The 83,100-nt window shown below is 68.6% G+C and carries 71 protein-coding genes and 1 riboswitch; of the genes, 33 read left to right on the top strand and 38 right to left on the bottom strand.

Going from position 1 to position 83,100, the window contains the following annotated elements; translation table 11 throughout:
• Positions 1–88: 88 nt before the first annotated feature.
• Positions 89–1,564 (top strand): exodeoxyribonuclease VII large subunit, encoded by a 1,476-nt coding sequence (gene xseA / locus M4578_RS01685; RefSeq protein WP_258091699.1) that lies wholly within the window; start codon positions 89–91, stop codon positions 1,562–1,564.
• Positions 1,565–1,659: 95 nt separating this feature from the next.
• Here xseA and M4578_RS01680 read toward each other — a convergent pair whose 3' ends face one another.
• From M4578_RS01680 to M4578_RS01670, 3 genes are all read right to left on the bottom strand, one after another.
• The gene (locus tag M4578_RS01680) at positions 1,660–2,055 is read right to left on the bottom strand and encodes a hypothetical protein (protein WP_258091698.1); all 396 of its coding nucleotides are present in this window, start codon (positions 2,053–2,055) and stop codon (positions 1,660–1,662) included.
• Between the two features lie 167 nt (positions 2,056–2,222).
• A complete protein-coding gene (locus M4578_RS01675; protein WP_258091697.1) occupies positions 2,223–3,242 on the bottom strand; it encodes an alkane 1-monooxygenase in 1,020 nt (339 codons plus the stop codon).
• A gap of 140 nt (positions 3,243–3,382) precedes the next feature.
• Positions 3,383–4,288 (bottom strand): lytic transglycosylase domain-containing protein, encoded by a 906-nt coding sequence (locus M4578_RS01670; RefSeq protein WP_258091696.1) that lies wholly within the window; start codon positions 4,286–4,288, stop codon positions 3,383–3,385.
• Between the two features lie 102 nt (positions 4,289–4,390).
• On the opposite strand from M4578_RS01670, the gene ftsY reads away from it, so the two are divergent.
• Positions 4,391–5,701 (top strand): signal recognition particle-docking protein FtsY, encoded by a 1,311-nt coding sequence (gene ftsY, locus M4578_RS01665; RefSeq protein WP_258091695.1) that lies wholly within the window; start codon positions 4,391–4,393, stop codon positions 5,699–5,701.
• Between the two features lie 45 nt (positions 5,702–5,746).
• Here ftsY and M4578_RS01660 read toward each other — a convergent pair whose 3' ends face one another.
• Positions 5,747–6,244, bottom strand: coding sequence for an MgtC/SapB family protein (locus tag M4578_RS01660; protein ID WP_258091694.1), 498 nt, complete (start codon positions 6,242–6,244; stop codon positions 5,747–5,749).
• Positions 6,245–6,352: 108 nt separating this feature from the next.
• On the opposite strand from M4578_RS01660, the gene M4578_RS01655 reads away from it, so the two are divergent.
• Positions 6,353–6,955, top strand: coding sequence for an inner membrane-spanning protein YciB (locus M4578_RS01655; protein ID WP_258091693.1), 603 nt, complete (start codon positions 6,353–6,355; stop codon positions 6,953–6,955).
• A 71-nt stretch (positions 6,956–7,026) separates the two neighbouring features.
• Here M4578_RS01655 and M4578_RS01650 read toward each other — a convergent pair whose 3' ends face one another.
• From M4578_RS01650 to M4578_RS01640, 3 genes are all read right to left on the bottom strand, one after another.
• On the bottom strand, positions 7,027–8,328 hold the full coding sequence (locus M4578_RS01650; protein ID WP_258091692.1) for an MFS transporter: 1,302 nt from the start codon (positions 8,326–8,328) through the stop codon (positions 7,027–7,029).
• A 381-nt stretch (positions 8,329–8,709) separates the two neighbouring features.
• Entirely contained in the window at positions 8,710–8,952 is a 243-nt protein-coding gene (locus tag M4578_RS01645; protein ID WP_258091691.1) for a DUF2842 domain-containing protein, read from the bottom strand.
• A complete protein-coding gene (locus M4578_RS01640) occupies positions 8,952–10,244 on the bottom strand; it encodes an adenylosuccinate synthase (protein WP_258091690.1) in 1,293 nt (430 codons plus the stop codon). Before M4578_RS01640 ends, M4578_RS01645 begins: the two co-directional genes overlap by 1 nt.
• Before the next feature lie 142 nt (positions 10,245–10,386).
• Between M4578_RS01640 and M4578_RS01635 the strand changes: the two genes are divergently transcribed.
• Positions 10,387–10,782 carry a DUF6524 family protein gene (locus M4578_RS01635; RefSeq protein ID WP_258091689.1) on the top strand — a complete coding sequence of 132 codons (396 nt, stop codon included), beginning with the start codon at positions 10,387–10,389 and terminating at the stop codon, positions 10,780–10,782.
• An 18-nt stretch (positions 10,783–10,800) separates the two neighbouring features.
• Here the strand turns inward: M4578_RS01635 and M4578_RS01630 are convergent, their stop codons facing one another.
• The 11 genes from M4578_RS01630 to M4578_RS01580 form a co-directional block, all read right to left on the bottom strand.
• Positions 10,801–11,730, bottom strand: coding sequence for an AEC family transporter (locus M4578_RS01630; protein ID WP_258091688.1), 930 nt, complete (start codon positions 11,728–11,730; stop codon positions 10,801–10,803).
• 147 nt (positions 11,731–11,877) lie between these two features.
• Positions 11,878–12,678: an MBL fold metallo-hydrolase gene (locus M4578_RS01625; protein ID WP_258091687.1), complete on the bottom strand. Its 801-nt coding sequence runs from the start codon at positions 12,676–12,678 to the stop codon at positions 11,878–11,880.
• Positions 12,675–13,475, bottom strand: coding sequence for a TatD family hydrolase (locus M4578_RS01620; RefSeq protein WP_258091686.1), 801 nt, complete (start codon positions 13,473–13,475; stop codon positions 12,675–12,677). The genes M4578_RS01625 and M4578_RS01620 overlap by 4 nt, the downstream gene beginning before the upstream one ends.
• A gap of 72 nt (positions 13,476–13,547) precedes the next feature.
• Complete coding sequence (locus M4578_RS01615) at positions 13,548–14,372, bottom strand: energy transducer TonB family protein (protein WP_258091685.1); 825 nt, start codon at positions 14,370–14,372, stop codon at positions 13,548–13,550.
• Between the two features lie 3 nt (positions 14,373–14,375).
• Positions 14,376–14,756, bottom strand: coding sequence for an ExbD/TolR family protein (locus tag M4578_RS01610; RefSeq protein WP_258091684.1), 381 nt, complete (start codon positions 14,754–14,756; stop codon positions 14,376–14,378).
• Positions 14,753–15,136, bottom strand: a complete 384-nt coding sequence (locus M4578_RS01605; protein ID WP_258091683.1) for an ExbD/TolR family protein — start codon at positions 15,134–15,136, stop codon at positions 14,753–14,755. Before M4578_RS01605 ends, M4578_RS01610 begins: the two co-directional genes overlap by 4 nt.
• Positions 15,137–15,302: 166 nt before the next feature.
• Entirely contained in the window at positions 15,303–15,923 is a 621-nt protein-coding gene (locus M4578_RS01600; protein ID WP_258091682.1) for a MotA/TolQ/ExbB proton channel family protein, read from the bottom strand.
• A gap of 19 nt (positions 15,924–15,942) precedes the next feature.
• Positions 15,943–16,692 (bottom strand): ABC transporter ATP-binding protein, encoded by a 750-nt coding sequence (locus tag M4578_RS01595; protein ID WP_258091681.1) that lies wholly within the window; start codon positions 16,690–16,692, stop codon positions 15,943–15,945.
• Positions 16,689–17,666 carry a FecCD family ABC transporter permease gene (locus tag M4578_RS01590; RefSeq protein WP_258091680.1) on the bottom strand — a complete coding sequence of 326 codons (978 nt, stop codon included), beginning with the start codon at positions 17,664–17,666 and terminating at the stop codon, positions 16,689–16,691. Before M4578_RS01590 ends, M4578_RS01595 begins: the two co-directional genes overlap by 4 nt.
• Positions 17,663–18,496 (bottom strand): ABC transporter substrate-binding protein, encoded by an 834-nt coding sequence (locus M4578_RS01585; protein WP_258091679.1) that lies wholly within the window; start codon positions 18,494–18,496, stop codon positions 17,663–17,665. The genes M4578_RS01590 and M4578_RS01585 overlap by 4 nt, the downstream gene beginning before the upstream one ends.
• Positions 18,483–20,345 carry a TonB-dependent receptor plug domain-containing protein gene (locus M4578_RS01580; RefSeq protein ID WP_258091678.1) on the bottom strand — a complete coding sequence of 621 codons (1,863 nt, stop codon included), beginning with the start codon at positions 20,343–20,345 and terminating at the stop codon, positions 18,483–18,485. Before M4578_RS01580 ends, M4578_RS01585 begins: the two co-directional genes overlap by 14 nt.
• A 138-nt stretch (positions 20,346–20,483) precedes the next feature.
• Positions 20,484–20,672: riboswitch (cobalamin riboswitch) on the bottom strand.
• Positions 20,673–21,333: 661 nt separating this feature from the next.
• On the opposite strand from M4578_RS01580, the gene mraZ reads away from it, so the two are divergent.
• The 8 genes from mraZ (at position 21,334) to murD (ending at position 30,626) form a co-directional block, all read left to right on the top strand.
• Positions 21,334–21,846 (top strand): division/cell wall cluster transcriptional repressor MraZ, encoded by a 513-nt coding sequence (gene mraZ / locus M4578_RS01575; RefSeq protein ID WP_258091677.1) that lies wholly within the window; start codon positions 21,334–21,336, stop codon positions 21,844–21,846.
• Positions 21,847–22,839 (top strand): 16S rRNA (cytosine(1402)-N(4))-methyltransferase RsmH, encoded by a 993-nt coding sequence (gene rsmH, locus M4578_RS01570; protein WP_258091676.1) that lies wholly within the window; start codon positions 21,847–21,849, stop codon positions 22,837–22,839.
• Complete coding sequence (gene ftsL, locus M4578_RS01565; protein ID WP_258091675.1) at positions 22,839–23,183, top strand: cell division protein FtsL; 345 nt, start codon at positions 22,839–22,841, stop codon at positions 23,181–23,183. Before rsmH ends, ftsL begins: the two co-directional genes overlap by 1 nt.
• The gene (locus tag M4578_RS01560; protein ID WP_258091674.1) at positions 23,180–24,973 is read left to right on the top strand and encodes a peptidoglycan D,D-transpeptidase FtsI family protein; all 1,794 of its coding nucleotides are present in this window, start codon (positions 23,180–23,182) and stop codon (positions 24,971–24,973) included. The genes ftsL and M4578_RS01560 overlap by 4 nt, the downstream gene beginning before the upstream one ends.
• A gap of 56 nt (positions 24,974–25,029) precedes the next feature.
• On the top strand, positions 25,030–26,511 hold the full coding sequence (locus M4578_RS01555) for a UDP-N-acetylmuramoyl-L-alanyl-D-glutamate--2,6-diaminopimelate ligase (protein ID WP_258091673.1): 1,482 nt from the start codon (positions 25,030–25,032) through the stop codon (positions 26,509–26,511).
• On the top strand, positions 26,508–27,941 hold the full coding sequence (locus M4578_RS01550; protein WP_258091672.1) for a UDP-N-acetylmuramoyl-tripeptide--D-alanyl-D-alanine ligase: 1,434 nt from the start codon (positions 26,508–26,510) through the stop codon (positions 27,939–27,941). The genes M4578_RS01555 and M4578_RS01550 overlap by 4 nt, the downstream gene beginning before the upstream one ends.
• A 13-nt stretch (positions 27,942–27,954) precedes the next feature.
• Positions 27,955–29,037, top strand: coding sequence for a phospho-N-acetylmuramoyl-pentapeptide-transferase (gene mraY, locus M4578_RS01545; RefSeq protein WP_258091671.1), 1,083 nt, complete (start codon positions 27,955–27,957; stop codon positions 29,035–29,037).
• A gap of 185 nt (positions 29,038–29,222) precedes the next feature.
• Entirely contained in the window at positions 29,223–30,626 is a 1,404-nt protein-coding gene (gene murD, locus M4578_RS01540; protein WP_258091670.1) for a UDP-N-acetylmuramoyl-L-alanine--D-glutamate ligase, read from the top strand.
• 13 nt (positions 30,627–30,639) lie between these two features.
• Here murD and M4578_RS01535 read toward each other — a convergent pair whose 3' ends face one another.
• Entirely contained in the window at positions 30,640–31,830 is a 1,191-nt protein-coding gene (locus M4578_RS01535) for a BaiN/RdsA family NAD(P)/FAD-dependent oxidoreductase (protein WP_258091669.1), read from the bottom strand.
• 249 nt (positions 31,831–32,079) lie between these two features.
• Between M4578_RS01535 and ftsW the strand changes: the two genes are divergently transcribed.
• The 14 genes from ftsW (at position 32,080) to recN (ending at position 48,009) form a co-directional block, all read left to right on the top strand.
• Positions 32,080–33,246: a putative lipid II flippase FtsW gene (gene ftsW, locus M4578_RS01530; RefSeq protein WP_258091668.1), complete on the top strand. Its 1,167-nt coding sequence runs from the start codon at positions 32,080–32,082 to the stop codon at positions 33,244–33,246.
• Positions 33,247–33,434: 188 nt separating this feature from the next.
• Positions 33,435–34,577 carry a UDP-N-acetylglucosamine--N-acetylmuramyl-(pentapeptide) pyrophosphoryl-undecaprenol N-acetylglucosamine transferase gene (locus M4578_RS01525; RefSeq protein ID WP_258091966.1) on the top strand — a complete coding sequence of 381 codons (1,143 nt, stop codon included), beginning with the start codon at positions 33,435–33,437 and terminating at the stop codon, positions 34,575–34,577.
• Between the two features lie 29 nt (positions 34,578–34,606).
• On the top strand, positions 34,607–36,004 hold the full coding sequence (gene murC / locus M4578_RS01520) for a UDP-N-acetylmuramate--L-alanine ligase (protein WP_258091965.1): 1,398 nt from the start codon (positions 34,607–34,609) through the stop codon (positions 36,002–36,004).
• A 99-nt stretch (positions 36,005–36,103) separates the two neighbouring features.
• On the top strand, positions 36,104–37,291 hold the full coding sequence (locus M4578_RS01515; protein WP_258091667.1) for an APC family permease: 1,188 nt from the start codon (positions 36,104–36,106) through the stop codon (positions 37,289–37,291).
• Positions 37,292–37,338: 47 nt separating this feature from the next.
• On the top strand, positions 37,339–37,593 hold the full coding sequence (locus tag M4578_RS01510) for a DUF2484 family protein (RefSeq protein ID WP_258091666.1): 255 nt from the start codon (positions 37,339–37,341) through the stop codon (positions 37,591–37,593).
• 42 nt (positions 37,594–37,635) lie between these two features.
• Positions 37,636–37,908, top strand: coding sequence for a hypothetical protein (locus tag M4578_RS01505; protein ID WP_258091665.1), 273 nt, complete (start codon positions 37,636–37,638; stop codon positions 37,906–37,908).
• Positions 37,901–38,830 (top strand): UDP-N-acetylmuramate dehydrogenase, encoded by a 930-nt coding sequence (gene murB / locus M4578_RS01500; protein WP_258091664.1) that lies wholly within the window; start codon positions 37,901–37,903, stop codon positions 38,828–38,830. Before M4578_RS01505 ends, murB begins: the two co-directional genes overlap by 8 nt.
• A gap of 130 nt (positions 38,831–38,960) precedes the next feature.
• A complete protein-coding gene (locus M4578_RS01495) occupies positions 38,961–39,875 on the top strand; it encodes a D-alanine--D-alanine ligase (protein WP_258091663.1) in 915 nt (304 codons plus the stop codon).
• On the top strand, positions 39,872–40,756 hold the full coding sequence (locus tag M4578_RS01490) for a cell division protein FtsQ/DivIB (RefSeq protein WP_258091662.1): 885 nt from the start codon (positions 39,872–39,874) through the stop codon (positions 40,754–40,756). The genes M4578_RS01495 and M4578_RS01490 overlap by 4 nt, the downstream gene beginning before the upstream one ends.
• Positions 40,756–42,087, top strand: a complete 1,332-nt coding sequence (gene ftsA / locus M4578_RS01485; RefSeq protein ID WP_258091661.1) for a cell division protein FtsA — start codon at positions 40,756–40,758, stop codon at positions 42,085–42,087. The genes M4578_RS01490 and ftsA overlap by 1 nt, the downstream gene beginning before the upstream one ends.
• Positions 42,088–42,521: 434 nt before the next feature.
• Positions 42,522–44,192, top strand: a complete 1,671-nt coding sequence (ftsZ, locus tag M4578_RS01480) for a cell division protein FtsZ (protein ID WP_258091660.1) — start codon at positions 42,522–42,524, stop codon at positions 44,190–44,192.
• A gap of 232 nt (positions 44,193–44,424) precedes the next feature.
• Positions 44,425–45,354 carry a UDP-3-O-acyl-N-acetylglucosamine deacetylase gene (lpxC, locus tag M4578_RS01475; protein WP_258091659.1) on the top strand — a complete coding sequence of 310 codons (930 nt, stop codon included), beginning with the start codon at positions 44,425–44,427 and terminating at the stop codon, positions 45,352–45,354.
• A 114-nt stretch (positions 45,355–45,468) separates the two neighbouring features.
• Positions 45,469–46,323 (top strand): outer membrane protein assembly factor BamD, encoded by an 855-nt coding sequence (locus tag M4578_RS01470; protein WP_258091658.1) that lies wholly within the window; start codon positions 45,469–45,471, stop codon positions 46,321–46,323.
• Positions 46,324–46,356: 33 nt separating this feature from the next.
• Positions 46,357–48,009, top strand: coding sequence for a DNA repair protein RecN (gene recN / locus M4578_RS01465; protein WP_258091657.1), 1,653 nt, complete (start codon positions 46,357–46,359; stop codon positions 48,007–48,009).
• A gap of 312 nt (positions 48,010–48,321) precedes the next feature.
• Here the strand turns inward: recN and M4578_RS01460 are convergent, their stop codons facing one another.
• From M4578_RS01460 to M4578_RS01435, 6 genes are all read right to left on the bottom strand, one after another.
• Positions 48,322–51,648, bottom strand: coding sequence for an error-prone DNA polymerase (locus tag M4578_RS01460; RefSeq protein WP_258091656.1), 3,327 nt, complete (start codon positions 51,646–51,648; stop codon positions 48,322–48,324).
• Positions 51,645–53,129, bottom strand: a complete 1,485-nt coding sequence (locus M4578_RS01455; protein ID WP_258091655.1) for a Y-family DNA polymerase — start codon at positions 53,127–53,129, stop codon at positions 51,645–51,647. Before M4578_RS01455 ends, M4578_RS01460 begins: the two co-directional genes overlap by 4 nt.
• Positions 53,044–53,628 (bottom strand): ImuA family protein, encoded by a 585-nt coding sequence (locus tag M4578_RS01450; RefSeq protein ID WP_258091654.1) that lies wholly within the window; start codon positions 53,626–53,628, stop codon positions 53,044–53,046. The genes M4578_RS01455 and M4578_RS01450 overlap by 86 nt, the downstream gene beginning before the upstream one ends.
• A 102-nt stretch (positions 53,629–53,730) precedes the next feature.
• The gene (locus M4578_RS01445) at positions 53,731–54,858 is read right to left on the bottom strand and encodes an acyl-CoA dehydrogenase family protein (RefSeq protein ID WP_258091653.1); all 1,128 of its coding nucleotides are present in this window, start codon (positions 54,856–54,858) and stop codon (positions 53,731–53,733) included.
• Positions 54,858–56,048: an acetyl-CoA C-acyltransferase gene (locus tag M4578_RS01440; RefSeq protein ID WP_258091652.1), complete on the bottom strand. Its 1,191-nt coding sequence runs from the start codon at positions 56,046–56,048 to the stop codon at positions 54,858–54,860. The genes M4578_RS01445 and M4578_RS01440 overlap by 1 nt, the downstream gene beginning before the upstream one ends.
• A 32-nt stretch (positions 56,049–56,080) precedes the next feature.
• Complete coding sequence (locus M4578_RS01435) at positions 56,081–56,848, bottom strand: 3-hydroxyacyl-CoA dehydrogenase (protein WP_258091651.1); 768 nt, start codon at positions 56,846–56,848, stop codon at positions 56,081–56,083.
• Between the two features lie 234 nt (positions 56,849–57,082).
• Here M4578_RS01435 and M4578_RS01430 point away from each other — a divergent pair, with 234 nt between their 5' ends.
• From M4578_RS01430 to gghA, 3 genes are all read left to right on the top strand, one after another.
• The gene (locus M4578_RS01430) at positions 57,083–58,066 is read left to right on the top strand and encodes an AraC family transcriptional regulator (protein WP_258091650.1); all 984 of its coding nucleotides are present in this window, start codon (positions 57,083–57,085) and stop codon (positions 58,064–58,066) included.
• 234 nt (positions 58,067–58,300) lie between these two features.
• Positions 58,301–58,900 carry a 2-hydroxychromene-2-carboxylate isomerase gene (locus tag M4578_RS01425; protein WP_258091964.1) on the top strand — a complete coding sequence of 200 codons (600 nt, stop codon included), beginning with the start codon at positions 58,301–58,303 and terminating at the stop codon, positions 58,898–58,900.
• A gap of 311 nt (positions 58,901–59,211) precedes the next feature.
• Entirely contained in the window at positions 59,212–61,617 is a 2,406-nt protein-coding gene (gene gghA / locus M4578_RS01420) for a glucosylglycerol hydrolase (RefSeq protein ID WP_258091649.1), read from the top strand.
• Positions 61,618–61,671: 54 nt separating this feature from the next.
• Here the strand turns inward: gghA and M4578_RS01415 are convergent, their stop codons facing one another.
• Positions 61,672–62,913: a Hint domain-containing protein gene (locus M4578_RS01415; RefSeq protein WP_258091648.1), complete on the bottom strand. Its 1,242-nt coding sequence runs from the start codon at positions 62,911–62,913 to the stop codon at positions 61,672–61,674.
• A gap of 252 nt (positions 62,914–63,165) precedes the next feature.
• On the opposite strand from M4578_RS01415, the gene M4578_RS01410 reads away from it, so the two are divergent.
• Positions 63,166–64,308: a M24 family metallopeptidase gene (locus M4578_RS01410; protein ID WP_258091647.1), complete on the top strand. Its 1,143-nt coding sequence runs from the start codon at positions 63,166–63,168 to the stop codon at positions 64,306–64,308.
• On the top strand, positions 64,305–65,048 hold the full coding sequence (locus M4578_RS01405; RefSeq protein ID WP_258091646.1) for a maleate cis-trans isomerase family protein: 744 nt from the start codon (positions 64,305–64,307) through the stop codon (positions 65,046–65,048). Before M4578_RS01410 ends, M4578_RS01405 begins: the two co-directional genes overlap by 4 nt.
• On the opposite strand, the gene M4578_RS01400 is transcribed toward M4578_RS01405, so the two are convergent.
• The 12 genes from M4578_RS01400 to M4578_RS01345 form a co-directional block, all read right to left on the bottom strand.
• Entirely contained in the window at positions 65,032–65,991 is a 960-nt protein-coding gene (locus M4578_RS01400) for a glycosyl transferase family protein (RefSeq protein ID WP_258091645.1), read from the bottom strand. The genes M4578_RS01405 and M4578_RS01400 overlap by 17 nt on opposite strands.
• Positions 65,988–68,621: a nitrate reductase gene (locus M4578_RS01395; RefSeq protein WP_258091644.1), complete on the bottom strand. Its 2,634-nt coding sequence runs from the start codon at positions 68,619–68,621 to the stop codon at positions 65,988–65,990. Before M4578_RS01395 ends, M4578_RS01400 begins: the two co-directional genes overlap by 4 nt.
• A complete protein-coding gene (gene nirD, locus M4578_RS01390) occupies positions 68,621–68,953 on the bottom strand; it encodes a nitrite reductase small subunit NirD (RefSeq protein WP_258091643.1) in 333 nt (110 codons plus the stop codon). Before nirD ends, M4578_RS01395 begins: the two co-directional genes overlap by 1 nt.
• A 151-nt stretch (positions 68,954–69,104) precedes the next feature.
• Positions 69,105–71,537 carry a nitrite reductase large subunit NirB gene (nirB, locus tag M4578_RS01385; RefSeq protein WP_258091642.1) on the bottom strand — a complete coding sequence of 811 codons (2,433 nt, stop codon included), beginning with the start codon at positions 71,535–71,537 and terminating at the stop codon, positions 69,105–69,107.
• Positions 71,538–71,551: 14 nt separating this feature from the next.
• Complete coding sequence (locus M4578_RS01380) at positions 71,552–72,493, bottom strand: GAF domain-containing protein (protein ID WP_258091641.1); 942 nt, start codon at positions 72,491–72,493, stop codon at positions 71,552–71,554.
• A 72-nt stretch (positions 72,494–72,565) separates the two neighbouring features.
• Positions 72,566–74,260, bottom strand: a complete 1,695-nt coding sequence (locus M4578_RS01375; RefSeq protein ID WP_258091640.1) for an ABC transporter ATP-binding protein — start codon at positions 74,258–74,260, stop codon at positions 72,566–72,568.
• Between the two features lie 114 nt (positions 74,261–74,374).
• Positions 74,375–75,454: an ABC transporter permease gene (locus tag M4578_RS01370; protein ID WP_258091639.1), complete on the bottom strand. Its 1,080-nt coding sequence runs from the start codon at positions 75,452–75,454 to the stop codon at positions 74,375–74,377.
• A 111-nt stretch (positions 75,455–75,565) separates the two neighbouring features.
• Complete coding sequence (locus M4578_RS01365; RefSeq protein ID WP_258091638.1) at positions 75,566–76,927, bottom strand: CmpA/NrtA family ABC transporter substrate-binding protein; 1,362 nt, start codon at positions 76,925–76,927, stop codon at positions 75,566–75,568.
• A 272-nt stretch (positions 76,928–77,199) separates the two neighbouring features.
• On the bottom strand, positions 77,200–78,375 hold the full coding sequence (locus M4578_RS01360) for an ABC transporter substrate-binding protein (RefSeq protein ID WP_258091637.1): 1,176 nt from the start codon (positions 78,373–78,375) through the stop codon (positions 77,200–77,202).
• Positions 78,372–78,956 (bottom strand): ANTAR domain-containing response regulator, encoded by a 585-nt coding sequence (locus M4578_RS01355; protein ID WP_258091636.1) that lies wholly within the window; start codon positions 78,954–78,956, stop codon positions 78,372–78,374. Before M4578_RS01355 ends, M4578_RS01360 begins: the two co-directional genes overlap by 4 nt.
• Positions 78,957–79,074: 118 nt before the next feature.
• On the bottom strand, positions 79,075–79,899 hold the full coding sequence (locus M4578_RS01350; protein ID WP_258091635.1) for a GNAT family N-acetyltransferase: 825 nt from the start codon (positions 79,897–79,899) through the stop codon (positions 79,075–79,077).
• A complete protein-coding gene (locus M4578_RS01345) occupies positions 79,896–80,585 on the bottom strand; it encodes a GntR family transcriptional regulator (RefSeq protein WP_258091634.1) in 690 nt (229 codons plus the stop codon). The genes M4578_RS01350 and M4578_RS01345 overlap by 4 nt, the downstream gene beginning before the upstream one ends.
• 249 nt (positions 80,586–80,834) lie before the next feature.
• Here M4578_RS01345 and M4578_RS01340 point away from each other — a divergent pair, with 249 nt between their 5' ends.
• Together M4578_RS01340 and M4578_RS01335 are read left to right on the top strand one after the other, a co-directional pair.
• Entirely contained in the window at positions 80,835–81,806 is a 972-nt protein-coding gene (locus tag M4578_RS01340) for an ABC transporter ATP-binding protein (RefSeq protein WP_258091633.1), read from the top strand.
• A gap of 68 nt (positions 81,807–81,874) precedes the next feature.
• Positions 81,875–83,100 (top strand): ABC transporter substrate-binding protein (locus tag M4578_RS01335; RefSeq protein WP_258091632.1); only part of this gene is annotated, 1,226 nt, incomplete at its 3' end.

Raw genomic sequence — 83,100 nt, 5'->3', positions numbered from 1 at the left:
TGGCCCCCCCCCGCGCCCCCCCTCCGGCCCTTTCCCTCCTCCGCCGCGCCCGTTACCATCGCGCGAAAGACAGATGAGGCGCGGCGGCATGGATCTTCTCGACGACGACAGCGGCAACACGCCGGAATTCTCGGTCTCCGAGCTTTCCGGCGCGGTGAAGCGCGTGATCGAGGGCGAGTTCGCCTTCGTCCGGGTGAAGGGCGAGGTGGGCCGCGTGTCGCGCCCGCGCTCGGGCCATATCTATCTCGATCTCAAGGACGACCGCTCGGTGATCTCCGGGGTGGTCTGGAAGGGGGGCTCCGCGCGGCTCGAAACCCAGCCCGAGGAGGGCATGGAGGTCGTCGCCACGGGCCGCCTCACCACCTTCCCCGGCCAGTCGAAATACCAGATCGTCATCGAGGACATCCGTCCGGCGGGGCTCGGCGCGCTCATGGCGATGCTGGAAAAGCGCAAGGCGCAATTGCAGGCCGAAGGGCTCTTTGCGCCCGAACGCAAGCGCCCGCTGCCCTATCTGCCGGAGGTCATCGGGGTGGTGACCTCGCCCTCGGGCGCGGTGATCCGCGACATCCTGCACCGGCTGCGCGACCGCTTTCCCCGCAAGGTGCTGATCTGGCCGGTGGCGGTGCAGGGCAAGAGCTGCGCCCCCGAGGTCGCCCGCGCCATCGCGGGGTTCAACGCGCTCAGCCCCGGCGGCGCCCTGCCGCGCCCCGATCTGCTGATCGTCGCGCGCGGCGGCGGCTCGGTCGAGGATCTCTGGGGCTTCAACGAAGAGATCGTCGCCCGCGCGGCGGCGGGTTCGGAGATCCCGCTGATCTCGGCGGTCGGGCACGAGACCGACACCACGCTGATCGACTATGTTTCCGATCGCCGCGCGCCCACGCCCACCGCCGCCGCCGAGATCGCCGTGCCGGTGCGCATGGAGCTGCTCTCCTGGACCGGCGAGGCGGGCAGCCGCATGACCCGCGCCATGGGCCAGCGCATCGAGCTGCGCGGCCAGCGGCTGCGCGATCTCTCTCGCGCCCTACCGCGCGCCGAAACCCTGCTCGACACGCCGCGCCAGCGCCTCGATCTTCTGGCCGACCGGCTGCCGCGCGGCCTCATCCGCGGCACCGAGCGGCGCCGGGTGGCGCTTTCCGATGCCGCCGGCGCCCTGCGCCCCTCGCTTTTGACCCGCGTCATCGCTCATGGCCGCGAATCGCTTGGCCGCCGCACCGACCGGCTGTCGCTGCGCCCGATCGCCCGCGAGATCGCGCTGGGCCGCGACCGGCTCGATGCGCTCTCCGCCCGGCTTGGGGAGGCGGGCCAGCGCCGGCTCGCCACCCCGCGCCAGCGGCTCGACGGGCTCGCACGGCTTCTTGAGACGCTCAGCTACAAGGGCACGCTGGCGCGCGGCTACGCGGTGGTGCGCAGCGGCGAGGGCCATATCCTGACCCGCAAGACCGAGGCGCAGGACGCCGCCGGGCTCGAGATCGAATTCGCCGACGGCCGCCTGAGCCTCGGCGGCACCGCCCCGCGCCCGAAGCGCAAGGCGAAGGAAAAACCCGAACAGGGCAGCCTCTTCTGACCCCGGGACCCACCCCCATCTTCTTCTCTTTCAAAATACGCAAAACCGGATGCCCGCCCTCCCGCGCAGCGGTCCGGCGCCCGCCCCCAACGCTCTCAGACGCCCACTTCCGGGCCGAGGCACATCATCGGCGCGTCGTCCTGCCGGGCCTCGTAGAGTACGGTGTTCTCGGGATCGTTCTCGAAGATCGCGCGCAGCCCGCCGCCTTCGCGGAAAAAGCTCCAGCATTGCGGCGCGGGTTGATCGTCATAGACGAAACAGATCATGCCGGCCTCTTCGTACCAGAACCCGTCCTTGCATTTGCCGTCGAGGAACGACCAGCGCACCTGCCGGTCGGGCAGATATTCCTCGACCCCGTAGGCGCTGCCGTCATAGCCGAAATAAAGCGTCTTGCCGAGCACGTAGCGTTCGAACTCCTCCGCCGACATGGGTTGCGCCGCCAGCAGCGGCAGCGGCAGCAGAGACAGCAGAACGGCACAGATCACACGCATGCCACGATCCTGCCAGAGCCCGGCGCAAGAGGGAAGGGGCCGATGCCCCCGCGCGGCCGGTCTCGGCGGATCGTGACCGCCCGCACCGCGCTGCCTGCGGCCCTTGACGGGATCTGCGGTGCGTCCGGTGCAGAGCGCCCGGCCTGGCCCGGTCTCGGGCCGGAGCGTCAGCCGCTCTGCCAGCGCCGCGCCCGCCGGTCCATCAGCCGGTGCCAGACCGGCGGCACCAGTGCCAGCACCGCCATGACCGGCAGCGATTGCGGCAGGAGCGGCATCGCCTGCCGGTCCAGCGCCAGCCCCGGATAGGGGCGGGCGGGATGCGCGTGGTGATCGGAATGGCGCGGCGCGTTCAGCATCAGCGCCGAGGAAAACCCGTGCGGGGCGTTCCAGCTATGCTGCGGACCCACGGGCTCATAGCGCCCGGGAGCGCTCTCGCGCCGCCGCAGCCCGTAATGCTGGACGTAGTCGGACAGCAGGAGCTGCGCCTGCGCATAGGCCGCGAGCCCCAGCAGCGCCAGCGCGCCGGCACCGCCGGCGAGCGCCGCCGCCAGCCCCAGCGACAGCGCGCCGCCCGCCGCATAGGTGACATAGGGGTGCCAGCCCCGCGTCCGGCCGCCGCGCGCGCGCAGCGCGGTTTCCGCGCGCAGCCCCTCGGTGAAACTGCCGATCCAGGCGCGTGGCGCAAAGGCGTAATAGCTGCGCCCCAGCGGCGCCGAATTGGGATCGCGCGGTGTGGCGGCGTGCACATGGTGCACCCGCACATGCGCCGAGGCGTGATGTCCGAAGAGCAGCGAGCAATAGACCGCGACCCCCAGCCGGCGCAGCCAGCGGTTGCTCCGGTGGATCAGCTCATGGGCGTTGGAATTGCTCACCTGCCCGAAGAACAGCGCCAGCGCAAAGAACAGCGCCACCCGTTCGGGAATCGTGTGCCCGCCGCCCCCGGCCACCGCCCAGGCCCCGCCGTAAAGCAGCGGCAGATGCGCCAGTCCCAGAACCACCGCCAGCCCGTCGCCGGCGGGAAACTCGCGCTCGGGGAAATCCGGCGCGGCCAGGGCCGCGATCCGGTCCATGAAGAAGGTGAAGACGGTGATGTAGAGCAGCGCCAGCAGGGTCCAGACCCCGCCGGCCGCCAGCGCCAGCCCGAGCAGCGCCACCAGTCCCAGCGTCGCGATCACGAAACGCGCCATGCGCCTGTCTCCCTGTCTTTGCCCCTGTCTAGCACGGCGCGCCCGCCGGGGGCCATCGCTCTGGCGGGCGCGCCGGCGCCGCGGGCCCGGTCTGGGCCCTGCGTCCGCAAGCGGGGCGATCGGGGATCGCGCGTGCCGGCTCAGCGGTTGCGATAGACCGCACAGACGCATCCCCGTGCCTTGAGCCGGCTGCAATAGCGCCAGGCCGAGTCGCGGTCGTTGCGGCCGATCCGCGCCATCCAGTAGCCGCCCTTGGGGCTGGCGCGGCTCTTCTGCCAGATGAGATCGGGCTCTTCGCCCTTGACCAGCGCCGCGCAGGCGCGGGTCCGCGCCCCGTATTGCTCCCGCGCGCGCGCCTTGGTCGTGCCGAAGGCAAGCTGCACGCCCCAGGGGGCGAGGTCGGGCTCCGGGGTGGGGTAGGCGGTCAGGCGCCGGTCGCGCGCCAGCGCGTGGCAGGCGCTGCGGAAGGGCTTGTCTTTCTGCAAACGGAAATCGTGGCTGTCGGGCGGGCTTTCCGCCCAGGTCTCTGCCGAAAGCCCGGTGATGATGCGCACGTAATTCACCGTCTCGCGCGGCAGCGTCGCACCGCTGGCCACCAGCGCATCGGCGCGGCGTTCGCCGCCGTTATAGGCCACCGCCGCCAGCCCGTGATTGCCGTAGCGCCGCACCAGCTCGCCCAGATATTCGGCGGAATATTCCAGCGCTTCGGCGGGGTTATAGGCATCGGTCAGCCCGCGCAGCCGGGCGGTAGAGGGGATGAACTGGGCGATGCCCTGGGCGTTGGCATGGCTGCGCGCATTGGGGTCGAAGCGGCTTTCTTGCCAGAGCAGCCGCGCGAAGAAGCCCGGGTCGAGCCCGTTGCGTGCCGCGAAATGCGCGATCGCCTGGCAAGTGTCGTGTACGAACTGGCTCGGGCGGATACATTCCACCGGCCCGAAGGCGCCGGCGGAACAGAGCGTCCCGGGCTCGGGCAACGGCAGGGTCGCCCCGGCCCGCAGCGGACCGGCGACCGCCATCAGAACCAGAAAGATCGTCACGCGCCACATGGGTCTCACTTGGCCTTGGCGCCGCGCGCAGGTCAACTCACACTTTTCACCAGCGCGGCGGCGTATTAGGTGGAAAGGCAGACAGCGAAAGGGTCCGGTCTCATGTCCTTCTTCGGCAAGCTCAAGAGCAGGATGTTCAAATCCTCTTCGAAACTCGAAGAGGGGCTCGACGCGATCGTGCAGGACGGCGGCAGCGAGGATGTGCCCGAGACGCCCGCCGCGCCCGAGGAACTGCCGCCGTCTCCCGTCGAGACGCCGCCCGCCCCGGACGAGCGGCCCGCGCGCCCCGACGAGGCGCCTCCGGCGGCGCCCGAGGAGGTGCCCCCCGCCGAAGACCCGGCGCCGGCCCCGCCCGAGACGCCGCAACCGGCGCCCGACATCGTGCCGCCCGCCGATCCCGCGCCGATCCCGGCGCCGGAAATCGCGCCGCCGCCGCCGCTCGAGGCGCCTGTGCCCGGCGATCCGATGCCCGCGCCGCCGCCCTCCGAAACGCCGGCAGCGCCTGCGGACGCGCCCCGCGCGCCCGGCTTCTTCGGCCGGCTCTTCGGTCGCGAGACGCCCGCCGCGCCGGTGATGCGCCGGGCGCTCGACGATGAGATGCTGGAAAGCCTCGAAGAGCTGCTGATCGCCTCGGATATGGGCGTCGAGACCGCGCTGCGGGTAAGCGCCAATATCGCCGAAGGGCGCTACGGCAAGCGCGTCTCGACCCGCGAGATCAAGGAGCTGCTGGCCGGAGAGGTTGCCCGCATCATGGAGCCCGTGGCGCGCCCGCTGCCGCTCTATCCCAAGACGCCGCAGGTGGTGCTGGTGGTGGGGGTGAACGGCTCGGGCAAGACCACCACCATCGGCAAGCTGGCGAGCCAGTTCCGCGCCGCCGGCAAATCGGTGGTGATCGCCGCCGGCGACACCTTCCGCGCCGCCGCCGTCGAACAGCTTCAGGTCTGGGGCGAACGCGCCGGCGTGCCGGTGCTGACCGCGCCCGAGGGCTCGGATCCCGCAAGCCTCGCCTTCGACGCCATGACCAAGGCCCAGGCCGAGGGCGCGGACCTGCTGATGATCGACACGGCGGGGCGGCTTCAGAACCGTCAGGATCTGATGGAGGAACTGGCCAAGATCGTCCGCGTGATCCGCAAGAAGGATCCCGACGCGCCGCATAACACGCTGCTGGTGCTGGATGCGACCACCGGGCAGAACGCGCTCAACCAGGTCGAGATCTTCCGCCAGGTGGCGGATGTGTCGGGGCTGGTGATGACCAAGCTCGACGGCACTGCCAAGGGCGGCGTGCTGGTGGCGCTGGCCGACAGGTTCGGTCTGCCGATCCACGCCATCGGCGTGGGCGAGCAGATCGACGATCTGGCGCCCTTCGATCCCGAGGAATTCGCCGCCGCGCTCATCGGTCTCGACGCGGGCTGAGCGGGGCAAAATTTTTCGCCGAAAAATTTGCCTCTGCGCGGGGTGTCAGTCGTCGTGCCCCGGACGGGGCCAGAGCCGGGCTTCGAGCGCCCGCAGCAGGATCAGCACCACCAGCACGATGGCCGTGGCCATCGCCGCCAGCGCCAGCTGCCCCGCGCCGCAGCCCAGCCCCACGGCCCCCGCGAGCCAGAGCGAGGCGCCGGTGGTGATGTTCTTCACCTCGCCGCCCGCAGTTATGATGATCCCCGCGGCGAGGAAGGCCACGCCCTGCGTCACCGCGCCGATCATCCGCAGCGGGTCGGTGCGCTGCTCGCCCATGCCGCCGAAATCCAGCGCCGCCAGCTCTTGCCCGAGGATCACGAAAAGACAGGCGGCGACCGAGACGAGGATATGGGTGCGCAGCCCGGCGGGCTGATGGCGCCGCTCGCGCTCGACCCCGATGAGCCCCGCCAGCACCATCGCGGCCACGAGCCGGGCAAAGGCCGCCCCGGCGGGCACGACCGAAAAGCTTTGGGTGAAATCCGACAGGATCTGATCGAACATGACGCCTCGCAACGCAGAAGTGACGGCATCCTAGCATGCGCTGCGGGAGTTCCCATTGAGAAGCGCCGTGGCAGCGGCTATCTCTGCGGCAATCAGACGGAGAGGCGCATGGCGGCGAAACAGATCAATCCCTTCCTGAAATCGGCGCTGGAGATCGGGCCCATCCTGGTGTTCTTCGCGGCCTATCTGCTGGTGAAGGACCGGAGCTTCCGCATCGGCGGGCAGGAGTACGAAGGGTTCATCCTCGTCACCGCCGGCTTCATTCCGCTGATGCTGCTTTCCACCGGCCTGCTGTGGCGGCTGACCGGTCATCTCAGCCGGATGCAGGTGGTGACCGCCGTGCTGATCGTGGTTTTCGGCGGGCTGTCGGTCTGGCTCAACGACGACCGATTCTTCAAGATGAAGCCGACGCTCATCTATCTGCTGTTCGGAACGGCGCTGGGGGTCGGCCTGCTGCGCGGCGAAAGCTATCTGCGCAGCGTGATGGAGGGGCTGATGCCGCTCAAGCACGAGGGCTGGATGATCCTGACCAAGCGCGTGGCCGCGCTGTTTTTCGGTCTGGCGGTGTTGAACGAGGCGATCTGGCGCACCATGAGCACCGAAACCTGGGTCTATTTCAAGACCTTCGGCCTGACGGCGGCGGTGTTCGTCTTCTTCATGACGCAGGGCGGGCTCTTCAAGCGCTACGGGCTGGAGCAGGACGACGAATAAGCGCCACTGGTTGGGCAGGAAAAAACGGCGGGAGACTTCTCCCGCCGTTTTCTTTGTCCTGTGATCCGGCCTCAGACCTTGCCGCGCGCGCTGGCGAAGATGCAGAAGAGCGTGATCAGCGCAGCGGCGCAGAGGTAATAGCCCACATAGGCCAGCCCGTAGGTGCTTTGCAGCCAGGTGGCGGCGTAGGGCGCCAGCGAGGCGCCGAAGATGCCCGCGAAGTTGAAGGTGATCGACGAGCCGGTATGGCGCACGCGGGTCGGGAAGGGCGCCGCCAACGCGGTGCCGATCAGCCCGTAGGTGAAGCCCATGAGCGCCATGCCCAGCGTCACGAAGGCCATGATGCGCATCTCGTCCGCCACCATCAGCACCGGGATCAGGAAGGAGAAGGCCGCGATGGCGAGTGTCGTGACGATCAGCACCTGACGGCGGCCGAAGCGCTCCGCCGAAAGCCCGGCCAGCGGGATGAAGATCCCGAAGATCACCGAGCCCCAGATCTGGATCGCCAGCGCGTCGGTGAAGGGGATCTTCACGACCTTGACGTTATAGGACAGCAGATAGGCGGTGCAGATGTAGAACAGCACAAACGTCGCCAGCGCCACGAAAGTGCCGAGCACGATGGAAACCTTGTGGTTCGCAAACAGCTCGATGACAGGCACGGCGACGCGCTCCTCGTTCTCGATGGCCTTCTGGAAATCCGGCGTCTCGGTGATCGACAGCCGCACCCAGAGCCCCACGACGATCAGCGCCAGCGAGGCGATGAAGGGAATGCGCCAGCCCCAGCTCAGCAGCACCTCCTGCGGCATGAACTGCAACAGCCCCCAGAAAAGGCCGGAGGAGAGGAAGAGCCCGACGGGCGCACCGAGCTGCGGGAACATGCCGTACCAGTTCTTCTTGCCCTCGGGCGCGTTCTCGGTCGCCATAAGCACCGCGCCGCCCCATTCGCCGCCAAGGCCGAAGCCCTGACCGAAACGGCAGAGCGCGAGCAGCAGGGGCGCGGCCACGCCGATCTGCGCATAGGTGGGCAGCAGGCCGATGATCACGGTCGAGATGCCCATGGTCAGCAGGGCGGCGACCAGCGTCGCCTTGCGCCCGATCCGGTCGCCGAAATGGCCGAAGACCACGGCGCCGAGCGGACGTGCGAAGAAGGCGATGGAGAAGGTGGCGAAAGAGGCCAGCAGCGCCGTCATCGGGTCGCTGTTGGGAAAGAACAGCGCGGGGAAGACCAGCACGGCCGCCGTGGCGTAGACGTAGAAATCGAAGAACTCGATGGTGGTCCCCACGAGGCTCGCCAGAAGAACCTTGGCGGGAGAGTTGAGAACCGGCTGGCCCGGCTGGGCCGCCGTTTCAAGATCGGCGGTGCTATCGGTCATTTTATTGCTTTTCCGTTCGCGTCTTTGACATTTTTGCGTTTCGAGCGGTTCCGTTAACGCGAACGGTCGGAAGAGTTAACGCTTTCGCCCTTGTTGATTCGGCAGTCCCGGCATGTGTCGGGCGCAGGGCCGTTTGGGGGAGGGGCGCGACAGCCAAGGGCTCTTGTCTTGGCGTAAGGGAAGCCGGGACCGGTGGCTGCCCGTGGGATGCCGCACGGACCGCAGAACCTCTTGATTTATCGTGCTCAAATCCGAAAGACCTCGACAGACGCCGCTGACGTCGCCAAAGCGGCAGCCCGCCGGGACGGGCAGCCGCTGGGCCCGGCGGCGCTGCGCGCCTTTATTCCGGGCCTGAGGCAGAGGGTTCGACGCCGCAGCCGCTCAGTCCCGCGACGCGGGCACATCCTTCTTCGCGCCGGGGTCGGGCTGGCCGACCCCTTTGAACACGAATTTGAACGGGATCGCCCAGAGAAAGCCCAGCACCACATAGACCAGCAGCTCCGCCCAGATCGGCGGGCGGCCGAGCGCGTTCACGATACTGACCGCCGCCATGATATAGAGCGGCAGCCAGACCACGAGCAGCAAGAGCGACAGGCGCTTGCGGGTCTTGTAGCCCAGAGCCATCAGTCTTCGAACGGATCGGTGACGAGGATCGTGTCGTCGCGCTCGGGCGAGGTCGAGAGCAGGGCCACCGGGCAGCCGATCAGCTCTTCGATACGGCGGACGTATTTCACCGCCGCGCCGGGCAGGTCGTTCCACGAGCGCGCGCCTTCGGTCGATTCGCTCCAGCCTTCCATCTCTTCATAGACCGGCGTGCAGCGGGCCTGCTGGTCGGTCGCGATGGGCAGGTGGTCGAGCATCTCTCCGTCCAGCTCGTAACCGGTGCAGATCTTGATCGTCTCGAACCCGTCCAGCACGTCGAGCTTGGTGAGCGAGATGCCGTTGACGCCGGAGGTGGCGCAGGTCTGGCGCACCAGAACCGCGTCGAACCAGCCGCAGCGGCGCTTGCGTCCGGTGACGGTGCCGAACTCATGGCCGCGCGTGCCGAGACGGTTGCCGTCCTCGTCCTCCAGCTCGGTCGGGAAGGGGCCCTCGCCGACGCGGGTGGTGTAGGCCTTGACGATCCCCAGCACGAAGTCGATGCCGCCCGGCCCGATGCCGGTGCCGGTGGCGGCCTGGCCCGCGATCACGTTCGACGACGTGACAAAGGGATAGGTGCCGAAGTCGATGTCCAGAAGCGCGCCCTGGGCGCCTTCGAAGAGGATGCGCTTGCCGGCGCGGCGCTTTTCGTTGAGCACCTTCCAGACCGGGCCCGCGTATTGCAGGATCTCGGGCGCCACCGCCATGAGATCGGCCATCAGCTTTTCGCGGTCGACCGGCGGCAGGCCCAGCCCGCTGCGCAGCGCGTCGTGGTGCACCAGCGCCCGGCCCACGCGCTGTTCCAGCGTGGCGGCGTCGGCGAGGTCGGCGACGCGGATGGCGCGGCGGCCCACCTTGTCCTCATAGGCCGGGCCGATGCCGCGGCCGGTGGTGCCGATCTTGGCCACCGAGTTCTGCGACTCGCGGGCGCGGTCGAGCTCGCCGTGGATCGGCAGGATCAGCGGCGTGTTCTCGGCGATCATCAGCGTTTCCGGGGTGATCTCGACCCCCTGTTCGCGGATCTGCGCGATCTCTTTCACCAGATGCCAGGGGTCGAGCACCACGCCGTTGCCGATCACCGAGAGCTTGCCCTTGCGCACCACGCCCGAGGGCAGCGCGTTCAGCTTGAAGACGGTGCCGTCGATGACCAGGGTATGGCCCGCGTTGTGGCCCCCCTGGAAGCGGGCGATCACATCGGCCCGGCTCGACAGCCAGTCCACGATCTTGCCCTTGCCCTCGTCGCCCCACTGGGCGCCCACGACGACCACGTTTGCCATTGCATCGAGTCCTTTTCGGCGGTCCAAACGGGCTCCGTATAGCGAAGCGCCGGGGCGGGCGAAACCGTCAATTTGAGATGGTTGCTGGACAGGCGGGGCCGGATCGGTGCATCAGGCCGGGGTTCGGTCAAAGGAGAGTGTCATGGGGTTTGTGCTGCGCTGGGGATTTGCCTTCCTGCTGGTCGCCGCGACATGGAATCCGTCGCCCTGGAGTTATCTGCGCTGGGCGCAGGACGGGGCGCAGACGCAGCTTCCTCTGGTGGTGTTCCTCGGATTGCTGCTGTTTGTCGCCTATGTGATCTATCTGCGCGCCACGCTGCGTTCGATCGGGGCGTTCGGCATGGGGCTGGTGCTGGCGCTGGTGGCGGCGCTGCTCTGGGTGTTGTGGGATTACGGCATCGTCGATCTCTCGGATCCGGATCTCTCGGCCTGGATCGGGATCGTCGCGCTGTCGCTGGTGCTGGGAATCGGGCTGAGCTGGTCGCTGGTCCGGCGCCGGTTGTCGGGGCAGGCGGATGTGGACGACGTCGAGGAGTGAGCGCGACCCGCGCGCCGCTCAGGGCAGCGCCTGAAGCCAGAGCCAGCTTGTGACGATGCAGAGCCCGGTGGCCAGCAGCACCGAGGAGGCTGCGACGCGCTTGGCGCGGCCGTACATATTGGCGAAGAGAAAGGCGTTGATGCCCGGCGCCATGGCGGCGGTGACCACGCCCGAGCGCAGCGAGTCGAGCGGCAGGTTCAGCCCGGTGCCGAGCAGATAGGTGATCGCCGGGTGCAGCCCCAACGCGATGGCGCAGACGGTGAGGATCAGCCGCAGATCGCCCTCCGGGCGGTAGCGGAAGAGCACGCCGCCGAGCGCGAAGAGCGCGGCGGGCAGCGCGGTGCGGGTGATCATGTCGAGCGCCTGCATCACCGGCGAGGGCAGGGAGAAATCGCCGAGGTTGAAGACCACGCCGATCAGGATGCCGATCACCAGCGCGTTGCGGAACATCGCGCGGATGACGGTGAGCGGCAGGCGGCGGATCTCGGTGCCGCGGGCGCGGGCGATCTCCATCGCGGTGATGCCGAGCGCGTAGCAGAAGGGCGAATGCATGGCGATGATGGCGTAGTTGCCGTTCAGCGCCTCGGGCCCGTAGGCGCGCTCGGTGATCGGCAGGCCGAGCAGCAGCGAGTTGGAGAACAGGCAGGCGAAGCCCACTGCCACCGCGTCTTCCCAGTCGCGGGCGAAGACGAAGCGCGCGGCGAGCAGCCCGGCGGTGAAGGCCAGCACCGCGCCGGCATAGAAGGAGACGAGCAGCGCGGGAGAGAAATGGGCGCCGAGATCGAGCTGCCAGATGGCGCGGAAGAGCAGGCAGGGGATGGCGATGGTGGTGGCGAAGCCCATGAGCCCATCGACCGCGTTTTCGGGCAGCAGCCCGCGCCAGCTTGCGGCATAGCCCGCGCCGATCACCAGAAAGACCGGCAGGATGACGTCGATGAGGGCCTGCATGTCTAGGGGCGGTCCGGAGAGGGTTTGCGCCGCGCTGCGCGCGTCGCCGGGGGGCGCGGGTGAGAGGCCGGACCCCTGTCCCGGCGCGGGCCGGGCCGGAGAGGGCAGCGGTGCGTATTTGGAAAGAGAAGAAGCAGCGGGGCCGGGTCAGAGCGCATAGCGCAGGACCATGCCGTCATAGGCGGGGGCGATGTGATCGGGGGTCTCGGCGGCGACGGCATCGTGGTCGAGGTCGATATGCATATTGGTGAGCACGGCGCGTTTCGGCTGCGCCCTGGCGATCCAGTCCAGCGCCAGGGCGAGATGGGCATGGGTCGGGTGCGGGGTGCGGCGCAGCGCATCGAGGATCCAGCAGTCGAGGTTCTGGAGATGCGCCCAGGCGGGCTCCGGGATCTCGACCACATCGGGCATGTAGGCCAAATCGCCGATGCGGAAGCCGAGCGCGTCGATGCTGCCGTGATTGACCTCGATCGGCGTGAGCGTGACGGGGCCGCCGGCGCCTTCGATGGTGAAGGGGCCGCGCCCGATCGTGTGCAGATCGAGGATCGGCGGGTAGGGGCTGCCCTCGGGCTGCGCGAAGGCGTAGCCGAAGCTGCCGAGCAGCGCGTTCTGGGTGTTGCCGTCGGCCCAGACCGGCAGCCGCGCGCGCCGGTTGAAGACGATCTGGCGCAGATCGTCGAGCCCGTGGGTGTGATCGGCGTGCGGATGGGTCCAGACCGCCGCGTCGAGCGTGCCGATGCCCGCATCGAGCAACTGGGCGCGCATGTCCGGGGTGGTGTCGATCAGCACGCGGGTGACGCCGGCGCCGGTTTCGCGCTCGACCAGCAGGGAGCAGCGGCGGCGGGTGTTTTTCGGATTGGCCGGGTCGCAATCGCCCCAGTTACCGCCGAGCCGCGGCACGCCGCCGGAGGAGCCGCAGCCGAGAATGGTGAAGCGCAGTTCGGTCATGCGGGCTCCCAGGCGGCGGCTTTGGCGAAGAGCCGGTCGAAATTCGCTTCGGTGGCGGCGGCGAAATCCTCGTAGGAGAGGCCGAAGGTTTCGGCGCCGACCTTTGCGGTGTGCACGCTATAGCCCGGCTCGTTGCGCTTGCCGCGATAGGGCGGCGGCGCGAGATAGGGGCTGTCGGTCTCGACCAGGATGCGGTCGAGCGGGGCGGCGGCGAAGATGGCGCGGAGCTCTGTCGATTTCGGGAAGGCGGCGATGCCGGACATCGAGAGGTAGAAGCCGCAATCGAGCGCGGCTCTCGCCAGTTCCGGCCCGGAGGAGAAGCAGTGCAGCACGCAAGGGTAGGGTTTGGCGCGGTGTCCTGTGGTGAGGATGTCAATCATGTCCTCATCCGCCGCGCGGGCGTGGATGATCAGTGGCAGGCCGGTTTCCTGTGCTGCCTCGATATGGGTTTGCAGCGATTGTTTTTGGATTTCGGCGCTCTCGGCGGTGTAGTGATAGTCGAGCCCGGTCTCGCCGATGCCGACGAATTTCGGGTGCTGCGCCAGCGCTACCAGATCCTCGACCGTGGCGAGGGGTTCCTCGGCGGCGCTCATCGGATGGGTGCCGGCGGCGTAGAACACCGGCGCATGGGCTTCGGCAATGGCGCGGACCTGCGGTTCGTTGCGCAGCCGGGTGCAGATCGTGACCATCCGGTGCACGCCGGCCTCGAGGGCGCGGGCGATGACCTGCGGGCGCTCGTCCTCGAAATCGGGGAAATCGAGGTGGCAGTGGCTGTCGGTGATGCGGGGAGTGGTCATGGGCGCGTCCTTTGCGGCCCGGTATCGGGGATGCCGGAGGTGGGGTCAAGCGGATGCGGCGCGTTCCGGGGCTCAGCGGCGCGCGAAGGCGAGCGGAAGGTCAAAGCTGTAGCTTCCGGCGGTGAGCGCGCGCGGCGCACGCGGGTAGCGGGCGCGTTTGGCAACCGCGAGGGCGGCGCGGTCGATCTCGGCATTGCCGGAGGAGCGCAGCAGGCTCAGCGCGGCGATGCGGCCCTGCGGGGTGAGCGCGATGCGCAGGCGGACCTGGCCGGTGGCCTTGGGCGGCGCGATGCGGGATTGGGCGCGTGCCACGGCGCTGCGGATCTGGGCGCCCCAATCGGCCTTGGCGGAGGCGATCTGGGCTTTTGAGGGGCCTGCGGGTTTGGCCGGGGCCGTGCTTGAGCGGCTGCCTTTGGCGGTCTGTCCGGCGCGCGGCGGGGCGCTGGCGGGTTTAGGGGCGGTCGCGGTGTCCGTCCGGGCCGGGGCCTTCGGTTGTGCGGCGGGCACCGGGCGGGCCTCGGGACGGGGGGACTGGGCCGGGGCGTGGCGCGGTGGCGCGGAGGCGGTGTCGAGCGCCGGGGGTGTGGGCAGAGCGGGCACGGTCAGTGCGGCCGGCGGCAGGGCGGCGGAGGGCGCGGGGCTAGCGGCGAGGGCGGCGGTCGGGACTGGCGGCGGTGAGGGCGGCAGGACGGGGGCGTCTGCGGCGACGATCTCGGGCGGGCTGTCCCAACGCTCGGCCAGGGCGGCGAGGTTGCCGGAGACCGGCAGGAGCGTGACCGAATCCGCGCCACCGTCGCCTTGTGGCGCGCCGCCGCCGCCGTCGAGCCCGGCGGTGAGGGCCGCGAGATGGACCGCGCCCGCGAGGGGGATGAAGATCAGCGCTTCGGCAAGGCGCATGGCTCAGCCGCCTCCCGTGGTGACCAGCCGGACCTCGGGCGCGCCGAGCGCCGCGAGCCGGGCGAGGATGCGGGCCAGGTCGCTGGCGGGCAGGCGGGCGTCGGCGGCCAGACGCACGGGACCGGAGGCGGTTGCGGCGGCCAGAGCCTGTTCGCCGCGGGCCTCGCCGAACGCGATGTCGCCATCGGCAGAGACATAGAGCGTGTCGGTCGAGGCGTCCTCCTCGCCGGGCGCTGTGGGCGGGGAGATCTCGAAGGGCGCGGGTGGGGTGAGGCTGGCGGTCATCAGGAAAAAGATCAGCAGCAGGAACACCACGTTGATCATCGGCACCACGGGTTCGGGGCGCGGACGGCGGGGGCGCTCGGGCAGCAGGCGCGGGGTCATGGCGCGGGCTCCATGAGGGCGAGCGCGGTGAAGCCCGCGCCGCGCAGCGCGGCCAGCACCTGCGCCAGCTGTTCCGTGTCGGTGCCGGGCGCGGGGCGCAGCAGGATCGGGTCGGCGGGGCCTTGCATCAGCGGCGCCAGCGCCTCGGGCAGATCCTGAACGGGCTGGCCGTTCAGCAGCAGCGCGTCGGGCGCGACGGTGACGAGGCGGGGCGGCCCCTGCCAGCGCTCGGTGCCGCCCCCGGCGAGGGTGAGGGGCAGCGCCTCGACATGTCCGAAACGGGCGGCGAGCATGAAGAAGACCAGCAGCAGGAACACCACGTCGATCATCGGCGTGAGGCTGGGCCGGCGGCGGCGGGTCTGCTGGGGCAGGTTCAGCATGGGCGTGTCTCCTGCCCGGCGTTGTGCGGGCGGAGAGGGCGCGGGTGCGTATTTGGAAAGAGAAGAAACACAGGTGCGATCTGCCTGGGCGTTTCATCTTTCCCCAAATACTCCCGCCGGAGGCGTCCGGCGCCGGCCACCTGTACCGGGTGAGGGCTGGGGGCGGTCATTGGGGTTCCCGTGGCGCTGTGAAGAGCCGTGTGGCGAGGTCTTCGAAATCATGGGCGAGCGCGTCGGTGACGCTGTCGAACCAGCTGAGCGCCATGGCCGCCGGGATCGCCACGCCCATGCCGGCGGCGGTGGTCAGCAGCGCCTCCCAGATGCCGCCCGCGAGCGCCGCCGGATCGGCCTGGGCGCCGGTCTCCTGCAAGGCCTGGAAGGCGCCGATCATGCCCAGAACCGTGCCCAGAAGGCCGATCAGCGGCGCGATCATCACCACGAGATCGAGCGCGCGCAGGCCGGAGCGCGCCTCGGTCAGCAGGGCGCGCGCGACGCGGGAGGCCTCTTCGCGGGCGGGCTCTTCGGGATAGGTCGTGAGCGCCGTCATGGCGGCGGAGAGGAAGCGCGCGCGCAGCCCGCCGCGATGGCGCAGCAGATCCCGTGCCGCCGCGCGCGCGCCCTCGCGCCAGAGCGTCACCGCGCGCTCGGCGCGGTCGCGGCGCCAGGCGCCGCTGCGCGACAGCCGCCAGAGCTTCCACAGGATCAGCGCCAGCGTCGCCACCGAAAGCGCGAAGATCACCCAGAGCGCCGGGCCGCCACGGTCGAGGAAATCGGTGATCCGGGTCATCTCGGGCCTCCCAGCCGGGTCAGGACAGCACGCCGAGCGGTTGCAGCAGCGGGCCGTGCTCGGTTTGCAGCATATGGGCGCGCAGGTGAAAGACCTGGGCGAGAGTGTCTTCGGTCAGCACCTCGAGCGGCGGGCCGTCGGCGGCGAGCCTGCCACGGTCGAGCAGGATCAGCCGGGTGCAGTGGCGCGCCGCCAGCGTCAGGTCGTGCAGCGAGGTGAGCACCGCGTGGCCTTCCTGCGCAAGGTCTTCGAAGATGCGCAGCGTGGCGATCTGCGCCGCCGGGTCGAGCCCGGCAATCGGTTCGTCGGCCATCAGCAGCGGCGCCTCCTGCGCCAGCGCGCGGGCGATCAGCACGCGGGCCTGTTCGCCGCCCGAAAGCTCGGTGGCCTTGCGCTGGCGGAAGCCCTCCAGCCCCATGCGGGAGAGCGCGGCCCCGACCGCATCGGCGCGAAGCGCCCCGGCGCGGCTGTCATGCGGCAACCGGCCGAGCGCCACCAGCGTCTCGACGCTGATGGGCCAGGCGATCTCGCGCGCCTGCGGCAGCCAGGCGGCGGCGCGGGCGCGCTCGCGCGCGGGCAGGGCGGAGAGCGAGGACTGGCCTGCGTGTGGTATCAGGCCCAGGGCGGCGCGCATCAGCGTGGTCTTGCCCGCGCCGTTGGGGCCGATGAGGCCGACGCATTCGCCGGGTTCGATCGAAAGGGTCACGCCATCGACCACGGGGCATTGCCCGCGCCTGACGGTGAGCGCGTCGAGGGAGAGCAGGCTCATAACCCCCTCCGCGTCTTGTAGATCAGGTGCAGGAAGAGCGGCGCGCCGATCAGCGCCATGACCACGCCGAGTTTCAGGTCGCGCTCGGGCAGGATCAGCCGCACCGCGATGTCGGCGGCCAGCAACATGGCCGCGCCGCCGAGCGCCGAGGCCCAGAGCAGCCGCGAGGGGCGCGCGCCGCAGAGCGGCCGCAGCAGATGCGGCACCACGAGGCCGACAAAGCCCACGGCGCCTGCCACGGCGGTGGCGGCGCCAACGGCGGCGGCGGTGCCGAAGAGCAGCCGCAGCCGCAGCGAGGTGAGCGAGATGCCGAGCGCCTGCGCGCCGTCCTCGCCCAAAGTCAGCGCGTCGAGCCCGCGCCCCAGCGTCAGCAGCGCGGCGCCCCCAAGGGCAATGAGCGGCGCGGCCAGCGCCAGGTGGGTGAGCGAGCGGTCGGCGACCGAGCCCATCATCCAGAACACGATTTCATAGGTGGCATAGGGGTTCGACGACAGGTTCAGCACCAGCGAGGTCAGCGCGCCGGCCAGCGCCGAGACCGCGATCCCCGCGAGGATCAGCACCAGCGAGCCGCCGCGCGGCCCCGCGAGCAGCAGGATCAGCGCCACCGCCCCCAGCGCGAAGAGCAGCGCCATCAGCGGCAGCGCCAGCGCAAATGCCGCCGCCAGCCCGCTTTGCAGCGCCAGCACCGCGCCGAGCGCCGCCGAGCCGGAGACGCCGATCAGCCCCGGCTCGGCCAGCGGGTTGCGCAGATAGCCCTGCATCGCGGCGCCCGAGACCCCGAGCGCGGCGCCCACGAGGGCGGCCAATGCGCTGCGCGGCAGGCGGATCTCCTGCATCACCATGACATGCAGCGGATCGCCAAGGCCCACGAGCCCGCCCAGCACCGCGCGCGGCGGCAGCGCGGCATATCCCAGCCCCAGCGAGGTGAAGAACAACGCCAGCACCAGCGCGGCGAGCGGCAGGGCGAGCCTCATTGCGCCGCCTCCCAGTCGTGGCGCAGATCGCGCATCGCCGCCACCGCATCGAGCAGCGCCGGCGTGCCGCAGATCCAGTTCGGGCTGTCCACCACCTGACGCAGCGCGCCGGTGGCCTGAAGCGCGGGGTGTTGCAGCAGCGAGGTCGCCTGAGCCGGGCTGTCATAGGGGCGGCTGACGAGGATCAGGTCGGGCTTGGCCAGCAGCAGACCTTCGAGCGGCAGGCGGCCGCGAAAGGCCATGCCCTTCTCGTCGGCGAGATTGGCCATGCCGGCGGCGTTCAGGATATCGCCGGTCAGGGTCTGGGCGCCGGCGGTCTCGTTGAAGGGCATGTAATAGGCGACGCGCGGCTTGCGGGCAGGCGTCTCGCGCAGCGCCGCGAGCCGCGCGTCGAAATCGGCGAGAACCTCGGCGGCGCGGGCCTCGCGACCCAGCAGCGCGCCCATGCGCAGCATGTTCTGCCGCGCGTCCTCGAGCGAGCGGGCGGGTGCGAAGCGTTCGACCCGGTAGCCCAGCTTTTCCAGCATCTGCGTGGCGGCGCGGGCGGTGTAGCTGCCGGCCAGCACCAGATCGGCATGCAGCAGCACCACCTCTTCGGCGCTGGCGGTATTGGCGGGCAGCGCCTGCGCCTCTTCGGCCATGGCCGAGCTGCGCGGATCATGGGCAAGCCGCGAGACCGAGACGAGCTGCCCCGGCGCACCGATCAGCAGCGCAAGCTGATCGGTGCAGACATTGAGCGAGACGACGCGGCCCGGAGCCGCGCCGGCCCGGACCGCCACGCCCGCGAGAAGCAGCGTGGCGGCCAGCGCTATGATCTTAGAAACGCGCACGGATCCCGAAATAGGCGGCGCGGTCCGAGGTCGCGTAATCGGGGATCACCTGATACTCCTCGTCGAACAGGTTCTCGACGCGCAGATAGGCCTCGACGCCATCGCGGACTTCATAGGAAATCTGCGCATTCACCACGGTATAATCCTCGACCGTCTGGAAGGTGGCGATGCCCCAGGTGCCGGGGAAATCCGCCTTGTGGCTGATCGAAAGCCCGCCGGTCAGCCGGTCGGTGATCTCGGCATCCACCCCCAGCGACAGATCGTAGCGCGGCACCTTTTGCAGCGGGTTGTCGCTGGCGTCGCGCGCGTCGGTATAGGTGAAGCCGCCGGTCAGCGAGACCCGCTCGCCCACAGGCAGCGTGCCGGCCAGTTCCAGACCCTTCGACACCGTGGTGCCCGGAACCTGCGTGTAGCGGCTGGTGGCGAAATCGAAATCAATGAGATCGTCGATTTCGGTGTAGAACAGCGTCGCGCCCAGCGTTGCGCCGCCGGCAAAGGCGTAATCGGCGCCGATCTCGGCGCTGAAGCTGGTTTCGGGATCGAGCCGGGTGTTGCCATAGGCCGGGCTGAACAGCTCGTAGAGCGAGGGCGCGCGATAGCCCTGCGCCAGCGCGCCGCGCAGGGTCAGTGCCTCGGTGGCGCGCCAGGACAGTGCCGCACGGCCGCTCCAGGCGCCGCCGAACTCGGAATGCTCGTCATGGCGCAGCGAGAACACCGCATCGACCGTCGGGGCGAAGGCCCAGGCGAGTTCGGTGAAGATGCCGGTATTGTCGATCTCCTCGTCGCTGTAGATCGTCCCGATGCGGTTCCAGAAGATGTCGTTGACCGGCGAGGTGAAATTCGCCTCTTCGGTGGTCCGGTCGAGACCGAAGCTCAGGCTGCGGCCCTCGGCGATGGTCCAGGTGCCGGAATAGGCGGCTGTGTCGCGGGTCGACCCGAAGCTGTCGTGGTAGCCGCCGGCATCGAAGCTGCGATCGACATCGAAGCGCGACAGCGACAGCTCATGCGCCACCGCGCCGGTCTGCAACTGCGCATAGGCGCGCAGGCCCCAGCTATCGTTGGTAAAGCTGCCGTCCTCGACGTTGGGCCATTCGTTGGCGTCGTAATCGCCCTCGGCGGAATAGTCGAAGCCCGACAGGCCGAAGCGCAGGTCCGGGGTCACGTCCCAATAGGCATCAAGCCCGATCTGGGTGGCGCGATAGGCATCGTCCTCTTTAAAGCCGGGCGCCTCGATCGAGCTGAACCCGTCGGTGACGAAGCGCGATGCCGAGAGCGCCAGCCCCCAGGTTTCGCCGGCGACGCCATAGCCCAGCGTCGCGCTTTTGGTGCCGTAGGCGCCGACCTCGGCCGCCGCGCGGCCCTCCTGTCCGGGCGTCTCGGGCGCCTTGGCCAGATCCAGCGCGATGATGCCGGCGATGGCGTCGGAGCCGTAAAGCGCCGATTGCGAGCCCTTCACCACCTCGGCGCGGGTGATGCCGCCGGCCAGGATATTGCCGAAGTTGAAGCTGGTCTTGTCGGCAGAGGCGTCGGTTGCCTCGATGCCGTTGATATAGACGGGGGCATATTGGGTCGGCAGGCCGCGGATACGGAGCTGCGTGCTCTGGCCGGGGCCGCCGTTGCCGCTGACCGAGAGGCCGGGCAGCGCGTCGAGCCGGTCGGCGAGCGTGGTTTCGGGGGCCCGGGCGATCTCGTCTTCGGTGAGCACCGAGACCGAGGTGCCGCTGCGGCCCAGTTCGAGCGGCAGTTCGCTGGCATAAAAGGTCAGTGGCGCCAGTTCCAGCGCGGTATCCGCCTGCGCGGCAAGCGGCAGCAACGCAAGCGCCGAGACGGTGGAGAGCACATGTTTCATGTCCCGTCGTCCTTTCCTGATCGGCCCCGGAAGCGGGGCGCTGTGGTGATGTTCTTGGAAAGGCAAGAGCTCTCCGCGAACGGTGCGTCTTGTCACCACGAACGGAAGGACCGTTCTCCGCTGCGCGCCCCGCGCGTGGAGAGGGTGATCACCCTGGCAGGTCTCCTGACTTGCGGGTCACAGCGCCGGTCGGGCCTTCCCGGGCGCTTGCCCAGTGGCGTGATGCCGATGACGCTCGCCGCTCACAGTTGCGGGGGCAGTCGCGGATTTGCACCGCGTTCCCTATTCTCCGGACTGAGGCCCGGAACCAAGGCCCGCTCCGCATACTGCGCCGCGCCGCGTCGCGCAAGAGATCCGGTCCATGGGAAGTTATGGGACGCACCCATGGGAATTGATGGGAGGAGGGCGGGAGCGGGCCGGCGCGAGTCGCGGAATCGCGCGCCGACTGGCAGGATTCGTCCCGATCCAGCACATGAGATGCCATGGGACAGGCCGGTCCAAGGGGTGTTGACGGGGTGTTTTGAGCGGCCTGTGAATTTTTTTGGGATTTTATGGGCACAGTCTCTCTCACAGCGCTGTTACCATATTTAGAGAAAAGCGGGTTCCCGCTTACCACATATTCGTGATGACTTCCCAAAATGCCCGCTATATGTTGTTTTCCACAGGGGCTGTGGACAAAATGCAGTGGGCGGGACCCGAAAAAAACCATTGCCTCCCATAAAATCCCATGACATACATTTAATCACGATGAGGGACGGGACAGGGGCACAAAAAGACCCCGGCATAAAATCCCAGAACAATAAAAGAGCAGGTTCATACAGGCACCGTTCTTCATCGTAACAACGAGATCCGGCGCGCGAGCGAGCAGACATCCCCCCAGGTGGCGCGCGCAGTCGGACTAGCCCGCAAAGCGGGTCAAGGCGGCGGGTTGATCGGTGGCAGCAGATCAACCCGCCGTATTTCGTTTCAGGGGGATCGGGTAGGGACAGTGGGCCGCAGGCTAAGGTTCAGAGGTGAAAGTCGGCACAAGGTCGACAGCAAGGGCAGGGTGTCGATCCCGGCCTCTTTTCGCCGTGTCCTCGAAGCCGGTGATCCGGATTGGGTCGAGGGGCTGAACCCGAACTTCGTGATCGTCTACGGCGACCAGCGCCGCAAATATCTCGAATGCTACACGATCGAGGAAATCGAGGCGGTCGAGGACCGCATCAGCCGGATGAAGCGTGGCTCCAAGAAGCGCCGTATCCTCGAACGTCTGTTCTCCACCCAGTCGATGACCACCAGCGTGGACGAGACCGGCCGCATCGTGCTGCCGGCCAAGCTGCGTGAAAAGATCGGCCTCGAGGGCGAGGCGCAGTTCGCGTCCAACGTCGACACCTTCCAGATCTGGGAGCCTGCGGCCTACGAGGCCGATGTGGCCGAGACCGAGGAGGAGCTGGACGAGTTCGCCGACGACCCGCTGACGCTGCTCGACGAGGATGACGACGAGGACGAGGAGGTCTGAATGGCACCTGCGGCGGAGCAAAACGACGGCGCGCCGCATGTCCCGGTCCTCCTGCGTCCCCTGCTGGAGGCCGTGGCGCCGGTGCATGGCACCTGGATCGACGGCACGTTCGGGGCGGGGGGCTATGCCCGCGGGCTGCTGGAGGCGGGCGCCGACAAGGTGATCGGCATCGACCGCGATCCGCTCGCCCATCAGATGGCCGCCGAGTGGATCGGCGAGTATGGCGACCGGCTGGAGCTGGTCGAGGATAATTTCGCCAATATGGATCGTCACGCCACGGGCGTGGAGGGGGTGGTGCTGGATCTCGGCGTCTCCTCGATGCAGCTCGACCGGGCGGAGCGCGGCTTTTCCTTCCAGAAGGACGGGCCGCTCGACATGCGCATGGAGCAGGCGGGCGAAAGCGCCGCCGATCTGGTCAAGCGGCTGGACGAGACCACGCTGGCGAACGTGCTTTACACCTATGGCGAGGAGCGCGCCTCGCGCCGCATCGCGCGGGCCATCGTCAAGGCGCGCAGCGAGGAGCCCATCGAGACCACGGCGCGGCTGTCTTCCATTGTCGAGGCCTGCCTGCCGCGTCCGAAACCCGGCCAGTCGCACCCGGCGACGCGCAGCTTTCAGGCGCTGCGCATCGCGGTGAACGACGAATACGGCGCGCTCTGGCGCGGGCTCATGGCCGCCGAACGGGCGCTGAAGCCCGGCGGCTGGCTTTGCGTGGTGACCTTCCATTCGGTCGAGGACCGCATGGTCAAACGCTTCCTTCAGGCGCGTTCCGGCCGGCTGGGGTCGGTCAGCCGCTATGCGCCCGAGGCCGAGACCGAGGCGCCGCGCTTCGTGCTGGTGACGCGCAAGGCCGTGGGGCCCGACGAGGAAGAGCTGAGCGCCAATCCGCGGTCGCGCTCGGCCCGGCTGCGCATCGGCAAGCGCACCGAGGCGGCCCCGGGCGACATCGGGGCCGAAACGCTGAACATGCCGCAACTGAAGGGGAAACGCTGATGCGGACGCTGCTTTACGTGACCACCTTTCTGGGTCTGATCGGGCTGGCCTTCTGGGCCTATCGCGAGAACTACCAGACCCAGGCCGCACTGGATCATGTGGAGGACCTGCATCGCGACATCGCCGATGCGCGGGCGCGGCTGGCCATCCTGCGCGCGGAATGGGCCTATCTCAACCGCCCCGACCGGCTGCGCGAGCTGGCCGAGATCAACTTCCCCCGGCTCGGCCTACTGCCCATGCATGCGGATCAATACGGGCGCGTCGATCAGGTCTCTTACCCGGTGACCGCGCCGCTGGTCATCACCGAGCCGGTCGATGTCACCAGCGCGGGGGCCACGCAATGACCACCCGCACGCCGCTCCGCCCGCTGGCCCGCATCCTCGACGCCCGCCGCAAGGGCGAGAACCCCGACGCCATCGAACGCGAGAACATCCGTATCCGCCACGAGCAGATGCGCGACCGCGCCCGGGTGCGCGCCGAAGGCCGTCTGCTGGTGCTGGGCGCGCTGTTCTTCTGCGCCTTCGGGACCATCGGTGTGCGCATGGGGGTGCTGGCGGGCTCGGAGCCGAGCGAGCCGCGCGCCCAGGCCACCGGCGCCTCGATCATCGCCAGCCGGTCGGATATTGTCGACCGGCAGGGGCGCATCCTGGCGACGAATATGGAGACCCATTCGCTTTACGCCCATCCGCAGCAGATGATCGAGCCGCTGCGCACGGCGAAGGAGCTGAAGGCGATCTTCCCCGATCTCGATGAAGAGCGGATGATCAAGGATTTCACCGACGAGAAACGCAAGTTTCTGTGGGTGAAGAAGAAAATCAGCCCCGAGCAGATGCAGGCGGTGCATGACATCGGCGAGCCAGGGCTGCTTTTCGGCCCGCGCGAGATGCGGCTTTACCCCAATGGCGCGCTGGCGGCCCATATCATGGGCGGCGCCAGCTTTGGCCGCGAGGGGGTGAACTCGGCCGAGGTGGTGGGCACCGCGGGGGTCGAGAAATTCTTCGACGACACCCTGCGCGATCCGGCGCGCGAGGGCGCGCCGCTGGAACTGAGCATCGACCTGACCATCCAGGCGGCGACCGAACGGGTGCTCGACGCCGGCATGCGGCTGATGAACGCCAAGGGTGCCGCCTCGGTGCTGATGGATGTGCATACCGGCGAGGTGATCGCCATCGCCTCGCTGCCCGATTTCGACCCCAACGACCGGCCCAGCCCGCCGACCGAGGGCAACCCCAGCGACAGCCCGCTGTTCAACCGCGCGGTGCAGGGGGTGTACGAGCTGGGCTCGACCTTCAAGATCTTCGCTGCCGCGCAGGCGATGGAGCTGGGTCTGGTAAACGCCCAGACGGTGATCGACACGCGCCCGCCCTTCAAGGTGGGCGGCCACCGCATCGGCGAGTTCGACGGGCATAATTACGGCGAGATCCCGGTCGAGGAGATCATCATCAAGAGCTCCAACCGGGGCACCGGCAAGCTGGCGCTGGCCATCGGCAAGGAGCGTCAGCAGGCCTTTCTGAAACAGCTCGGCTTTTTCGAGCCGACGCCGCTGGAAATCGTCGAGGCGAATGGCGGCAAGCCGCTGCTGCCGGCGAAATGGACGGATCTGTCGGCGGTGACGATCTCCTACGGCCACGGTCTCAGCTCGTCGCCGCTGCATCTGGCGGCGGCCTATTCGGCGATTGCCAATGGCGGCCATCTGGTGACCCCGACGCTGCTGAAACAGCGCGGGCCCAAGCTGGGGCCGCGGGTGCTGTCCGAACCGGTGGCGGCCTCGGCGCGGGACATGCTGCGCAAGGTGGTGAGCGAGGGCACCGCGAGCTTTGGCGAGGTGCCGGGCTATCACGTTGGTGGCAAGACCGGCACGGCGGACAAGCCCAAGGAGCGTGGCGGCGGCTATTACAAGGACAAGGTGATCGCCACCTTCGCCTCGATGTTCCCGGCGCAGGATCCGAAATACGTGCTGATCGTCACGCTGGACGAGCCGGTCGAGACCTCGGGCTCGAAGCCGCGCCGCACCGCCGGCTGGACCGCCGTGCCGGTGGCCGCCGAGATGATCGGCCGGATCGCGCCGCTTCTGGGCTTGCGTCCGGAATACGATCTGGGCGAAGTGACGGGGGTCACGCTGGTCCGCAACTGACGGCGCCTCTGGCCCGGGGCGGATCTGAGTATTTATGGAAAGATGAAAGGGCTGTCATGAGCGGGGAGAAAAGCCTCTCGGATCTGGGCCTGACCGCGCGGGGCGGGCGCGAGGCGAAGGTGAGCGGCATTTCCGTGGACAGCCGGGCGGTGATGCCGGGGCATCTTTTCGCGGCGATGCCGGGCACCAAGCTGCATGGCGCGCGCTTTGTCGAGACCGCGCTGGCGCAGGGCGCGGTGGCGGTGCTGACCGATGCCGAGGGCGCCGAGATCGCCCGCGAGGCGCTGGGGGAGAGCGAGGCGGCGCTGGTGATCGCCGCCGATCCGCGCCAGGCGCTGGCCTATGCTTGCGCGCTGTTCTTCGGGGCGCAGCCCGCGACGATGGTGGCGGTGACCGGCACCAACGGCAAGACCTCCGTTGCGACCTTTGTGCGCCGGCTCTGGCAGGAGCTGGGCTATCGTGCGGTCAATCTCGGCACCACCGGGGTCGAGGGCGACTGGCAGGCGCCGCTGCGTCACACCACGCCCGAGCCCATCACGCTGCACAGGGCGCTGGCCGAGGCCGCCGCCGAAGGCGTCGACCACGCGGCGATGGAGGCGTCGAGCCACGGGCTCGACCAGCGGCGGCTCGACGGGGTGCAGCTCGTGGCGGCGGGGTTCACCAATTTCAGCCAGGATCACCTCGATTACCACGCCGATTTCGAGGAGTATTTCGCCGCCAAGGCCGGGCTTTTCGCCCGCGTGCTGCCCGAGGAGGGCACAGCCGTCATCAATATCGACGACGCGCGCGGCATCGACATGCTGGCCATCGCCAAGGCGCGCGGTCAGGAGGTGCTGACCGTGGGCGAGGCCGAGGGCGCGGCGCTGCGCCTTTTGGGTCAGCGCTTCGACGCCACCGGGCAGGAGCTGCGCCTGAGCTGGCACGGGGTGGTGGAGCAGCTCCGGCTGCCGCTGATCGGCGGGTTTCAGGGGCAGAACGCGCTGCTGGCCGCCGGGCTGGTCATTGCCTGCGGCGCCGAGGCCGAGGAGGTGTTCCGCGCGCTGCCGCGGCTGGAGACCGTGCGCGGGCGCATGCAACTCGCGGCAACCCGCGAGAACGGCGCGGCGGTCTATGTGGATTTCGCCCATACGCCCGATGCGGTGTCGACCGCGATCAAGGCGCTGCGCCCGCATGTGATGGGGCGGCTCATCGCCATCATCGGCGCGGGCGGCGATCGCGACGCGGGCAAGCGCCCGCTGATGGGCCGCGCCGCAACCGAACAGGCCGATATGGTGATCGTGACCGACGACAATCCGCGCTCCGAGGATCCGGCGGCGATCCGGGCGCAGGTGCTGGCCGGGGCGCCGGGCGCCACCGAGGTGGGCGACCGCGCCGAGGCAATCCTGCGCGGCGTCGATCTGCTGGGGCCGGGCGACGCGCTGCTTGTCTGCGGCAAGGGACATGAGACCGGGCAGATCGTCGGCGACACGGTCTATCCCTTCGACGATGTGGAACAGGCGAGCGTCGCGGTGGCGGCGCTGGACGGGAGGGGCCTGTGACGCTCTGGACGGCAAGGGAAGCGGCTGCGGCCACCGGCGGGCAGGCCACGGGGCATTGGGAGGCCACGGGCGTTTCCATCGACACGCGCACGCTGGCGCCGGGCGATCTGTTCGTGGCGCTGACCGCGGCGCGGGACGGGCACGAGTTCGTGGCGCAGGCGCTGGAGAAGGGCGCCGCCGCCGCGCTGGTGAGCCGCATCCCCGAGGGCGTGGACGAGGACCGGCTGCTGCTGGTCGACGATGTGCAGGCCGGGCTGGAACGGCTGGGCATCGCGGCGCGGGCGCGCACGCGGGCGCAGGTCGTGGCGGTGACGGGCTCGGTCGGCAAGACCTCGACCAAGGAGATGCTGCGCTGCGTGCTGGGCGCGCAGGGTTCGGTGCATGCCGCCGAGAAGAGCTACAACAACCACTGGGGGGTGCCGCTGACGCTGGCGCGGATGCCGAGGGACGTGGATTTCGCCGTGATCGAGATCGGCATGAACCATCCCGGCGAGATCGCACCGCTGAGCCGCATGGCACGGCCGCATGTGGCGCTGATCACCATCGTCGCGCCCGCGCATCTGGCCGCCTTCGAGAATATCGAAGGCATCGCGCGCGAGAAGGGCGCGATCTTCGAGGGGCTGGAGCCCGGTGGCGTGGCGGTGATCAACGGCGATCTGGAGGTGACCCCGATCCTGATCGCCATGGCCGAGGCGAAGGGCGCGCAGATCCTTACCTTCGGCGAGGCGGTGGGCAATCATCACCGGATCACCGAGGTGACGGTGGGCGATGCCACGACGGTGGCGCAGGGCCGGGCCTGGCGCACGCCCATTCTTTACAAGGTCGCGGTGCCGGGGCGGCATTTCGCGGTCAACGGCATGAGCGTGCTGGCGGTGGCCCATGCGCTGGGGCTCGACCGGGCGCTGGCGATCACCGCGCTGGGGCAGTGGCAGGCCGTTGCCGGGCGGGGGCTGCGCGAGCTGATCCTGCTCGATCCGGTCGAAACGCATCTGACGCTGGAACTGATCGACGACGCCTATAACGCCAACCCCGCCTCGCTGGCCGCCTCGCTGGAGGTGCTGGCGGGCACCCATCCGCGCGACGGGCTGGGCCGCGTCTCCCATGGCCGCCGCATCGCCTATCTGGGCGATATGAAGGAGCTGGGCGCGGAGGAACATACGCTGCACCGGGCGGTGGCGGCGCTGCCCTCGATGGCGAAGATCGACCTTGTGCATTGCGTGGGTCCGCTGATGCGCGAACTTTGGTCCGCGCTGCCGCTGGAGAAGCGCGGCCACTGGGCGGAGACCAGCGCCGCCATGGCCGAACGGGTGCGTCACGACCTCGATGCGGGGGACGTGGTGCTGGTCAAGGGATCGCTCTCGATGGCGCTGGCGCGCGTGGTTGACGCGATCCGGAAAATGGGCGTATCCCCCGCGGGCGGTAACGGGTGAGAAGGACCGGAGCATGCTGTACTGGCTGACCAACCTCAGCGACGGGGGCGACCTGTTCAACCTGTTCCGCTACATCACCTTCCGCGCGGGCGGGGCGTTTCTGACCGCGCTGATCTTCGGATTCCTCTTCGGCCGGCCGCTGATCGACGTTCTGCGCAAGCGCCAGGGCAAGGGGCAGCCGATCCGCAGCGACGGCCCCGAGGGGCATTTCGTCAAGGCGGGCACACCCACCATGGGCGGGCTGCTGATCGTCGGCGCGCTGCTGACCTCGACGCTGCTCTGGGCGCGGCTCGACAACCCGTTCGTGTGGATGGTGCTGTTTGTCACCATGTCCTATGCCGCCATCGGATTTGCCGATGACTACGCCAAGGTGACCAAGCAGACCACTGCGGGCGTGTCCGGCAAGGTGCGGCTTTTGCTGGGCTTTCTGATCGCGGGCATCGCGGGTGCCTGGGCCGCCTGGTTCCATCCGGCAGAGCTTTCGGGGCAGCTGGCCTTTCCGGTCTTCAAGAACGCGCTGCTGGATCTGGGCATTCTCTTCGTGCCCTTCGCGATGATCGTGATCGTGGGCGCGGCCAATGCGGTGAACCTGACCGACGGGCTCGACGGGCTGGCGATCATGCCGGTGATGATCGCGGGCGGCACGCTGGGGATCATCGCCTATGCGGTGGGGCGCACCGATTTCACCGAGTATCTCGACGTGCATTACGTGCCGGGCACCGGCGAAATCCTGATCTTCACCGCCGGGCTCATCGGCGGCGGGCTGGGGTTTTTGTGGTACAACGCGCCACCGGCGGCGGTGTTCATGGGCGACACCGGCAGCCTCGCGCTGGGCGGCGCGCTGGGGGCGATCGCGGTGGCCACCAAGCACGAGATCGTGCTGGCCATCGTCGGCGGGCTCTTCGTGGTCGAGGCGCTCTCGGTGATCATCCAGGTGCTGTATTTCAAGCGCACCGGCAAACGGGTGTTCCTGATGGCGCCGATCCACCATCATTACGAGAAGAAGGGCTGGGCGGAGCCGCAGATCGTGATCCGGTTCTGGATCATCTCGCTGATCCTGGCGCTGATCGGGCTGGCGACGCTGAAGCTGCGCTGAGCGGCGGCGCTCATCGCCCGTTGCCGGGCTCTTCGCGGGTAGCGGCGCCTTTGGGGGCCGGCTGGGCGCGGGAGGGCCGGCGTCGCGGGGCGTATTTGCAAAGAGAAGAAGCGCAGGGGGCTCTCTGGTCAAGGCGCCGCACATGCGGTAGCGCTTGGGGGATTTCTGCAGTGCGAGGGGCAGGCATGATTGCGGTATCCGGGTTCGAAGGGCGGTGCGTGGCGGTTCTGGGGCTGGGCCGGTCGGGGCTGTCGGCGGCGCGGGCATTGCGCGAAGGCGGGGCGGAGCCGCTGTGCTGGGACGACAACCCGGCTGCCCGCGAGAAGGCCGAGGCCGAAGGCTTCGAAATCCGCGATCTGGCGCGGCCCGGCGGGTTCGAGGGGGTGAGCTGGCTGGTGGTTTCGCCGGGGATTCCGCATCTTTTCCCGGCGCCCAACCCGGTGATCGCCGCCGCCTGGGCGGCGGGGGTGCCGGTGGACAATGACATCGGGCTGTTCTTCCGCTCGCTGGGCGGCGGCGACTGGGAGATGTTCGATGTGCCGCCCAAGGTGGTGGCGGTGACCGGCAGCAACGGCAAATCGACCACTTCGGCGCTGATCCACCACATTTTGCAAAGCGCCGGGCGCGACAGCCAGCTTGCGGGCAATATCGGCCGCGGGGTGCTGGACATCGACCCGCCGGGGGAGGGCGGCGTCGTGGTGCTGGAGCTGTCGAGCTACCAGACCGATCTGGCCCGTGCGCTGACCCCGGATGTGGCGGTCTTCACCAATCTCTCGCCCGATCATCTCGACCGGCACGGCGGTATCGGCGGTTATTTCGCCGCCAAGCGCAGGCTATTTGCCGAGGGCGGGCCGGACCGCTGCGTGATCGGCGTGGACGAGGATGCCGGGCGCTACCTGGCCAATCAGCTTTCGGAAGGGCCGGGGGACGACCGGGTGATCCGGGTTTCCTCGGGCAGCAAGCTGTCGGGGCCGGGCTGGGACGTGTTCGCGCGCAAGGGGTTTCTCACCGAATGGCGCAAGGCGCGGCAGGTGGCCTCGATCGATCTGCGCGAGGTGCGCGGGCTGCCCGGCGCGCACAATCACCAGAACGCCTGCGCCGCCTATGCGGCGACCCGGGCGCTGGGGCTGGCGCCGCGCGTCATCGAGGCGGCGTTTCACAGCTTTGCCGGGCTGCCGCACCGCAGCCAGATCGTGGCGGAGCGGGACGGCGTGACCTATGTGAACGATTCCAAGGCCACCAATGTGGATGCGGCGCTGAAGGCGTTGCAGGCCTTTCCACGCATCCGCTGGGTCTGTGGCGGGCTGATGAAGGAGGGCGGGCTCGAGGGGCTGGCGCCGGGGCTCGGGCATGTCGTGAAAGCCTATGTGATCGGCCGCGAGGCGGCGGGGTTCGCGCTGGGGCTGCCGGGGGTGGAGGCCGAGATCTGCACCGAGATGGCCACCGCCGTCGCCCGTGCCATGGCGGAGGCGCAGGCCGGCGAGGTGGTGCTGCTGGCGCCCGCGGCGGCGAGTTTCGATCAATACGACAATTTCGAGCAGCGCGGCGAGGATTTCGCGGCCAAGGTGCGCGCCGGGCTGGGGCTCTGAGCGAAGGCGGGCCTCAGCCGCCGGTGCGCCGGGCGGCGATCGCCCGCCCGCAGGCGGCACCGGAGGACCAGGCCCACTGGAAATTATAGCCGCCGAGCCAGCCGGTCACATCCGCCGCCTCGCCGATCACATACAGGCCCGGCACCGCCTTGGCCTCCATGGTCCGCGACGAGAGCGCATCGGTGCCGACCCCGCCCAGCGTCACCTCGGCGGTGCGCCAGCCCTCGGTGCCCTGCGGGCGCAGTTCCCAGCCGTGCAGCGCCTCGGCCAGCACCGCGATCCGCCGGTCGGAGAGATCGGCGAGATTGCTGGTCAGATCCATCTGTTTGCCCAGATAGGCCACCAGTTTCGGCGGCAGGATCTGCCCCAGCGCGGTGGTGAGCGCCCGGCGCCCCGCCTCCTGCCGGGCGGCGCGCAGATGCGCCTCGGCATCCATGCCGGGCAGAAGATCGACCGAGATTGGCTCGCCCTCGCGCCAGTAGCTCGACAATTGCAGGATGGCCGGGCCCGACAGGCCACGATGGGTGAAGAGCAGCGCCTCGTCGAACCCCGCGCGGGCGTTGCCGGCGCGGACCGGAAGCGACAGGCCCGCAAGCCCGGCAAACCGCCCCTCGGGAAAGGTGAAGGGCACCAGCCCGGGGCGCGGCGGCACCAGCGCAAGCCCGAAGCGCGTGGCGATGTCATAGGCCAGCCCGGTCGCGCCCATCTTGGGGATCGACTTGCCGCCGGTCGCCAGCACCAGATGACGCGCCGAGACCTCGCGCTCGGCCCCTTCGCGCCGCAGCCGCGCGACAAAGCGCGCGCCGTCATGGCGCAGATCGGTCAGCTCGGTCGAGAGCCACAGCTCCGCCCCCGCCGCGTCCATCTCGCGCAGCAGCATGGCGGTGATCTGCGTCGCCTTGCCGTCGCAAAAGAGCTGCCCCAGCGTCTTTTCGTGCCAGGCGATGCCGTGGCGCTCCACCAGATCGAGGAAATCCCATTGCGTGTAGCGCGCCAGCGCCGATTTGCAGAAATGCGGATTCTCCGACAGGTAGCAGCCCGGCTCCACCCCGAGATTGGTGAAATTGCAGCGCCCGCCGCCCGAGATGCGGATCTTCTCGCCGGGCGCGCGTGCGTGATCCACCACCAGCGTGCCGGGTCCGGCAAAGCTGGCGCACATCATGCCGGCGGCTCCGGCCCCGAGGATCAGCGTGTCGATCTGCATGGGCGCTCAGGACCACGGAACGCCGCCCCGCGCAAGACCTCTGCCCTTTCATCTTTCCGGCAAATACTCGAAATCCCGCCCCGTCCACCCGCAAGAAACGCGGGCAGAGGCGCAGGCCCGGCCACGCGCCCCGTCATCCAAGCCTTCCCAAACTCCTCCCGCTTTGCTACCCTCGCTTGCATGATCCGGGTCAACCCGGGCGAGCAGAGGCAATCCGGCCGGGCACCGGCCATCACGAGCGGTGATGTCATGACGGAAATGGTTTACGGCACGGTCCCCGTGCGCGAGGGCGAACCCGTTCTGCCCAAATGGTGGCGGACGGTCGATCGCTGGGCGCTGTCCTGCGTGCTCATGCTGTTCGGCATCGGCATCCTGCTGGGGCTGGCCGCCTCGCCGCCGCTGGCCGAGCGCAACGGGTTCGCGCATTTCCACTACGTGCAGCGGCAGGCGGTGTTCGGCGGGCTGGCGCTGACCGCGATGATGCTGACTTCCATGCTGTCGCCCGTGGTGGTGCGGCGGCTGGCGGTGATCGGCTTTCTCGGCGCCTTTCTCGCGCTGCTGGCGCTGCCCTTTCTCGGCACCGATTTCGGCAAGGGGGCGGTGCGCTGGTATTCGCTGGGCTTCGCGTCGGTCCAGCCGTCGGAATTCCTCAAGCCGGCCTTCGTGATCGTCGCGGCCTGGATGATGGCCGCCAGCCAGGAGATCGGCGGCCCGCCGGGCAAGCTCTGGTCCTTTGCGCTGACCGTCACCATCGTGCTCATTCTGGCGTTGCAGCCCGATTTCGGCCAGGCGAGCCTGGTGCTCTTTGGCTGGGGCGTCATGTGGTTCGTCGCCGGCGCGCCGATGCTGCTGCTGGTGGGCATGGCGGGGCTGGTGGTGCTGGGCGGCACCGTGGCCTACAACAATTCCGAGCATTTCGCCCGCCGCATCGACGGCTTCCTGACGCCGGATGTCGATCCGACCACGCAGCTCGGCTATGCCACCAACGCCATCCAGGAAGGCGGCTTCTTCGGGGTCGGCGTCGGCGAGGGGCAGGTGAAATGGTCGCTGCCCGATGCCCATACGGATTTCATCATCGCCGTGGCGGCCGAGGAATACGGCCTGATCCTGGTGCTGCTCATCATCTCGCTCTACGCCACCGTGGTGGTGCGCTCGCTGCTGCGGCTGATGCGCGAGCGCGATCCCTTCATCCGTCTGGCGGGCACCGGGCTTGCCGCGATGTTCGGGGTTCAGGCGATGATCAATATGGGCGTGGCGGTGCGGCTGCTGCCCGCCAAGGGCATGACATTGCCCTTCGTGAGCTATGGCGGCTCGTCGCTGATCGCCGGCGGGATCGCCGTGGGGATGCTTCTGGCCTTCACCCGTTCGCGCCCGCAGGGCGAGATCGGCGAAATCCTGCGCGGCCGGCAGCGCTGAGGCCGGGTTTCGCCCGGCGCGCGCGGCGGCGATGGCGGGCAGGGCTTCACCCGGCTGCGGCGCTGCGCTAAGGAAGCCCAGATATTGTGTCGGGCCCCGTGGCGGCCCGCCATGGAATGCGGCTGTGGTCCGACCGTGGGGGCGCCTTGCGTGCTCCGCGCCGGCGGCGAAGGAGGGAGATGACTGAGATGGCAGAGCGGTTCCGCCCCCCTCTTCTGGTCATCGCGGCAGGCGGGACCGGCGGGCATATGTTCCCCGCGCAGGCGCTGGCCGAGATCATGTTGCGCCGCGGCTGGCGGGTCAAGCTCTCGACGGATGCGCGCGGTGCCCGCTACACCGGCGGCTTTCCCCACAGTATCGAGATCGAGCAGGTCAGCTCGGCGACCTTCGCGCGCGGCGGTCTGCTGGCCAAGCTCGGCGTGCCCTTCCGCGTCGCGGGCGGGGTGCTGGCGACGATGATGCGGTTTCGCCGCGACCGGCCCGATGTGGTGGTGGGCTTCGGCGGCTACCCGTCGATCCCGGCACTGGGGGCGGCCTGGCTGATGAAGCTGCCGCGCATGATCCACGAACAGAACGGCGTTCTGGGGCGGGTGAACGAGATCTTTGCCAGCAAGGTCGATGTGGTGGCCTGCGGCACCTGGCCCACCGAGCTGCCCGAGGGGGTCGAGGGCATTCATACCGGCAACCCGGTGCGCATGGCGGTCAGCGACCGGGCCGGCGCGGGCTATATCGTGCCGGGCGACTACCCGATGGCGCTGCTGGTGATCGGCGGCAGCCAGGGCGCGCGGGTCCTGTCGGACATCGTGCCGCCCGCCATCGCCTCGCTGCCGATGGAGCTGCTGCGCAACCTGCGGGTCTCGCATCAGGCCCGCGACGAGGACGGCGCGCGGGTCGCGGCGTTTTATGCCGAGCACGGGATCTCCGCCGATGTGCAGCCCTTCTTCACCGACATCCCGGCCCGCGCCTCCGAGGCGCAGCTTGTGGTGTCGCGCTCCGGCGCGTCCTCGGTGGCGGATATTTCGGTGATCGGCCGTCCCTCGATCCTGGTGCCCTATGCGGTTGCGGCGGGGGACCATCAGACGGTGAATGCCCAGGCGCTGGTGGACGCGGGCGCCGCGATCCGCATTCCGGAAAGCCGGCTCACGGTCGAGAGCATGGCCGAGGCGCTCATGGCGGTGCTCACCAATCCGGAGGGTGCCGCGCAGATGGCGCGGGCGGCGCTGGCGGTCTCGAAACCGCAGGCGGCGGAACATCTGGCGGCGCTTGTGGACTATCTGGCGGGGATCGACAGCCAGCAACAAGATCAGGCAGCAGAGGACGGGCAGGCATGAAACACGAACGCATCGCCGAGGGGGGCATGATGAACGCCGCAACCAAACTTCCGGGCGATGTGGGGCCCATTCATTTCGTGGGGATCGGCGGGATCGGCATGTCGGGCATCGCCGAGGTGCTGCTCAATCACGGCTATGTGGTGCAGGGCTCGGATCTCAAGCGCTCGAAGATCACCGACCGGCTGGAGGCGCTCGGGGCGCATATCTTCGAGGGCCAGACGGCGGAAAATCTGGAGCATGCCGAGGTGGTGGTGATCTCGTCGGCGATCAAGCGTGGCAACCCCGAGCTCGACGAGGCGCGCCGGCGCGGCCTGCCGGTGGTGCGCCGGGCCGAGATGCTGGCCGAGCTGATGCGGCTGAAATCCAATGTCGCGGTGGCCGGCACCCATGGCAAGACCACCACGACGACCATGGTGGCAACGCTGCTCGACGCGGGCAATTTCGATCCCACGGTGGTGAATGGCGGGATCATCCACGCCTATGGCTCGAACGCGCGCATGGGGCAGGGCGAATGGATGGTGGTGGAGGCCGATGAATCGGACGGCACCTTCAACCGGCTGCCGGCGACCATTGCCATCGTCACCAATATCGACCCCGAGCATATGGAGCATTGGGGCAGCATCGAGAACCTGCGCGACGGGTTCTATCAGTTCGTCTCGAACATCCCCTTCTACGGGCTGGCGGTCTGTTGCACCGATCACCCCGAGGTGCAGGCGCTTGTGGGCCGGGTGAGCGACCGCCGCGTGGTGACCTACGGGTTCAACGCCCAGGCGGATGTGCGGGCGGTGAACCTGACCTACCAGAAGGGCGTGGCGCATTTCGACATTCTGTTGCAGGGCGAGGATACCCGGATCGAGGGTTGCACCCTGCCGATGCCGGGCGATCACAACGTGTCGAACGCGCTGGCGGCGGTGGCGGTGGCGCGGCATCTGGGCATGAAGCGCGCCGAGATCCGCGCGGCGCTGGCCGCTTTCGGCGGGGTCAACCGGCGCTTCACCCGGGTGGGCGAGGTCAATGGCGTGACGATCATCGACGATTATGGCCATCACCCGGTGGAGATCGCCGCGGTGCTGAAGGCCGCGCGCCAGGCCTCGGAGGGGCGTGTCATCGCGGTGCACCAGCCGCATCGCTACAGCCGGCTGCACGCGCTTTTCGACGATTTCTGCTCCTGCTTCAACGAGGCGGATGTGGTGGCGATCGCCGAGGTCTATGCGGCGGGCGAAGCGCCGATCGAGGGCGCCACGCGCGACGATCTGGTGGCGGGGCTGATCCGTCATGGCCATCGCCACGCCCGCGCGCTTCTGAACGAGGACGATCTGGAACGGCTGGTGCGCGAACAGGCGCGGCCGGGCGATATGGTGGTCTGTCTGGGGGCGGGGACGATCTCGGCCTGGGCGAACAACCTGCCGCAACGTCTTCGCGACTGAGCGGCGGCACGAAGATTTTTCCTGCGAAAAATCTTCATCATCCTGCGGAAGATCCCAAGAATTTTCGCAGGAAAATTCTTGGGACCGGCGAGGGCGGGAATGAGCGAGCAACTGAAACGGCGTATCGGGCTGGGGCTGCTGACCGCCTATGGCGTGGGTGTCATGGTGGGGGCGGGCATCTATGTGCTCGTCGGCGCCGTGGCCGAGGCCGCGGGCCTCTGGGCACCGCTGGCCTTTCTGATCGCGGGCGCCATCGCGGCGCCGACGGCGCTGTCCTATGCAGAATGGTCGGCGCGGGTGCCCGAGGCCGCGGGGGAAGCCGCCTATATCCGTGCGGGGCTGAACATGCCCCGGCTGGCGGTGCTGGTGGGGCTCGCCATCGTGCTTGCGGGCACGATCTCGGCCGCGGCGGTGCTGCGCGGCGGTGTGGGCTATCTGACGGGCATCGTGGATCTGCCGGTCTGGGCGGGGATCGCGGGGCTCGGGCTGGTGCTGATCCTGGTGGCGGCGCTGGGGGTGCTCGAAAGCCTCGGGCTCGCGGCGCTGTTCACCGCGATCGAGTTGACCGGGCTGGGGCTGATCGTCTGGGCCGGCGCCGGGGCGGCTCCGGTTCCCGGTGAGCCCGCCGCGCTGCCGGGCATGTGGACCGGGATCGGCGCCGGGGCGCTGCTGGCGTTTTTCGCCTTCATCGGCTTCGAGGACATGGTCAACATGGCCGAGGAGGTGCGCAATCCGACGCGCACCCTGCCACGCGCCATCCTGCTCTCGCTCCTCGTGACCACGGTGCTTTACGCGCTGGTTGCCTGGGCGGCGGTGCGCGCGGTGCCGGTGGCCGCGCTTGCCGCCTCCGAGCAACCGCTGGCGCTGGTCTGGCAGCAGGCACGCGGCGGCAGCGCGGGTTTTCTCTCGGCCATCGCGGTCTTCGCGGCGCTGAACGGCGTGCTGGCGCAGGTCGTCATGGCGGCAAGGGTGCTCTTCGGTCTGGGCAAGGACGGCGGCGCGCTGGGGATCTTCCATCACGCGCATCCGCGGTTCGGCACGCCGGTCCTGGGCACCGTGCTGGTCGGCCTGGCGGTGATCGGCGCAGCGCTGGCGCTGCCGGTGGAGGTATTGGCCGGGGCGACCTCGACGGTGCTGCTGGCGGTCTTCGTGCTGATCAACGCGGCGCTGGTGGCGGTCAAGCGGCGCGTGCCCGGCGCCCCGTTCCGGGTGCCCATGGCGGTGCCGGTCGCCGGGGTCGTGCTGTCGGCGCTGGCGCTGATCGCGGGGCTTGCGGGGCAGGGCTGATCCGGGGCAGAGTGGCGGCGCCTGCGGGGGCATGGCGAGGGACACGCATGACCACTTCTCTCTTTCTGGCCTGCCTCTGGGCGATTGCCGCCAATCTTCTGGCGATGCTTCCGTCGAAGGACAATCACTGGACGCGGGCCTATGCGCTGATCGCGCTGGGCATCCCGCTGCTCGGCTATGTCACCTGGGAGAACGGTCCCTGGATCGGGATGATCGCGCTTTTCGCGGGGATGAGCGTGCTGCGCTGGCCGCTGCGTCATCTGCTGCGCTGGCTGCGTGGAAAGCTGCGCGGTGAGCTGTGAACGCCCGCAGCGCGGCGCGGCAAGGCGCGGATGATCTATGCGATGCCCCTGATCGCGCTCGGTCTTGGCGCGCTGCCGGGCTATTGGCTGGGATGGACGGGACGCGGCGGCTGGGGGCTGGCGCTGCTGGCCGCGCTTGCGGGCGCGATGATCTGGACGCTTGCGGCGGCGCGGGCCGCGCAGGGCTGGGATGTGCTGGGCCACACGATCGTGCTCTGGCTGATGCTGACGCCGGCGCTGCTGGGGCTCTGCCTTGGTGCGGCGCTGGGGCTTTACCGCAGGCGGCGGAGAGGGCAGAAGGCGGGGCATGACTGAGACGCTTCCCGAGACCCGTGGACGGCTGGTGCCGAACCGCCCGCTGTCCGAACTGACCTGGCTGCGCGTGGGCGGCCCGGCCGAGCTGTTCTTTCAGCCCGCCGATCTGGAGGATCTGCAAGCCTTCCTGCGCGCGCTGCCCGCCGGGCGGGCGGTCTTTCCCATGGGCGTCGGCTCGAACCTCATCGTGCGCGACGGCGGTCTTCGCGCCGTGGTGATCCGGCTGGGGCGGGGCTTCAACGGCATTTCGGTCACGGGCCGCCGGGTCACCGCCGGGGCCGCGGCGCTGGATTCCCATGTGGCCAGGCGGGCCGCCGAGGCGGGGGTCGATCTGACTTTTCTGCGCACCATCCCGGGCAGCGTCGGCGGCGCGGTGCGGATGAACGCGGGCTGCTACGGCAGCTATGTGGCCGACCATCTGGTCGAGGCGCGGGCGGTGACCCGCGAGGGCGCGCTGGTGACCTTGCGCCCGGAGGATCTGCGCCTCGGCTACCGGCAAAGCACGCTGCCCGAGGGCTGGGTGCTGATCGAGGCAGTGTTCGAAGGGGCCGAGGGCGATCCCGCGGCGCTGGAGGCGCAGATGGCCGCGCAGCTTCGCAAGCGCGACGAGACGCAGCCCACGAAGGACCGCAGCGCCGGCTCCACCTTCCGCAACCCGTCGGGATTCAGCTCTACGGGCCGGGCCGACGACAGCCACGAGCTGAAGGCCTGGAAGGTGATCGACGATGCGGGAATGCGCGGCGCCACCCGGGGCGGGGCGCAGATGTCGCCCAAGCATTCCAACTTTCTGGTGAACACCGGAGAGGCAACCGCCGCCGATCTGGAAGGATTGGGCGAGGAGGTGCGAAAAAGGGTTTTCCAACACAGCGGAATAGAGTTACATTGGGAAATCATGCGGGTCGGTGAACCCGCAAAGACCTGACGCCGTAAAAACGGCGCAATACGGGCGCAGCAGCCCGCGCAACCAAGAGCAAGGTTGCTGCAGATAAGGGGGACCACCCCCAAGGCAGAACAAGGGGCGCAAAGCCCCGTCATTCGAGGCGGTTTTGGGGATGTCGAGCAGGGCAAACCCGAAAGTGGCGGTATTGTTGGGCGGACCTTCCTCCGAACGTGAGGTGTCGCTCAGTTCCGGGCGGGAATGTGCCGCCGCTTTGAGGGATGAAGGATTCCAGGTCACCGAGGTCGATGCCGGCCCCGATCTGGCGCAGGTGCTGACCGCACTCGCGCCCGATGTCGTGTTCAACGCGCTGCATGGCCGTTGGGGCGAGGATGGCTGCGTGCAGGGGCTGCTGGAATGGTTGGGGCTACCCTATACCCATTCCGGTGTGCTGGCCTCGGCGCTGGCCATGGACAAGGAACGCACCAAACAGGTCTATCGCGCCGCCGGGCTGCCGGTGGTCGAAAGCTGTCTGGCCGATAAATCCGAGATCGAAGCGCGCCATGTCATGGCGCCGCCCTATGTGGTGAAGCCTTATAACGAGGGCTCCTCCGTGGGTGTCTATCTGGTGCAGGAAGGGGCCAATTCGCCACCGCGCCTCGCCGCAGAGATGCCCGAGACGCTGATGGTCGAGGCCTATGTGCCGGGGCGCGAGCTGACCACCACGGTGATGGGCGACCGGGCGCTGACCGTGACCGACATCCTCACCGAGGGCTGGTACGATTACGACGCCAAATACAAGGCGGGCGGGTCGCGCCATGTGCTGCCCGCCGAGATCCCGCAGGAGATCTTCGACGCCTGTCTCGACTATGCGTTGCGCGCGCATCAGGCGCTGGGTTGCCGGGGCACCAGCCGCACCGATTTTCGCTGGGACGAGCGCAAGGGGCTGGCGGGGCTGGTGCTGCTGGAAACCAATACCCAGCCGGGCATGACGCCGACCTCGCTGGTGCCCGAACAGGCGCAGCTTTTCGGCTACTCCTTCGGGCAGTTCTGTCGCTGGCTTGTGGAGGACGCATCTTGCAACCGATGACCGAGCCCCCCGCGTCGCAGGTCCACCGCCCCGACCCGGCGCCCTCGCGTCTGACCTACCGCATCGAACGGCTGATGCTCACGCCGCTCTTTCGCCTGGCGCTGCGGGTCGGTCTGCCGGCGCTGATCGGTTTCGGCGCGACAAGCTGGTATTTCTCCTACGAGGATCACCGCACCGCCGTGGTCGATGGCATCGCGGCGCTGCGCAACCAGGTCGAGACGCGGCCCGAGTTCATGGTCAACCTCATGGCGATCGACGGCGCCAGTTCCGGGGTTGCCGAGGACATCCGCGAGATTTTGCCGATTGATTTTCCCGTCAGCTCCTTCGATCTCGATCTCGACCACATGCGCGAGACGATTTCGGGGCTGGACGCGGTCCGGAAGGTGCAACTGCGCATTCGTCAGGGCGGGGTGCTTCAGATCGACGTGACCGAGCGTGTGCCGGCGGTGCTGTGGCGCGAGGGGGGCGAGCTGGAGCTGCTCGACCGTCTGGGTGCCCGCGTCGGGCCGGCGCTGTCGCGGGCGGAGTATCCGCAGCTTCCGGTGGTCGCGGGCAAGGGCGCCGATGCGCATGTGCCCGAGGCGGTGGCGCTGATTGCCGCCGCGGCGCCGCTGAGCGGGCGGCTGCGCGGGCTCGAGCGGATCGGCGAGCGGCGCTGGGATGTGGTGCTGGATCGCGGTCAACGCATCCTGCTGCCCGAAAAGGACGCCGTGCGCGCGCTGGAGCGCGCCATTGCCATGGATCAGGCGGTGGACATGCTCGCGCGCGACATCGCGGCGGTGGATCTGCGCCTGCCGCAGCGTCCGACGCTGCGGTTGAACGGCGAGGCGATAGGCGAATACTGGCGGATCAAGGCCATGGAGACCGGAGAAAACCAATAATGATCGAGCTCTATGAATCCCAGCGGGCCATGCGCAACATGCGCAAGGCGGCGATGCAGCGGGGGGTTGTGGCGATCCTGGACGTGGGCAGTTCCAAGATCGCCTGTCTGGTGCTGCGCTTCGATGGCAGTGAAAAGATGGGCGACGACGGGGTGGGCTCGTTGGCCGGCCAGTCGGGGTTCCGGGTGATCGGCGCCGCCACGACCCGCTCGCGCGGGGTGAAATTCGGCGAGATCGCCGCCATGGGCGAGACCGAGCGCGCCATCCGCACCGCCGTGCAGGCGGCGCAGAAGATGGCGGGCATCCGGGTCGATCACGTGATCGTCTGTTTCTCGGGCGCCGAGCCGCGCAGCTACGGGCTGGCGGGGCAGGTCGAGGTGGAAAGCACCGTGGTGACCGAACAGGATGTGGCGCGGGTGCTGTCGGCCTGCGACGTGCCGGACTTCGGCCATGGCCGCGAGGTGCTGCACGCGCAGCCGGTGAATTTCGCGCTCGACCACCGGTCCGGGCTGAACGATCCGCGCGGGCAGATCGGCCAGGTTCTGGCCACCGACATGCATATGCTGACGGTGAACGCCCAGGCGATCCAGAATATCGCCCATTGCGTCAAGCGCTGCGATCTGGAACTGGCGGGGCTGGCCTCGTCCGCCTATGCCAGCGGCATTGCGGCGCTGGTCGAGGACGAGCAGGAGCTGGGCGCGGCCTGTATCGACATGGGCGGCGGCGCCACCGGCGTGTCGATCTTCATGAAGAAACACATGATCTATGCGGATGCCGTGCAGATGGGCGGCAACCATGTGACCGGGGATATTTCCATGGGGCTGCAAATCCCCATGGCGATGGCCGAGCGGATCAAGACCTTTTACGGCGGTGTCGTCGCCACCGGCATGGACGACCGCGAGATGATCGAGATCTCGGGCGATACCGGCGACTGGCACCACGACCGGCGGCAGGTGAGCCGCGCCGAGCTGATCGGCATCATGCGGCCGCGGGTCGAGGAAATTCTGGAAGAGGTGCGCGCCTGTCTCGACGCGGCGGGCTTCGACCACATGCCGAGCCAGCAGATCGTGCTGACCGGGGCGGCAAGCCAGATCCCCGGGCTCGACGGGCTGGCGAGCCGCATTCTGGGCTCGCAGGTGCGTCTGGGCCGGCCGCTGCGCGTGCACGGGCTGCCGCAGGCGGCGACGGGGCCGGGCTTTGCCAGCGCCGTGGGCATGTGCCTCTTTGCAGCGCATCCGCAGGACGAATGGTGGGATTTCGAGATTCCGGTCGAGAAATACCCGGCCCGGTCGCTGCGCCGGGCGGTGAAATGGTTCCGCGACAACTGGTGAGCGGCGCGCCCCTGGGAGGGGCAGGGCCGTTTCGAGTCTTTGCGGAAAGATGAAAGGGCGGGGCGCGCAAAAGCGCGTCCGGCCGGCGGAAATCGGGGTGACGGCAGGAGGCGACTCTGCTAGCTTATCCACAGACCTGTGCACAAGACGCAGGGCGAGGGATGTCGGGCAGGCCTCCCGGAACGAGACGGAAACAACCTGACGGCGACCGCAATGCCGGTGTGTCGCGTGGTGGCTTTTTGCGCGCAAAACGGCGCGCTCCGCAAAATCTAGCGGTTTCGGCGAAATCCCGCGCGCGTACCCCCAGAATCCCCCTATATTTCGTGGCAATTCTGCGTTTTTTGCGTGACCGACGCCTCGGATGTCGGTAAGAATTGGCCCCAAAGGCGCAGGACAGGCGTGTAACAAGTCATAAAAGACAGGCGGACAAGCACATGACACTCAACCTCTCGATGCCCGGCCAGGAAGAGCTGAAGCCCCGGATCACGGTCTTCGGTGTGGGCGGTGCCGGCGGCAATGCCGTCAACAACATGATCGCCCAGCAGCTCGAGGGGGTGGATTTCGTCACCGCCAACACCGATGCGCAGGCCCTGCAGCAGAGCATGGCGCAGAACCGGGTGCAGCTTGGCGTCAAGGTGACCGAGGGGCTGGGCGCGGGCGCCCGCGCATCGGTCGGCGCCGCCGCCGCCGAGGAGAGCATCGAGCAGATCGTCGATCATCTGGCCGGCGCGCATATGTGTTTCATCACCGCCGGCATGGGCGGCGGCACCGGCACCGGCGCCGCGCCGATCATCGCGCAGGCCGCGCGTGAGCTGGGCGTGCTGACCGTCGGCGTGGTGACCAAGCCCTTCCAGTTCGAGGGCGCCAAGCGGATGAAGCAGGCCGAGGACGGCGTCGAGGCGCTGCAAAAGGTCGTGGATACGCTGATCATCATCCCGAACCAGAACCTGTTCCGTCTCGCCAACGAAAAGACCACCTTCACCGAAGCCTTCTCGATGGCCGACAACGTTCTGTATCAGGGCGTGAAGGGCATCTCCGATCTGATGGTGCGCCCGGGCCTCATCAACCTCGATTTCGCCGACGTCCGCTCGGTGATGGACGAGATGGGCAAGGCGATGATGGGCACCGGCGAGGCCGAGGGCGAGGAACGCGCGATCCAGGCCGCCGAGAAGGCCATCGCCAACCCGCTGCTCGACGAGATCTCGCTGAAGGGCGCCAAGGGCGTGCTGATCAACATCACCGGCGGCCACGACCTGACGCTGTTCGAGCTGGACGAAGCCGCGAACCGCATCCGCGAGGAAGTGGATGCCGATGCGAATATCATCGTCGGCTCGACGCTGGACGACAGCATGGAAGGCATGATGCGCGTGTCGGTCGTGGCGACCGGGATCGACGCGTCCAACGTGCATTCGGATGTTCCGGTGCCGCGCCGCAAGCTCTCGGAGCCGCTGCAGCCGACCATGGTCGAAGAGGCCCCGGCGCCCGCACCGGCTCCGGCCCCCGCGCCGGTGGCGACCCCGGTTGCCGCTCAGGTGGCCGAGCCGGAATACGAAGAGGACGAGCCGTCGCTCTTCGAGAACCTGCACAGCGCGCGCGCTGCCGAGGAACCGATGGACAGCCTCTTCGAAGAAGAGATACCCGCCGCCGCCGCTCCGGCTGCCGACGATCTGCCGCCGCCGGCCTATCGTCCGCAGGTTGCGCAGTTCCAGCCGCAGCCCGATGCGCTCGAGGCCGAGCCCGACACCTTTGTCGCGCCGCGTGCGCCGGCCCCCGGCACGCCGTCGCCCGACGCGCTGGCCCGCCTTCAGGCCGCTGCCGCCCGCAGCCGTCAGCAGCCCGCCGGGCATGCGCCGCGCCCGCAGCAGCAGATGCAGCCGCAACAGCCCGCCGGTGTCGCGCGCGCGGCAGAAGGGGACAAGCCCCGCTTCGGCATCAACTCGCTGATCAACCGGATGACCGGCCACACCCAGGAGGCGCCCGCCGCGCCGCGCCGCCAGCAGCCGCCGATGCAGGCGCATCAGCCGGCCCCGGTGGCAGATCCGGAAGAGGCGCACGATCAGGACCGGATCGAGATCCCGGCCTTCCTGCGGCGTCAGGCCAACTGACATCTCGCGTTATCACGCGCGAAAACGCCCCCGGTTTCCGGGGGCGTTTTTCGTTTCTTATCAATGAATTACTTTCCGCATCCCGGCGCTGGGCGGGGTTTTGCGCATCCTGTTACGGCGATGTTTCAACCGGTTACAATCTTTGATTTGAGATGACAGGGGGGGCTCTGTATCCCGAAATTCGAAGGAGCCGCCATTGGGGAGGCGGGCTCTGGTGACCGAGGTGAACCACGTGCAGACGACACTCCGCTCCGCAGTGACCTTTCAGGGCGTTGGCCTGCATTCGGGCAAACCCGCCCGCATGACGATCCGTCCGGCCATGGCCGAGCACGGCATCTGGTTCAAGCGGACCGACATTCTTCTGGGCGATACGCTGGTGCCCGCGCGCTGGGATGCCGTCGAGGTGACCCCGCTCTGCACCCGCATCGTCAACGGGGCCGGCGTTTCGGTCTCGACCATCGAACATGTGATGGCGGCGCTCGCCGGCTGCGGCGTGCACAACGCGCTGATCGAGATCGACGGGCCGGAAGTGCCGATTCTCGACGGCTCGGCGGCGCCTTTCGTGCGTGGCATCCTGGCTCGCGGCGTGCGTGAACTGCGCGCCCCGGTTCGTGCCATCGAGGTGCTGCTGCCGGTCTCGGTGCACACCGCCAAGGGCTGGGCCCGGCTGTCGCCGGCCGCGCCGGGCGCGGGGCCGAGCATGGATTTCCACATCGACTTCGACGATGCGGCCATCGGCACGCAGGAAAAAAGCGTCAATCTCGCCAATGGCACCTTCGTGCGCGAACTGTGCGACAGCCGCACCTTCTGCCGTCAGGCCGATGTCGAGACGATGCAGGCCAACGGTCTGGCGCTGGGCGGGACCTATGAAAACGCGGTGGTCGTGGACGGCGCGCGCGTTCTGTCGCCGGGCGGGCTTCGGCACGCGGACGAGGCGGTGCGCCACAAGATGCTGGATGCGCTGGGCGATCTGTTCACCGCCGGCGCGCCGATCATCGGTCATTACGAAGGGCACAAGGCGGGGCACGCCATCACCAACATGCTCCTGCGTGAGCTGTTCTCGACGCCTGACGCGTTTCGCGTGACGCTTTGCGACAGCGACATTGCCGCCCGTCTTCCGGGGGCCGGAGTCGAGCGCGACGAGATCCCCGCTGTCGCCTGAACGCGACGCCGGCTTCAAAACGCCGTTAAGGCGTTTTGCACCGGAATTTTCTGTGCTAGGACCGTGCTAGAGACCGGAAACGGTCCGGTGCAAGGGATATGAGGATTGTCGGGCATGGCAGGCGGCAGATCGCGGAAGATTGTGATCGGGGCGGCTTTTTACGCCGTTCTTATGGCCGGATGCACGGCGCAGGAGCGGCCGGGCTTTGCCCGTGGCAACGTGCCGATCGAGACCTACAGCGCCGAGCAGATCTACGAGCGGGGCGAGTTCGAAATCGACCGCAAGGATGGCGAGCAGGCGGCCTTCTACTTTGGCGAGGTCGAGCGGCTTTACCCCTATTCCGACTGGGCAAAGCGCGCGCTGATCATGCAGGCCTATGCCTATCATCTCGAGAAGGATTACGAGAACAGCCGCGCCTCGGCGCAGCGGTACATCGACTTCTATCCGACCGATGACGATGCGGCTTATGCGCAGTATCTGCTGGCGCTCAGCTATTACGACCAGATCGAGGAAGTGGGCCGGGACCAGGGGCTGACCTTCCAGGCGCTTCAGTCGCTGCGCACGGTGATCGAGCGTTATCCCGACACCGAATATGCGCGTTCGTCGATTCTCAAATTCGATCTCGCCTTCGACCATCTCGCCGGCAAGGAGATGGAGATCGGCCGCTATTACCTCAAGAGCCAGCACTATGGCGCGGCGATCAACCGGTTCCGGTCGGTGGTCGAGGATTTCCAGACCACCACCCACACGCCCGAAGCGCTGCACCGGCTGGTCGAGGCCTATCTGTCGCTGGGCCTGACCGACGAGGCACAGACCGCCGGGGCGATTCTGGGCTACAACTATCAGGGCACCGACTGGTACGAGGACAGCTACAAGCTGCTGACGGGCCGGGGGCTGGAGATGAAGGCGAAGGGCGACAACTGGTTGTCGCAGATCTATCGCCAGATGGTCAAAGGCCAGTGGCTCTAGGGGAAGGCGGGGCATCCCCCCGTCCTGAGCATCATGCTGCGGGCGCTTGAAATCCGGGACATGCTGATTATCGACCGGCTGGATCTGATGTTCCAGCCGGGTCTCAACGTGCTGACCGGCGAAACCGGGGCGGGAAAGTCTATCCTGCTGGATTCGCTGGGATTCGTCCTGGGCTGGCGCGGCCGGGCCGAGCTGGTGCGCAGCGGTGCTTCGCAGGGCGAGGTGACGGCGGTGTTCGAACTGGCGCCGGGCCATGCGGCGCGGGCGGTGCTGGAAGAGGCCGGGCTGCCGGTTTCGGACGAGCTGATCCTGCGGCGGGTGAACGCGGCGGACGGGCGCAAGACCGGCTGGGTCAATGACCGCCGTGCCAGCGGAGAGGTGCTGCGGCGGCTCTCGGAGACGCTGGTCGAGCTGCATGGGCAGCATGACGACCGGGGCCTGCTGAACCCTTCGGGGCATCGCGCGATTCTGGATGCTTATGCCGGGATCGCGGCGGAGCTGGCGGCGGTGCGCGCCGCCTGGGCCGAGCGCCGTGCCGCGCGCAAGCGGCTGGAGGCGGCTGAGGCGGCGCTGGCCGAGATGCGCGCCGAAGAGGAGTTTCTGCGCCACGCGGTCGAGGAGCTGGAAACGCTTGCGCCGGAACCGGGCGAAGAGGCGGAGCTGGACAGCAAACGCCGCATGATGCAGGCGGCGGAACGCATCCGCGAGGACATCGCGCGGGCCTCGGACGCGCTTGGCTATGAGGGCGCGGAGGGCGCGATGGCGAACGCGCTGCGCTGGCTGGACGGCGCGGCGGAGAAGGCGGAGGGGCGGCTGGAAGGCGCCATCGCGGCATTGACCCGCGCCATGGCCGAGCTCGATGAGGCCGGGCGCGAGGTGGCCGATTGCCTCGATGCGCTGGAGTTCAACCCTCACGATCTGGAAGTGACCGAAGAGCGGCTCTTTGCCATTCGCGGGCTGGCGCGCAAGCATCAGGTTGCGCCCGAGGCGTTGCCGGAGCTGGCGGCGGCGCTGTCGGGACGGCTGGCGGCGCTGGATCGCGGGGCGGAGGATATTGCCGAGCTGACCCGCGCGGTGGCCGAGGCGGATGGCGCTTATGACGCGGCGGCGGCGGCGCTGAGCGCGGCGCGGCTCGCGGCGGCGGCGCGGCTCGACGCGGCCATGGCGACCGAGCTGGCGCCGCTGAAGATGGAGCGCGCGCTGTTCCGTACCGAACTGGAGGCCGGAGAACCGGGGCCCGAGGGGCGCGACGCGGTGGCCTTTACCGTGGCGACCAATCCGGGTGCGCCGGCGGGGCCGCTGAACAAGATCGCCTCGGGTGGGGAGCTGTCGCGCTTCCTGCTGGCGCTGAAGGTCTGCCTCTCGGAAGAGCGCAACCGGGGCGTGACGATGATCTTCGACGAGATCGACCGGGGCGTCGGCGGTGCCACGGCGGATGCGGTGGGGCGGCGCCTGAAGGCGCTGGCCGCAGGCGGCCAGGTGCTGGTGGTGACCCATTCGCCGCAGGTGGCGGCGCTCGGGGCGCATCACTGGCGGGTGCAGAAACGGGTGGTCGAGGAGATGACGCTCTCGACGGTGACACCGCTCGATGCGGGCGCGCGCGAGGACGAGCTGGCGCGGATGCTCTCGGGCGACACGGTGACGCCCGAGGCCCGCGCGGCGGCGCGGGCGCTGCTGGCGGGGTAGGGGCGGTTTCGGGACAGGTGGGCAGATTGCCCACCCTACGGATCTGCAACTCTCGCTCCGGATGTGATCCGGGGCGTCAGCGGTCGGTCTCTGAAAAGGGCGAGATGCCAAGCTGGGCTTGCCACGGTCACATTGAGAAGGCTCGTCGCAGATTGATTTGTGGCGTCGTAGGGTGGGCAATCTGCCCACCATCCATGCAATGGCTTGCTTGCGCGCTTGTTGGCGTCATGCCAATGGCCCGGACGCACGTCGAAAGCGGCTGCCTGTCCCGCCGGGCCCGGCAACCGCTGTGCTTGTGGTGCCGGCCATCGCTCAGTGAAAATCCCGGCTCGGGAACAGCCGTTTGGCCTGCTCGCGCGGATGCCGCGCGCGGGGCGGGTAGCGCGGCGGGCGCGGCGCGTCGTCGGCGGCGACAGAGGTGATGCCCACCGCCTCGTCCAGCGGATGGCCCAGATCGGAGAGCCGCGCCGACATGTCCTCGATCCGCATGGCGATCAGATGCACCACGATCCCCTCGCGTTGCAGATGGCCGCTGACCCGCAGCAGCCGCCCGCCCATGACGATGCGGCGGAACCGTTCGTAGACCTTCGGCCAGACCACCACATTCGACACGCCGGTTTCGTCCTCCAGCGTCAGAAAGATCACCCCCGAGGCCGTCCCCGGCCGCTGCCGGGTGATCACCAGCCCGCAGACCGTCACCTGCCGGAGCGGCGTCTTCGCCAGTTCCGCATGCGGGGTGAGGCCGGGCAGGGACGGGCGCAAAAGCTCCATCGGATGGGCACGCAGCGACAGCCGCATGGCGACGTAATCCTCCACCACCTCCTCGCCCAGATGCATGGGCGGCAGCGCCACCTCCGCCTCGCGCAGCCCCTCGCCGTCGAGCGGATCGGAGAACAGCGGCAACGGCGCGGGTGCCCTTATCGCGCGCACCTGCCAAAGCGCATCGCGCCGCGTGAGCCCGAGCCCCGCGAACCCGTCCGCCTCGGCCAGCCGCTCCAGCACCGCCGGCGCCAGCCCCGCCCGCAGCCAGAGGCTTTCGGGGTCGGGATAGCCGTTGCCGCGCGCCGCCACGATCCATTCCGCCTCCTCCTCGCGGACCCCCTTGATCTGGCGGAACCCCAGCCGCAGCGCCAGCGCCCCGTCGGCGCGCCGCTCCAGCGCATTGTCCCAGGCGCTGCGGTTGACGCAGACCGGGCGCACCTCCACCCCGTGTTCGCGCACGTCTCGCACGATCTGCGCGGGGGCGTAGAACCCCATCGGCTGGGCGTTCAGCAGTGCGCAGGCGAACACCGCCGGGTGGTGGCATTTCAGCCAGGAAGAGACATAGGTCAGCATGGCAAAAGCCGCCGCGTGGCTTTCGGGAAAGCCGTAATCGGCAAAGCCCGCGATCTGGGCAAAGCAGCGCTCGGCGGTCTCGTCGTCATAGCCGTTCTTCCGCATCCCGGCGAGAAAGCGGTCGCGATGCGCGCCGATGGTGCCCATGCGGCGAAAGGAGGCGAGCGAGCGGCGCAGCTTGTCGGCTTCCTCCGCCGAATAGCCCGCGCCCACCACGGCGATCTGCATCGCCTGTTCCTGAAACAGCGGCACCCCCAGCGTCTTGCGCGTGACCTCGGCCAGTGCCGGACCGAAGGGTTCGGGCTCTTCCAGCCCCTGGCGGCGGCGGATATAGGGCTGCACCATGCCGCCCTGGATCGGGCCGGGGCGCACGATGGCCACCTCGATCACCAGATCGTAGAAGGTCTTGGGCTGCATCCGGGGCAGGAAATTCATCTGCGCCCGGCTTTCCACCTGAAACACGCCGATGGCATCGGCGCGTTGCAGCATGGCATAGGTGGCGCGATCCTCCTGCGGCACGGTCTCGATCCGGTGGCGGATCCCCTCATGGGTTTCCAGCAGGCCAAAGGCCTTGCGGATGCAGGTCAGCATGCCGAGGCTCAGCACATCGACCTTGAGGATGCCCAGCGTGTCGATGTCGTCCTTGTCCCATTCGATGACCGTGCGGTCCTCCATCGCCGCGTTCTCGATGGGGCACAGCTCGTCGAGCCGCCCGCGGGTGATGACGAAGCCGCCCACATGCTGCGACAGGTGCCGGGGAAAGCCGATGAGCTCGCCGATCAGCTCGACGGTCTGCGACAGGCGCCGGTCGCGCAGGTCGAGCCCCAGCTCGCGAAGCCGCGCGGGATCGGCGCCGCCGTTGGACATGCCCCAGATCTGCCCGGCCAGCGCGGCGGTCACGTCCTGGCTCAGCCCCATCACCTTGCCGACCTCGCGGATCGCCGCGCGCGAGCGGAAATGGATCACCGTGGCGCAGAGCCCGGCGCGGTGGCGGCCGTATTTCTCATAGATCCACTGGATCACCTCTTCGCGCCGCTCGTGTTCGAAATCCACGTCGATGTCGGGCGGCTCGCCCCGGTAGCGCGAGATGAAACGTTCGAAGACCATGCCGATCAGATCGGGAGAGACATCGGTGATGCCGAGCAGGTAGCAGAGCACCGAATTGGCCGCCGAGCCGCGCCCCTGGCAGAGAATGCCCTGGGACCGGGCATGGGCGACGATGTCGTTCACGGTGAGGAAATAGGCGGCAAAGCCCAGCTCGGCCACCACCGCCAGCTCCTTTTCCATGAGCTGGCAGACCTTTGCCGGCACGCCTTTGGGATAGCGGCGTTTGAGCCCCTCTGCGGCGAGGCGGGCAAGCCGCTCCTGCGGCGCCTCGTGGCCCGCGATCTCGTCGGGGTATTCGTAGCTGAGTTCCGACAGGTCGAAGGCGCAGCGCGCGGCGATCTCCAGCGTGCGGCGCAGCGCGGCGGGGTGGTTGCGATAGAGCCGTGCCATGTCGGCGGCGCCCTTCAGCCGCCGTTCGGCATTGGGCAGGGCGCGGGTGCCGATGGCGTCGATGGTGATCCCTTCGCGCAGGCAGGTCAGCACATCGGCCAGCCGGCGGCGCGACGCCCGGTGCAGCAGCACATCGCCCACCGCCACCATGGGCGCCGAAAGCCGCAGCGCCGCATGGGCGCAGGCATCGAACCAGCCCTGGTCCGAACCGTCGTAGCGTGGCGCGGCGCCCAGGAAGACATGGCCGGGATAGCGCCGCTGCAACCTGCGGACGGGGGCCGTGGCCTGGGCCAGATCGGATGGCGGCAGGGCGATGAGGATCATGCCCGCGCAGCCGCTTTCGAGGTCGCTCAGGGTCAGGTGGCAGGCACCTTTCTCCGCCCGCCGCTTGCCGGTGGAAAGCAGCCGCGCCAGCCGGTGATAGGCGGCGCGGTCGGTGGGCAGGGCGAGCCACTCCACCGGGTCGTCCCGCAGCACCAGCCGGGCGCCGGTGATGAGTTTCGGCAGCGACGGGGCGGCGGGATGCGGGATCTCCTCCGGCGTGCCGATCTCCTGCCGCGAGCAGCTGTCCACCCGGTGCCGGGAGCGGATGCGCAGGCTCTCCTCGGCCTTTTCCCTCAGGATCTTGAGGGCGCTATAGGCCCGCACCACACCCGCCAGCGAGTTGCGGTCGGTGACGGCGATGGCCGCCAGCCCCAGCTCGGCGGCGCGGGCGACCAGCTCTTCGGGATGCGAGGCGCCGGTGAGGAAGGTGAAGTTCGAGGTGACGCACAGCTCGGCATAGGCGGGGGGGGCAGGGGCGGTCATGCAAATTCCCCCTGTACGAACCAGCCGGGCTGTTGCGGCGTGTGGAACAGCCAGAGGCGGCGGCCCTGCCGGGTCTCCACGCGCCAGTAATCGCGCAGGCCCCGGCGCCAGGTCTCGTCGGGCAGCCACCATTCCGGCGCGATGCGCTCGGGCCCGGTGGCGCGGAGCGTGTCGAGCGTCATGGCGCGCCAGCGGAAGCGGGCGGGGGGCTGGCTGCCGCTGGCGGCGATGGGTTCGGGCGGGAACAGCCGCAGCGGACGCGGGCGCGGCGCCGCCCAGCCGGTCTCGGCGCGGGAATAGGCGGCGGGGGCGCGGCTGAAGGCGCGCTCGGGGATATGGCTGTCGGCGGGCAGCAGGCGCAGGACATTCTCCAGCCCGATTCGCGTGCCGATGCGGGTGATCAGATCGTCGAGCGCCGCAGCCGATCTGCCGGCGGGGACCGGCCCGCCGAGCTGCTGGACGGGCAGATCTTCGACCTGCGTGGCCTCCAGCCGCAGCAGGTCGATGCCGAACCCGGCCTCGGCGGCCTCCACCCCGCGGGCGAAGAGCGGCAGGATGCGGTGGGGATCCCGCATCGGGCTGGCGAGGCGCAGCTCGATGCTCTGGCTGCCGCCATCGGCGCGGCGCAGGGTCAGCTCCAGCCGGCGGGCCCCGGCCTCGTCCCTGTGCAGCTTGTCGCAGAGCGTGGCGAGCAGCCGGGCGGCGCCGGCCATCACGTCCTCGGTGCGGCCGATGGGTTCGGGCAGGCTGAGGCGGAGGCCGTAATGCGGCGGGTCGGGTTCGGGCGCGACGGGCTCGGGCAGCCGCCCCAGCGCCTGGTCGAGCCGCGCGAGCGGTTCCGGGCCGAAGCGGCGGGTCAGGGGCGCGCGGGGCGTGGCGGCCAGATCGGCAACCCGCCGCAGCCCCAGCCGTTGCAGCCCGGTGACGGTCTGCGGCGCGAGGCGCAGCGCCTCGACCGGCAGGGGGCCCAGCGTCGCCAGCCCGTCGCCGGGCGGGGCCGCGCCCTCGCCATGATGCGCCAGCGCCCAGGCCGCGCCGCGCGTGTCGCCAAGCCCCAGCCGCAGTGTCAGCCCGGCACGCGCCGTGCGGGCGCGCATATCCGCCAGCATCGCCGTTTCGCCACCATGCAGATGTGCCGCGCCGGTGACATCCAGCACTAGCCCGTCGGCGCCGTCGGTGCCGACCCAGGGGCAATAGCGCGTGGCCCAGCGGCGCAGCACGCCCAGAAACCGCGCATCCCCCGGCGGATCGGCGGGGGCGGTGAGCAGATCGGGGCAGAGCGCGCGGGCATCGGCCAGGGTCATGCCGGGATCGAGCCCCAGCGCGGCGGCGGCGGCGTTCCGGCACGAGAGCCGCTCGGCGCTGGCGTGCCGGAGGGTCAGCGCAAAAGGCGCCTCAACCGGGCGCGCCCGCAGAGCCCGGTCGCTTGCCAGCCGGGGAAACCACATGCAGACGATGCGCCGTGTCATCCCATCGAACATCCCAGGCCCCAAGTGTTCCTGATTTGTTCTTTATAATTTCCCACCGCAGGACTGTCGAGTCTCCGGCGGTTTTGGCGGGGTGCGGGGTGGCGCGCCAGCGGGTTTCGGCGGCGTTGCTGCCCATGCCTTCGGGAATGAGGCAAAGCCCGGTCGCGCCGCCCGTTCCGGCAGCGAGTTGCAGCCGCCGCCCCTGGCGCAGATCCAGCGGGCGGGTGATTTCGACGACGACCAGCGGCACAGCGCCGTCGCGCAGCGCCTCTTCGGCGACCGCCAGCGCATCACTCTGCGAAGGCGCCTGCGCCAGCAGCAGCCGGGCGGGATCGAAGAAGGGGGCGAGCCCCTGCGGGTTCAGCGTCTCGGGCTGCCAGTCCTCGCGGATCCACAGCACGGGGCCGGTGCTGCCTGCGGCGAGGATCGCGGCAAAGCTGGTGGCGCCGGGCCCGCAGACCTCGTGGACGCGGGCGGGGCGCAGGGGGAAGCTGTGCAGATTCGGGCGCATGGGCGGCAGGATACACGCGCGGGGCGGAGGGGGCTATGTCTGGGGGGAGGGGGCGCGTGCCCTCTGCTGCGGCAGGATAGAGCGCTGCCTCCTCCCCCGCACTCACAGCCCCCGCGCGATCACCAGCCGCTGCACCTCGCTTGTGCCCTCGTAGATCTGGCAGACCCGCACGTCGCGATAGATCCGCTCCACTGGGTAGTCCGCCAGATAGCCATAGCCGCCATGGATCTGGATCGCCCCGGAACAGACCTCCTCGGCCATTTCCGAGGCGAAGAGCTTGGCCATCGACGCCTCGGTCAGACAGGGCCTGCCGGCCTCGCGCAGCGCGGCGGCGTGAAGCACCATCTGGCGTGCCGCCGCGATCCGGGTGGCCATGTCGGCCAGCCGGAAGGCCACCGCCTGCTGCGCCATGATCGGCTTGCCGAAGGCCTGACGCTCCTGGGCATAGGCCCGCGCCGCCTCGAAGGCGGCCCGCGCCATGCCCACCGCCTGCGCCGCGATGCCGATGCGTCCGCCTTCGAGATTGGACAGCGCGATGCGATAGCCTTCGCCCTCCGCGCCCAGACGGTTTTCGGCGTGCACGCGCATGTCGGTGAAGGACAGCGCGCAGGTATCGGAGGCGTGCTGCCCCAGCTTCTTCTCGACCGCGACGACCTCGTAACCGGGGGTGTTTGTGGGGACGATGAAGGCCGTGATGCCCTTCTTGCCCGCCGCCGGATCGGTCACCGCGAAGGTGATGATCACATCGCCGTTCTTGCCGCTGGTGATGAACTGCTTGGCGCCGTTGATCACATAGCTGTCGCCGTCCCGTACCGCCCGCGTCTTCAGCGCCGCGGCATCGGAGCCGGCCTGCGGCTCGGTCAGGGCAAAGCCGCCAATCCAGTCTCCGCGCGCCATCTTCGGCAGGAACCGCGCCTTCTGCGCGTCGCTCCCGAACCGCAGGATCGGCATGCAGCCCACCGAGCTGTGCACCGACAGGATGGTCGAGCAGGCACCATCGGCGGCGGCGATCTCTTCCAGAGCCAGCGCATAGGGCACCATGCCCAGATCCGAGCCGCCATAGGCTTCGGGCACCAGCATGCCGAGAAAGCCGAGCTCTCCCATCTCGGCCAGCTCGGCATGGGGAAAGGCGTGCTCGGCGTCGCGCCGGGCCGCGCCGGGGGCGAGCCGGTCGCGGGCGAAGGCGCGGACGCTGTCGCGGATCTGTTCCTGGGTCTCGTCGAGCAGCATCAGACCGGCCTTTCCAATGCGACCGCCGTGGCCTCGCCGCCGCCGATGCAGAGCGAGGCGATGCCGCGTTGCAGATCGTATTTCCGCATCGCCGCCAGCAGCGTGACCATGACCCGGGCGCCCGAGGCGCCGATGGGATGGCCGAGCGCACAGGCACCGCCATGCGGGTTCACCTTGTCATGCGGCAGGTCGAGGTCGCGCATCGCCGCCATGGCGACCACCGCAAAGGCCTCGTTGATCTCGAACAGATCGACCGTTTTCAGATCCCAGCCGGTCTTGTCCGACAGCTTGCGCATCGCGCCGATGGGCGCGGTGGGAAAGAGGTTCGGCGCATCCGCATGGGTGGCGTGCCCGGCGATGACGGCCAGCGGGGTCAGGCCGCGCGCCTCGGCCTCCGAGCGGCGCATCAGCACCAGCGCCGCCGCGCCGTCCGAGATCGAGGAGGCATTTGCCGCGGTCACCGTGCCGCCCTCGCGGAAGGCGGGTTTCAGCGTGGGGATCTTGTCGGGCCGCGCCTTGCCGGGCTGTTCGTCGATTTCGACCCGGGTCTCGCCCTTGCGGCTGCGCAGTGTCACCGGGGCGATCTCGGCGGCGAAGCTGCCGTCGCCGATGGCCGCCTGCGCGCGCTCCAGCGAGGTGATCGCATACCCGTCCTGGGCCTCGCGGGTGAACTGGTAGCTTTGCGCGCAATCCTCGGCGAAGGTGCCCATCAGGCGGCCCTTGTCATAGGCGTCTTCCAGCCCGTCGAGGAACATGTGATCGACCACCTGGCCATGGCCCATGCGATAGCCGCCACGGGCCTTGGGCAGCAGATACGGGGCGTTGGTCATGCTTTCCATGCCGCCGGCCACGGCCACCCGCGCGCTGCCCGCCGCGATCAGGTCATGGGCGAACATCGCCGCCTTCATGCCCGAACCGCACATCTTGTTCACCGTGGTCGCGCCCGCCGCCAGCGGCAGCCCGGCCCCCAGCGCCGCCTGGCGCGCCGGGGCCTGGCCCTGTCCGGCGGGCAGCACGCAGCCGAAGACCACCTCTTCCACCGCCTCGGGGGCGAGCCCCGCGCGGCTCAGCGCCGCCGTGATCGCCGTGGCGCCCAGCTCGCTGGCGCTGGCGCCCGACAGATCGCCCTGAAAGCCGCCCATCGGGGTGCGGGCCATGCCCACGATCACGATCGGATCCTGCTGTGTCATTGCCGTCTCTCCCTGTTTCCGTGCCGTCCGGGTTACCGCGGTGCCATGCGCAACGCGCCGTCCAGCCGGATCACCTCGCCGTTCAGCATGGTGTTCTCGACGATCTGCCGCACCAGCGCGGCGTATTCCGGGGGCCGGCCCAGGCGCGGCGGGAAGGGCACAGAGGCGCCGAGGCTGTCCTGCACCTCCTGCGGCAGCCCCGCCATCATCGGCGTGCCGAAGATCCCCGGCGCGATGGTGACCACCCGGATACCGTAACGCGCCAGTTCCCGCGCCGCCGGCAGGGTCAGCGCCGCCACGCCGCCCTTGGAGGCGGCATAGGCGGCCTGGCCGATCTGCCCGTCGAAGGCCGCAATCGAGGCGGTGTTCACGATCACCCCGCGTTCGCCATCCGGCCCGGCCTCCTGCTTCGAAATCGCCTCGGCGGCGAGCCGCAGCATGTTGAACGTGCCGATCAGGTTGATCGTGATCGCCCGGGTGAAACTTTCGAGCCCGTGCGGCCCTTCGCGCCCGAGGATCTTTTCCCCCGGTGCGATGCCGGCGCAGTTCACCAGCCCGTCGAGACGCCCGAAGGCGTCGAGCGCGGCGGCCACGGCGGCCTGGCCATCGGTCTCGCTGGTCACATCGGTCTTCACGAAGCGCGCGGCGGGGCCCAGGGCCTCGGCCCGGGCGCTGCCGGCCTCGGCATTGATGTCGAGCAGTACGGCCTTGCCGCCGGCGGTGACCACCATCTCGGCCACGGCGGCGCCCAGGCCGGAGCCCGCGCCGGTGATCAGGAAGACACGGTCTTGAAGCTGCATGGACGGTCCTTTCCGGTATCGGCTTCGGTCTGGCGGCCCTCCTGCCGGCCCCGGGTCTGACGGGGGCGGCCGGGCCTTTCTAAATCCTGTGGGCAAGGGCGGGCATCCTCCGCCGCGTGGCGCGGCGGGTCTGCGGTCTCCTCCCTCTCGGGGCGCAGAGTAGCGCAAAGGATGTGGCAGGCAATGACATCTCAGCTCTTGAATCGTGATCGGAAATGCCATGATACGGGAGGTATGGACCGCCGCAGCATCAGCCCGGGATTTGTCGAGGACGCGCTGGCCTGCCTGCGCGGGCAGGGGATCGACGCGGCGCCGCTGCTGCGGCAGGCCGGATTGCCGGACCCGGTGACGGGCCCGGTCTCGACCGACTGTTACGGACGGCTCTGGTGGCTTATCGCGCAGGCGATGCAGGACGAGTTCTTTGGACTGGCGGCGCGCCCGATGCGGCCGGGCAGCTTTGCGCTGCTCTGCCACGCGGTGCTGCATGCGCGCACGCTGGATCAGGCATTGCGCCGGGCGCTGCGCTTTCTGGATGTGGTGCTCGACCGGCCGCGCGGCACGCTGCGGGTGCGCGAGGGGGTGGCGGTCATCACGCTCGACGATGGCGGTCCGCCCCGGCCGGCCTTTGCCTACCGCACCTATTGGCTGATCCTGATGGGGCTGGCCTGCTGGCTGATCGGGCGGCGGATTCCGCTGCGCCATCTGGATTTTGTCTGCGCCGCGCCGCCGCACCGGCAGGATTACCGCCAGTTCTTCGGGGCACCGGTGCATTTCGGTCAGGCGCAGACGAGCCTGCGGTTCGACGCGCGCTATCTGCGCCTGCCGCCGGTGCGCTCGGAACAGGCGCTGGCGCAGTTTCTGCGCGAGGCGCCGGCGAATATCCTGCTTCGCTATCAGCACGATCAGGGGGTGGCGGCACGCATCCGGGGACGGCTCAAGACGACCCCGCCGCAGGGCTGGCCGGGTTTTGCCGCGCTGGCCGCCGAGATGCGCCTGTCGGAAGCGACGCTGCGCCGGCAGCTCCGGACCGAGGGGCAGAGCTTTGCCGCGCTCAAGGGCGAACTTCAGTCCGTCGAGGCGCAACGCCTGCTGCGCGAGACGCGGCTGAGCGTGGCCGAGATCGCCGATGCGCTGGGCTATAGCGAGGCGGGGGCCTTTTACCGGGCCTTCCGCAAATGGACGGGGCAGAGCCCGGGCGCGTTCCGGCGGGCGGAATAGGGTGGGCGATTCACTTGTGCCTGCAAAACACGCTTAACGGCGCTTAATGCGGCGGATTTTCCGCCGCCCCGGGGTGCCGGGCCTCTGGCGCCCGGATGGCTTGCCCAATTCTTGACATCGCGCCGGGGCTGCGCGCCGATGTAACGACGATCCGGTTGGGGCTCCTTTACTGAGCCGGGGCCGCCGATGAGGACCGCGAGTTGCACATCTGACGTTTGGGGGAGTGCCGTGAGCATGGTCATCGACTATTATTTTGCACCGATTTCGGGATATGCCTATCTGGGCCATCAGGCGCTGATGGCGCTGGCGCGCGAGACGGGCGCGCGGGTGCGCTTTCTGCCGGTCGAGATCGGCCGGGTCTTCGAGGCGTCCGACACCACGCCGCCCTTTGCCCAGTCCGAGGCCCGGCGCAGCTACCGGATCGAGGATCAGGCGCGCTGGGCGCGGCTGCGCGGGCTGCGCATGGCCGCCGTTCCGGCGCATCACCCGACCTGTCCGCGGCTCGCCTGCCGGGTGATCCTGGCGGCGGGGCGGCTGGGGCTCGATCAGGACGCGATCAGCCTGGCCTGCCTGCGCGGGGTCTGGGCCGAGGGCCGCAACATCGCCGATCCCGGCGATCTGGGTGAGGCGCTGCGCCAGATCGACATGCCCGCCTTCGAGCTGCTGCATGTGGCCGAAAGCGAGGATCTGCGCGACGAGGCCGATGCGGTGACACAAGCCGCCATCGACGCGCAGGTGTTCGGTTCGCCCACCTATGTGGTCGATGGCGAACGGTTCTGGGGACAGGACCGGATCGAATTCATCCGCGACAAGCTGATGAAAGCCGCCGCCTGACCGCCGGCTCCCCTTGAGATCGCGCTGCCCCGCAGACGGGCAGCGCATCGCTCATCTGCCCCGTTTCCGCCGGAACGGGGCATTTTGCGTTGAAGACCCGCGACACCGCGTTAGGTTGATCCGAGGACGTGTGCGGGCCGCTGCCTGCCGGTCCGCCCTGGAAGGGGTCCCGCCGCGCCAGACGGGCGCAATGCGCGGGCATCCGGCGCAGCGCCGCTCTTCCGTTCAGATCGACAGCCATCGCGCGGCGCGGGGAGAGCCTTTCCCGCGGCCTGCCACGGCATATGCGCAACGACAGGACGAGAGACGACATGAAAGACATGCCCGCCATCGCAAGCGAGACCGATGCCGCCGAAGCGCGCGCCGCCTGGTGCCAGGAGGTGCTCAACACCGCGCCGGACCGGTTCGACGCGGGCAAACAGGTCGCCCGGCGGCTGGGGGCGCTGGTCGAGGGCGATCTGGTCGAGTTCGGCTTCTGGACGCCCGAGCTGCTCGACTGGCGTATCGCCGACAGCGACGTGTTTCTGGAGATCCTCCGCCCGCAGGAGGAAATCGACCTGACCACAAGCCAGGCGGATGTGGCCTTTGACCGGGTGCTGCTGCCGGTCGCCCGCTGCGAGGCCTTTACCTTTGCCGCTGCCAGCGGGCTGCGCGCCGGCTCGCGCGATCAGGTGGGCGATTTCTATGCGCTGGTCTGGCGCGATCAGGAGGGGGCGCTGCACCGCATCTTCGATCCGCTCGCCGCCTCCTTGCCCTATGGCGCCTTCGCCCCGGCAGAGATCTATGATGTGCCGGCCATGCAGGCGCGCCGTCAGGACAAGGGCTATTTCGAGCAGGTCCGGCAGGACGGCCCCTATAAATTCGCGCCGCCCACCTCGATCCTGCAAGTACATGTGCCCACCGCCACCCCCGGCGGCACGCTGGCGAGCCTCACCCGCCAGTTCGAGCGCCTTGCCGCCCGCGTGGCGAACGGGCTGACGCTGGAGCCCGACGAGGAGCTGTTCGCAGGGTATGACGCGGTGCAGCTTCTGCCGGTGGAACCCACCACCGTCTACGAGGCCGGACCGGCGTTCTGGACCGACACCGAGACGGACGAGGCGCGCGTCACCGCGCATCTGATGCGCCCGGACACGACGAATTGGGGCTATGACATCGTGATCTCGGGCATGGCGACGGTGAACCCGGTGCTGCTGGAGACCGCGCGCCCCGACGAGCTGGTGGACCTTGCCGCCGTACTGCACAATTTCCCGCGCTGGCCCAAGATGCTGGTGCTCGACGTGGTGTTCGGCCATGCCGACAATCAGGGGCTGGGCGCGCTCAACAGCCATTTCTTTGCCGGGCCGAACATGTATGGCCAGAACCTCGATTACCGGAATCCCTTCGTGCGCGCGATCCTGCTGGAAATGCAGCGCCGCAAGGTGGATTTCGGCGCCGACGGGGTGCGGGTCGATGGCGCGCAGGATTTCAAATGGTGGGATGCCTCCACGCAGGAGATGCGCCACGATGACGAGTATCTGCAAGAGATGTCGGACATCGTGCAGAGTGTCGCGGGGGTCGACTACCGCCCCTGGTTCGTCTTCGAGGACGGCCGCCCCTGGCCGCAGGAGGATTGGGAACTTTCCTCCGACTACCGCGCCGTCATCGAGAACCAGAAAGAGACCGATCCGGACGTGTTCCAGTGGGGGCCGCTGACCTTCGCCCACAACACGCCCTTCATCTATACCTTCTGGCTGTCGAAATACTGGCGTCTGCAAGAGATCCTGAAACGCGGCTCCAACTGGATTTCGGGCACCGCCAACCACGATACCCTGCGCCGGGGCACCCAGGTGAACCCCAAGCTCAACATCAATACCCGGCTTGGCGACACCAAGATGGAGATTCTCGACAAGGCCTATGACAACCCCGCCGTGTCGATCCTGACCTATGCGGTGCTGCCCGGCGTGCCGATGGATTTCCTCAACGCCACCGCCCGGGCGAGCTGGGGCTTTATCCGCAACCAGGACGACAAATACGGCGTCAAGGTCGTGGCGGAAGAGGCGATCTCACTGAAATGGCAGGTGGACGAATATGCCTATTCGGTGCCGGGCTCGTTCCGCTGGCTCAAGGAGCTGGGGTTCGAGACGCGCGAGGATCTGGCGCGGTTCCTGGAATTCCTGCCCGCGCTGGTCGAGGTGACCGATTACGATCTCAACACCATCGCCACGCTGCTGAACGCGGTGGAGCCGCCGCTGGCGGGGCCGCGGCCGATCACGGTCGGCGGGCTCAAGGATATTGCGCGCGCCTGGATGGACGACATGCATGAATATTGCAACGTTTCGCATTCGGTCTCGAAACTGGATCCGGTGCAGACCAACGCCATGCGGCGGCTGCGCATGTTCCGGCTGAACAACCCGTGGCTGCGGCAGAATTTCCGCGACGACGACCATTTCCGCTATCTCGAACCGATCGACGGGCGCACGGTCTTTGCCGCGCTGCGCAACGCGCCGGAGGGGGGAGAGGTGTTTGTCGTCTGCCACATGGAAGGGGGCGAGACCGAGGAGATCAACCCGCTCGATCTGCTGCCCGACAGCGTGAGCCGCAACGACTGGCACCTGACGATCCGCAGCCCTGGGATCGGGCCGGAGTATCTCGGCGGGCCGCTGGTTCTGCGCGATTCCATGGGGCTGGTGTTCACGCGCGGCATCGACGTGACGCCGCTGGCGGGAGAGCCGCACTGACGCGGGGCTCGGGATGCCACCGGGTTTGAAGGCTCCCGGTGGCGGCGTTACGGGCTAGGCGACGTTGCGCGCCAGCCCGAGCGCCTCGGCATAGATCTCGGCCACCGCGGCCAGGGCGTTGTTGCCGCTTGCCAGCGGGCGCACCGGATCTTGCGCCAGCCCTTGAAGCGCCTCGGGGATGCGGGCGAGCGCGATGGTGTAGTCGGTCACCAGAAGTGTCTCGACCCAGGTGCCGTTCGCCTCGATCAGCTCGTGGCGGTCGAGCAGCAGGTGGTAATATTGCGCCAGCCGGCAGCCGGGCCGGTCGGTCACGCCGGGCAGGTCACGCAGCTTGCGGGCGGGAACGAGCAGACAGGGATCTTCCTGCGGGATCGCGATGCGGTGCTGCGGCGAGACCCGCAGCTCGCGCTCCGGATACCCTTGGCCAAGCGCGTGCTTGCGCATCCGGATCGGCTTCATCCGGTGCGGCCCGTCGCCGAAGCGATAGGTGGTGGAGCTGACGAAGCGCAGCGGTTGCAGCCCGTGATCGCGGGTCAGAAGCAGATCGCCCGGACGCAGCGATTCCACCCGGCGGGGGCCTTCGGCGGTTTCGATCCGGGTGCCGTGCAGCAGGCAGACCGCGCCGCTTTCGAAGCTGAAATAGGACGCCGAGAGCGAGCCGTAGTTCAGCCATTTGACCTGGGTCACCGAGCCGTCGGGCAGCGAAATCAGCGTGCCCCAGTTGCCGTCGTCGCTGAGATAGGGCGCCAGTTCGTCATAGGTGGTGATGCCGGGGTAGTTGATGGCCAGAAGATCGCCGTCGCCGGGGGTGAAATCCTCGATGGAATTGGTGCCGCTGTCGGCGGAGATCACAAAGACATCGGCGCCGGCATGGCCATAAACGGTGTCATTGCCAGAGCCTATCTCGATCCGGTCGTCGCCGGCCCCGGCATAGACCAGATCGTCGCCCGCGCCGTCGCGCATCACGTCGTTGCCGTCGTCGCCATAGATCGTGTCGTTGCCGCCGCCGCCATCGACGGTATCGTCGCCGCCGTTGCCGTGAATGCTGTCGGCGCCTTCGCCGCCCGAGAGGGAGTCGTTGTCGGCGCCCGCGAAAATATAGTCGGCCCCGTCGCCGCCATCGACCGTATTCGCGCCGTCGCCGGTCTCGATACTGTCGTCGCCCGTGCCGCCGTCGATGGAGTCGGCGCCGTCGCCCGCAATGATCGTATCGTTGCCGGCATCGCCGGTGATCGTGTCGTCGCCCGCGGTGCCGGTAAGGCTGTCGTTGCCGCTGGACCCTGAAATCGTTGCCATCTCTGCGCCTGCTCTGTCTGCCGTCCCCCCGTGCAAGTATGGGCAGGGAGATTAATTCTTTGTTTATGCGCAGAATACCCGCTTTGGCCGGGCTTGAACACCCGCCGCCGTACCGGGGGGCGGGAGTGTGGTTTTTGCGATGAGATCTTGGGCGGCGCGCGGACAAAGGCCGGGGCCGGGCGGCGGCACGATTGACGTGCGGCGGCCCGGATGGCTCTCTGCCGGGATGACACGTCTGCCTTGCCACCGACCATGAGGTTTCCCGAGTCCGAGTTCCGCGCACGGCTTTCTGCGGCGCAGGCGCAGATGGCGCGGGCCGGGCGCGACGCGCTGCTGCTCACCACCGAGCCCGAGATCCGCTATTTCACCGGTTTCCTGACCCGGTTCTGGGAAAGCCCCACGCGGCCCTGGTTTCTCGTGGTGCCGGTGCGGGGCGATCCGGTTGCGGTGATCCCCGCCATCGGCCAGCCGCTTATGGCACAGGGCTGGCTGTCGGACATCCGCTGCTGGTCCTCGCCCGACTACCGCGACGACGGGGTGTCGCTGCTGGCCGACACGCTGGCCGCGCTGGTCCCGCCGGGCGGCGCCATCGGCCTGCCCAGCGGCGGCGAGACCCATCTGCGCATGCCACTCGCCTCCTGGGAGGCGCTGCGGGCCGCGCTGCCGGACCGGCAGTTCGGCGATGATGCGGACATCCTGCGGCGGCTGCGCATGGTGAAATCCCCGGCCGAGATCGCCTGCATTTCCCGCGCCTGCGCGATTGCGGGCCGGGCCTTTGCCCGCGTGCCCGAGATCGCCCGCGCGGGGGTGCCGCTCAGCGGCGTGTTCCGCCGCTTCCAGATGCTCTGTCTGGAAGAGGGCGCCGACTGGGTGCCCTATCTTGCGGGGGCCGCCGCGCAGGGGGGCTATGCCGATGTGATCTCGCCCGCCACCGAGGCGCCGCTGACCGAAGGCGATGTGCTGATGCTCGACACCGGGCTCGTGCGGGACGGGTATTTCTGCGATTTCGACCGGAATGTCTCCATCGGCCCCGCCGCGCCCGCGCTGCGCGAGGCCCATGCCGCGCTGATCGCCGCCACGCAGGCGGGCTTTGCCGCCGCCCGGCCCGGCGCGCGGGTCTGCGATCTTTACGACGCCATGGCGGCGGTCACCGGCGGCGGGGCCGAAAGCGGGCGGCTTGGCCACGGGCTGGGCATGCAGCTCACCGAACCGCCCTCGCTGATCCCCGCCGACGAGACGGTGCTGGTGGCGGGCATGGTGCTGACGCTGGAACCGCTGATCGACATGGGGCAAGGGCGCATCCTCGTGCATGAGGAAAACATCGTGATCGAGGAGACGGGCGCGCGCTGGCTGTCGCCCGCCGCGCCGCCGGAGATTGTGGAGATCCTGCCATGAGCGCGCCCTTGCCCTATCGGCTGGGGCCGCCGCGCGCGGCGCTCGGGCTGATCGTGCTGCAATCGGACGAGACGGTCGAGGCGGATATGCGGCGGCTGATCCCGGCGCGGGCCGGGCTGATGGTCAGCCGGGTGCCGTCAGGCGCCGAGGTCACGCCCGAAACGCTGGCGGAGATGGAGGGGCATCTGCCGCAGGCGGCGGCGCTTTTCCCGCCCTGGGCGCGGTTCCGCGCGGTGGGCTATGCCTGCACCTCGGGCACGGCGCAGATCGGCGCCGCGCAGGTGGCAAGCCAGATCGGCGGCGCGGTGCAGACAGACGCGGTGACCGAGCCGGTCTCGGCGCTGACCGCCGCCTGCGCGGCGCTGGGGCTGCGGCGGCTGGGGCTGATCTCGCCCTATGTGGCGCCGGTCTCGGAACGGCTGCGGGCCGTGCTGGCAGAGGCCGGGATCGAGACACCGGCATTCGCCAGTTTCGAAGTGCCGGAGGAGGCGCAGGTGGCGCGGATCGGGCCGGAGAGCCTGCGCGCGGCGGCACGCCGCGTGGCGGGCGGCGCGGAGCTGGACGGGCTGTTTCTGTCCTGCACCAACCTGCGCACACTGGCGCTGATCCCGGCGCTGGAGGCCGCGCTGGGCCTGCCGGTGCTCTCCAGCAATCAGGTGCTGGCCTGGCACATGCTGCGGCTTGCGGGATTCTCCGCGCCCCGGCGCGCGCCGGGGCGGCTTTTCACGCAGGCGCGCTGACCCGCCGCACCTCCCAGAGCGCGCGGGCCTCGTCCTCGGGGGCCTCGCTGCCCAGCGTGTCGAGCGCCAGCGCGGCGGTGCCCAGCACCACGGCCTCGGCGAAGGGATCGCGCAACGTGCCCGACCAAAGCGCGGCAAGCAGCGTCATATCCTCGGCCCCGTCGTCGAGACGGCGGGTTTCCTCCGGCAGCAGCGCCGGGTAGCCGCCTTCCCAGGCGTCGCCGCCGCGCAGGCCGAACCCCGCGATGGTCTTGGCCGGGTGGCGTTCGAACTCGCCGCCGCCGCCCTTGATGACGCTCAGCGCCTCGAGCCCCAGAAGCTGCCCGGCATCCGCCTGCAACAGCCGGTAGGGCGGATGGAACACGCCCTGCACGCTGACCGCCGCGCGGCCCGGATTGAGCATCCGGCAGACCGTGTTGATGCAGGAGCGCAGATGCAGCACGTCGCGCAGGCCGAGCAGCCGGAAAAGCGCGGGCGAGAGCGTTTCAAGCGGCAGATAGGCGATGCCATGGGTGTCGAGCAGCATCCCCGCCGCGTCCGGCGTGTCGGCCACCGGGATGCCCGCCACCGGCAGCCCGTCGCGGATCGCCCGGTCGGCGCCGTTCCAGCCGTGCATCAGCACCTTGTGGCCCGCCATCGCCACCAGCCGCGCCGAGAGCAGGAACCAGGGCAGGCCGCGCGTGCGGCCCGCCGCGTAGGACGGCCAGTCGAGCGCCGGTCGGGGCAGGGCGGGCAGGCTCGCCTGCGCTGCGCCCGCAAAGCCCGCGATCTCCTCGGCGGTCTCGCCCTTCATGCGCAGAAGCATGAGCAGCGCGCCCACCGCATGCGGATCGGCCTTGCCCGAGAGCATCAGCGCCATGGCCTCCGCCGCCTCGTCGCGGGTCAGCGAGCGCGAGCGTCCCGGCCCGCGCCCCAGCGTGCGCACATGGGCGCCAAGGCTCATTCCGCCGCTTCCTTTGCCTGTGCGCCCGCGAGGATCGCCGCCAGCTCGGGCCGACAGGAGCCGCAGTTGGTGCCCGCCTCCAGCGCCGCGCCGATCTGCTCGACGCTCACCAGCCCCTTTTCCTCGATCGCCGCGAGGATCGTGTTGAGCCCCACGCTGAAGCACGAACAGACCAGCGGGCCGGGATCGGGGCGCCCGGCGGGCGGCTGGCCGATCAGCGCGTCGGGGGCATCGGCGCCGGGCAGGGTGGCGAGATAGTCGCGTTTCACCGCCACCGGCTGCGGCCCGGCGAAGAGCGCTGCAAGCAGCCGGTCGCCGTCGTGGAAGGCGAGCCGGGCCAGGCCGCGCCGCCGGTCGATCAGCGTCTGGACCTGCGCGTCGGGCAGGCCGAAAAGCGCGCGCGCCATCTGTTCCCAGTCCTCGGGGGCCGCGTCGCCCGCCAGCTCGGCGCGCCAGCCTGCGCGGGTGCGGGCGCGGGCCCAATAGGCGCTTTGCGGCACCATCTCGCCCGCCGAGACCGCGAAGCCGTACCAGGCCGCTTCGAATTTGGCGACCGAGACCACGCTGGCCTTGCTTTCGGGCTGGCCCGACACCGGGTCGGTCTCCGGCGCCACCAGCGCGTCGATGCGCGCGCAGGGGGCGGTCTCTCCGGTCCAGTGCATCGGCGCAAAGACATCGCCGGGCTGCACCGCATCGGTGATCCGCGCCCGCAGGATGGCGCTGCCCTGCGGGTTGCGCACCTGTACCAGATCGGCGGCGACGAGGCCCAGCCGGGCCGCGTCGGCGGGGTGGATCTCGAGGAAGGGTTCGGCCAGATGCGCCGCCAGCCGGGGCGAGCGCGCGGTGCGCGTCATCGTGTGCCACTGGTCGCGGATCCGGCCGGTGTTGAAGCGGAACGGAGTCTCGTCAGCGGGCACCGAGGCGGGCGCGCGGTAGCGCACCGGCACCATCCGCGCCTTGCCGTCGGGGTGGTAGAACTTTCCGTCCGCGAAGAACCGCCCGCCCTTGCGTGTGGCGCTATGGGGCCAGCGGAAGGGGGCCAGCGCCTCATATCCGCGATCGTCCAGCTCCTCGTGGCCCGAGATGTCGAAATCGCGCCCGAGCCGGCCCGCGACGCCGGACAGCGCCGCGTATTCGCGAAAGATCTCGGCGGGCGAGGCATAGTCGAAGGCATCGTGCCAGCCCATGCGGCGCCCGACCTCGGCGATCATGTCCCAGTCGGGCCGCGTGCCGCCGGGGGCGGGCAGGGCGGCGCGCTGGCGGCTGATCACCCGGTCGGAGCTGGTGACCGTGCCCTCTTTCTCCGCCCAGGCGGTGGCGGGCAGCAGCACATCGGCGAGCCGCGCCGTATCGGTGGCGCCGGTGATGTCGGAGACCACGACGAACTCGCAATCGGCAATCGCCTGCCGCACCGCGTCGGCATCGGGCATCGACACGGCGGGGTTGGTGTGGATGATCCAGAGCGCCTTGATCCGCCCGTCGCCCGCGGCCCGGAACATCTCCACGGCCTTCAGCCCCGGCCCCTGCGCCATGGCGGGCGAGCCCCAGAACTCGTGCACCGCCGCCCGGTGATCGGCGTTTTCCAGCTCCAGATGGCAGGCGAGCATATTGGCCAGCCCGCCGACCTCGCGCCCGCCCATGGCATTGGGCTGGCCGGTGACCGAGAACGGGCCCATGCCGGGCCGGCCGATCCGGCCCGTGGCGAGGTGGCAATTGGTGATCGCGTTGACCTTGTCGGTGCCGGAGGTGGACTGGTTCACCCCCTGGCTGAACACCGTCACCACTTTCTCGGTGCGGATCCAGAGATCGTAGAAGGCCTGAAGCTCGGTGTCACCGAGCCCGGTCACGCGGTCGCTGTCGCTGGTGGCGGCGGCGAGCGCCTCGTCGAAACCGTTCACATGGGTGATGAAATCCTCGTCGACCGCATCCGACTCGTGGATCGCCCCCAGCAGCCCGTTGAAGAGCGCCGCGTCGCTGCCCGCCCTGAGCGCCAGATGCATGTCGGCGCCGTCGCAGCTTGCGGTGCGGCGCGGGTCGATCACCACCAGCTTCATGCCGGGGCGCGCCTTGCGGGCCTTGAGGACGCGCTGATACAGCACCGGGTGGCACCAGGCGAGGTTGGAGCCCACCAACACCACCAGATCGGCCTCTTCGAGATCCTCATAGACCCCAGGCACCGTGTCGGTGCCGAAGGCCCGCCTGTGCCCCGCCACGGTCGAGGCCATGCAAAGCCTTGAGTTCGTGTCGATATTCGCCGACCCGATATAGCCCTTCATGAGCTTGTTGGCGACGTAGTAATCCTCGGACAGAAGTTGGCCGGAGACGTAGAATCCCACGCTCTCCGGCCCGTGCTGCTCGATGGTTTCGCGGAACCGGCTGGCGACCAGCGTCAGCGCGCTGTCCCAGTCCGTCTCCGCTCCGCCGACGCGGGGAGAGAGCAGACGGCCCTCCAGCCCCACGGTTTCGCCAAGGGCCGAGCCCTTGGAACAGAGCTTTCCGAAATTGGCGGGGTGGTCGGGATCTCCCCTGACCTCCAGACCACCCGCACCATCGGCGTGCAGAAGCACGCCACATCCGACGCCGCAATAGGGGCAGGTCGAGCGGATCCCGGCAAAGCTCTCCTTGCTCATCACGCGGCGCTCCTGTTCGAGACGGCCTCGCCGTCGAGCAGGATGCGCCCCTCTTCGAGCCGCACCGGATAGGTGGCGATGCGGCCCTCGTCGGCGCCCTGCGCCTCGCCGGTGTTCAGGTCGAAAACCCAGTTGTGCAGCGGGCAGGTGACCTTCTGGCCGTGCACGATGCCTTCCGACAGCGGCCCCTGCTTGTGCGGGCAGGTGTTGGAGGCGGCGAAAACCTCCGCCTCGTCGGTGCGGAACAGCGCCACGCAGCCCACCGCGGTCTTGACCAGACGGGCGCCGCGCAGCGGCACCTCGTCGATATGTCCGATGTCGATCCAGCTCATTGTGCAGCCTCCACTCGGGTCGGGAACGTGTCAGATGGTGCAGCCGTCCCGGACCTGGTCCGGGACCTCCCGCTTTGGCCCAGGGCGCGCGGCGGGAGAGGGCGAGGTGCCGGGACATGCCCGGCACGGGGGGCACGGGGGGCGGCGCGGCTCATTCCGCCGCCCTCACGGTCAGATCGGCCAGCGGCTGGAACTTCTCCGCCTCGCCGGGGCGGGCGCGCTCCGCCCAGGGGTCGACCTGATAGACGCTCTGCGAAATATCGAACCGTTCGATCAGCGCCTTGCGCTCGGTCTCGTCCGCCAGCACGTCCTTGACCCAGTCGAGCCCCACCTTGGCCAGCCATTTATAGGGCCGGTCGAGGTATTTCGCGTTCTCGCGATAGAGCTGGAGGAAGGCCACGGTCCAGTCCAGAACCTCCTCCTCGGTCTTGGCGTCGTGCAGCCGTTCGGTCTCCTTCAGATCCATCCCGGCAGCGCCGCCGACCCCGATCTGATAGCCGCTGTCCACGCAGACCACGCCCAGATCCTTGCAGGTCGCCTCGGCGCAGTTGCGCGGGCAGCCCGAGACCGCCAGCTTGAACTTGTGCGGCGTCCACGACCCCCAGAGCCGTTTCTCCAGCTTGATCCCGAGCCCGGTGCTGTCCTGCGTGCCGAAGCGGCACCAGTCGGACCCCACGCAGGTCTTCACCGTGCGCAGACCCTTGGTATAGGCATGGCCCGAGACCATGCCGGCCGCGTTCATGTCGTGCCAGATGGCGGGCAGGTCTTCTTTCCTGATCCCCAGCAGGTCGATCCGCTGGCCGCCCGTCACCTTCACCACGGCGTTGTATTTCTTTGCCGCCTCGGCGATGGCGATCAGCTCTTCCGGCGTGGTCATGCCGCCATACATGCGGGGCATCACCGAATAGGTGCCGTCCTTCTGGATATTGGCGTGGTTGCGCTCGTTCACGAACCGCGACTGCGCGTCGTCCTGATAGTCGAGCGGCCAGTCCGCCAGCAGGTAGTAGTTGATCGCCGGACGGCAGACATGGCAGCCGTTGCGGGTTTTCCAGCCCAGCTCCTGCCAGACCGCGTCCTGCGATTTCAGCTCCTGCACCTTGATCAGCCGACGCACGTCCTCATGCGTCAGATCGGTGCAGCCGCAGACCGGCTGTGCCGTGGGCAGCACGAAATCGTCGCCCAGCGTGACCGACAGCACCTGCTCCACGAGCCCGGTGCAGGTTCCGCAGGAGGCCGAGGCCTTGGTCACCGCGCGGACCGCGCCCAGATCGGTGGCGCCGCCTTCGATGGCCGCCACGATATCGCCTTTGCATACGCCGTTGCAACCGCAAATCTCCGCATCAGGCGGCAATGCTGCAACGGCTGAGAGAGGGTCCGCGGAGCCGCCCCCCTGATAGGCCGGACCGAAGATCAGCGTCTCGCGCATCTCCGAGATGTCGGTGCCGTCCTTGATCAGCCCGAAGAACCAGTTGCCATCGGCGGTGTCGCCATACATCACCGCGCCGATGAGCTTGTCGTCTTCGATGACCAGACGCTTGTAAATGCCGCGCGCGGGGTCGCGGTAGACCACGTCCTCGCGGCCCGGCGCTTCGGCGAAATCGCCCGCCGAAAAGAGATCGCAGCCGGTGACCTTCAGCTTGGTCGACAGCTCACGCATGGTGAAGGTCTCGTCCTCGCCGAGCAGCGTCTTGGCCAGAACCTTGGCCTGATCGTAGAGCGGCGCGACGAGGCCGAAAAGATTGCCCGCGTATTCCACGCATTCGCCCACCGCATAGACATCGGGGGTTTCGGTGCGCATCTGCGCATCGACCTTGATGGCGCGGCCGCAGGGAATCCCGGCGTCCTGCGCCAGCTTGACGGCCGGGCGGATGCCCACGGCCATCACCACGATGTCGCAGGGCAGTTCGGTGCCGTCGCCCAGGTTGACCTGCTGCGCGCGGCCATCGCCGACGATCTCCTTGGTCTGGGCTTCGAGGATCACGTTGATCCCGCGCTTTTCCAGATCCTTTTTCAGCAGATAGCCCGCCGCCGGATCGAGCTGGCGCTCCATCAGGTGGGTGGCGATGTGCAGCACGGTCACATCCATGCCGCGCAGCCGCAGCGCCGCCGCCGCTTCCAGCCCCAGCAGGCCGCCGCCGATCACCACGGCCTTGGAGCCGGGCTTGCCGGCGGCCTCGACCATGGCGGTGGTGTCCTCGAGATCGCGGAAGGCGACCACGCCGGGCAGATCGTGACCGGGCAGGGGGATGATGAAGGCCGAGGAGCCGGTGCCGAAGACCAGCTTGTCATAGGCGACCTCGCCCTTTTCGCCGGTCACCACCTTGCGCTGGGTATCGACGCTCAGCACCTTTTCGCCAAAGCGGCAGGTGATCTCGTTGCCCGCATACCAGGCCTCGTCATGGGTGACGATTTCTTCGAAGCTCTTTTCACCCGACAGCACCGGGCTCAGCATGATGCGGTTGTAGTTGCCGCGCGGTTCGGCGTTGAACAGGGTGATCTCATAGGCCTCGGGCGCGTTGTCCCGCAGGTGTTCGAGCATGCGGCCTGTGGCCATGCCCGCACCGATGACGACGAGTTTCTGCATCTCTCTTGCTCCTCTCAGACGTACCAGGCGACGATATGGGCGATGGCGCCATCGTCGTAGATCGGGACCGCGACCATGCTGTCGTAGCCCTCGGTCAGCTTGGGGCTGCCGGTGAAGATTTCCGGCAGACCGCTGGCAAGCACCTTGCCGATATTGCCCATATGGGCGCCGACGCGGCGCGGCTCCTGCTGCGTGTCGTCGGTCCAGAGCGGCCCCTCGCGCTCGCAGATCCCGTCCACGAGAATCGCGGCCTTTTCCTTGCCGACCTTGACCGGACGGGCGTCCCACATCTCGAAGCGGCGGGCGATGGGGGTGCCGCGCGCGGAAAGCAGCGTCAGCACGAAGGTTGCGCCCGAGGGCACCGGCACCGGCATGCCAAGCCCGGTGGTCAGCCCCGCCTTGCCGGCGCTGTCGGCGCGGATAAAGCGGTAGCCCGAGCCCAGATCGCGGAACAGCATCGGCGTATCCGAGGACCAGACGCCCCCCGGCAGGCCCTGGCCGCGCGGGAAATGCGTGTGCTGGCTGACCCATTCGAAATGCTTGGCGGCGCCGTAATAGCCGTCGTCTAGCATCATGAGCCCGTCTTTTTCTTCCCAGACCTCGATGGCGCCGGTGCGGTTCTCGTCATCGCCGCAAAGCACCACCAGAACCGCCTTCAGCGTCTTGCCGTCGAAGATCGGAAGCGCCACGGCGCTGGTCAGCCTGGCCTCGGCGGCGGCCTCGATGCGCTTGAAATAGCTGCCGTCAAAGCCTTTCAGAACCACGGGGCGTTCCTCGGCCCAGGCCTTGCCCGGCAGGCCCTCGCCCTTGCCGAAGCTGACGGCGCGGGTGGCTTCCTCGAAGGCGGCAAGCGCGCCGTAATTGCCCGTCGCGAGAACCAGACGGTCCCCCTCGGGCACCCAGATCTCGGTGACCTGGATGAAGGTTTTTACGGGTGCGTCCACGACTGTGTCCATGATCTTGCCTCCCTTTCAATCGCGATGGAGAGGTTGCGTTGGGTCGCGCCCCGCTGCCGGGGCGCCTGCCTTTCAGGCGGCTTTCTTCTTCTCGGCTTTTGCCTCGGATTTCCCGTGCTTGCCGTGCTCGTATTCCTCGAGGAAGTTCAGAACCTGCTCGCGGTAGAGATAGTAATCGGGGTGTTCGAGCAGCGCCTTGCGGGTGCGCGGGCGGGGCAGGTCGACATCGACGACGCGGCCGATGGTGGCCTGCGGCCCGTTGGTCATCATCACCACGCGGTCGGCCAGCAGGATCGCCTCGTCCACGTCATGGGTGACGCAGATCGCGGTGACCTTGGTGCGTGACCAGACTTCCATCAGCACTTCCTGGAGCTCCCAGCGGGTGAGGCTGTCGAGCATCCCGAAGGGTTCGTCGAGCAGCAGCAGCTTGGGCGACAGGGCAAAGGCCCGCGCGATGCCCACCCGCTGCCGCATGCCGTTCGACATGTCGGCGGCGCCGCGGTCCATGGCATCGGCCAGACCCACGCGTTCGAGATAGTATTCCACCACCTCCTGCCGTTCGGCCTGCGTGGCCTTGGGATAGACCTTGTCCACGCCGATGGCGCAGTTCTCGCGCGCCGTCAGCCAGGGGAAGAGGTTCGGCGACTGGAACACCACCGCGCGCTCGGGATCGGCGCCCGCCACATGGCGGCCGTCGAGCTTGATGGCACCCTTGGAGATGCTGTTGAGCCCGGCGGCCATGGTCAGCACCGTGGATTTGCCGCAGCCCGAATGGCCGATCAGCGAAATGAACTCGCCCTTGTTGACCTTGAGGTTGAAGTCCTCGACCACGGTCAGCGGCCCTTTGGGGGTGGGGTAGATCTTGTGCAGCTGCGAGAAATCCAGGAAGCGTTCCTCGATCATGCCTTCCTGCGCCTGCGCCACGGCGGCGGGGATGTCCGAGGCGACGCCATGGATCGGCATCACATCGGGCAGGTGGCGGGTGCCCTCGGCCTTGGCCTCGATCCCCACATCCATCAGGTAATTGGTGACCTGGGCGCGCAGGCGCTTGAAGGTCTCGTTGTGGTTCATCTCGCCCCGGTCGCGCGGGCGTTCGATGGTCACCGGAAATTCCTCGCCCAGCGTGCCATCGGGGTTCAGCGCGATGATGCGGTCGGCGAGCATGATGGCCTCGTCCACATCGTTGGTGATCAGCACGCAGGTTTTCTTGTCCTGCTCCCAGATATGCTCGATCTCGTCGGCGAGATTGGCGCGGGTCAGCGCGTCCAGCGCCGAGAGCGGCTCGTCGAGTAGCAGAACCTCGGGGTTCATCGCCAGGGCGCGGGCCACGTTCACCCGCTGGCGCATGCCGCCCGAAAGCTCGGCGGGGCGCCGCAGCGTGGCATGCGAGAGGCCCACCATCTTGACGTAATGCCCGACCTTTTCGGCCTTTTCCGCCGCCGGCATGTCCGGGAACACGCTGTCGAGCGCAAGCTGGACGTTGCCGTTCACCGTGAGCCAGGGCATCAGCGAGTAGTTCTGGAAGATCACACCGCGCTCGGGGCCGGGGCCGTCGATCTCGGTGCCCTTGAAGGTCACCTTGCCCTTCGAGGGCTTTTCGATGCCCGCCATCAGGTTGATCAGCGTGGTCTTGCCGGAGCCGGAGAAGCCGAGGAGCACGAGAAACTCACCCTCCCGGACTTCCAGGTCGATGTTCTTCAGCACGTCGGTCTTGTGGGTGCCTTCGCCGAAGCTCTTGGACACGTTGTCGAACTTGAGGATGCTCATGGCGTTTCCTTTTTGGGCTGTCGCTTCGCTACGTGAGCGCGGGTTTTTCGCGCTATCGCTTCGCTGCTTGAGCGCGGTTTGTGTCGCGCTATCGCTTTGCTACGTGAGCGCCGCTTACCGGTTGTTCGAGAAGGTGAAGAGGGACTGCAGGGCGAACATCACGCGGTCCAGCAGGAAGCCGATGATGCCGATGGTGAAGACCGCGACCATGATCTTGGCGAGCGAGCTAGAAGAGCCGTTCTGGAACTCGTCCCACACGAACTTGCCGAGGCCGGGGTTCTGGGCGAGCATCTCGGCGGCGATCAGCACCATCCAGCCCACACCGAGCGACAGACGCAGGCCGGTGAAGATGAGCGGCAGGGCTGAGGGCAGCACCAGCTTGGTGATCTTGGTCCAGGTGTTCATCTTCAGAACCTTGGAGACGTTCACCAGATCCTTGTCGATGGAGGCCACACCCAGCGCGGTGTTGATCAGCGTCGGCCAGAGCGAGCAGAGCGTCACGGTGATCGCCGAGATCACGAAACTTTTCGCAAACAGCCCCTCGCCGGAGGAGAGCGCCGAGACGATCATCGTCACGATGGGCAGCCAGGCCAGCGGCGAGACCGGCTTGAAGATCTGCACCAGCGGGTTGATCGCGGCATTGGCATAGGGCGAGAGACCGGCGAGGATGCCGAGCGGGATTGCCACGGCGGAACCGATCAGGAAGCCGAAGAACACCGTCTTGATCGAGGTCCAGATCTGTTCGTAGTAGCTCGGCGCGCCGGTATAGGCGACATTCTTGACCTGATCGGCCTTGCCTTCGGCAATGAGTTTTTCATTGCGCTTGGCCACCATCTCCTCGAATTTCTCTTTCTTCGCGGCTTTGGCTTCGGCGTCTTCATGCAGGTTCACCGCCTCTTCCCAGACCTCAACCGGGCCGGGCACGGCGCCGAGCGAGGTCTGCACCTTGGGCGCAAGCGTGCCCCAGAGCAGCAGGAATGCAACGATGGCGAGCAGCGGCACGCCGAGCAGACGCCAGATGTCCTTGATCTGGGCCTTGGGGTTGTCGCCGGCGGCGGCTTTCAGGATCGGGGTGACCCAGCTCAGACCGAGGACCTGGAACCAGGCGTCGGCCTTGTTGATGCGGGTGAAGAGGCGGGCCTTGCGGGCTTCGCGCTCGGCTTCACGGGCGTAGTCGGGATCGACGGTTGTCATCAGAGGTGTCCTCGGGGCGGTCTTATTGGGGGAGGGTGGACGGATGCGCTTAAAGATGCATCCGTCCCGTATCTTGAGGATGCGCCTCTGCGGCGCATCCGCGAAGGGAAATCAGCCCTTCACCTCGGTGCCGACCACGGTCTGCGCAGCTTTCAGGCCGATCGGCAGGCTTTCGAGATAGGCGTTGGGCGCCTTGCCGTCGTAGGGGATGCCGTCGATGATGTCGGCGGCGGGCGTCGGCGCCTTGTAGCCGTCGGTGTCCCAGGGGAAATCGGCCTCATTGGCCAGACCCTCGTCGACCAGCGCGCGGGCGGCGTCGAGATAGATCTCGGGCTTGTAGACCGACTTGGCGACCTCATCGTACCATTCGTCGGATTTCGCCTCGGCGATCTGCCCCCAGCGGCGCATCTGGGTCAGATACCAGACCGCATCGGAGTAGTAGGGGTAGGTCGCGTTGTAGCGGAAGAACACGTTGAAGTCGGGAACCTCGCGCTTGTCGCCCTTTTCGTATTCGAAGGTGCCGGTCATCGAGTTGGCGATCACCTCGGCGTCGGCGCCCACGTATTCCGGCCGCGACAGGATATCGACCGCTTCCATGCGGTTGGCGTTGTCGTTCTCGTCGAGCCAGATGGCGGCGCGGATCAGCGCCTTGACCACGGCCTTGGTGGTGTTCGGATACTGCTCGGCGAACTCGGCGGTGATGCCGAAGACCTTCTCGGGGTTGTTCTTCCACAGCTCGTAATCGGTGATCACCGGCACGCCGATGCCCTTGAACACGGCGGCCTGGTTCCACGGCTCGCCCACGCAGTAGCCGTAGATGGTGCCGGCCTCGAGGGTGGCGGGCATCTGCGGCGGCGGGGTCACCGACAGCAGAACGTCGGCGCCGATCTGGCCCGAGATGTTCTCGGTCGAGTAATAGCCCGGATGCAGACCGCCGGCGGCCAGCCAGTAGCGCAGCTCGTAGTTATGGGTCGAGACCGGGAACACCATGCCCATGTTGAAGGGCTTGCCTTCGGATTTGTACTTTTCGACCACCGGCGCCAGTGCCGAGGCGCTGATCGGGTGCTGCGGCTTGCCATCCGCGTTCATCGGGATGTTCGGCTTCATCTCTTCCCAGACGGCGTTCGACACGGTGATGCCGTTGCCGTTCAGGTCCATCGAGAAGGGGGTGATGATATGCGCCGCGGTGCCGTAGCCAATGGTGGCGGCCAGCGGCTGACCCGCCAGCATATGGGCGCCGTCCAGCTTGCCGTCGATCACGCCGTCGAGCAGCACTTTCCAGTTGGCCTGGGCTTCGAGCGTCACGAACAGCCCTTCGTCGAGGAAATAGCCCTGCTCATAGGCCACCGCGAGTGGCGCCATGTCGGTCAGCTTGATGAAGCCGAAGGTGAGCTCGTCTTTTTCCAGATCCTGCGCGAGCAGGGGATTGGCCAGCGCGGTGGTGGCTGCGAGCGTGAGGAGAAGTTTTTTCATTCTTCTGATCCGTCCCTTGGATGCGCCCGGGTCACGACCCTGGGCAAAACAAAAAAGCCGCTGACTCACCACGACGGATGTCGCAGCAGTCGAGCGGCTTTGCTCAGAGATCCCAATCTTTGGGAGAATTTCGTGACCGGGGCGCCATTGCCCAAGTCGTGGAGCCTCTATGCCCGCGACTCGGCTAATGGGGCAAACGAATTCTTCGCCTCAGGTGCATGTTTTACCGGGTGGTCAGGATTTCGATGCTGCGGCTGCATAAAAATGCGCCGTCAGATCTGGCTTGGCTCAAAAATGCGGCCATCGAAAAACGAATCCGGACCGAGCGACATCCGTCCCGACACCGAGGCGACGGCGGTGGGCTCGCTCAATGCGCCCTCCATCTTGGCGGAGGCGGCGGGCAGTTCGGCGCGGGTGGGCGTCAGCGCCTGCCGGTAGATATCGCTGCGGAACACGGCGCGGGCAGCGCGGGCGGCGCTTGTCCGGTCGAGCCCGGTGCGCGCGGCAAGCTGCATGCCGATCCATTCCGCCTGACTGCGCCATGGGAAGGTGGCGCTGTTGTGGTGAAACTCCACAAAGCCCGGCACCGTGCGTTCTTCGCCCTGCGCCGAGATCACCAGCCGCCCGGTCAGCGCGCGGTCGAGGATTTCCGAGGGCAGGTCGAGATATTCCGGCCGGCTCAGCAGCTCGGCGGCGAGCATCGGCGAGCCCGGCTCGGCCAGCCAGCGCCCGGCGCGCCAGACCGCGCGGATCAGCCGCCCCATGAGTTCGGGCTCGGCATCGGCCCAGTCGCTGCGCACCGCCAGCACCTTTTCCGGCGCAAAGCGCCAGATCGCGTTGCCGGGCAGCAGCAGCGTGCCGACGCCGTTTTCCACCGCCATCGAGCCCCAGGGCTCGCCCACACAGAAGGCGTCGATCTCGCCCGCCTCCAGCGCCTCGGCCATGAGCGAGGGCGGCACGGTGCGGATGTCGACGCTTTGCGGCGCGGGCATGCCAAGGGCGGAGAGCCAGTAGTACAGCAGCTCCGCATGCATGGAGAAGGGGAAGGGCACGCCCAGCCGCAGCGGGCGGGCGGCATGGGCGATGAGCGCGGCGCCCGCGGCGCGGGCATCGTTGAAGGCGAAGTCGTGGCCGCCCGCGCGCATCCGCGCCGCGAGCTCGTTGCTGACCCCGATGGCGTCGCCGTTGACCGACAGCACCGAGACCGCCGACAGCGGCGTGCCGGTGCCGCCCAGCCCCAGCGCGGCGGCCACGGGCACCGGCGACAGCATATGCGCCGCCTCGACCCGGCCGAAACTCAGCATGTCGCGCACCGAGGACCAGGAGGGCGCGCGGCGCAGGTCGATGGCAATGCTCTCCTCGGCGGCAAAGCCCATCTCATGCGCCACGATCAGCGGCGCGGCATCGACCAGCGGCAGGAAGCCGACGGACAGCGTCGCGGCAATCATCCCAGAAGCCCCGCCGCCGTCACCAGCGCCGCCGCCACATCGGCGACGCGCTTGCCCTGGTCCATCGCGGTCTTGCGCAGCAGCGCATAGGCCTCGTCCTCGTCCACGCCGCGCGCCTTCATGAGCATGCCCTTGGCGCGGTCGATCATCTTGCGTTCCTCCAGCGCGCGCTTGGTCTCGGCCAGTTCCGTGCGCATGCGCTGGAACATGCGGAAGCGCGCGATGGCCGCGTCGATGATCGGTTTCACCCGCTGCGGTTTCATCCCGTCGACCACATAGGCCGACACCCCGGCCTCGATGGCGGCATCGGTCAGCCCGGCGTCGTCGCGATCGACGAACATGGCCACCGGGCGCTCCATCGGACCCGAGGCCAAGGCCAGCTCTTCGAGCATGTCGCGCGAGGGGCTTTCGATGTCGATCAGCACCACGTCCGGCATCAGCGCCTGGATCTTGCGCGCAAGCCCGGTCGGTTCGGAGATGACATGAATATCGTAATCCCCCGCTTCGCGCAGGCTGTCTACGATCAGCAGCGCGCGGTCGCGGTCCGGCTCGACGACAATGATCGAAAGCGGGGCACTCATGGCGCCAGCAACAGCAATCTTTTGCCGGCAAGTAAAGCGGTGCGCGGCCGATCAGCCCGGAAAGCGGGCGGGCTGCCTATTCTTTGGGCGGGTGGCGGTAGAGTGCCGCCCGCCGGGCTCACCCCAGCTCCAGCGTGGCGACACCGAAAAGCTGTGTTGTGGCAACGGGAGGCGTGCCGCGATACATGCGCGCCGTCTCGAAGGTGGCGGCAAAGCCGCGCGCCTCTAGCGCGGCACGAAACGCCTGCTGCGGCGCGGGGACATCGACGATGTAATGCGGCGCGCTCAGCGCCGCTGCGGCGGCATCGGCCAGCGCAAGCGCGGCCTCCAGATCGGGGGCGATCACCGGCCCGACCTTGCAGCCCGTCCGGCAGAGCCGGGCTGTGGCAAACCCGGCGGGGCCCGCCGGGCCGTCGAGCAGCACCGTGCGGCGGGTCTCCGCCGCCTCCAGCCAGGCGGAGAGAAAGCGCGGGCGGGTGACGCCGTTGGCGTCCGCGTCCAATGCCGCGAGGGCGGGCAGATCCTCCGGCAGAGCGGCGCGCAGGGGCAGGGCGGCGGGTCGTTGCGCCGCGCCCTCCATCCGTGTGGTGGCCCCGGTCAGCACAAAGCCCGAGCGTGCGTAATTCGCCTGCTGCGCCGCCACCCCGTCGAGCCCCACCGTGCGCCCGCCCGCATGGGCCAGCGCATGTTGCCAGAGCGCATAGCCCACGCCCTTGCCGCGCCAGTCCGGGCGGCAGAGGTAGAGGCCCAGAAAGGCGAAGCTGTCGGAGTGGGCGACCACGGAAATGGCCGCCACCGGCGCGCCGTCGCGGAGGGCGACAAAGAACCCCTCCGGGTCGGCGGCGCGAAAGGCGGCGGCGTCCTCAAGGCCGGGGTTCCAGCCTTCCTCCGCCGCCCAGTCGAGCATCAATGCGACCTCGTCCGCCGTTGCCACGCGCATCATTCCGACAGCGCCTCTTTCAGCGATTGCGGCACCGAACCGCGCGCGCGCAGGTCGAGCGAGGTCAGCAGGTCGAGCAGATGGCTTTTCATCAGCTCTTCGGCCAGCGGCCCGTTGCCCGCCGCCAGCGCGCGGAGCAGCGCGTCATGGGCGTGGCTTTCGCACAGCGCCGCGCGGCGCTGCCAGTAAAGCGCGATGATCAAAGACGAGCGCGAGACAAGCTGGGTGATGAACTCGGCGATGGTGTCCTGATCGGCGATGCGGGCGATCTCGATGTGAAACAGCCCCGACAGATGCAGCGCGCGGCCGGTGTCGCCCGCGTCGAGCGCCTTGTGCTCGTCGTCGATATGGCGTTGCAGCAGCGCGATGTCGGCCTCGGTCATGCGCTCGGCGGCGGAGCGCGCGGTGCGCGGCTCGAGCAGGGCGCGGGCCTCGAACACCTCGCGGGCCTCTTTCACCGTGGGCTGCGCGACAAAGGCGCCCCGGTTGCGCCGCAGATCGACCAGATGCATATGCGCGAGCTTTTGCAGCGCCGCCCGCACCACGGTGCGGCTGACGCCATAGACCTCGCCGACCTCGTCCTCGTTGAGTTTCACGCCGGGCGCGAGCCGGTGCTCGTGGATTGCCGCCGCCAGCCTGGCGACGATCCGTTCGTCGCCGCTTTCCTGTTTCTGCGCCTGCCGCGCCATTGTCGCCGTCCTGCTTCGTTGCCGCACAAGAATGCGCGTCGTGCCGTGATTCTCAAGCCATCGGGCGTTCAAAGAGAATTGTGATCATTATTGTATACGATTTATGCGGCAATCTTGTGCGCAATGTTGTCTCGTGCGCCTAATCGGTGAGCTTTTGCGGGCTGGGGGGGAGGGCGGGCGCAGAAAAATCTTCGGTTTGCGGCGGGGCGGGCGCCACCGTGAGGTCAGGGCGACAACGGGAGCTGCCGGATGCGGACGCAGGACGATCTTGAACTTGTGCACCTGACCAAACGCTATGGCGACACGGTGGCGGTGCGCGACATCAACCATGTCTTCAACAACGGCACCTATGTCTGCCTGCTGGGCCCCTCGGGCTGCGGCAAATCCACCACGCTGCGGATGATCGCCGGGCATGAAAGCGTGAGCGACGGGGCGATCCTGCTGAAAGGCCAGAACATCGCGCCGCTGCCGCCCGCCAAGCGCGGCACCGCGATGATGTTCCAGAGCTACGCACTGTTCCCGCATCTGTCGGTGCGCGACAACGTGGCCTTTTCGCTGCGCATGAAGGGGGTGGACAAGCCCACGCGCCACCGCGCCGCCGACGAGATGCTGGAGCTGGTCGACATGACCCATCTGGCGGCGCGGCTGCCGGCGCAGCTTTCGGGCGGCCAGCAGCAGCGCGTGGCGCTGGCGCGCGCGCTGGTGACCAAGCCGCGGGTGCTGCTGCTCGACGAGCCGCTCTCGGCGCTGGACCCGTTCCTGCGCATCAAGGTGCGGGCCGAGCTGAAGCGGCTGCAGCGCGAGCTGGGCATCACCTTCATCCATGTGACCCACGGCCAGGACGAGGCGCTGGCGCTCGCCGACGAGATCGTGGTGATGAACAACGCGGTGATCGAGCAGGCGGGACCGCCGCGCGATGTCTTTGCCGCGCCGCGCACCGAATTCGTCGCGCGCTTCATGGGCGGGCACAATGTGCTGTCGCTGAACGGCGCGCGCTATGCGCTGCGCGCCGATGATGTGCAGCTGGCGCCGCAGGGGCAGGCGGCGGTGGTGCGCACGGTGGAATATCAGGGCCATCACGTCGCGGTCACCGTGACCATGGGCGAGGAAGAGGTGCTTGCCTATGTGCCCGAGGAGATTTTTTTCGAAAATCCGAAAACCCCCGGCGACGCGGTGAGCCTCGCCTGGGAAGAAGGGCGGCTGCACCGCCTCGAAGCCTGACGGGCGTCCTGCCCGCAGAGCCCATCACGACAGATCGAAGACGACCGACCAACGGAGAGAGGAATACCATGGCCAAAGTCGGATATACCCGCCGCGCGCTGCTCAAGGGAGGGGCCGCCGCCGCTGCCGCCTCGGCGCTGCCCGCGCCGATGCTCTGGGCGCAGGAAACCAAGAACATCGTGCTGCGCCAGTTCGGCACCGGGGTGTCGAACCTCAATGAGGTGGCGCAGAAGGTGAAAGAGGATCTGGGCTTCACGCTGGAGATGACCGCGCTCGATTCCGACAGCGTGACCCAGCGCGCCGCCACCCAGCCCGACAGTTTCGACATCGCCGATATCGAATACTGGATCTGCAAGAAGGTCTGGCCGACCGGCAACCTTCAGGCGATGGATACCTCGAAGATCGCCAATTACGACAAGATCGTCGGCATCTTCCGCTCCGGCAAGCTGACGCCGGACTCGACCATCGCCCAAGGCACCGCGCCGCACAGCGTGGGTTTTGTCGAGGGGCCGGGCGCCACCAGCTTCGCGGCTGAGGAAACCGGCTGGATGACGCTGATCCCGACGATCTACAACGCCGACACGCTGGGCATCCGCCCCGACCTCATCGGCCGCCCGATCTCGAACTGGTCGGAGCTTCTGAATCCCGAGTTCAAGGGCAAGGCCTCGATCCTCGACATCTCGTCGATCGGCATCATGGATATGGCCATGGTCTGCGAATCCATGGGCGAGATCACCTATGGCGACAAGGGCAACATGACCCGCGAGGAGATCGACAAGACCTTCGCGATCTTCACCGAGGCCAAGAAGGCCGGCCAGTTCCGCGCCTTCTGGAAGACCTTCGACGAGAGCGTGAACCTGATGGCGTCGGGCGAGGTGGTGATCCAGTCGATGTGGTCGCCCGCCATCACGGCGGTGAAATCGCGCGGCATCCCCTGCGTCTACCAGCCGCTGGAAGAGGGCTACCGCTCCTGGGGCGGCGGCATCGGCCTGTCGAAATCGCTGACCGGCATGGAGCTGGATGCGGCCTATGATTACATCAACTGGTATCTCGACGGCTGGGTCGGCGGGTTCCTGATGCGCCAGGGCTATTATTCGGCGGTGCCCGAGACCTCGAAGAACTACATGTCCGAGAACGAATGGGGCTACTGGTTCGAGGGCAAGCCCGCCACCGGCGACATCACCTCGCCCTTCGGCGACGTGCTGGCCAAGGCGGGCGAGAGCCGCGACGGCGGGTCGTTCTACGACCGCATGGGGGCCGTGGCCTGCTGGAACGCGGTCATGGACGAGAACCA

The organism is Salipiger pentaromativorans (genome assembly GCF_024721115.1).
Taxonomy (GTDB): Bacteria; Pseudomonadota; Alphaproteobacteria; order Rhodobacterales; family Rhodobacteraceae; genus Salipiger; species Salipiger pentaromativorans.
This window is presented reverse-complemented; position numbering and strand designations above follow the sequence as displayed.

What these genes read in the sequence shown, in the direction of transcription:
- M4578_RS01490 (WP_258091662.1), top strand. Translation starts at nt 39,872, where the DNA reads ATGACCGAGCCCCCCGCGTCGCAGGTCCACCGCCCCGACCCGGCGCCC.
- M4578_RS01440 (WP_258091652.1), bottom strand. Translation starts at nt 56,048, where the DNA reads ATGACACAGCAGGATCCGATCGTGATCGTGGGCATGGCCCGCACCCCG.
- M4578_RS01580 (WP_258091678.1), bottom strand. Translation starts at nt 20,345, where the DNA reads ATGAAACATGTGCTCTCCACCGTCTCGGCGCTTGCGTTGCTGCCGCTT.
- M4578_RS01510 (WP_258091666.1), top strand. Translation starts at nt 37,339, where the DNA reads ATGACCACTTCTCTCTTTCTGGCCTGCCTCTGGGCGATTGCCGCCAAT.
- xseA (WP_258091699.1), top strand. Translation starts at nt 89, where the DNA reads ATGGATCTTCTCGACGACGACAGCGGCAACACGCCGGAATTCTCGGTC.
- M4578_RS01615 (WP_258091685.1), bottom strand. Translation starts at nt 14,372, where the DNA reads ATGCGCCTTGCCGAAGCGCTGATCTTCATCCCCCTCGCGGGCGCGGTC.
- M4578_RS01350 (WP_258091635.1), bottom strand. Translation starts at nt 79,899, where the DNA reads ATGATGCGCGTGGCAACGGCGGACGAGGTCGCATTGATGCTCGACTGG.
- M4578_RS01660 (WP_258091694.1), bottom strand. Translation starts at nt 6,244, where the DNA reads ATGTTCGATCAGATCCTGTCGGATTTCACCCAAAGCTTTTCGGTCGTG.
- ftsW (WP_258091668.1), top strand. Translation starts at nt 32,080, where the DNA reads ATGACGGAAATGGTTTACGGCACGGTCCCCGTGCGCGAGGGCGAACCC.
- M4578_RS01605 (WP_258091683.1), bottom strand. Translation starts at nt 15,136, where the DNA reads ATGCTGAACCTGCCCCAGCAGACCCGCCGCCGCCGGCCCAGCCTCACG.
- M4578_RS01405 (WP_258091646.1), top strand. Translation starts at nt 64,305, where the DNA reads ATGAGCGCGCCCTTGCCCTATCGGCTGGGGCCGCCGCGCGCGGCGCTC.
- M4578_RS01400 (WP_258091645.1), bottom strand. Translation starts at nt 65,991, where the DNA reads ATGAGCCTTGGCGCCCATGTGCGCACGCTGGGGCGCGGGCCGGGACGC.
- M4578_RS01455 (WP_258091655.1), bottom strand. Translation starts at nt 53,129, where the DNA reads ATGTTCGATGGGATGACACGGCGCATCGTCTGCATGTGGTTTCCCCGG.
- recN (WP_258091657.1), top strand. Translation starts at nt 46,357, where the DNA reads ATGCTGCGGGCGCTTGAAATCCGGGACATGCTGATTATCGACCGGCTG.
- M4578_RS01445 (WP_258091653.1), bottom strand. Translation starts at nt 54,858, where the DNA reads ATGCTGCTCGACGAGACCCAGGAACAGATCCGCGACAGCGTCCGCGCC.
- M4578_RS01410 (WP_258091647.1), top strand. Translation starts at nt 63,166, where the DNA reads ATGAGGTTTCCCGAGTCCGAGTTCCGCGCACGGCTTTCTGCGGCGCAG.
- M4578_RS01515 (WP_258091667.1), top strand. Translation starts at nt 36,104, where the DNA reads ATGAGCGAGCAACTGAAACGGCGTATCGGGCTGGGGCTGCTGACCGCC.
- M4578_RS01655 (WP_258091693.1), top strand. Translation starts at nt 6,353, where the DNA reads ATGGCGGCGAAACAGATCAATCCCTTCCTGAAATCGGCGCTGGAGATC.
- M4578_RS01630 (WP_258091688.1), bottom strand. Translation starts at nt 11,730, where the DNA reads ATGCAGGCCCTCATCGACGTCATCCTGCCGGTCTTTCTGGTGATCGGC.
- M4578_RS01620 (WP_258091686.1), bottom strand. Translation starts at nt 13,475, where the DNA reads ATGACCACTCCCCGCATCACCGACAGCCACTGCCACCTCGATTTCCCC.
- murC (WP_258091965.1), top strand. Translation starts at nt 34,607, where the DNA reads ATGAACGCCGCAACCAAACTTCCGGGCGATGTGGGGCCCATTCATTTC.
- M4578_RS01535 (WP_258091669.1), bottom strand. Translation starts at nt 31,830, where the DNA reads ATGCAGATCGACACGCTGATCCTCGGGGCCGGAGCCGCCGGCATGATG.
- M4578_RS01625 (WP_258091687.1), bottom strand. Translation starts at nt 12,678, where the DNA reads ATGACCGAACTGCGCTTCACCATTCTCGGCTGCGGCTCCTCCGGCGGC.
- M4578_RS01680 (WP_258091698.1), bottom strand. Translation starts at nt 2,055, where the DNA reads ATGCGTGTGATCTGTGCCGTTCTGCTGTCTCTGCTGCCGCTGCCGCTG.
- nirD (WP_258091643.1), bottom strand. Translation starts at nt 68,953, where the DNA reads ATGAGCTGGATCGACATCGGACATATCGACGAGGTGCCGCTGCGCGGC.
- M4578_RS01650 (WP_258091692.1), bottom strand. Translation starts at nt 8,328, where the DNA reads ATGACCGATAGCACCGCCGATCTTGAAACGGCGGCCCAGCCGGGCCAG.
- M4578_RS01430 (WP_258091650.1), top strand. Translation starts at nt 57,083, where the DNA reads ATGGACCGCCGCAGCATCAGCCCGGGATTTGTCGAGGACGCGCTGGCC.
- murD (WP_258091670.1), top strand. Translation starts at nt 29,223, where the DNA reads ATGATTGCGGTATCCGGGTTCGAAGGGCGGTGCGTGGCGGTTCTGGGG.
- M4578_RS01450 (WP_258091654.1), bottom strand. Translation starts at nt 53,628, where the DNA reads ATGCGCCCGAATCTGCACAGCTTCCCCCTGCGCCCCGCCCGCGTCCAC.
- M4578_RS01640 (WP_258091690.1), bottom strand. Translation starts at nt 10,244, where the DNA reads ATGGCAAACGTGGTCGTCGTGGGCGCCCAGTGGGGCGACGAGGGCAAG.
- M4578_RS01415 (WP_258091648.1), bottom strand. Translation starts at nt 62,913, where the DNA reads ATGGCAACGATTTCAGGGTCCAGCGGCAACGACAGCCTTACCGGCACC.
- M4578_RS01370 (WP_258091639.1), bottom strand. Translation starts at nt 75,454, where the DNA reads ATGACAACCGTCGATCCCGACTACGCCCGTGAAGCCGAGCGCGAAGCC.
- M4578_RS01395 (WP_258091644.1), bottom strand. Translation starts at nt 68,621, where the DNA reads ATGAGCAAGGAGAGCTTTGCCGGGATCCGCTCGACCTGCCCCTATTGC.
- M4578_RS01610 (WP_258091684.1), bottom strand. Translation starts at nt 14,756, where the DNA reads ATGACCCCGCGCCTGCTGCCCGAGCGCCCCCGCCGTCCGCGCCCCGAA.
- M4578_RS01470 (WP_258091658.1), top strand. Translation starts at nt 45,469, where the DNA reads ATGGCAGGCGGCAGATCGCGGAAGATTGTGATCGGGGCGGCTTTTTAC.
- M4578_RS01375 (WP_258091640.1), bottom strand. Translation starts at nt 74,260, where the DNA reads ATGAGCATCCTCAAGTTCGACAACGTGTCCAAGAGCTTCGGCGAAGGC.
- M4578_RS01645 (WP_258091691.1), bottom strand. Translation starts at nt 8,952, where the DNA reads ATGGCTCTGGGCTACAAGACCCGCAAGCGCCTGTCGCTCTTGCTGCTC.
- M4578_RS01670 (WP_258091696.1), bottom strand. Translation starts at nt 4,288, where the DNA reads ATGTGGCGCGTGACGATCTTTCTGGTTCTGATGGCGGTCGCCGGTCCG.
- M4578_RS01345 (WP_258091634.1), bottom strand. Translation starts at nt 80,585, where the DNA reads ATGGCGCGGCAGGCGCAGAAACAGGAAAGCGGCGACGAACGGATCGTC.
- M4578_RS01365 (WP_258091638.1), bottom strand. Translation starts at nt 76,927, where the DNA reads ATGAAAAAACTTCTCCTCACGCTCGCAGCCACCACCGCGCTGGCCAAT.
- M4578_RS01360 (WP_258091637.1), bottom strand. Translation starts at nt 78,375, where the DNA reads ATGATTGCCGCGACGCTGTCCGTCGGCTTCCTGCCGCTGGTCGATGCC.
- mraY (WP_258091671.1), top strand. Translation starts at nt 27,955, where the DNA reads ATGCTGTACTGGCTGACCAACCTCAGCGACGGGGGCGACCTGTTCAAC.
- M4578_RS01675 (WP_258091697.1), bottom strand. Translation starts at nt 3,242, where the DNA reads ATGGCGCGTTTCGTGATCGCGACGCTGGGACTGGTGGCGCTGCTCGGG.
- ftsA (WP_258091661.1), top strand. Translation starts at nt 40,756, where the DNA reads ATGATCGAGCTCTATGAATCCCAGCGGGCCATGCGCAACATGCGCAAG.
- M4578_RS01380 (WP_258091641.1), bottom strand. Translation starts at nt 72,493, where the DNA reads ATGGACACAGTCGTGGACGCACCCGTAAAAACCTTCATCCAGGTCACC.
- M4578_RS01355 (WP_258091636.1), bottom strand. Translation starts at nt 78,956, where the DNA reads ATGAGTGCCCCGCTTTCGATCATTGTCGTCGAGCCGGACCGCGACCGC.
- M4578_RS01560 (WP_258091674.1), top strand. Translation starts at nt 23,180, where the DNA reads ATGACCACCCGCACGCCGCTCCGCCCGCTGGCCCGCATCCTCGACGCC.
- M4578_RS01340 (WP_258091633.1), top strand. Translation starts at nt 80,835, where the DNA reads ATGCGGACGCAGGACGATCTTGAACTTGTGCACCTGACCAAACGCTAT.
- M4578_RS01425 (WP_258091964.1), top strand. Translation starts at nt 58,301, where the DNA reads ATGGTCATCGACTATTATTTTGCACCGATTTCGGGATATGCCTATCTG.
- M4578_RS01525 (WP_258091966.1), top strand. Translation starts at nt 33,435, where the DNA reads ATGGCAGAGCGGTTCCGCCCCCCTCTTCTGGTCATCGCGGCAGGCGGG.
- gghA (WP_258091649.1), top strand. Translation starts at nt 59,212, where the DNA reads ATGAAAGACATGCCCGCCATCGCAAGCGAGACCGATGCCGCCGAAGCG.
- ftsZ (WP_258091660.1), top strand. Translation starts at nt 42,522, where the DNA reads ATGACACTCAACCTCTCGATGCCCGGCCAGGAAGAGCTGAAGCCCCGG.
- murB (WP_258091664.1), top strand. Translation starts at nt 37,901, where the DNA reads ATGACTGAGACGCTTCCCGAGACCCGTGGACGGCTGGTGCCGAACCGC.
- M4578_RS01460 (WP_258091656.1), bottom strand. Translation starts at nt 51,648, where the DNA reads ATGACCGCCCCTGCCCCCCCCGCCTATGCCGAGCTGTGCGTCACCTCG.
- M4578_RS01635 (WP_258091689.1), top strand. Translation starts at nt 10,387, where the DNA reads ATGGGGTTTGTGCTGCGCTGGGGATTTGCCTTCCTGCTGGTCGCCGCG.
- ftsY (WP_258091695.1), top strand. Translation starts at nt 4,391, where the DNA reads ATGTCCTTCTTCGGCAAGCTCAAGAGCAGGATGTTCAAATCCTCTTCG.
- ftsL (WP_258091675.1), top strand. Translation starts at nt 22,839, where the DNA reads ATGCGGACGCTGCTTTACGTGACCACCTTTCTGGGTCTGATCGGGCTG.
- rsmH (WP_258091676.1), top strand. Translation starts at nt 21,847, where the DNA reads ATGGCACCTGCGGCGGAGCAAAACGACGGCGCGCCGCATGTCCCGGTC.
- M4578_RS01505 (WP_258091665.1), top strand. Translation starts at nt 37,636, where the DNA reads ATGCCCCTGATCGCGCTCGGTCTTGGCGCGCTGCCGGGCTATTGGCTG.
- M4578_RS01600 (WP_258091682.1), bottom strand. Translation starts at nt 15,923, where the DNA reads ATGACCCGGATCACCGATTTCCTCGACCGTGGCGGCCCGGCGCTCTGG.
- M4578_RS01595 (WP_258091681.1), bottom strand. Translation starts at nt 16,692, where the DNA reads ATGAGCCTGCTCTCCCTCGACGCGCTCACCGTCAGGCGCGGGCAATGC.
- M4578_RS01590 (WP_258091680.1), bottom strand. Translation starts at nt 17,666, where the DNA reads ATGAGGCTCGCCCTGCCGCTCGCCGCGCTGGTGCTGGCGTTGTTCTTC.
- nirB (WP_258091642.1), bottom strand. Translation starts at nt 71,537, where the DNA reads ATGCAGAAACTCGTCGTCATCGGTGCGGGCATGGCCACAGGCCGCATG.
- M4578_RS01435 (WP_258091651.1), bottom strand. Translation starts at nt 56,848, where the DNA reads ATGCAGCTTCAAGACCGTGTCTTCCTGATCACCGGCGCGGGCTCCGGC.
- M4578_RS01495 (WP_258091663.1), top strand. Translation starts at nt 38,961, where the DNA reads ATGTCGAGCAGGGCAAACCCGAAAGTGGCGGTATTGTTGGGCGGACCT.
- M4578_RS01555 (WP_258091673.1), top strand. Translation starts at nt 25,030, where the DNA reads ATGAGCGGGGAGAAAAGCCTCTCGGATCTGGGCCTGACCGCGCGGGGC.